The sequence below is a fragment of the Pseudomonas sp. WC1 genome (assembly GCF_050586565.1).
Taxonomy (GTDB): Bacteria; Pseudomonadota; Gammaproteobacteria; order Pseudomonadales; family Pseudomonadaceae; genus Aquipseudomonas.
In genome coordinates this window covers 1-114416 of sequence record NZ_JBOBDQ010000005.1, presented here as the reverse complement: position 1 = coordinate 114416, position 114416 = coordinate 1, and the positions used below count along the sequence as shown (strand labels likewise).

Genomic DNA, 114416 nt, shown 5'->3' with positions numbered 1-114416 from the left:
CAACCGCCCCGGCGCCAAGGCGGATCAGGGCGTGATCCTCAACTGGTGGCGCCAGGGCATGATGGGCGGCGCCCAGGCACACTACGACGGCATCGTCGCGTTCTCCCAGACCGATTTCACCGAATCGCTAAAAAAGGTGACGGTGCCGGTACTGGTCATGCATGGCGACGACGACCAGATCGTGCCCTACGACAATTCGGGGCCACTCTCGGCCAAGTTGCTGCCCAAGGGCACCCTGAAGACCTACAAGGGCTACCCCCATGGCATGCCCACCACCCACGCCGACGTGATCAACCAGGACCTGCTGGCATTTTTCCGCAGCTGACAGGCCTGGGCTCGGGCGGCGTCATCCCTGGCGCCGCCCCTTGCCGCGCGCGGCTTTCTGCGCGGTCGAGTCATGTTGCGTACCGGCGGAACCATCCGGTCGATGGGCGTCGTTGTCGCGTTCGGCCTCGCCGGCGGGGCGCGGCTGGCGACGATCTGGCTGCTGTTTCATGCTCATCTCCTGGCTTTTGCTGTGTTCACGGGGTCACTCATGACCAATCCTCCTCTTCACAGGCGCCTGTCCGAGATGGGCACGACGGCTTTGAACCGAGGAAGCCCCGAGCGCCGCCAAAGTTCAGCGCGGATCCTGCGCCCGGTATGGACAGCCGCCGCGCGGCGGTGCTGCACCAAACCGCAGGCGCGAGCGCAACGGCAAGGTCTCGATCATCCGTCAGGAATGAACCCGACCATCGGCTGACGCCACATCAGGCCGCAGACTGCGCGGCACCGAGCAGTTTCTTCTGCGCCTGCATCGCCTGCCCCATGTCCTCCAGCGCCTGTTTACCGAGCAATTTCCTCGCGGTCGGAAACAGCTCGCCCTCCTCCTCCTCGATATGGTGCTCGAGCAACTCCTTCATCACCTTGACCCGCCCTGCGAATTCGACGGTGTCGGTGGCGGTACCCAGCAGGTCGGGCAGGACCAGCGAATCGACCGTGCGGTGCTCCTCCTTGGCCTCGTGGTACATCTTTGCCTCCTCTCGGCCCCCGGCCTGCTTGATGGCCGGATAGAGGATGCGCTCTTCGAGCTCGGTGTGGATCTTCAGCTCCTGCTCGATACGCGCCAGCAACTCGCCACGTTTCTTTACCGCGCGCTCGGTGGTGGCCGCCAGCTCGTCGAGCAGCTTCTTCACGTTCTTGTGGTCTTGCTCCAGCAATTCGATGGCATTCATGGCAGACATGGCAGACCTCGTCGGTTATCGAGAATGGGCATTGCCTCCGGTTGAGCCACGCCCGCCCGAGGTGTTCGACAGAGACGATGAACGGTGGCAGCACGTGCATTGCCTGCAACGAACTATGAACCTGATGCGCCTGCCGACGCTCTGAGCTGTTAACCCCCAGGCCAAGGTGAGCCATGGAGCTGATCGTCGCGCGCCCCGAAGGGCTGTACTGCCCACCCGGTGATTTCTACATCGACCCCTGGCGGCCGGTCGATCGAGCAGTGATCACCCACGCTCACGGTGACCATGCCCGGCGCGGCAATCGCCACTACCTCGCCGCGACGCCCGGCGCCGGGATACTGCGCGCCCGCCTGGGCGAGGACATCGACCTGCAGACCCTGCCCTACGGCACGCCGCTTGCGCACCACGGCGTGACCCTGAGCTTTCACCCCGCCGGCCACGTGCTCGGCTCGGCCCAGGTGCGCCTGGCATACCGCGGCGAGGTGTGGGTCGCCTCTGGCGACTACAAGGTCGAGCGGGACGGCACCTGCGAAGCCTTCGACCCTGTGCGCTGCCACACCTTCATCAGCGAATCGACCTTCGGCCTGCCGATCTACCGTTGGCAACCCCAGGCCTGCGTTTTCGCCGACATCGACGCCTGGTGGCGCGCCAATGCCGCCGCCGGGCGGCCGAGCGTGCTGTTCGCCTACGCCTTCGGCAAGGCCCAGCGGATTCTCCACGGCATCGACGCCAGCATCGGCCCGGTGCTGGTGCATGGCGCGGTGGAGCCGCTGAACCGGGTCTATCGCGCCGCCGGTGTGCGCCTGCCCGAAACCCTGCCCGCCACGGCGACCGCCAAGGGCGATCCCTTGCTGCAGCGGGCGCTGGTCCTCGCCCCACCCTCGGCGGGCGGCAGTACCTGGATGCGCCGTTTCGGCGACTACAGCGACGCCTTCGCCAGCGGCTGGATGCTGCTGCGCGGGGCGCGCCGTCGGCGCGGCGTTGACCGGGGCTTCGTGCTCTCCGACCACGCCGACTGGCCCGGCCTACTCTGGGCCATCGAGCAGAGCGGTGCCGAGCGGGTGATGGTCACTCACGGCCAGGTCAACGTGCTTGTTCGCTACCTGACCGAACGGGGCCTGGATGCCCGAGCCTTCCAGACCGAGTACGGCGAGGAAGACGACAGCCTGGAGCCGACCAACTGATGAGAGCCTTCGCCGAACTCTACGCCCGGCTCGATGCCACCACCTCGAGCAATGCCAAGCTCGCCGCGCTGCAGGACTACCTGGCCACCGCGCCACCTGCCGATGCCGCCTGGGCGGTGTACTTTCTCGCTGGCGGGCGCCCCCGCCAGGTGGTGCCGACCCGTGTGCTGCGCGACCTGGCGATCCGCCTGTGCGGCCTGCCCGAGTGGTTGTTCGAGGAGAGCTACCAGGCCGTCGGCGACTTCGCCGAAACCCTTTCGCTGTTGCTGCCAGAGTCCACCCAGGTCGCGGATGAAAGTTTGCAGTGGTGGCTGGAGCAACTGCTGCCGCTGCGCGGCCTGCCCCCCGAGGAACTCGCGCCGCGCTTGCAGGCGCTGTGGACGCGGCTCGACCGGCAAAGCCTGATGGTCAGCCTCAAGCTGCTCACCGGTGGTTTTCGCGTCGGTGTCTCGAAACTGCTGGTGACCCGCGCCCTGGCCGCGCTGGCCGGGGTCGACGCCAAGCGTGTCGCGCAGCGCATGGTCGGCTACACCGACCTTGCGCACCAGCCGACGCCCCAGCGCTACCTGGCGTTGGTCGCCCAGGAGTCGGCCGAGGAACATGCCCAGCGCGGCGGTCAGCCCTACCCGTTCTTCCTCGCCCACCCGCTGCAGGAGCCGCTCGAGCGTTTCGACGCGGTGCTCGGCCCGCCCCAGCAGTGGCTGGTGGAATGGAAGTGGGACGGCATCCGCGCCCAACTGGTGAAACGGGATGGGCGTGCCTGGCTGTGGTCGCGGGGCGAGGAGCTGATCACCGAGCGCTTCCCCGAACTCGCCCGCCTGGCCGCCGCGCTGCCCGATGGCACCGTGCTCGATGGCGAGCTGGTGATCTGGAAAGCACCTGCCGACAATGGCGACTCCCCGTTCGGCGTCCAGCCGTTCGCCCTGCTGCAGCAACGCATCGGCCGCAAGACCTTGGGCAAGAAGCTGCTGGACGAGTTGCCCGCCGCGCTGCTGGCCTATGACCTGCTGGAGTGGCAAGGCGAAGACTGGCGCAGCCGCAGCCAGGAACAGCGTCGGGAGCAGCTCGAGGCGCTGGTCGATAGCATCGGCGATGCGCATTTGCGCCTGTCGCCGCGCGTGGCCGGCGACGACTGGCAGGCACTCGCCCGCCAGCGCGAGGCCTCGCGCCAGCTGGGCGTCGAGGGCATGATGCTCAAGCGCCGTGACTCGTTGTATGGCGTGGGCCGCACCCGCGACCTGGGCCTGTGGTGGAAATGGAAGATCGACCCGTTCAGCATCGACGCGGTGTTGATCTATGCCCAGCGCGGCCATGGCCGGCGCGCCAGCCTGTACAGCGATTACACCTTCGCGGTATGGGACGACAGTGCCCCGGGCGAGCGGGTGCTGGTGCCCTTCGCCAAGGCCTACTCCGGTCTCACGGACGAAGAGATGCGCAAGGTCGATGCTATCGTGCGCAGGACCACGGTGGACAAGTTCGGTCCGGTACGCAGCGTCACCCCGACCCTGGTGTTCGAACTGGGTTTCGAAGGCATCGCCCTGTCCAAGCGCCACAAGAGCGGCATCGCGGTGCGCTTTCCACGCATGCTGCGCTGGCGCACCGACAAGACCATCGAACAGGCCGACACGCTGGCCACCTTGCAGGGACTGCTGTGATGGTCAAGCGCCGCCAGCCTTCCAGCCGCTGGTTCACCGAGCGCGGCTGGAAGCCGTTCACCTTCCAGAAGGCCGTCTGGCAAGCCGTGGCCGACGGCGAATCGGGGCTGCTGCACGCCGCCACCGGCGCCGGCAAGACCTATGCCGTGTGGTTCGCCGCGCTGGATCGCTTCGCCGGGCAGTATGCCTCCCAGCCCATGCCGGCACGTCGCGCCAAGCCCGCCATGGCGCCGCTGACCCTGCTGTGGGTCACCCCCATGCGAGCCCTGGCTGCCGACACAGCCAGGGCGCTGCAGGCCCCCCTGGACGACCTGGGGATCGGCTGGAGCATCGGCCTGCGCACCGGCGACACCGGCAGCGCCGAACGCGCCCGCCAGGCACGGCGCCTGCCCAGCGTCCTGATCACCACACCGGAAAGCCTGACGCTGCTGCTGACCCAGGCCAATGCGTGCGAGGCGTTCGCCGGCCTGTGCATGCTGGTGGTGGATGAATGGCACGAGTTGCTCGGCAACAAACGGGGCGTGCAGTTGCAACTGGCCCTCGCCCGCCTGCGCTGCTGGCAGCCGTCGCTGCTGGTCTGGGCGCTTTCGGCCACGCTGGGCAACCTGGATCACGCGCGGCAAGTGCTGATGCCGGCGGGCCGCCTGGTGCAGGGGCACGACGCCAAGGACCTGCGTATCGACACCCTGCTGCCGCCCGCCATCGAACGCTTTCCCTGGGCCGGGCACTTGGGCCTGCGCATGCTCGGGCAGGTCGTCGAGCAATTGCAAGGCAGCGCCACCACGCTGGTGTTCACCAACACCCGCTCGCAGGCGGAGACCTGGTACCAGGCGCTGTTGCAGGCGCGGCCCGATTGGGCTGGGCTGTTGGCACTGCACCATGGTTCGCTGTCGCGTGAGGTGCGCGACTGGGTGGAGCTGGCCTTGAAGAAAGGCCAGTTGAAGGCGGTGGTCTGTACGTCCAGCCTGGACCTGGGGGTCGACTTCCTGCCCGTGGAGCGCGTGCTACAGGTCGGCTCGGCCAAAGGAGTGGCGCGCCTGATGCAGCGCGCCGGGCGCTCCGGCCACGCCCCCGGCCGGCCCTCGCGCGCCACGCTGGTGCCGACCCACAGCCTGGAACTGCTGGAGGCGGCAGCCGCACGCAGGGCGGTGGCCCAGGGCAAGGTCGAGGCGCGCCAGGCCCCCGAGCGGCCACTGGATGTGCTGGTCCAGCACCTGGTGAGCATGGCCCTCGGCGATGGCTTTGAGGCCCAGGACATGCTCGCCGAAGTGCGCAGCGCCTGGTCGTACCGCGACCTGAGCGACACGCAATGGGCATGGGCCCTGGCGTTCATCCGCCACGGCGGTCTCTCGCTCACGGCCTACCCCGATTTCCGCCGCGCCGAGCCGGACGCAGAAGGCCGCTGGCGGGTGCCCGATGCACGCCTGGCACGGCGTCACCGCATGAGCATCGGTACCCTGGTCAGCGATGCCAGCCTGACCGTGAAGTTCTGGGCGCGCGGTGGCAGCGGATCGCTGGGCAGCGTCGAGGAAGGCTTCATCGCCCGCCTGCGCCCAGGCGACCATTTCCTGTTCGCCGGCCGCACCCTGGAGCTGGTAGAGGTGCGCGAAATGACTGTCTACGTGCGCCGCGCCAGCGACCGCAAGGCCGCCATCCCGCGCTGGAACGGCGGGCGCATGCCGCTCTCGGGCGAACTGGCCGAGGCGATGCTGGCCGAACTGGACGCGGCGGACCAGGGTGTCTTCCAAGGCCCGGAAATGCGCCTGCTGCGCCCGTTGCTGGAGGTGCAGAAAGCCTGGTCGGCGCTGCCCGGCAAAAACGTCCTGCTGGCCGAGACCCTGAAGTCCCGCGAGGGCTGGCATCTGTTTCTCTATCCCTTCGCCGGGCGCTCGGTGCACCTGGGCCTGGCCAGCTTGCTGGCCTGGCGCCTGGCCCGGGATACGCCGCTGAGTTTCTCCATCGCGGTCAACGACTACGGCCTGGAACTGCTGTGCGCCAGCGCCATCGACTACGCCGGTGCCCTGACCCCGGCGCTGTTCGACAGCCAAGACCTGTTGCCCGAGGTGCTAGCCAGTCTCAATGCCGGCGAGCTGGCGCGCCGGCGCTTTCGCGAGATCGCCCGGATCGCCGGACTGGTGTTCACCGGCTACCCCGGTGCGCCGAAGAGCGCGCGCCAGTTGCAGGCCTCCAGCGGGCTGTACTTCGATGTGTTCAGGCAGCACGACCCGGAAAACCTGCTACTGACCCAGGCCCGCCAGGAGGTGCTGAGCCAGGAGCTGGATGTGCAACGCCTGCGCCAGACCCTGCAGCGCTTGCAGCCTCTGCCGCTGCAACTGCGAAGCATCAGGCGCGCCACACCGTTCGCCTTTCCGCTGATGGTCGAGCGCTTTCGCGAGAGCCTCAGCTCGGAAAAACTCGCCGACCGGATCCGGCGCATGGTCAGCGACCTGGAGCAGGCCGCAGGTGCCGGGGCACAGGAGCCTGCGGCGTTGACCACGCTGATGGTCGAGGATGACACGCGTGAACCTGGCCGCGCGCACAAGGCCAGGCGCAGCAAGGACGGCCGGCCACGCCCGGCCAGGCAGCGGTCCTGAGGCCATGGCCAGCACCCTTCCTTCACACATCAGCGTAAAGGTGGCCGGCACCGAACTCTGCCTGCTGGCGGAAAAAGCCCTGTGGTGGCCAGAGCGGCGGACCCTGTTGATCGCCGACCTTCATCTGGGCAAGGCAGCCGGCTACCGGGCACTGGGCCAGCCAGTGCCCAGTGGCACCACCGCCTGCAACCTGCAACGCCTGGATGCCCTGCTGCAGCGCTTTGCCTGCCAGCACCTGGTATTTCTCGGCGACTTCCTGCACAGCGCCAAAGGCAGGACCCCGCGAACCCTGGCAGCGCTTGCCGAGTGGCGCGCCCGCCATGCGGCGCTGCCCATCACCCTGGTGCGCGGCAACCATGACCGACAGGCCGGTGATCCGCCGGCCGGGCTGGGCATCGAGGTGGTGGCCGAGCCGCTGCCACTCGGCCCGTTCGCCCTGCACCACGAGCCCTGCGCGCACCCGCAGCGGCATGTACTGGCGGGCCATGTGCATCCGGCGTACCGCCTGCGCGGCCGTGGCCGCCAACAGGTGCGCCTGCCCTGTTTCCTGGTCGGCGAGCACCTGACCTTGTTGCCGTCGTTCGGCAGCTTCACCGGCGCGATGACGCTGCAGCCGGGAACGGGTCAGCGGGTCTATGTCATCGGTGATGGAGGGATCTGGGAAGTGCCCGAACAATTGAAGTGATACGAACAATTAACCGCGTGCAAATTTAAATATATTTACATATTCGATACAGCTGCTTACATCTGCTCATAGCCCATTAAAATTGTTTCACCAAAAACCTGCATAACTGCGCCAACAGTTAATTGAAATAACCATCGGCCCGCCAGACAATGACTCGCCGCCCTGCTCTTCGCCGCTATCTGCCTGCGCGGTGCAGGGCCATGATTCCCAAACGACGCGCTTACCGAGGTGATATCGGCTCGCGCCATGCTTATCAAAAACCCAATAGCTCCGGACTTGAATTAGTCGCACGAGCAAACTTTTCACGTAACTTTCACACCCATTCCAAAGAATGAAGCACTGGCAAATTACTTGCCGAGGAAACCCATGAACACCCCCGCCATTCATACGCCCACCCTCCCGTGTCCAGCCCAGGAGCGTATTCTGCTGACCGGTGCCACAGGTTTTCTCGGTGGCGCCGTCGCCGCCCAGATGATCGCCGAAGGGCATGCCGAGGCCCTGTGCTTCCTCGTTCGCGCCGATAACCCGGCGCAGGGCCTGCAACGCCTGCGCGACAACCTGCGCCAGCACGGTGTCGACGACAGCCAGGGCCAGGCCCTGAGCGAAGCGCAGATCCTCTGCGGCGACTTCCTCGACACCACTTGGCTGGCTCGCGAGACGCCGCGTCTGATGCAGCTCGACCGAGTGATCAATTGCGCCGCCGTGGCCTCGTTCTCGAAGAACCCCAATATCTGGCCGGTAAACGTCGAGGGCACCTACGCCTTTGCCCAGGTGCTGAGCCGCTCCAGCCGTCTCAAGCGTTTCCTCCACGTCGGTACCGCCATGTGCTGCGGCCCACAGCGCGAGTCGCCGATCAGCGAATCGTGGGAGTTTCCCGAGGCCGCGCAGCAACTGGTGGACTACACCGCGTCAAAAGCCGAAATCGAGCGGCGCCTGCGCGAAGAGCTACCCACCCTGCCGCTGGTGGTGGCGCGGCCGTCCATCGTGGTCGGCCACCGCAGCCTCGGCTGCCAGGCCTCGGGGAGCATCTTCTGGGTGTTCCGCATGGGCTTCGCCCTGGAGAGCTTCACCTGCGGTCTGGACGAGCAGATCGACGTGATCCCGGTGGACTACTGCGCCGAGGCGCTGATCGGCCTGGCGCTCAAGCCACGCCTGGGTCATGACCTCTACCATATCTCTGCCGGCCATCATTCGGCCTGCACCTTCGCCGAGATCGACCAGGCCTTCGCCTTGGCCAATGGCGAGCAACCGGTGGGCGAGCGCTATCGCAAGGTCGAGGTAGACGACCTGAAATCGCTGGCCGGCGATTTCGAGACCCGCATCGGCCCGGCCAACCCACGGCTGGTGCTGCGTGCCTTGCGCCTGTACAGCGGCTTCGCCGACCTCAACTACCTGTTCGACAACAGCCGCCTGCTGGAAGAAGGCATTGCCATGCCGCCACGCTTCACCGACTACCTGGACGTCTGTGTCAGGTCGTCCAGCGGTGTGAGCATCGCCACGCAGATGCAGTGGGATTTCAAGTAATAAGCGTCACAGGGGCTGCTACGCAGCCTATCGCCGGCAAGCCGGCTCCCACAGGGACCGCGCAATTAGTAAGGCCTGCGCTGTATCTGTGGGAGCCGGCTTGCCGGCGATGGGCCGCAAAGCGGCCCCTATCGCTAAACTGACTGGCGTTAGCCACAGAGGTTGATTTACTTAACATATTCATGAAGCGCATGATCACCACTTCTCCCGTGGAGGTCATGCTGCCGCCGTATGCCTACGGTGTTGGACGCGATGGACAACTTGGCAGCCTGAAGCAAAACCCTGGCAGTCCCAGGCAAGACACCTACCTGTCGTTAGGTGCTCAATACCTGCAACCGCCAGCGCTTGTGCAAGCCGTGCTGTCCAACAATTCCAACTGTCCAGGCTGCGCCATGATCAACATCGAAACGCCGACGTACTACACCGCCACCAAGAAGTACAACCTCAGCTTCCCCACCCTGGAAAGCGACATCGAAGCCGATGTCGTGGTGATCGGCGGCGGCTTCTCGGGCATCAACACCGCCCTGGAACTGGCCGAGCAAGGCATCACCAATGTCGTCGTGCTCGAGGCCCGCTACCTGGGCTTCGGCGGCACCGGGCGCAACGGCGGGCAGATCATGGCCGGCATCGGCCACGACCTGGAGAAGATCAAGAGCAGCGTGGGCGACAAAGGCCTGCGCGAGATCTTCGAGATCAGCGAGCTGGGCGCCAGCATCATCAAGGCGCGCATCGCCCGCTACCAGATCGACGCCGACTTCTGCCACGGCTACGGCTACATGGGCTTCAACGCCCGCCAGGAAAAGACCCTGCGCGCCTGGGAGAAGGACTTCAAGGCCATCAACGGCAAGGACGAGATCCGCTTTCTCGGCGGCTCGGAGGTCAGGCAGATCATCGGCTCCGACGCCTACAGCAGCGCCCTGCTGCACATGGGCGGCGGCCACGTGCACTCACTAAACCTGCTGCTTGGCGAGGCCCAGGCCCTGGTCGGCCATGGTGCCCGGATCTTCGAGCACAGCCCGGCACTGGAGGTGCACTACGGCGAGCGCATCACCGTGCGCACCGGGCGCGGCTCGGTCAAGGCCAGCAAGCTGCTGTGGGCCTGCGACAGCTTCCTCAACAAGCTCGAACCCGAACTGCATGCGCGCACCGTCAACACCTATGCCTTCCAGCTGATGACCGAGCCACTATCGGACGAGCTCATCCAGCGCATCAGCCCGATCCGCGGCGCCTACAGCGATATCCGCCCGGTGATCGACTACTACCGCGTCACCCGCGAGAACCGCCTGCTGTTCGGTGCCGCCACGCCGTTCGTGGAGCATATTCCCAAGGACCTCAAGGCCTGGAACCGCAACCTGATGCTGAAGATCTTCCCCTACCTCAAGGACGTGCGCATCGACCTGGCCTGGGGCGGGCCGATGGCCACCAGCGCCAACCTGTTCCCGCAGATCGGCACCCTGAGCAACCGCCCCAACGCCTTCTACGTGCAGGGCTACTCGGGCTTTGGCGTCACCCCCAGCCACATCATCTGCAAGATCCTCGCCGAGGGCATGAGCGAAGGCTCGGCCCGCTATGACCTGATCAGTTCGGTCAAGCACGCGCGCATCCTCGGCAAGGACCATATCCGCCCACTGCTGCTGACCGCCGGCAAGACCGTGCATCAGCTGTCGGGCTTCTTCAACGGCCGCCGTTGATTCCTTTTGAACAAAAACCAGGAGAACCACCATGACCCTCACCGCCGTCCGCCAGGGTGTGCAGCTGTCCGAACTCGACGCCTGGGGCACCGTTGCCGACCTCGGCTCGACCATCCTCGAAGGCGAGGTAAAGTGCTACGGCAAGATGACCCACGGCGCCCCGACCGACCCGGTCAGCAGTGCCTATTTCGGCACCACCCAGGGCAAGTTCCGCATGGTCTATCCGTTCAGCGAGCAGGCGGTGATCGTGACCGGCGAGATCCAGCTGACCGATGAATCCACCGGGCAGGTGACACGCTACAAAGCGGGTGATGCGTGGTTCGTGACCAAGGGCACACCGGTGCTGTGGGAAGTGTTGAGCGAGACATTTGTGAAGCATTACCTTGCGCTAGCGTGATAAATCCTTGGGGCCGCTTTGCGGCCCTTTCCACGCGGTTTGTCGCAAGGACAAGCCGGCGATGCTTTAGCGCCCCGCCATCAACGCCATCGCTCGGAAATCCTTCGGCGACTGCTCGAACTGCTTCTTGAATGCCCGGCTGAAATGCGCCGAATCGGTGAACCCCCACTTGTAGGCGATCGAGGTGATCGACTCGCGCTTGAGGAACGGGTTGGACAGATCATCGGCGCTGCGCTTGAGCCGCGAGCGCTGGATGTAACGGCACACGCTGTCACCCTCCTCCTCGAACAACCGGTACAGATGGCGCACCGAAATGCTCAGGCGCTCGGCCAGGTTTGCCGGGGTCAACCCGGGCTGGCCCAGCGACTCGTCGATGACCTTCTGCACATAGCCCCGCAGGCTGACGCCGCCGAGCCCGGCCACCGAGCCGGGGTTGTCATCACCGCGCTCGAAGCCCGGCTCCAGCAGAGCGATGAACGCCGCCTGCAGCGCCTCGCCCTGGGTTGCCCCGGCCTCGTCGCCTTCACGGCACAGCTGGTCCATCAGCAGGTGCAGCATGCGCCCGCAGGCGTTGGTCGAGGAGATCTTGCCGAAGGTCGCGCCCTGCTTCGCAAGATGCTTGCGCACCTGCTCGCGGGACAGTGACAGCGAAACATGCTCGATCAGGCCGAACGGAGTGATCTCGCACGGGCCCACCGAATCCATCAACAGCAGCTCGCCTGGCGAAAGCTGGATACTCGCGCCGCCCTGGGTGATTTGCGAGTAGCCCATGCGCTGGCTGACCAGAAAGCAATGCTGGTCGTCGTCGCGGTCGGGGTTGTCGCCCAGGCGGCGGATATTGCCGGCATTGGTGCGCAGATTGGCCAGGGCCAGGCCGGCGCGGTTGTAGGTCGATATCTCGCCGATGAACAGCGAGCGGTTGAAGGCAAGTTCGGTCTGGAACTGGCCGCAGACTTTCTGCATGGCCGTCGTCCAGCGCTCCAGGCCGTCCTGGGGCGGGCTTGCGCTGTGAACTGAAGCGGGCTGGGGCATGGGCATGGCGACCTCCACAGCAACGGTTGTTGTTATGGAGTAATTGTTAACATGTTATCAATGAACGTACAACTGTCATCTCTTGTAGGAGCGGCTTCAGTCGCGATGCAGGTGTCGCGGTGCCTGGCACCCGCTTTGCGGGTGATCGCGGCTAAAGCCGCTCCTACAGGATTCAGAGGTCGCGCAGGGCGTACGCCAACCCGTCGAACGCCAGCCAGAGATGGTGGCGCTGTTCGGTTGTGAGGGGGATATAGCGACGCAAGGCGGGCATCCGGTTGACCACTTCGCTAGCGCCCATGTGCTCCAGGGTCACCTGCCACTGACTGTTACTGCAGTCGATGGCCAGGCGCTTGAAGTCCAAGGGCATCAGGGCGGCCTGCATTGCTGCCAGACGCGCCTTGAGTGCTTCGAACAATAGCCGGTCACCGCTGCGCAGGCGGCAGCCCAGCCCGCTGCGCCGCAGCATGCCGGTGTGGTGCAGTTCGGCGCGCAGCGTGCCCTGGCCACTGGCTGGCACGCGCAGGATGAACTCGCACATGACCAGGTGCATCAGCAGGTGGCTTTCGGTGCGCTCACGCACCTCGATACGTGGACCATCCTCGCGGTAGGTAAAGGATGCTGCGGATTGCAAATCCGGTATTCCGAGGTTGCGCCCCAAACGCGCCAGGGTCGCCCCGGGCCGATACCCGGCCGGAGCGCGTGGCCCGTTCAGGCGCTCAAGCCAGCTTGCCGACATGGCACACCTGCTCGCTATGAGGCTGACCGGGCTCGGCGGCGAACTCCTTCTCCAGCACATCCTCGACCCTGGCCGGCCGGAACGGGTTGACCTTCTGCACGCACAGGGTCCAGAACAGCGCGTAGACGGCGGTGGCGCCAAGCATCACGGCGAACGGCACATAGACATCGGCCGGGTTCATGCCCGGCGGGGTGATGAACCACATGCCCAGCAGGATGCCGATGCTGGAGACGATCTGCGGCAGCGGGAACAGCGGCGAGCGATAGGCCCGCGGCAGGTCCGGGCGACGGATGCGCAGGATCACCACCGACAGGGTCACCAGCAGGTACGCGGTACTCCAGGCGCATACCGCCGCCAGCACCAGGTGCAGGATGTTGTCGGTGTTGCCGCCCAGGTACCAGGCATGCAGGCACGGGATCAGCGCCACCACCAGGATGCACAGCAGCGGGGTCTTGAAGCGCGGGTGCAGGTAGGTGAACACCTTGGGCAACGCCCCATCCACCGCCATGCCGTAGAGAATCCGCGGCACCCCGGCCATCAGCGTGTTGATGGTGGCCGCGCCGGCGAACAGGAAGCCGATGCCCAGCCACACCGGACCGATATCGCCCATCACCTGCTCGGCGAAACGCGGGATGGCCATGGGGGTGTCCAGCAGGTGCACGCCGCTTGCCGCATCGAGCACCACGTTCTCCACCTGGCGCTTCATCGCCGCGCCGTAGATGAACATGCAACTGGCCACGCCGAACAACCCCAGCGCCATGGCCTTGGGCATCACCCAGGCCGAACGGCGCAGTTCCGGGGCCAAGGGGGTGACGAACTCGCAACCGACGAACATGAACATGGCCATGCCCACCAGCGACAGAATGGTCATCAGGTCGGTGCCGACCAGCGACACGCCGAATGGCCCTTCCAGCTCGACGGCGGGCGCGGCGATCAGGCCGAGCACGCCGAATACCATCAGCGTGGTCCACATGCCGAAGGTCAGCACCACCTCGGCGCGGCCGAAAGCGCTCACGCCAAAGGCGTTGAGCACGCCGAACACCAGCACGAAGCCCACCCCCAGCAGCCAGGAGCCGCCGGCCGACTCGGCCAGGGTATTGAGGTGCTCGAAGTTCACCAGGGCCATGACCCCGGACAGGATGGTCTCGGCGGTGCCGGCGAACACATGCACGATCAGGTACGCCGACAGGGTACCGGTGATGGCGAAAAAGCGGCCCATGCCGCAGTTGATGTAGTCATAGACAGAGCCGGTGGTGGGCAGGATCGCCGCCGCCTCGGCGAAGGTGGTCGATTGCGCCAGCATCATCACTGCGGCGATCAGCATGGCCACGGCGAAGGCGCTGCCGCCGATACCGAAGCCCATGGTCGCGGTGAGGATCACCGGGCTGGCCATGATCAGGCCGACGGTGCTTGCCAGCGCGGTGGGGAAGCCGACGCTGCCGCGGTTCAAGTGCTCGGTGAGCTTATTATTGGATGTCATGGGTGGGCCCTGGGTGGACGAGAGAAAGATGACCGCTTACCCGGCGCGCCGCAAGTGCTGGCGTGCGCCGGGTCTTCTCCGTCACTTTGCGGCCTTCACCCAGGCAGGTCTTGCCACTGGCTGCCGCTGACCTTGATCCGTGTTGCCAGGTGCCAGGCGATAGCCTTGCAGCGCTCTTGAGATCGAGCGCCGCCCGCGCGGCGCATCGCTGGCAAGCCAGCTCCCACATCTGTTTCGGGCCAGTCAGTCCTGTAAGGTTTTCGCTGTCCGCCTTAGCGCATGTCTTGAGACTGATGAAGCGTCAGTGGTGCCCACACTGAAACCGCATCGTACCCACAAGGCGTACAGCCGCGGCGGCGCAGGCATAACTGGCCCGAAACAGATGTGGGAGCTGGCTTGCCAGCGATGCGCCGCGCGGGCGGCGCTCGATTTCACAGGCACTGCAACACTGGCGTCGAACACCTCGACGCAGTTACCCCTGCGCGCAGCGATCCATCAGCTCATGCGGCAGGACCCTGGAATAGGCGCCTTGGTGATAGAGCAGCGGCGCCCCCCCTAGGTCGTCGAAGGCTAGTACCCGGCCAATGAGAATCCAGTGATCACCGCCGTCGATCTGCTGGAACTTCTCGCAGCGAAAACGCGCCGAGCAGCCTGGCAACAAAGGCGCGCCACCCTCGCCGGTCTCGTGCTCGATGCCGGCAAAGCGGTCTTCGCTGGGGCGGGCGAAGGTGTTGGACAGGTCGACCTGGTCGGCCGCCAGCACATTCACGGCAAAGTGCCCGGCAGCCTCGAACACCGCATGGCTGCTGGAGCGCTTGTCGATGCTCCAGAGCACCAGCGGCGGTTCGAGGGATACCGAGTTGAAGCTGTTGGCGGTGACCCCGACCTTGCGCCCCGCAGGGTCGGTGGCAGTGATCACGGTAACGCCGGTGGCGAAGTTGCCCAGGGCGCGGCGGAAGGCGCGGCTATCGAAGGGAATGGACATGCAAGGCTCCATCATTGTTATTGGTCTGGCTGGGGCGCTCTCACATTGCTCCAGCCATGTTCATCGGTTGAAGCTCAGGTCATCGCCGGATCCGGCTCCAGCCCCATCAGCTCGCGCCCCAGGATCTGCGCGCAGACGTCATAGTCGGTATAGGCGTGCGCCCCGGTCATGTGCGCATCGCGGAACAGCCGCTGCAGCTCGTTGCCGTCAAACCAGGCGCCACCGCCGGCCGCCTCCATCAGCCGATCCACGGCCTGGATGCACAGCTTGACCGCATAGCCCTGGTTGGTACGCCAGTAGGCCAGCTCCGTGCGCGTCGGGTACTGGCGGCGGGCGCTGTATTCGGCGATCTGCTCCCAGCTCTTTTCCAGCAGCGCGCGCGCCGCAGCGACCTGATGGGTGGACTCGGCCAGGCGCATAAGCGCCGGAGTGGCTGCGCCGACGGCGGCGCCGGTGTAGGCGCGCACGCGGTGGCGGGTCTTGTCCTTGAACGCCTCGAGCATGCGTTCGGCGATGCCCAGGCTGACCGTGGAGAAGCCGCTGGCAAAGTACGGCCGGTACGGGTTGAAGTAGATCGCGCTGTCCGGATACAGCCCGAAGCCCGCCGAGTGGCCCTCCATCATGTCCCTGGCCTTCTGGATGCGGTGCTCGGGCACGAAGGCGCGCTCGACGATCAGCGTGCGGCTGCCACTGGCGCGCATGCCGGCGGCGAACCAGTCGTCGCGGATCTGGTAGTCGCCGCGCGGCAGCACGGCGAAGCAGTAGTCCTGGCCGCCTTCGGGGTTGGTCCGGCGAAAGCCCATGATCGCCCACTCGGCATGATCGCAGCCGCTGCTCCAGCCCATCTCGCCACTGAACAGCACGCCGCCCTCGACCTCTTCGGTACGCCCGAACGGGGCGATGCTGCTACTGGCGGTGGCGTCCGGATCGTGGCCCCAGATCTCGTCCTGCAGGCGTGCCGGGAACATCGCCAACTGGTGGCTGTGGGTGCACAGCAGGCTCATCGCCCAGGCAGTGCTGGCACAGGCGCCGGCCAGCGCGGCGATGCATTCGGCGAACTGCGGCAGGCTGATCTCCAGGCCGCCGTAATGCCTGGGCAGGAAAGCCTTGTGCAGGCCGATGGCCTTGAGCGCGGCGATGTTCTCGGCGGGCACGCTGCGCTTTTGCTCGGCCTGGTCGGCGCGGGCGGCGATGGCCGGCAACAGGGATTTGAGGTCTTCAAGCAGGGAATTTGGCTTTTTCATGGTCTGGCTCATTGTTATTGGACCCTGGCGAGCGCTGCCTGAAATGCGCGACTCGCTGATGAATGCCGGGTCAGTATGGGAGCCGTGGTCGAGGCCGAAAATGCAACTTCCGCACCTCGGATTGCACTTTTCATGGGGTTGGCAGGCTGAGTCATGGTGGCTGGCATGGGCAGACAAGAACGCCCGTTTGCCGCGCTTTAACCTGCGCAAATCGGGCCGCTGCGGCCCATCGCGGGGCAGTCCACTGCCACGAAGTCCTCGGCAACCCACCCGGAGTCCTGCCATGAGCGATATCCCCCTCCTCCCCAGCGTCAGCGCCTTCCTCGCCCGTGACCACGGCCTGTACATCCACGGCAAAACGGTCGCCAGCCAATCCAGCGCCCGCATCACCGTGCACAACCCGGCCAACGGCGAAGCCATCGCCCAGGTCGCCAATGCCAACCCGGCCGATGTCGAGCACGCCGTCGAATCGTCCCGCCAGGGCTTTGCCAGCTGGTCGCGCACCCGCCCCGCCGCCCGCGCCGCGGTGCTGCTGCGTCTGGCCGACCTGCTGGAGGCCAACCGCGAGGAACTGGCCCAGCTGGAAACCCTGCAATCGGGCAAGCTGATCGGCATCGCCCGCGCCTTCGAGGTGGAGCAGGCCGCGCACTTCCTGCGCTACTACGCCGGCTGGGCCACCAAGATCACCGGCCAGACCATCACCCCGTCGCTGCCCTCCTTCGCCGGCGAGCGCTACAGCGCCTTTACCCTGCGCGAGCCGGTGGGCGTGGTGGTGGGCATCGTGCCATGGAACTTCGCCACCATGATCGCCCTGTGGAAGCTGGCCTCGGCACTGACCACCGGCTGCAGCATCGTGCTCAAGCCCAGCGAGTTCACCCCGCTGACCCTGCTGCGCATCGCCGAACTGGCCAGCGAGGCCGGCCTGCCGCCGGGCGCCCTCAACGTGCTGACCGGCGGTGGCCAGGTGGGCAAGGCGCTGGTCGAACACCCCGGCACCGACAAGGTGTCGTTCACCGGCTCCGTGCCCACCGGCATCGCCGTCGGCCAGGCGGCAATGGGCGCCAGGCTGACGCGGGCGACCCTGGAGCTGGGCGGCAAGAACGCCGTGGCGTTCCTGCCCGATGTCGACCTCGACAAGGCGCTGGACGGCATCATCGAGGCCGGTTTCCTGCACTCCGGGCAGATCTGCGCCGCCGGCGAGCGTTTCTACGTGCATCGCTCACGCCTTGACCCATTGCTCGACGCACTGTCCCAGCGCCTGGGCCGACTGAAGATCGGCTCCCCGCTGGACGAAACCACTCAGTTCGGTCCTGTGGCCAACAAGCCGCATCAACAGAGGCTCGGTGAGCTGTTCGCCACCGCCCGTGCCGAAGGCAACCGCATCGTTCATGGCGGGCGGCTTGGCGAAGGCCCGGGCTGCTTCGTCGAGCCTACCGTGATCCTCGCCAACAGCGCGGACGATACCCTGCTCAACCAGGAAACCTTCGGCCCGGTGGCGACCTTCCTGCCCTATGACGACGAGGACGAGTTGCTGCAGCTGATCAACGCCTCGCCCTACGGCCTGAGCGCGAGCCTGTGGAGCAACGACCTGGGCAAGGCCATGCGCCTGATCCCGCAGATCCAGGCCGGCACCCTGTGGGTCAACATGCACACCCTGCTCGACCCGGCGGTGCCGTTCGGCGGCATCAAGGCTTCCGGTATAGGCCGCGAATTCGGCTCGGCCTTCATCGACGACTTCACCGAGCTGAAGTCGGTGATGATCCGCTACTGACCATGGCCGGCGCCAACCACGACCTGGGCCGCTACTGCCTGCAGGCCTTCAGTCAGCAGGTACCGGCGTCGCTGGCGGCGTTCTACCGTATCGATGCCGGGCAGCAGGCCTGCGATTTCCTGCTGCAGGACCTGCAGGCGCCAATGCACGCCCGCTACCTTGCGCACTACCGGGCGTTCGACCCGTTACAGCCCGGGCGCTGCCTGGCCATCGGCCGGCCCGTGGTGTCGTTGCGCCAGGGCCTGGCCTGCTTGCCCGAAGCACAGGGCCGGACCTACCGCCGCTTCCTTGCGCAGCACCAGGTGGTGGACGTGGTGGAGATCATCGCCCAGGCGGATGGCCGCCCCGTGGCCGGCGTCTCGCTGCTGCGCAGCCCAAGCCTGGGTGAGTTCCGGCGCGACGAGCTTGAACGCCTGCTGCCCCTGCACGGGCTGATGCAGCTAGCCGTGGCCAGCCAGCCGCTGAGCGCCGGCCACGGGCACTTCGAACTCACCCCACGCGAACGGCAGATCGCCGAACTGCTGCGCTTGGGCACCAGCAACAAACTGCTTGCGCGCGCCTTGGGCGTCGGCCTGCCGACGGTGAAAACCCACCTGATCAACCTGTTCCGCAAGGTCGGCGTGCGCAACCGCACCGAGCTGGTGGCGGCCCTCTACCTGTGACTCAACCTTCCGGTTGATACCCCCGTGCGAAACGGCGCGGCACGCTGTCGGCATCCCAACACAGGAGTCAACAGCATGCCGAACCAAGCCGACTGGATCACCGTGGGCGCCCTCGCCGAGGGCTTCGCACCCGAGGCCTTCATCCTGCCGCAACTGGCCGACCTGACCGGGCGCACACTCACCCTGCACTTCGCCAATGGCTGGATCATCGAGCATCGCTTCGACAGCGAGCGCCTGCACTGGCATGCGGCAGACGGCCACAGCAGCGGCAGCGCCGGCTACCGAGCCACTTCGGTGCGCCCCGGCATCTATCTGGTCGATTTCATCAAGTACGAGGCCGGCCAGGCCTGGTCGGTGTCGCTGGTGCTCGACACCCACAACCAGGCCTTCACCGCCGTGCTCGGCCGCCTGCCCGATCAGGCGCGCACCCAGCGCGGCCTGTACACACTGGCCCTGGCCGGCGAGACGTTGACCGGCGTCGAAGCGCGCTTCCTGCACGGCAGCCTCGACCGCCCCTGGCAGGCCGGCGCCTGCCCCCACGCGCCGACCACCGAACTGGTGGGCCTGCGCAACCACTACCGCTACAGCCCCACCGAGGAATACGAGCACGTCTACCTGAATGCCGACTACTACAGCTGGCAATGCCTGAAGGGTGTCGAGCAAGGCCTGTGCGACACCGACCGGGCGTACTACTACAAGATCGCCGAGCAGCTGTACCTGTTCGTCTGGTGCGAGAAGATCGTGCCCACCCTGGGCCTGGTGATGATCGACCTGGCGCGGCACCGCAGCGACGGCAAGATCTTCGGCTACCAGGGCGGCGGCTTCGATGCGCTGGCCAACTTCCCGGTGTCATCCCATTGCCGGGTGCTCAACCGCACGGAGCATGCGCAGTGAACCGCAGCGTGCTGGTCACCGGGGCCGGCAGCGGCATCGGTGAAGCCTGTGTTTTGCGCCTGGCCCGCCAGGGCTGGCAGGTGGCGCTGGTGGGCCGCCGTCGTGAAGCGCTGGAGCGCGTCGCGCAGCAGTGCGATGGCCTGGTGCTGGCCGGCGATGCCGCAGACAGTGCCAACTGGGTGGGGTTCATCGAGCAGGTACGCGCGCGCTTCGGCGGCCTCGACGCGGTGATTGCCTGCGCCGGCGGCCATGGCCTGGGCGCGGTCGAGCAGACCAGCGACAGCGCCTGGCGCGAGGCTCTGCGTAGCAACCTCGACAGCGCCTTCCACACCGCCCGGGCGTGCCTGCCGTTGCTGCGCGAGCGGCGTGGCAGCCTGGTGCTGCTGGGCTCCATCGCCGCGCTGGGCGCCGGGCCCGAGGTGTGCGGCTACACCACCGCCAAGCATGCGCTGGTCGGCCTGACCCGCTCACTGGCCCGCGACTACGGACCATTCGGCGTGCGGGTCAACTGCGTCTGCCCGGGCTGGGTGCGCACGCCCATGGCGGATCAGGAGATGCAGTTACTGATGGATCACTATCAGGAAGACCTCGACGCTGCCTACCGCCGGGTCACCGCCGACATACCGCTGCGCCGCCCGGCCAGCAGTGATGAAATAGCCGCCGTGTGCCAGTTCCTGGTCGGCACCGAGGCCAGCATCCTCACCGGCGCGGTGATCGCCGCCGACGGCGGTTCGACCGTGGTCGACCTGCCGACCCTGGCCTTCACCCACCTGGAGCCGTCGGCATGAACACACCCTACGACTTCGAGGGGCGCACGGTGCTGGTCACCGGCGCGGCGGGCGGGATTGGCCAGGCCATCGTCGAAGGTTTCACCCGGGGCGGTGCCCAGGTGCTGGCCGTGGATCTCGATTCGCCAGCACTTGAGCGCCTGATGGAGGCACAACGGGCCCTGGGTCACGACGTGCGCGGGGAAACGCTGGACCTGGCCGACCCTGCTGCGATCGGCACCTTGCTGGCCAAGCTGGAACACCTGGATGTGCTGGTGCACAACGCCGCGTATTTCCCGCTCACCGCGTTCGCCAGGATTGACCCGGCGCTGCTGCAACGCACCCTGGCGGTGAACCTGGAGGCGTTGTTCTGGCTCACCCAGGGCGCCCTGCCACTGTTCCGCCACCAAGGAGGCGGCTGCGTGCTGGCCACCTCCTCGGTGACCGGCCCGCAGGTGGCCTTTCCGGGCCTGAGCCATTACGCCGCGTCCAAGGCCGGGGTCAACGGTTTCATCCGCAACGCCGCGTTGGAGCTGGCGCAATTCAATGTACGGGTCAACGGCGTGGAGCCGGGGATGGTGCGCACCCCGGCCATGGACAACCTCGGCGATACCGCCGTGAACGCCCGGATCGCCGCCAGCGTGCCCTTGGGGCGGCTGGGCGAGCCGGCCGATATCGCCGCGGCGATGCTGTTCCTGGCCTCCGACGCGGCCCGCTACATCACCGGCCAGACCCTGGTGGTCGACGGCGGCGCCACCCTGCCGGAGACCACCGCGAGCCTGTGATGGCGGCGACATGCAAGGGCGCTGGCAGCCACGGGCAAGACCACTGCCCGCGTTCCACGCGCTAATAGCCCGTCGCCTTTCGACACTGCCTCCACAACAACGCGGCACTCAAGACCGCACACAAAAAACGAGGATCGATCCATGCGTCTCACTCCACGTCACACCGCAATGGTCACGGCACTGACCCTGCTGGTCCATGGCCAGGCCAGCCCGGCCTACGAGCTGTACGCCGACGACGACAGCCACCTGAACGCCGATCTGCTCGCGGTCTGGGGCATGTTCAACAGCCGCCACAACTACGACGGCACCCCGGGCGGCTCGACCTGGCGCGAAGGTTTCATCAAGTACGGCCTCAGCGGCGACCAGGGCCTGGCCGGCAACGGCAGCCTGTATGGCGCCCTCAACTGGGTCAGCTCAGGCGCCTGGGGCGACGGCGACGCCGGCGGCAACCAGGACGGCTCCGAACGCACCACCAAGATCGAGGACGCCTACCTGGGCTGGCGCTCGGGCGACCTGTTCCCGTTGCTGGGCAAGGATGGCGTGGACCTGTCCGGCGGCCGCCAGGTGATCCGCCTGGGCAGCGGCTTCCTGGTCAACGACGACGGCCCCAACCTGGGCAAGGGCCCGGCCGACGGCCAGCTCAACCGCGGCGGCGGCTTCTATCTGGGCGCGCGCCACGCCTTCGACCGCACCGCAGTGCTGCGCCTGGGCGGCCAGGAGGGGCTGCATGGCAGCGTGCTGTGGCTCAAGTCCGACAACCGTGCCCAGGCCGAAACCGAGCTGGCGGCCGGCACCCTGGACTACACCCATGGCCTGGGCACCCTGGGCCTGACCTACATCCACGGCATCGACGTGGCCGACCAGTGGGCCAGCGAATTCCAGAAGGCCCGCGAAGGCCTGGATGTCTACAGCCTGCGCGGCGAAGGCAGTGCGGGCCTGGCCAACACCCGACTGGCCTTCGAATATGCCTGGCAGGACAAGCGCGGCGAGCATGAGACGGCCTGGTACGCCGAAGCGGCCTACACCTTCGCCAACACCCCCTGGGCGCCGCAGCTGACCTACCGCTACACCCGCTACTCCGCAGGCTGGGACCTGCTGTTCACAGGGCTTTCCCGCGGCTACGGCACCTGGATCCAGGGCGAGGTCGCCGGCAACTACGCCGGGCCGTTCAACACCAACAGCGGCATCCACCATGTCGGCCTGAAGGCCACGCCACGGGACAATCTGACCCTCGGCGCGCTGTTCTTCGACTTCGACACGGTGCGTAGCCGCGACACCTTGGACCTCGATGCGCAGGAGCTGGACCTGTATGTGGAATGGGCAGTCAACGAGCACCTGATCGTCACCCCGCTGTTGGGGCTGTTCAAGCCGCGCAAGGATGAAAGCAATGGTGGCAACCAGGTGGGTAGCGGGACCAACGTTTATAGCCAGCTGACGGTGGCGGTGCCGTTCTGAGTCATCGCGGGGCAAGCCCACGCCGATGGGCATCAGGCCCGAGGCATGGGAGCGGGCTTGCCCCGCGATGAGGACCTGTCAGCCCAGCAACAGGCTCAGGTCGGCGCCCTGCTCACCCAGCGGCGGGCACCAGTAATAGCCGCCGCTCAACGGCCGGCTGAAGCGGTACAGACCATCGACCACGCCATCCTCCAGCCCGCTCATGCGCCGCAGCTGCACCTCGAAGGCGTCCAGCGAGAAGCCCAGGGCGACGAACGCCAGGCCCGCGCCGCGTTCATCGGTCCAGGCCACCGAGCGCCGCACCACGAACGCCTCGGGGGCGAAGCTCTCCTGGGCGGTGCGCTTGACGTGAGCGGATTCGGGGGCGTCGTCGAGTTCTTCGTTGTCGCTCAGGCGGCGACCGATGATGTTGTCCTGCTCGGCCTGGGGCAGCGACTTGAAGTAGCCCAGGTCGTGCTTCCACAGCTGGAAGGCGGCAAAGCTCGAGCCCGACAGGCCTGGGATGTCGCCCGGCACGATGGCGGCAGCGACGGCGTCTGCGTCCACCGGGTTCTCGGTGCCGTCCTCGTAGCCGGTCAGGTCATGGCCGCCGCGGTGCAGGAAACCCTCGACGCTGTCGACCAGGCGCAGGGCCGGCGCCATTACCTGCTGCAAGGCCTGGGCGCGCAGGAACAGCTCGCCGCGCTCGGCACCGCGCAGCCACAGCCACAGGGCGTGCTGGGTCGCCGGATTCTCCACCACCGCGTCCAGTTGCGGGAAACTGCGCAGGCCCGGCACCTCGCGGCCCAGGGCCTTGGCCAGTGGCGCGCCGACGGCCAGGATCAGGCTGTGGCCATCGACCTGCGGCAACAGCTGATCCAGTACCGCGGGCAGTGCTTCCAGGGAATCGAGGGCAAAGAACAGGTGACGGGCATGGGCCGGCACCGGGGTGGAAAGCAGACCTTGCTGGAACGGCATGACGGGCTAATCCTCGGCAAAAGCGCGAATGCTACTGCCACAGGCCCGGCATCGCAACGCGACATGGCGTCACCAGGCCAGTAACAAACGGTTACCAAGATCGTCCAGACACGATTAGCTATCATTGCGCACCCACCTACACTCCTCGGGATCCTTCGCCCGAGAGACCGCCCATGACCGCCTCCCCCTTGCTCACCGCCCTGCTGCCGCTGGCCTTGGGCATCATCATGCTCGGCCTGGGCCTGTCGCTGACCCTCGCCGACTTCGCCCGGGTGGTGAAGTACCCCAAGCCGGTGGTGATCGGCCTGGCCTGCCAGATCCTGCTGCTGCCGCTGGTGTGCTTTCTGATCGCCAACGGCTTTGGCCTCGAGTCGGCACTGGCGGTGGGCCTGATGCTGCTGGCCGCCTCGCCCGGCGGTACCACGGCCAACCTGTTCAGCCACCTGGCCCACGGCGACGTGGCGCTGAACATCACCCTCACCGCGGTCAACTCGCTGATCGCCATCCTCACCATGCCGCTGCTGGTGAACCTGTCGCTGATGTGGTTCATGGCATCGGACCAGGCCATCCCCCTGCAATTCGCCAAGGTCATGCAGGTGTTCGCCATCGTCCTGCTGCCGGTGGCGCTGGGCATGCTGATCCGTCACTGGGCGCCGCGTTTCGCCGGGCGCATGCAGAAGCCGATGAAGATCGTCGCGGCGCTGTTCCTGGCCTTCACCATCGTCCTGGCCCTGGCCAAGGACTGGCAGACCGTGGTCGAGTACGCGCCGATCGTCGGTGGCGCCGCGTTGCTGTTCAATCTGCTCAGCCTTGGCGTGGGTTACTGGGTGCCACGCCTGTTGAACATCCCGAAACGCCAGGCGATCGCCATCGGCATGGAAATCGGCATCCACAACGGCACCCTGGCCATCGCGCTGGCCCTGAGCCCGTCGCTGCTGAACAACGCGACCATGGCGGTGCCGGCGGCGATCTACAGCCTGATCATGTTCTTCACCGCGGCAGGGTTCGGCTGGTGGGTCAGTCGCGGGCAAGCACTGGAGAACACGGCAGAGCAGCCATCGTGAGTCGAGCGCTGCCCGCGAAGCGGCCTCAGGCCTGCTGCAAGGCCCGCGGCCGCGCGCTGCGCTGTTCTGCCGCACCGCCCCGCGCCTTCTGCAGGTGGAAGTCGAAGGTCAGCTCGGCCACCCGTCCCTGCCCGCCCTCACGGAACACCACCTCGCCCACCAGCCCTTCACGGGTGGCATGGGCGAAGTCGTCCCACAGGTAACGATCACCGGCCAGGTTGATCTGCGTAGTCAGGTGCCGATGCCCCGGTGCCGAGATGAAAAAGTGGATATGGGCCGGACGCTGACCGTGGCGACCGAGCAGGTCCAGGCATTCCTGGGTCGGTCCCTGTGGGTCGCAACCGTAGCCCGACGGCACGATCGAGCGGGCACGGTAGCGACCTTCGGCGTCGGTGACGATGCGTCGCCGCAAGTTGTATGGAGACTGGCTCTGATCGAAGAACGAGTAAGTGCCACGGGTGTTGGCATGCCACAGGTCGACAGTGGCGCCGGCCAGCGGCTGGCCCAGGGGATCGAATACCTGGCCTTCGAGGAACATCACCGTGGCCACACCGTCCTCGCTGCCGTCGTCCATGCGTGCCTCGCCCTCGGCGATCGGCGCACCCGCCACATACAACGGGCCTTCGATGGTACGTGGCGTGCCGCCGAACAGGCCTGCCTGGGCGTCCTTGGCGTCCTGCAACAGGTCGAGAAAGTGCTCCAGGCCCAGCCCGGCCACCAGTAGCCCTGCCTCGCCGCGTCCGCCAAGGCGGTTGAGGTAGTCGACGGCGAGCCAGAACTCATCCTCGCTGACCTCCAGGTCCTCGATCAAGCGCGCGGTGTCCTGCAACAGCCGCTGGACGATACGCTTCAAGCGCGGGCTGCCCTTGTCATTGCCGAAACCTGCGGCTTGCTCAATGAACGCCTGCACATCAGGGTTTGCTGAAATCTTCACGGTCATGGTCGGGTACCTCGAGTTGTTCGTGTATGGGTCTCAGCGGTCATCGCCGTGGATCGACGAAGGGTGACGGCACAGGCCGGCGACCTCGATGTCCATGTAGGGGAACAGCGGCAGCTGCAGCAGCGTGTCGTGCAGGGCCTCGACGCTGGCCACATCGAACACGCTGTAGTTGGCGTAGTGGCCGGCGATGCGCCACAGATGGCGCCAGATGCCCTCGCGCTGCAGGCGCTGGGCCAGTTCCTTTTCCTCGGCCTTCAATTGCGCAGCCCTGGCCTGATCCATCTCGGCGGGCAGCTTCACGGTCATCTTCACGTGGAAAAGCATGGTGTCTCTCCTCTGTCTATCGGCGGGCGAAACGCGCCAGCTGCGCTTCGTCCAAGGTCAGGCCCAGGCCGGGCGTGGCCGGTACGTGCAGTTGGAAGTCGCGGTAGGCCGGCGCCTCGCGGACGATGTCCTCGGTCAGCAGCAGCGGCCCGAACAGCTCGGTCCCCCAGCTCAAATGGTGCAGGGTCAGGAAGGCATGGGCCGAGGCCAGGGTGCCGACGGCCCCCTCGAGCATGGTCCCGCCGTACAGGGCGATGCCGGCGGCCTGCGCAATCTGGGCGGTGCGCAGCACCGCGCGGGGTCCGCCGTTCTTGGCGATCTTCAGGGCAAAGACGCTCGCCGCGCCGTCACAGGCCAAGCTGAAGGCATCCTCGACGCTTTCGATGGACTCATCAGCCATGATCGGTGCCGGACTGCGCTGGTTCAGGCGAACCTGACCGGCACGATTGATGCGCGAAATGGGCTGCTCGATCAGGTCGATGCCATTCTCGCCCAGCACCTGGCAGGCGCGGATGGCCTGGGACTCGTCCCAATGCTGGTTGACGTCGACCCGCACGCTGGCGCGCTCGCCCAGTTCGCGCTTGATCGCCAGCACGTGCCGTAGATCCTGGTCGACCGGGTTGGCGCCGATCTTCAGCTTGAACACCCGATGGCGGCGGATTTCCAACATATGCTCGGCCTCGGCGATGTCCTTGGCGGTGTCGCCGCTGGCCAAGGTCCAAGCCACCTCCAGGCTGTCGCGCAGCCGTCCGCCGAGCAGTTCGCTGACCGGCAGGCCCAGGCGCTTGCCCTGAGCATCGAGCAAGGCGCTTTCGATGCCGGACTTGGCGAAGGTGTTGCCCTTGGCGAGGGTGTCGAGCCTGAGCATGGCGGCATTGATGTTGTCCGCCGACAGGCCGCGCAACGCCGGGGCCAGGTGCGCATCGATATTGGCCTTGATGCCTTCGGGGCTTTCGTAACCGTAGGCCAGGCCACCGATGGTGGTGGCCTCGCCGATGCCCTCGACCCCGTCGCTGCAATGCAGGCGCAGGATCACCAGGGTCTGGCGTTGCATCGTGTGCATGGCCAGCTTGTGCGGGCGGATGGTCGGCAGGTCAACGAGGGTCGCCTCCAGCCGGTCGATGGTAGGGCTTGGCATGCCGGGCTCCAGTTCAGTCAGGGTAGGTTTCAGCGCACCGTGGCCGGCACGGCGATAAGCGGGTCGGGCGGCAGTCATCCGAGGTCGCCACCGCCCACCGGCAAGGTCACGCCGGTGATGTACGAAGCCTCATCGGACGCGAGGAAGAGGATCGCGCCGACCTGTTCATCCAGGGTGCCGTAGCGTTTCATCAGGCTGCTGGCGACGGTCTGCTCGACGATCTGCTGGTACCACACCCGCTCCTCACCGCTGTGCTCGGCCTCGTTGCGCGGGATGCGCCGGGTCGGCGCCTCGGTGCCGCCAGGCGCGGTGGCATTGACCCGCACGCCACGCCCGGCAGTCTCGAAGGCAAGGCAAGCGGTAAGCGCGTTGACGCCGCCCTTCGCCGCGCCGTAGGGCACGCGGTTGACCCCGCGGGTGGCGATGGACGAGACGTTGACAATGGCGCCCGAGCCGCGTTCGAGCATGTACGGCAGCGCGGCATGGCAGCACCACAGGGTGGGGAACAGCGAGCGGCGCACCTCGGCCTCGATCTGCTCGACCTGGTAATGCTCGAAGGGCTTGGCCCAGATCGTGCCACCGACGTTGTTGATCAGGATGTCGAGCCGGCCGAAAGCCTCCACGGCGCGGGCCATGGCCTGGGCGCAGTCGGCGTGCCGCTCCAGGTCCGCGGTGAGGGTCAGCATGCCCTCGCCCGCCAGTTCGTGGACCAGCTCGGAGCGGTCCACCGCTACCACCTGCGCGCCTTCGGCCTTGAGCCGCCAGCACACGGCGCGGCCGATACCCTGGGCGGCGCCGGTGACCAAGGCGATTTTGTTGTGGAATCGGGTGTGCATGGGGTTCTCCAGTGTGAGCCTGGTTTTCCAATGATGTCGCCTGGACAGGCAGCGCGGCCTGATGGCGAGGGCTTCGCTCTCGATCGCTGGCAAGCCAGCTCCCACAGGCGTTGCGGCCGCGCTTGCCATAAAAAGAGGCCACCTCACCCGCACGATGCGAGCGGCCCCTTGAAACTTCAGGCGGCCGCGGCGAACTTCTCGTAGTAGAAGTTGGCCGGGGTGACGCCCTGGTCGCGGATGTACTGGCTGACCGCCTCGACCATTGGCGGTGGGCCGCACAGGTACACATCCACGTCGCCGTCGTTGAGGTGGCACGGTTCGATGTGCTGGGTCACGTAGCCCTTGTGCGGGTACTGGCTGTCGGGGTTGGCCACGCAAGCGCTGAAGGTGAAGTTGGCAATGCGCGCGGCCAGTGCCTGCAGCCGCTCCAGCTCGACCAGGTCGAAGTCGTTGGTCACGCCGTACACCAGGTGCAGCGGATGCGCGCTGCCTTGCTCGGCGATCTGCTCCAGCATCGCCGTGAATGGCGCCAGCCCGGTGCCGCCCGCGAGCAGCAACAGAGGACGCTGGATCGGCCGCAAGTAGAAGCTGCCCAGCGGCCCGGCCAGGCTCAGGCTGTCGCCGGTCTTGGCCAGCTGAGTGAGGAAGTTGCTCATCAGCCCGCCCGGCACGTTGCGGATCAGGAAGCTGACTTCGCCATTCTTTTGCAGCGAACTGAACGAATAGGCGCGGCTCTGTTCGCTGCCCGGCACCTTGAGGTTGACGTATTGCCCCGGCAGGAAGGCCAGGCGGTGCAAAGCCTCGCCCTTGAGCGACAGGGCGATGGTGCTGGCCGACAACTGGCGCAAGTCGCTGATGGCCGCATCAAAGCGGGCCTGCCCGGTCTTGCACAATTGCGACGACGCCGGGATGCGCACCACGCAGTCGCTTTCGGCACGCATCTGGCAGGTCAGCACGTAGCCCTGGGCGATTTCATCACCGCTCAAGGCATCCTCGATAAAATTGTCGCCCAGGTCGTAGCGCCCGGACTCTGCTTTGCACTTGCAGGTGCCGCAGGCGCCGTCGCGGCAGTCCAGCGGGATGTTGATACCCTGTCGGTAGGCGGCGTCGGCCACGGTCTCATGGCCGGCGGCCTCGATGAAACGGGTGACCCCGTCCTCGAAATTCAGTGCGATCTGGTAGCTCATGGTGCACCTCGCGGGCGAGCCTGTCCGCAGCGCGCCAAGGGCACACCGGCAGGCTCGGCGCTGGATCAGATGTGGTAGATGTCGATGACCTGACGTACGTAGTCGTTCTTCAAGACCACCTTCTTGGCCTTGACCAGCGGCTGCTCGCCACGCAGGTCAAGGCTGTAGAAGCTGGTGCCGAAGTAGCTGTCGGTGGTCTTGTAGCGAAAGCTCAGGGTGTGCCAGTTGAAACGCACCTGGCAGCTGCCCTCGCCCACCTCGACGATCTCGATGTTGCTGAGGTTGTGGCAGGTGCGGGTGTCTGGCACCGTGGCGCTGGAGCGCTCGGTCTTGATACGGAACACTCGGTCCTCGAGGCCGCCACGGTTGCCGTACCAGATCAGCGAGATCTCGCTCTGCGGATCGCGGGTCAGCGTATCGTCGTCATCCCAGGCAGGCATCCAGAAGGTCGCGTCGGCGGCGTACAGCGCCAGCCACGCGTCCCACTGGGCGTCGTCCAGGTAGCGCGCCTCGCGGTAGAGGAAATCGCGCACGATGTCATGCAGGCTCATTGCACAGCCTCCACGGCGATCAGTCGCTGTTCGTCCTTCAGTGCCTGGATCATGCTGTCCTGCCAATACTTGTGCTGCAGCACGAACAAGCCTTCGTCCTCGGTGCGCACGCCCGACAGCAGCGGTTTCAACGCGATCTCGCCTGCCGCCTCGTCGGCGCCTTCGATCCAGTGCTTCGCCCCTCGGGACATGTCGTTCCAACCCCTTCCGCTGCCGTAGCCGGTCTGGCAGGAACGGAATTCCTCCAGGTCGTCCGGAGTGGCCATGCCACTGACGTTGAAGAAATCCTCGTACTGGCGGATACGCCTGGCCCGGGCGTCGGCACTTTCGCCCTTGGGCGCGATGCAGTAGATGGTGATCTCGGTCTTGTTCACCGAAATCGGTCGGGCCACTCGGATCTGCGAGCTGAACTGGTCCATCAGGTAGACGTTGGGGTACAGGCACAGGTTGCGCGAATGCTCGATCATCCAGTCGGCGCGAGCCTGGCCGAAGTCTGCGGCCAGTTGCTCGCGGCGCTCGTAGGCCGGCCGATCCTCGGGGTTGGCCCAGCGGGTCCAGAGCAGCAAGTGGCCGTGCTCGAAGGAGTAGAAGCCGCCGCCCTGCTTGGCCCAGGCACCGGCGCTCATGGTCTTGATCTCGTCGCCTGCCTCGCGCTGCTTGCGCTGGGTCTGGGTAGCGGCATAGTTCCAGTGCACGGAACTGACGTGATAGCCGTCGGCGCCGTTCTCGGCGGTGAGTTTCCAGTTGCCTTCGTAGATGTAGGAGCTGGCGCCACGCAGCACTTCCAGGCCCTCAGGGGACTGGTCGACGATCATGTCGATGATCTTCGCCGACTCGCCCAGGTGCTCGATCAGCGGCTTGACGTCGGCATTCAGGCTGCCGAACAGGAAGCCCCGGTACGACTCGAAACGGGCGACCCGGGTCAGGTCGTGGGAGCCGTCGCAGTTGAAGCTGTCGGGGTAGCCGGCCTCGCCTGGGTCTTTGACCTTGAGCAGCTTGCCGCTGTTGTTGAAAGTCCAGCCGTGGAACGGGCAGGTGTAGCTGGACCGGTTGCCGCGCTTGTGCCGGCAGAGCATGGCGCCGCGGTGGCTGCAGGCGTTGAGGAAGGCGTTGAGCTCACCGTCCTTGTTACGCGCGATGAAGACCGGCTGGCGCCCCATGGTCAGGGCGAGGAAGTCGTTGTTGGCGGGGATCTGGCTTTCGTGGGCCAGGTAGATCCAGTTGCCCTCGAAGATGTGTTTCATCTCCAGGTCGAACAGGCGCGGGTCGGTGAACATCTCGCGCTTGCAGCGGTAGACGCCTTGCTCCCGGTCATCCTCGAGCAAAGCGTTGAGATAGTCGAATCCCAGGGACATGGCCAGGGCCTCCATTGTTATTGTTCAGGCCGGGTCAGATTAGGTCCGTGGGTGGGGCGCGGATATCCGGATTGTGCAGAGTGATATCCGTTTTATGCAGCGTCGCTGCGAAGTTCACTGCGTGTGTCTGCCGGCTGCCGGATATCAGTACTGGACCGGGGACTTGGCGGCGGAAGATTGAGCAGACGCAGCCGCCACTTGGTCGGGCACCGCTGGCATGGGTCGCAGCCAGTCATATACCCAATAGACGGGAGCAAGAGGCCCGTACTTGATTGCCATCCTGCCGGTTTGCTTGGCTACAGCCCACCGGTTCGACAGGTCGGGTTTTTGAGCAGCTTTACAAAGAGTTTTGCAAAGGTGGTGCCAGGTGGGTTCCCCACGCTGGCTGACAGCGCCGTCACCGACGCGGTGCCGGCACTAGTGTAGTGTTTCACAAATAACCACCATAACTCGCAGCGATTTATTGGTCGTATTTGTAAAACACCACACTAGGAACTCTCCCGCACCATCAGCTCGAAGCCCAAGTCCTGCTGCCCAGTAGCCACCCGCTTGCCGTCGAGCAGCGCCAGCAACGCCTGCGCCGCGCCACGGCCGACTGCCGCGCGCGGGGTACGGATCGAAGTCAGCCGCGGGACCATGTGCGCCGAGGCCGGCAGGTCGTTGAAGCCCACCATCGCCACCCTGCGCGGCACCTCGATGCCTTCGCGCAGGGCCTGCAGCACCGCGCCCTGGGCCAGGTCGTCGTTGCAGAAGAAGATACCATCGACATCCGGCGCCTGGGCCAGCAGGCGGCTGAACAGCGTGCCGCCCAGGCCGATGGACGAGGGTTGCGGGTCGAGCACTTCAAGCTCGGGGGCTTGCAGACCGGCCTCGGCGAGCGCCTGACGGAAGCCTTCGGCGCGCTGCATCACCCGAGGGTCGAGCTGCGCGGCGATGAACCCCAGACGTCGGCGGCCACGCTCGATCAAGTGCCGCGCCGCGGCGCGCCCGGCCGCGTGCTGGGAGAACCCTACCGACAAGGCATCGCCCTCGCCGCCCAGCTCCATCATGTGCACGCACGGTACTTGGCTCGCGGCCAGCATCTGCCGCGAGGCCTCGCTGCGCTCGAAGCCGGTGAGCAACACGCCGCACGGCTGGTAGGCCAGGTAATTGCGGATCAGGTTCTCTTCCTCGGCGACATCGTAGTGATAGTTGCCAATGAGCACCTCCAGGCCACGGGGGCGCATCACCTCGTGAATGGCCTCGAGGGTGTCGATGAACAGCTGGTTGGACAGTGAGGGGATCAACACCACCACCGACTGGCTGCGCGCCGACGCCAAGGCACGGGCGGCCGGGTTGGCGACATAGCCGAGGCTTGCCGCCGCGGCCATGACCTTCTGTGCCAGCTCCGGCGCGACGGTGCTGACGCCACGCAAGGCGCGGGAGGCGGTGATCGGGGAAACCCCGGAAAGCCTGGCGACTTCCGCCAGGGTGGGACGACCGGTAGTACGCGAGCCAGTACGGGACATGAGTATTGTAATTTTACTGCTTGCAGGAATGGGGAACGGTCACTAAGGTAGCGCTGTCTCTGGATGCAGGCAATGCAATCTTGGTAGCAGGCATGCGTTCAGCGTCCATACTGCCAAAGACAAGATCAATAACACCCGGGAGGGTGGCGCATGGTGTTCGGCTCGTCGCGACCGAGACAGCGCTATCTCACCCAGCAGGAGGTACAGATGAACCCTTCCCTGTCCGCGATCGTGGTCATGGGCGTGGCCGGCTGCGGTAAAAGCAGCGTCGGTGCTGCCATTGCCACCCGCAGCGGCGGCCGCCTGATCGAAGGCGATGCCTTCCACCCCGCCGCCAACATCGCCAAGATGAGCGCCGGCATTCCCCTGAACGACGACGACCGTGCCGGCTGGCTGGTGCGCCTGGGCGAGGAGCTGCAGGCCACCCTCGCCGCCGGTGAACGCCCGATCCTCACTTGCTCGGCCCTCAAGCGCCGCTATCGGGACACCCTGCGCCTGGCCGTGCCCGAGTTGTGCTTCGTGTTCCTCGAGCTGACCCCGCAGGAAGCCGAGAAACGCGTACTCGCGCGCCCCGGTCACTTCATGCCGGCCAGCCTGATCGACAGCCAGTTCGCAGCGCTCGAGCCGCCGCACGCAGAGCCCCTGACCCTGGCCCTGGACGCCACCCGCCCGCTGCCCACGCTGGCCGAGGACGTGCATCAGTGGCTAAAGCCTTGCGGTGAGCAGGCGTTGGCGCGGACTGCCTGACCCGGCGGTTTTTCCGGCTCACCAAAGACAGCGCTGTCTCCAGGCCTCTCAAGGCTGATTACCGCAAGACACGCGATACCAAAACAACAACGAAAAGACCGAGGTTCACGAACCATGTTCGGACTGGCTACCGATACCTTCCTGCTACTCGACGCGCTGGTCACCATCGTCGGGCTCATCCTGCTGATCACCCATTTCAAGGTCCACCCCTTCGTCGCCCTCACCATAGCCGCGGGCTTTCTCGGCCTGACCTCCGGCATGCCGGTGGCCAAGGTGATGAAGTCGTTCCAGGACGGCTTCGGCGGCGTGCTCGGCTTCGTCGGCATCGTCCTGGCCCTGGGCACCATGCTCGGCAAGCTGATGGCCGACTCCGGCGGCGCGGACCAGATCGCCCAGACCCTGATCCGCGCCTTCGGCAAGCAGAAGGTGCACTGGGCGATGATGTTCGCCGCCTTCCTGGTGGGCATCCCGCTGTTCTTCGAGATCGGCTTCGTGCTGCTGATCCCGCTGGTGTTCATCGTCGCCCGCCGCTCCGGCGTATCGCTGGTGAAGATCGGCATCCCGCTGCTGGCGGGCCTTTCGGTGGTGCACGGCCTGGTACCGCCGCACCCGGGCCCGCTGCTGGCGATCGGCATTTTCCACGCCGACATCGGCAAGACCATCTTCTATGGCCTGCTGGTGGCCCTGCCTACGGCGGTGATTGCCGGCCCCCTGTTCGGTAATTTCATTTCGCGCTACATCCCGGGCAACCCGTCCCAGGAGCTGATGGACCAGATCGCCCGCGAGTCGAACCAGCAGAACCTGCCCAGCTTCAGCGTGACCCTGATCACCGTGCTGCTGCCGGTGGTGCTGATGCTGCTCAAGACCTTCGCCGACGTGGTGCTGCCGGCCGAGCACATCGTGCGTCAGTGGATGGACCTGATCGGCCACCCGATCACCGCCCTGCTCGCCGCACTGCTGCTGGCCTTCTACACCTTCGGTTCGGCCCGTGGCTTCAACCGCCAGCAGATCATGAAGATGCTCGACCAGAGCCTGGCCCCCACCGCCGCCATCGTGCTGATCGTCGGCGCTGGCGGTGGCTTCAAGCAGATGCTGGTCGACACCGGCGTGGGCAACGTGATCGGGCAGATGGCGGTGCAGGCCGAGATTTCGCCGATCATGCTGGCCTGGCTGGTGGCAGCGGTGATCCGCATCGCCACCGGCTCCGCCACGGTGGCCACCATCACCGGCGCCGGCATCGTCGCCCCGGTGATCGACCTGGTGCCGGGCGTCAACCGCGAACTGCTGGTGCTGGCCACCGGCGCCGGCTCGCTGATCCTGTCCCACGTCAACGACGCCGGCTTCTGGCTGGTCAAGCAGTACTTCAACATGACCGTGGCCGAGACGTTCAAGACCTGGAGCATGATGGAAACCATCCTCTCGGTGGTCGGCATCATCTTCATCATGCTGCTGTCGATGGTGGTGTGACCGTTGGTCGCCGTGATGGCACCTTGCTGATGGGGCCATGGCCCATATGAGAACGAGGCCCTGCGCAGGCGGGGCCGACTTCTTGTCATCGCAAAGGAGCTTGCCCGCATGAACCGTTCCTTCCTGCTTGCCGCCCTGCTCGCCTCGCCCCTGGCCTTCGCCGCCGGTACCGGCGCCACCTACCCTGACGACCCGCACAACCCGGCGCCCAAGCCCGGCGTGGACAGCACCCTCAACCCGATCGAAAAGCCCATGCCACGGGATACCGACCCGCGGATCAAAGGCAATGACCCGGACAGCCCGCCAGCCGAGCAGAACGATGATCGTGATCTGCCGGGGATGGGGGACAGCGGCTCGGAGGGGATGGGGCGTGACGGGGGAAGCTCAGGGAGCAGCAAGCCCTGAGCCCTGCCACCTGACATTTTTACCAGTTGTACAGCACCCAGTGGCGCACCAGTATTACCAGGGAATACTGATCGGGGTCGACCATGGACAAATCAAACCGGGGCCGTTCAGAAGCCCCGGGAATACTGGCTGTCGACCGGCAGGCCACTGTATTGAGGAGAAGCCATGTATCACAGCCCTCCACATTCACCTATTGCCCTTACGGCTACCTACCAGAACGTAACGACTCAACGTTGTTGAGGTTCAACGGACAGCCTCTGGAACTGCCCATCCCCCTCTATCTTCTGGGCAATGGCTATCGCGCCTTCAATAGCGTCTTGATGCGCTTCCACTCCGCCGATAGTAAAAGCCCGTTCGGTGATGGAGGCATCAACGCCTATACCTACTGCGCGGGTGACCCGGTCAACAATACTGACCCTTCCGGGCATATTGTGGAGAAAGTCCTTAATGCTTTTGCTGGAAGGGTTGTGTTCGAAGGGCCATATCAGGTTCTGTTCAAAGGTAATGACCAGATTGCGCCAACCGTGTTCCATAAAGAGGTACTAGGTAGTGGGATGGCAGGCTTCGTTACACACTCCACACCGAGCGGCTCGCGGTTGACCAATGAGTTCGGTCATCTCAGGGCAGCGGAAAAAGTGGCAAGGAAAGAGATTGCCCCTCGACTGATGGGGATTAAAGCCTACCGCAAAGACCCAAACAAACCCCTTGTCCTACTCGCATGCTATGCAGGGTCCACGGGCGCCGCACAAATTGTCGCCGATACATTGCACAGACCAGTTATCGCATACATGAGAAAGCTCAAAGCCCCCAAGGCCCCCCTAATTAACCGGCTTTCGGAAGATGGTAAACCAATGCCTCTACATGAGTATGATCCTGAGGATAACGACAAACTGACTACAGCCGTACCTCAAATGTTTTATCCTCTGGCTCAAGTCCGTAGCGCCTCGTAGGTACTGGGGCGCCCCGTTTTCGTCTTTAACATCAGCTCTTTCAAGGTGTTGATATTTGACGTCCGACTTGGGCCTGCCGGGGCCGCTGTGCGGCCCTTTCGCGGCACAAGGTGCTCCTACAGGGATCGCGCTGGGCTGGTCACCACTGGCGCTTGTCCGGCCGGGTCAGGCCGAGTTTCTCGATCTTGTAGCGCAGCATGTCCCGCGACAGTCCCAGCAGCCGCGCCGACTTGGTGACGTTCCAGTCAGTGCGATCAAGGGTGCGGCAGACCATGTCGCGTTCCATATCCGGCAGGCTGGCGGTACCGGGGAGCTCGTGGCGCGGCGCTTCGAACGCCAGCACCTGCGCAGGTTGCGCCTGTGGCTCGTCGACCAGGGTCAGGCACAGGTTCAACTGATGGGCGCCGATCACTTCGCTCGGTGCCAGTAGCACCGTCTGCTCGAGCATGTTTCGCAGTTCCCGCACATTGCCCGGCCAACCGTAGCCCAGCATCAGCGCCTCGGCCTCGGCCGAGAAGCGCAGGTTGGGCTTGCCGTAGCGCCGCCCGTGGTGGGCCAGGAAATGCCGCGCCAGGCGCAGGATATCCTGCCCGCGCGCGTACAAACGCGGCACCTTGAGGGCGATGATGCGCAGGCGGAAGAACAGGTCGCGGCGGAACTTGCCCTGCTGGACCATTTGCTCGAGGTTGCAGTTGGTGGCGCTGATCACCCGCAGGTCAACCTTGCGCTCCTTGACCGCGCCGATCCGGCGGATGGTGCGGTCCTCCAGCAGTTTGAGCAGCTTGGCCTGCAGCACCAGGTCCATCTCGCCGATCTCGTCGAGGAACAGGGTGCCGCCGTCAGCCGCCTCGACCAGGCCCACGCGACGCTCCTTGGCATCGGTGAACGCGCCTTTTTCGTGGCCGAACAGTTCGGCCTCCAGCAGGTTGGCGGGAATCGAGGCGCAGTTGAACTCGATGAACGGCCCCTTGGCCCGGCTGCCGTCGAAATGCAGGGCGCGCGCCACCAGCTCCTTGCCGGTACCGGTCTCGCCCTCGACCAACACCGGCGGCAGGTCGCCGCTGGCCATGCGCCGTTCGGCATCGAGCAGCTGCTGCAAGGTGTGCTTGAGCTCTAGCATGGCCGGCGACTCGCCGATCAATGCCTGCAAACCGGACTTCTGCGCCTCGCGTTCCTGGTAGAACGACAGCGTGCGCTCCATGCGTTCGGCGGCCAGGGCCTTGTCCAGCATCAGCTTGAGCTCGGCCAGCACTACCGGCTTGGTGAGGTAGTGGAACGCGCCCTCCTTCATGGCCAGCACGGCGTCTTCGACGTTGCCGTAGCCGGTCATCATGATCACTTTGAGCTCCGGCGCCTGGGCTACCAGCGAGCGCAACAGGTCGTGGCCGCTCATGCCGGGCAGCGAATTGTCGGTCAGCACGGCGTCAGGCCGGGCACGCTTGATCTGCTCCAGCGCCAGTTCCGCGCTGTGGCACACCGTGACCTCGAACCCTTTGAGGTTCAGGTAGGTGCGAATGTTGTCGGCAAGGATTTCATCATCCTCGACCACCAGGATGCTGTGCTCCATGGTCCCCTCCCGCTGCAATATTGAAAGTCAGGCTGACGCGGGTTCCTTCCTCTTCGCGGCTGGTCAGTTCGACCGCGCCGCCAAAGCGTTCCATGATCCTTTTGACCAGGGCCAGGCCAACACCCAGGCCGCCTTGTTTGGTGGTGAAGAACGGCTTGAACACCATGCGCCGCTGCTGCTCGCTCATGCCCTTCCCGGTATCGCTGAGCTGCAGTTGCGCCTGCTGCCCCTCCAGCTGGCGCACCTCGGCGCGCAGCTCGCCGCCTTGGGGCATGGCCTCCAGGGCGTTGGCAAACAGGCTGTTGAGGATCTGCGTCAGTTGCAACGGTTGGCTGGCCACCCATTGCGTCGCTGGCCCGACGAAGGCGAAGCGCACGTTGTTGCGCTCGATCTGAGGAGCGAAGGCCTGCCGCGCATCCTCGATGGCCGCCACCAGGTCGACCGACTCGGCTTCGTCGCTGGTCGGGCGCAGCGACACCAGCAGGTCGCGGACCCAGCGCGACATGCGATCGACCTGGGTGATGATGTCACCGATGTTCTTCTGCGCCGCCGGGCTGGCGATGTCCTGGGCCAGTTCTGCGCTGGAGCGGATATTGGCCAATGGGTTGCGCAAACTGTGAGCCACCGCCGAGGACATCTCGCCCAGGGCCACATAGGTCTCGCTGGCCACCAGGCGGTCTTGCTGGTGATGCAGCAGGCTGGCGGCGCGGCGCACGATCCAGAACAGGCCGAAGTAGATCAACGCCCCTCCGACCAAGGTGGAAGCCCAGATCAGCACATAACCGCGATGGATGCGCCGCACCAGGTCATGCGGCTCCTTGTAGATCTCGACCATCGCCAGCACCTGCTCGCCCTGGCTGTCGAACAGCGGGATGTAGTTCTCGATGAACAGGTGCCGGGGCTCGCGCTGGAACTTCTGCTCTTCGCGGTCCTCGTCGGCCTTGTGATAGCTGGCCGACACCGACTTGCGCGAGCGGAAGGCGCGTTCCAGATCGTCATCTTCATCGATGCGCTTGCCGATCAGGTGCGGGTTGGTCGACCACACCACCGTGCGGTCGCGGGCATAGACGTTGGCCAGCAAGGTGTCGGGCAGGTGCTCGACGTGGTCGAGGAACTCCACCCGGGTCGACTCGGCCAACTGCGGAGTGAACTGCAGGTGCTGCTGGTCGAGGCGCGGATCGAGCAACTCGCCCATGGTGATGCCCGGCGGCAGCTGCGAGTGCCGCACCTCGGCCTGGGCCATGGCCTGGATGAACTGGGCGGTGAGCATGGCGTCGCGCTCGACGCTGTCGCGCACCACGAAACGTGTCGACACATAGCCCAATCCACCGGCGACCGAGGCGATGATCAGCAGGCTGACCAGCGAGAACCAGCGCAGCAGGTTGAACTCGTACAGCGGCGTTGCCAACCCGCTGGCGGGAGGCGCGGCCTTGTCGGGGGCACCGTTTTCGAGCGTCTGCATCGCGTCGTTCCCACCTGAACGCCGATGAGGTTCACCGGCATGCTGCTCTGCTACCGGTGGTAGCAAAGTGATTCCATCGAACCTTTGCTGAAGGTGTCAGCGCAGGCTTGCGAGAGGTCTAGCAAAAAGCCAGCCAGCAACTTGAATTTATGATTTTTCTTTATAAATCATTATGTTGAAGATCATTATTAATCTTGCTTGTTGGATAATTCCCCACTTTTGGGTAACGGTCACCCATTTTTGATAATTTTCTTATAAATCAGTGTATTGGACTCAATATCTATAGCTTAAGGTTAAGTTGATGCCACCCGAAAATTCAGCAGTACCCGGGTCCCTGCCCCCTCACGACTGCTCAACCGCACCGAGCCGCCGAAGCGCTCCATGATCCTTTTCACCAGCATCAGCCCCACGCCCACGCCGCCTTGCTTGGTAGTGAAGAATGGCCGGAAGGCCATGCGCTGCTGTTGCTCGTTCATGCCCTTGCCGGTATCCGAGAGCCGCAGGCTCAGATTACGCCGATCATTGCGCACCACTTCAACACGCAGCTCGCCACCGGCCTCCATCGACTCCAGGGCGTTGGCGATCAGGCTGCTGAAGATTTGCCCGAGCAGCGCCGGCTGGCCCAGCACCTGCACGCTTGGCAGCTCAGGCAGCAGCAACCGCACGCCGCCGCGCTCCAGCGCGTGGGCAAACGCCTGCAAGCTGTCGCGCAGGCTCTGGGCTACATCCACCGCCACGGCTTCATCGCCAAGCGGGCGCAGCGATTGCAGCAGCTCACGCACCCATTGCGACATGCGGTCGACCTGGCTGATGATGTCGCTGATGTTCTTCTGCGCCGGGCCATCGTCGAAGGCCTGGGCCAGCTCGGCGCTGGAGCGGATGCTGGCCAGCGGGTTGCGCAGGCTGTGGGCCACCGCCGACGACACCTCGCCCAGGGCCACGAAGGTTTCGTTGCCGATCAGCCGCTTCTGCTGCACCGCCACCAGCCGGGCGGCGCGGCGCATGATGCCGTACAGACCGACATACACCAGGCCGGCACCCGCGGCGATGGCCAGCCATATCAGCAGCAGGCCGTGCTCGATACGCACGATCAGATCATGGGGTTCCTTGTAGATCTCGACCATCGCCATGACGTTTTCGCCGTCGGCGTCGAACAAGGGGATGTAGTTCTCGATGAATAGCTGCTCGGGCGGGGTGACGAACTTCTGCTCGCTGCGCGCCTGCTCGAAGTTGTGGTAGCTGGCCGACACCCGCATCTTGTACTCGAATGCCCGGTCGAGGTCGTCGTCCGACTCGATCAGCTTGCCGATCAGCGCCGGGTTGCTCGACCAGATCACCGTGCGATCAGGGGCATAGATGTTGGCCAGGAGCATGTCCGGCAGGTGCGCGATATGGTCGAGGAACTCGCCACGGGCCCGGCGCCGGGCCTCAGGGTCGACATCGGGCAAGGCATGGTCGGTGCGCGGATCTAGCAGCTCACCCATGGTCCGCACGTTGGGAATCGAGACATGGCGCACTTCGGCGTCGGCGATGGAGGTGATGAACTGGGCGGTGAGCAAGGCATCGCGCTCGACGCTCTCGTCAATGATGAAGCGGCTTGAGATCAGGCCCAGGCCAACCCCCACCGACAGGATGATCGCCAGGCTGACCCAGGCGTACCAGCGCAGCAGGTCGAACGGCTTGCGCGCCTGGCCGATTTCGGCGGGCAGCAATGTGTCGGGACGGGGGGCGAGGTCCATGGCGGGCTCCGCGGCTGGGCACCTCTACAGGTTATAGCCCAGAGTTGGGGAAAGCATGGGTGAGGTGAGGCTATTGATCACGGAGAACACCTTGCCGCTCAAAGCGGCGCATCCCCAGCCAGCCCGCGCAGCAGGCGATAGTCGCGCAACACATTCGGCACGTAGCGCAGGGTCTCGGCGAACGGCGGCACCACCCGTCCACGGCTGAGAACCGCCTCAGGCCCCGCGTTGTAGGCCGCCACGGCCAACGTGATGTCGTTGTCGAACAGCGTGAGCATGCGCTTGAGGTAGCGCGCCCCTCCCTGCACGTTGGCCTGTGGATCGAGTACATCCTTGACGCCCATCTCCTTCGCCGTGTCCGGCATCAGTTGCATCAGCCCCGCCGCGCCCTTGGCCGAGCGAGCCTTGGGGTTGTAGCCGGACTCGGCCTTGATCAGCGCGTGCAGCAACGCCGGGGGCACACCGTGGGCCAACGCCGCGGCCGCCACCAGGTCTGCATAGGGCCGCCCGGTGATCAGTTGCGCATTGACTGGCCCGCCCGCTGTCGCACGTTCGCTGATGACCCGGTCGTAATGCCGGCCAGGCCGGTGCACATTGGACAGCACGAAGCCGCCCTTGCCGTCGCTGGAGACATAGATGTCGGCTTGGGCGCCGAACGCCATCAGCCCCGCCGCCAATCCCAGGATCAGTCCTCGCATGTCGTTCGCCTCCCGCCGCAAATAACCCAAGCGTGGCCCCCGATGTGGGGGAGATGCCCCGTTAACCCGGGCTTTTCGACTGCGACGCAAGCCGCGTGCCGCCCGCCGCAGCCCATGGCGCAAGGGCCCGGCGCAGACGTGCACGGCTGTTGCATATCAGGGATAAATGCAACGGAGGGTTTCACCATGCAACGCAGCATCCGTCCCCAACGCGGCTTCACCCTGCTCGAACTGTTGGTGGTGCTGGTGGTGCTGGGCCTGTTGGCCGGCATCGTCGCGCCCAAGTACTTCAGCCAACTGGGACGCTCCGAGGCCAAGGTGGCCCGGGCACAGATAGAGGGGTTGGGCAAGGCCCTGGACCTCTACCGCCTGGAGGTCGGCCACTACCCCAGCAGCGAGCAGGGCCTGCAAGCCCTGGTGGTCGCGCCTGGTGGCGAAGCGCGCTGGTCGGGCCCCTACCTGCAGAAGACCGTGCCACAGGACCCTTGGGGCCGCCCCTACATCTACAAACAGCCCGGCGAGAACGGCGGCGAGTACGACCTGCTGTCGATGGGCAAGGACGGCCAACCCGGTGGTGACGGTGAAAACGCCGAGATCACCAGTTGGCAATGAGGAGCCCGGCCATGCGCTATCAGCTCAAGGCCCTGGGAAGCCAGGGCGTGGTGCAATTGCAGGTGGAGGCCGAGGACAGCGACCAGGCCCGGCGCCAGGCCGAGGACCAGGGGCTGCGCGTGCTCAGCGTGCGCAGCCAGGGCCTGGCCCTGCGACGGCGCACGACGGCGTTCGACCTGATGCTGTTCAGCCAGGAGCTGGCCACCTTGCTCGGTGCCGGCCTGCCGTTGATCGATGCCCTCGAGAGCCTGGCCGAGAAAGCCCCGGGCGGCGCCACGCGCAAGACCTTGGAGCAACTGGTGCGCCAGCTCTACGAGGGGCGCTCGCTGTCCCAGGCCTTGGCCCTGCAGCCGCGGGTATTCCCGACCCTGTACGTGGCCTTGGTGCAGTCCAGCGAACGCACCGGCGCCCTGGGCGACGCCCTCACCCGCTACATCGGCTATCGCCAGCGGCTGGATCTGGTCCGCCAGAAGCTGGTCGGTGCCTCGGTCTACCCGCTGCTGTTATTGCTGGTGGGCGGTGGCGTGGTGCTGTTCCTGCTGGGGTACGTGGTGCCACGCTTCAGCCTGGTGTTCGAGGGGATGGGCACCGAACTGCCGTGGCTGTCGCGGGTGCTGATGCAGATTGGCCTGTTCCTGCATGCCCAGCAACTGCCCCTGGGACTGGGCATGCTTGCCGGCGTCGGCGCCCTGGTCGCCCTGCGCCGCCACCCGGCCGTGCGCCGTGGCGCCGGCCGCTTGTTGCGCCGACTGCCCGCGCTGCACCAACGCCTGATGATGTACGAGCTGGCGCGCTTCTACCGTTCGCTGGGGATTCTGCTGCAAGGCGGCATCCCCATCCTCACAGCGCTAGGCATGGCCCGCGGCCTGCTGGGCAGCACCGCGGCCGAGGGCCTGGAGCAGGCCAGTCAACGGGTCGCCGAGGGCCTGCCGTTATCCGATGCGCTGCAGGCCGGCCAACTGGTGACCCCCGTCTCGCTGCGCCTGCTGCGTGCCGGCGAACAGTCGGGCAACCTGGGCGAGATGCTCGAGCGATGCGCGGATTTTCACGACCAGGAAATAGGGCGCTGGGTGGAGTGGTTCGTGAAGCTGTTCGAGCCATTGTTGATGACCTTTATCGGCCTGCTGATCGGGCTGATCGTGATCCTGATGTACATGCCGATCTTCGAGCTGGCATCGAGCATTCATTGAGCAGCCAAGGGTCTGCGGGGGCGGTTCCCACGATTGCCGCGAATCAGTAGTCGAACCGCTCCACAGCCCGCCGCCGCTCGTTGTCATCGCGCCGGTCATAAGCGGCCGTGGTCTGGATATTGGCGTGGTGCGCCAGCTTCTGCGCGATCGACAGGTCGTGCTCCTCGATCACCCGGGTGATGAATGCACGGCGAAAATCATGCGGCATGATCTTCGCCCCCACCTGTGCCCCGCGCTGGCGGGCGATGTAGTAGATCGCGTGCTTGGTGATGCGCGCGCGGGTGATGTGGCTGCCACGGCGGATGCGATTGAACAGGAAGCTGTCGTCGCGCTCGCCGGCCGGCAGGTGCTGGCGGCGCAGGTCGAGCCAGGCCTGCAGCTTGTCGAAGGCCCAGGCCGGGGCGTACTTGACCAGCTGACGGTTGCCCTTGGCCAGCACTTGCACGCTGCGCTCCTGGAAATCCACCTGGTCAAGGTTCACATCGACCGATTCCGATTTGCGCATCCCGGTGCCGTAGAGCAACGCCAGGATGGCCGCGTCACGCACACCCTGAGGACGCGGGTCGGCGGCGCACACGTCCATCAGCTCGCGGATCAGGCTGCGCCGCAGATTGCGCCCCGGCGGCAGGCGGCTACCGCCCGCTGGCTTGACCTCGCGGATCATCAATAACTGTTCGTGCTCGATCAAACCCTGGCGCCAGGCCTCGTTCATCACTCCACGCACGGCATTGACGTACAACGACGACGTGTTGGGCGCATAACCATCGGCGCGCAGCGCCGCGACCAGGGCGATCACATGGCCGGGTTCCAGGCGGTGCCAGGGCACCTCGGCGATATCGCAGTCGGCAAACCCCAGGCGGTCGGCGGCGTCCTGCAGGATGTAGCGCATGGTCAGCTGGCTGGACGGGGCCAACCGGGCGAGGTACTGCAGCAGCGGATTGCGCAGGAGGTCGGTCACAACGGGGATCCTGTAGCAAGCCGCCCTGGCGATCGAGGCAAGGCGGCGCAAAGCGAGTCATTTCAACAATGACAAAGGTCAAAATGACAACATATAAATGGAGTCATAATGACTGCAAAAGTGCCATCACCTTGATATTCAAGGCTTTTGAACGCTGGCATGGTTCGTGATGGTACCCCATTCAACCGTTTCGATCGAACCAAGGTCCTCGCCATGCTCGTCCAGCCGATCACCGCCCGCCCCCGTCAGGCCCTCTGGGCCCTGGGTTTTCGACCCTTCTTCCTCGGCGGCAGCCTGTTCGCCCTGGTTGCCCTGCTGCTGTGGGCCGGCGTGCTGGTCGGCGCTTACGCGCTCGAGCCGGCCGACGGAATGCTCGCCTGGCACCGCCACGAAATGCTGTTTGGCTTCGCTGTGGCCATCGTTGCCGGCTTCCTGCTCACGGCGGTGCAGAACTGGAGTGGCATCCCGGGTCTCAGTGGCCGACCACTGCAGGGGCTGTTCCTGCTCTGGCTGCTGGGCCGGGCAAGTTGGTTCCTGCCCTTGCCCGCCTGGCTCCTGGTGCTGATGGAGGGCGCGTTCCTGCCCTTGGTGGCGCTGGCCCTGGCACGGCCGATCATCCAGCGTCGGCTGCGCAACAACTACCCCATCATCGGCCTGGTATTGCTCCTCGCGGCTTGCCAGTGGCTGACCCTTGTAGGCTGGCTGCGCGACGACCCGCTGTGGCAACGGCGAGGCGTGCTGGCCGGGCTGTGGCTGGTGGCGGCGATGATGAGCGTGATCGGCGGCCGGGTCATCCCGTTCTTCACCCGCCGCGGCCTGGGCAACATGAGCCCGGCACCGGCCCGGCCCTGGCTGGACCGCGCCTGCCTGCTGGGCAGCGTGGCGCTGCCGCTGACTTATGTGTTCGGGCTCAACGATGCATCACACCCCCTGATGGCCGTGCTGTTCGCCGCCCTGGCCGTGCTGCATGGTATACGCCTGGTGCTGTGGCACGACCGTGGTCTGTGGCATGTGCCGTTGCTGTGGTCGCTGCACCTGGCCTATGCCTGGCTGATTCCCGCCTGCCTGGGGTTGGCGCTGTGGCATGCCGGGGTGCCGATCAACCCTAGCCTGGCCGCCCATGCGCTGACGGTCGGCGCCATGACCGGGCTGATCGTGGCGATGATGGCGCGGGTCAGCCTGGGGCATACCGGGCGCCCTCTTCAGGTACCCCACAGCATGAGTTGGGCATTCGCGCTGATCCAGCTGGCGGCACTGGCCCGCGTGATCGTGGCGCCGTTCACGCCGCTGGGGCTGGGGTTGTCGGTATTGTTCGGCAGCGCGGCGCTGCTGCTGTTCCTCTGGCACTACCTGCCGATCCTCTTGCGTGCGCGGGTGGACGGCATGCCGGGCTAGCGGGCTTGCCCCGCGACAGGGCCGCATCTGGTCTACAGTTGAAGCCACGTTCAACCGCCAAGGGACCGCATGGCCTTCCACCACCTCACCCGCACTCACCCACGCCTGAGTATCGCCACCCTGGCCGGCCTGCTCGGCGGCTGGCTGATCCCCGCCGGCGATACCGTGCAGCATATCCTCGTCGGCTGGAACATCGGCGTCTGGCTTTACCTGGCCATGGTCCTGTGGCTGAGCCTGCGGGCCAATGCCGAGCGGGTGCGCAAGGTCGCTCGCATCGAAGATGAAAACGCCGGCCTGGTGCTGATCACCGTGTGCGTCTCGGCCATCGCCAGCCTGGCGGCGGTCACCCTGCAACTGGTGTCCAGCCGCGGCCTGGAAGGCAGTGCCCTGGCCTTGCACTACCTGTACACCGGGCTGACGGTGGCTGGTTCCTGGTTGTTGATCGGCTGCATCTTCAGCCTGCACTATGCCCGGCTGTTCTACACCGGTGACCGCCATGAGCCCCCGCTGCGCTTTGCCGATGGCGAGCGCAACCCGGACTACTGGGACTTTCACTACTTCTCGTTCACCATCAATGTCGCCGTGCAGACCTCCGACATCGGCGTCGGCGGACGGGCCATGCGTCGGGTGGTGCTGGCCCATTCACTGGTAGGCTTCGTGTTCAATACGGCGATCCTGGGCTTCACCATCAATATCGCGGCCGGGTTGCTCGGCCAGGGCGCGTGAGGCACAGTTGCGGATGCGCTGGCATACCTGTGCCAGCACCTGCGCCTCGAGCACCAATCCCAGCCGCACATGCCCCGCTGCGCTGGGCCCGAAACCATCACCCGGCAACAGCGCCACACCCTCTTCGTTCAACAGACGCTGGGCGAATGCCTGGGCGCTGAGCCCGGTGCCACGGACATCGAGCATCACGAACATGCCCCCGGCTGGCTGATGCGCATGGATGCCGGGGCAGTCCTCAAGCGAGGCACACACCCGGTCGCGCCGCGCCCGGTACACCTCTCGCATCCGCCGTACCTCATCTCCAACCTGATCCAGAGCCACGCAGGCCGCCTGCATGACGAACTCCGGCAGGCCGAACAGCATGCTCATCACCAGGTTGCCGAGGTGCCGGGCGAACTGCGGCGGCCCGATCACCCAGCCGACGCGCCAGCCACTCATGGCGTGGGACTTGGACAGGCTGCCGATCGACACGCAGCGCTCGGCCATGCCCGGCAGGCCCAGCGGATTCGGTGCCTCGCCGTCGTACAGCAGTGACTGGTAGACATCGTCGCAGATCAGCCACAGGTCGTGTTCCTCGCACAACCGCGCCAGGCACTTCAGATCGGCCAGGCCGATTGCCGCCCCCGTGGGGTTGTGCGGGCTGTTGAGCAGAAGCCCGCGAGTACGCGGCGTGATCGCCCGGGCCACGGCCGCTGGGTCCAGGCGGAACCCCTGCTCCGGCCGCACCGGCACCTGCACGGCGCGCGCGGCGCAGGCACCGAATACCGTGTGATAGGTGACGTACATGGGCTCGGCGACGATCACCTCGTCATCGGCCTCGAACAGGCACTGGAAGGTCGCGAACAGCCCGCACTGAGCCCCGGCGGTCACCACCACCCGCTCGGCGTCAATAGTCTGCTGGCTGTGGCGCGCCACCGCCTGGCGCAGGGCGAGGCTGCCGCGCACATCGCTATAATGGGTTTCGCCCCGACGCAGGCTGGCAATGGCGGCCTCGACCACCGGGGCTGGCGTGTCGAAGTCTGGATCGCCCACCGACAGCAGGAAGATCTCGCGCCCCTGGCGGCGCTGCTCAAGGGCCTGGTAGTGAATATCCCAGGCCGCGGCTGCGTGACCGGCGATGCGTTGGGTGAGCGTGGAATACCGCATGACTGTCTCCCTGTCTGCCGGCCGGCACCGCTGGTCCGAAAAGCGCTGACGGTAAACATAGCAGAGCGCTGCTGGCTGCCAGGCGCAGGCCCACGAGGAAAACGTTTGCCTGGCCCTACGCGCCCACCGTTCATCGTGACAGGACTGTGACCGCCGTCATGCATTAGTACATCTGCCATATTTTCCAGCGAATACTGCCATGGCAGGTGCTAAGGTTAGAGTCCTGACGGCCAGGACGGCCTAGGCTGTTACCGCTTTGCAATCACCACGTTCACGAACAAGGAGGCTGGCATGAACAAGATGACGTTCCCCAACGCCTGCCAGGTGATGCGTTGGCATTTTCATCCGTTGGGTTTCGAAGCCAGCATGGATGCCCCGCGCAGCATGGTCGCCCGGCTGTTCGACCGTGCCACCGGCGAAACCCTGCTGGCCATTGCCGGCATCCCCTGCGCAACCATCATGCACGCCGCCGATGTCGAGCGCATCATCGAGGCCGTGGAGGCCGAGATGGAAACCTTCGACCTGCTTGCCAGCCCTTTGCGCAGCGTGGTCTAGCCTACCTGGGCCTGGCGTGCCTTGAGCGCCTGGAGCCCTGCCATGAACTGCTCCGGCGGCACCGGCTGGCCGAGCAGATAACCCTGCAGCGAATCGCAACCCAGGCGGGTGAGGAAGTCCTGCTGGCGGTCGGTTTCCACGCCTTCGGCGACAATGCGCAGACCCAGTGCCTGGCCCAGGGCGACGATGGCCGAGACGATCGCCGCATCATCGCTGTCCTGCTCCAGGTCCCGCACAAAGCCACGGTCGATCTTCAGTTCGTTGGCCGGCAGGCGCTTGAGGTACATCAGGCTTGAGTAGCCGGTGCCGAAATCATCAATGGACAGGTCCACGCCCATGTCCGACAGGCGCTGCAGTACGTGCAGGCTGGCGTCGGCGTCGCGCATGGCGGTGGTCTCGGTGATTTCCAGGGTCAGGCGATTGGCTGGCAGGTCATTTACATCCAGCGCCCTTGCCACACTGTCGACCAGCCCGGCGTGGCAGAACTGAATGGCCGACAGGTTGACCGCGATCCGCCACCCTTCATTACCTTGATCCAGCCACTGGCGCATCTGCCGGCAGGCTTCACCCAGCACCCACTCGCCGATCGGGATGATCAGCCCGGTCTTTTCCGCCAGGCCGATGAAACGGTCCGGCAGCATCAACCCATGTTGCGGGTGCTCCCAGCGCAGCAAGGCCTCGGCACCGATGGGCAGACGCTGCACGGCGTCGAACTTGGGCTGGTAGTGCAGGCGGAACTGGCCGTGCTCCAGGGCCGTGCGCAGGTCCTGCAGCAGTTGCAGCTGCTGGCGCGCGTTACTGTTCATGGACGCATCGAAGAAGCTGTAGCCGTTCTTGCCGGCGCTCTTGGCGTGGTACATGGCGGCGTCGGCGTTGCGCAGCAGTTCGTGCTGGTCCAGGCCATTGCCGGGATACAGCACGATGCCCAAGCTCGCCGACAGCTGCAGGTCGTGTTCGGCCACACGGAACGGCCTGGCCATCAGGTTGACCTGCTTGGCCGCGACATTCATGGCGTCGTCCGGCTCGTCCAGCTCCACCAGCAGCACGAATTCGTCGCCGCCGATGCGCGCCAGGGTGTCCTGGCTGTGCAGGTGGCCGCGCAAACGCGCCGCCACTGCCTTGAGCAGCAGGTCGCCAACATGGTGGCCGAAGGCATCGTTGACGGGCTTGAAGCCGTCGAGGTCGATAAACATCAGCGCGAAGCAGCCGCCCTGCTCCGCCACGCGGCCGACGGCCTGGTCGATACGGTCGGCCAGCAGCGTGCGGTTGGGCAGCCCGGTCAGGGTGTCATGCAGGGCCAGCTGGGTCAGTTCCTGGTTGGCCAGGGTCAGCGAGCGCGCCAATTCCGCCGTGCGCGCCTCCAGCCGAGCGTCAAGCACCGAAGTCAGCAAGGCCACCGCCAGCACTGCCAGGGTGGTGATCAGCACCAGGTAATCCAGGCCGTCGCCCGCGAGCCCCGTGGCCAGTGCGCCGCAGAAGCTGCCCGCCGGGAAGTTGGCCGCCGCCATGCCGGTGTAGTGCATGCCGACGATGGCGACCCCCATCACCACCGCCGCCACGCCACGGATCTGCCGTACATAGGGCGTGTGCTGGCGCAGGCGGAAGGCTATCCATAGCGCCGCCGCCGAAGCGCCCACCGCAATGGCCAGGGAGGCGCTGAACAGCGTCGGGTCGTAGTCGATGCCCGGCTGCATGCGCAGTGCGGCCATGCCCATGTAGTGCATGCAGGCGATGCCGGTGCCCATGATCAAGGCACCGAAGGCCAGTTGCAGCCACGGTAGTTTCGGCTGGCTCACCAGCCACAGGGCGAAGCCCGACGAAGCCACCGCGATCAACAACGACAGGCCAGTCAGCAGAGTGTCGTAACCCAGCTCGATGGGCAGGCTGAACGCCAGCATGCCGATGAAGTGCATCGACCAGATGCCAATACCCATGGCCAATGCCCCGCCGCCCATCCACAGGTACACCGCCCGGCCCTTGGCCGTGGCAATGCGCCCGGTCAGGTCCAGGGCCGTGTAAGAGGCAAGGATGGCCACGCACAGCGAGATCAACACCAGCGAGGAGGAGTAGCTACCGATCAGCATTCGCACGTCCAGGAACGAACCGGGGGGCCCGGGAAAAGCCGATGATTGTACTCAAGCTTTGCTGAAACGCACGGGGTTTTCGCGCTTCTCGATGGATCCAAAAGCCGCTCGCAAGCCCCGCAGTGAAGGGGTTAGAGCCTTTGCGCGAGTAGCTGAAGGCATATTGCCACTTGTCGTTTGCTTCTGCTGATGCCGTTGATCGCGGGCAAACCCATTGATCAGGCACCTCCTGCAGATCCCTGACCATGAGAAACACCAAGCCAAGCGAAGCGACTCCGGCTAAGCTCAACACACCACCACGCCGTTCCCGGAGCCTGCAATGGCCACCCTGCCCAGGCATGCAGTGCCGCTCGCCCTGCTCGCCATCACCCTGTCCTTTTCGACCGGTTGTTCGAACAAGCACGCCAGCACCCGCTACGCCGCCCAAGGCTCCAACTGCTATGCCAAGGCGCTGCCCAGCAGCGGCGAAGGTGGCCTGGCATTCGGTCCGACACTGGCCATGGCGAGCAGGAAGTCGCTGGACAGTTGCATGCGCTATGCCGGCAGGTCCGGGGGCACGCCGCGGACCTGCCAGGTCGTCGTGGCCAAGTGCAAGAGCTGAACTACCCTAACGCTTCTTCGATCAGCGCGGCCACCTCACCTGCCCGCGAAGCCAGTGACGCGTGGCTGGCATCCAAGGTGATGACTTTGCGCGCCTGCAGGCGCGCGGCCATCATTTGCTGATTGACCGGGGCGATCATGTGGTCCTGGCTGGAAATCTGATACCACGAGGGCCTGTGCTTCCAGGCCGGGTCGCTGATGGTGTCAGCGAAGGTACTCGCCAGCGGCGCCTTCTGCGTCACCGCCATGACCCATGCCTCATCAACCGACAGATCCTGGCAAAAGCTTTCGTGGAACTTGTCGGCCTTGATCCACAGATAGCCATCGCTGTCCGGCGCAAGGTTCGCTACCGCGATGGGTGGATGCTGCTGTGTCAGCCCACCAGGGCTTTCACCTGCGTCTGGGGCAAAGGCCGCGATAAAGACCAGTCCCTTCACGTTCGCGGCGTTGCCGGCCTCGGTGATTACCGCCCCACCATAAGAGTGCCCTACCAGCAGCACCTCGCCTGGCGCCTGCGCCACCATCTTGCGGGTGCGCTCGGCATCGTCGGCCAAGGACGTCAGAGGCAGCTCCACGGCGCGCACGTCTTTGATGCCCTTGCGCGCCAGCTCGACAATCACCTTTCCCCAGTGGGCGGCCCCGCCCCAAAAACCGTGTACAAGCACGACAGTAGGCTGGCTCATGAGAATACCTTCGCGAGAAAACAAGGATGGGGTTTCGCCACAACAGCATAGGCCCAAGAGAACGTGGCCTTAGATCAAAGGCATCGGACAGGGTGCCGACTAATGACGCAATCGCTTCACTTGCCGGCCTGCTGACGCTGCCAGCGCTCCAGGTTCTCGGCCACCAGCTGCTCGGGCAAGGGCCCCGCCACCAGCTCCCGCATCTTGCGCGCCAGCGCTTCGCGCAGCGCCGGCTGGTTGCAACCCGACTTGTGCGATAGCGCCAGGTACAGCCCTTCGCTGGACACCGGCGGCTCAAGTACCTCCAGTTCCTTTTCCTTGCCCAGCGCGCGCGCCAGGGCCATGCCGGGGTACTGCTCGAAGATCACGTAGTCGCTGCGCTTGAGCAGCAGCTTCTGGAAAGCCTGGGTAACGCTGGGCACCGCTTCGAGGTCGAGCTGCGCCCGGGCGTAGTCGTCGAACGCCTGGCCATGGCTGTTGTTGACCAGCGTCCCGCCTCGTCGCCCTTTCAGGTCGGACCAGTCGCTGTAGGCGAAGCCTTCGCCCTTGCGCACCCAGACCACGCTGGAATTGAACAGGAATGGCGGGCTGATGAAGTCGGTCAGCAGTTCGCGCGCCTGGGTGCGAAAGTAGCCGGCCAGCATGTCGATGCGCCCGCTGCTCACTTCCTCCTGCGCCCTGGACCACGGCCCGACATACATCACATCCACCACCAGGCCGAGGTCCTTGGCCACCTGCTTCAGCAAGTCGGCATTGGCGCCGATCAGTTGCGCGGGGTTATGCGGGTCGCGCCAGAGATAAGGTGGGTACTCCGGGTTGCCGGTGGCGGTGAGGTGCTGGCAGTTGTCCGCGGCAAAGCCGCGCAGTGGAACCACGGCCAGCAGGCACGACAACCACACAGACAGGCCCAGACAACGTCCGCTCATGGCGCTCCTCGTGCAATGGATTACGCCACCGACGACGTGGCCTTACACAGTTTGCACGAGAAATGGCCGAACGCCACGTGCCATGTGGCGAACTGTGATGCGGTACAGCGTCACGGGCAAAGTCGCCAACAGCAGGTCACTGCTCGGCCAACTCCGTCCGGGCATCCCAGCCTCCGCCCAGCGCTGCGATCAACTGCACGCTCGCCACCAGCCGCCCCTGCAACAGCGTCAACACGCTGCGTTCACTGCTCAGCGCCGTGGTCTGCACGTTCACCACGTCCAGGTAACCAATCAACCCGGCCTTGTACTGGTTCTCGGTCAAGCGCAACGACTCCCGCGCCGCCTCGAGCGCTTCCTGCCGGACAACGGCTTCGTCGCCGTACACCTTGAGCTGCACCAGGTAGTTCTCCACCTCCTTGAAGCCATCCAGCACCGTCTGCCGGTACTGCGCCACGGTCTGGTCGTACACCGCCACGGTGCGGTCCACCTCGGCGCTGCGCTTGCCGGCATCGAACAGCGTCAACGCCAACTGCGGGCCGACGGACCAGTAGCGGTTGGGCAGCTCGATCCAGTTGTTGAAACTGCTACTGGAGTACCCGCCATTCATGCTCAGGGACAGGTCGGGGAAGTACGCTGCCCGGGAGACGCCGATATTGGAGTTGGCCGCCATGACCTTGCGCTCGGCCGAGGCGATGTCGGGCCTGCGCTCGAGCAACTGCGACGGTAGCGACACCGGCACCTGCGGCAACGCCGGAATGTCGCGGGTCGCCGCCAGGGCGAAGTCGGCCGGTGCCTTGCCCATCAACACGGCAATGGCGTTCTCATACTGCGCGCGCTGCCAGGCCAGGTCGATCAGGTCGGCCTGGGTGCTCTTGAGCTGGGTACGCGCCTGGGCTACGGCATCTGGCCCGGCAACCCCGGCGCGGTACTGGTTCTCGTTCATCTTCAATGACCGCTCATAGGCCGCTACCGTGGCCTCGAGCAAGCGTTTCTGCGCGTCGATCACCCGCAGTTGCAGGTAGTTCTGCACCAGTTCCGACTGCTGGCTCAGGCGAATGGCCGCCATATCGGCCAAGCTGGCGTCGGCACTGGCTTCGTTGGCGTTCATGGCTTCACGCAGCTTGCCCCACAGGTCGATCTCCCAGCTCACGCCGAGTTGCGCGTTGTAGGTGTTGCGGATGCCGCTGCTGTTGTTCGACAGGCTCGAGCTGGAGCTCCCGGTGCCCTGGGCCGAACGGTTCTTGCCAGCGGTGAGGTTCAACGAGGGGAACAGCGCGGCGCGGCTGCTGCGCACCAGTGCCTGGGCCTGGCGGTACTGCGCCTCGTACTGCGCCACCGTCTGGTTGCTGCGGTTGAGCTCTTCCACCAGGGCATCGAGCTGTTTGTCGCCATACAGCTCCCACCAAGACCCGCGGGCGATGGCATCGGACGGGTTGGCCTGGGTCCAGCCCTGGGCCTGCTTGAACTGCGCCGGGGTGCTGATCTCCGGGCGGTGATAGTCCGGGCTCAAGGTACAGGCGCTGAGCATGGCCACGCACAACCCGGCGCTGACCAGGCGCGAGCCGCGCCCTTGGGTCAGCAGCCTGAGGGCACGATGGATTCGGGTGTGGGCAAAGTTCATAGCGGGGTATCCAGGGCAGCGTCGGTGCGCACGCCGCGCCAGCGGTTGAACCGGTGGCGCAGGCGATCGAGGTACAGGTAGACCACAGGCGTGGTGTAGAGGGTGAGGATCTGGCTGAAGACCAGGCCGCCGATGATGGTCAGGCCCAGCGGCTGGCGCATCTCGGCGCCCTCGGCGCGGCTGAGCAGCAGCGGCAGCGCGCCGAGGATCGCGGCCAGGGTGGTCATCAGGATCGGCCGCAGGCGCAGCAGGCAGGCACGGCGGATCGACTCCTCCGGTGACAGGCCTTCATGGCGCTCCAGCTGCAGGGCCAGGTCGATCATCAGGATGGCGTTCTTCTTCACCACGCCGATCAGCAGAAATAGCCCCAGCAGCGAGATCAGGCTGAATTCGCCACCGGTCAGGTACAGCGCCAACAAGGCGCCGACCCCGGCCGAAGGCAGTGTGGAGAGGATCGTCAGTGGGTGGATGTAGCTCTCGTAGAGGATGCCCAGCACCAGGTACACCAGCACCAGAGCGCCTAGGATCATGAACGGCTGGCCTTCGGCGGTCTTGGTGAAGGCGTCGGCATCGCCACCGAGCTTGGCGATCACCGATTCGGGCAGGCCAAGCTTGGCCACCGCCCGCTCCAGCGCGGCCAGGGCCTGGTCTGGGCTGTAGCCTTCGGCGACATCGAACGAGATGTCCTCGGAGGCGAACTGCCCTTCGTGGCTGACGCGGTCGTTGGCCAGGCTGTTCTCGTAGCGGGCGAAGGTGGACAGCGGCACCCGGGCGCCATCGGCGGTGATCACCTGCACCTGCTCCAGGGTACTTGGGTCCCAGGCGTACTTCGGGTTGATCTCCAGCACCACCTGGTACTGGTTGAGGCTGTCGTAGATGGTCGAGATCTGCCGCTGGCTGTAGGCGTTGTTGAGCACTGCGGTGACCATGTCCATGTCGATGCCCAGGCGCTTGGCCTGGTCACGGTCGACCACCAGGGTCACCTGCTGGGTGCCGGCGCCGTCGTGAGCGTCGATGGCGGTCAGCTCGGGCAGTTTGCGCAGTTCGGCGGTGACCCTGGGGAACCACTCGCGCAGAGCGGCCAGATCGCCGCTCTGCAGGGTATAGAGGTACTGCGAGGTGGTCTGGTCGCGACCGCCGCCACCGAGTTGCAGGTCCTGGTCAGCCATCAGGTACAGACGCCCGCCAGGGATCTTCGGCAAGTCCTTGCGCAGGCGATCGATCACCTTCTGCGCGTTTTCCTTGCGCTCGCCGATCGGCTTCAGGCGCACCAGCACGAAGGCATTGTTGGTGCCGCTGTTGCCGCCGATGAAGCCGGCGACGCTCTCCACGGCCGGGTCCGCGAGCAGGGCGCGGCGGTAGATTTCCATCTTCGGCTGCATCACGGTGAACGACAGGCCGTCGTCGCCGCGGATGAAGCCTTGCAGCTGGCCGGTGTCCTGCTGCGGCATCAGGGTTTTGGGCACCACCACGTACAGGGCGATGTTGAGCACAATGGTGGCCAGCAGGCTGAGCAGGGTCAGGCGCCTGTGGCGCAGCGCCCAGCCCAGGCTCCGGTCGTAGCCGGCGACCATGCGCTGGTGGATACGGTCGCTCCAGCGTTGCAGGCGGGTCTGCTGCTGCGGGCCATGGACCTTGAGCCAGCGCGAGCAGAGCATCGGCGTCAGCGTCAGCGACACCACCAGCGAGACGATGATCGCCGCCGCCAGGGTGATCGAGAACTCCTTGAACAACCCGCGCACGATCCCGCCCATGAACAGGATGGAGACGAACACCGCCACCAGCGAGACGTTCATCGACAGCAGGGTGAAACCGACCTCCTGCGCGCCCTTGTAGGCGGCCCGCATCGGGCTCTCGCCCTTCTCGATATGCCGGGAGATGTTCTCCAGCACCACGATGGCATCGTCCACCACCAGGCCGGTGGCAAGGATCAGCGCCATCAGCGACAGGTTGTTCAGCGAGAATCCGCACAGGTACATGACCGCGAAGGTGCCCACCAGCGACACTGGCACCGCCAGGCTCGGAATCAGCGAGGCGCGGAAGTTGCCGAGGAACAGGTAGACCACCAGGATCACCAGCACCACGGCGATCAGCAAGGTGTGCTCGGCCTCCTTCAGGGTGGCCTTGATCACCGGCGAGCGGTCCATGGCCACGTTGAGCTTGACGCTGGCCGGCAGCAGCGACTGCAACGCCGGCAGCTCGGCCTTGATCTGCTCGACGGTCTGGATGATGTTGGCGTTGGTCTGGCGGTTGACCACCAGCAGCACCGCGCTCTCGTCGTTGAAGAAGCCGCTGTTGTAGCGGTTCTCCACGCCATCGCTGACCTTGGCCACGTCCGACAGGCGCAGGATCGAGCCATTCTGCTGGCGGATGACGATGGGTTTGTAGTCCTCGGCCTGCTCCAGCTGGTCGTTGGCGCGTACCTGCCAGTTACGTTCGCTGTCCTCGACGAAGCCCATGGGCCGGCGCTGGTTGGCATTGGCCACGGCGGTGCGCACATCGTCCAGGGACAGGCCGTACTGGTTGAGCAACTGCGGCTCGAGCTCGATGCGCACCGCCGGCAGCGAACTGCCGCCGATCTGCACTTCCCCTACCCCGCTGACCTGAGACAGGCTCTGGGACAGGATGGTGTCGGCCAGGTCGTACAGCTTGCCCTTGGACAGCACCTGCGAGGTCAGTGACAGCACCATGATCGGCGCCTGGGACGGGTTGATCTTCTTGTAGGTGGGCATGCTGCGCATGCCGCTGGGCAGCAGGTTGCGAGTGGCGTTGATCGCTGCCTGCACCTCGCGTGCCGCGCCATCGATGTCGCGGCCCAGCTCGAAGCCGATGATCACCCGGGTCGAGCCCTGGTTGGAACTGCTGGTCAGGGTAGTGACGCCGGCAATGGCGCCGAGCTTGCGCTCCAGCGGCGTGGCCACGGTGGACGCCATGACCTCGGGACTGGCCCCAGGCAGGCTGGCCTGCACCACGATCACCGGGAAATCCATCTGCGGCAGCGGCGACACCGGCAGCAGGCCAAAACTCACCCCACCCAGCAACATGATCGCCAGGCTCAGCAGCATGGTGGCCACTGGCCGGCGAATGAACGGTCCGGACAGGTTCATGCTTCGGCCTGCCGCGCATCGTCAACCGGGCGCCAGCGACGTGCCAGGCGGTCAAAGTACAGGTAGATGACCGGCGTGGTGAACAGGGTCAGCACCTGACTCACCAACAGGCCGCCGACCATCACCAGGCCCAGCGGCTGGCGCAGCTCGGCGCCGGAACCGGTGGCGAGCATCAGCGGCACCGCGCCGAACAGCGCAGCCAGGGTGGTCATCAGGATCGGCCGGAAACGCAGCAGCGCAGCCTGGTAGATCGCATCACTCGGGCTCATGCCCTGATGACGCTCGGCCTCGAGGGCGAAGTCGATCATCATGATTGCGTTCTTCTTGACGATGCCGATCAGCAGGATGATGCCGATAATGGCGATCATGCCCAGGTCGTTGCCGCTCAGCAGCAGCGCAAGCAACGCCCCTACCGCCGCCGAAGGCAACGTCGAGAGGATGGTCACCGGGTGGATGTAGCTCTCGTAGAGCACGCCGAGCACGATGTACATGGTCACCACGGCGGCAAGGATCAGCAGCAGGGTACTCGACAGCGAAGCCTGGAACGCCTCGGCGGCGCCCTGGAAACGGGTCTGCACGCCGATCGGCATGCCGATGTCCTGCTGCACCTGCTCGATCACCTTGACCGCCTCGCCCAGGGACGCGCCATGGGCCAGGTTGAACGACATCATCACCGCCGGGAACTGGCCGATGTGCGAAATGGCCAGCTGGGCCTGGCGCTGCTCGATGCGCGCCAGGGCCGACAGGCGCACCTGGCCGCCGTCGGCGGCCTTGACGTGGACCGCTTCCAGGGCCTGCGGGCCGAGGCTGGCCGCGGTCTGCGACTGCAGCACCACGCGGTACTGGCTGGCCTGGGTGTAGATGGTCGAGATCTGCCGCTGGCCGAAGGCGTCGTACAGGGCGTTGGTGATCTGCGCCACGGTGATGCCGAGGCGGCTGGCCATGTCGCGGTCGATCACCAGGTACACCTGCAGGCCCTTGTCCTGCAGATCGCTGGCCACGTCCTGCAGCTCCGGGCGGTCCTTCAGTGCCTGCACCAGCTTGCCGCTCCACTCGGCGAGCATGTCGGCATCCGGGGAGCTGAGGCTGAACTGGTACTGGGTGCGGCTGACCCGATCTTCGATGCTCAGGTCCTGCACCGGCTGCATGAACAGGCGGATGCCGACCAGTTTGTCGAGCTGCGGCTGCAACCTGCTGATCACCTCGGCTGCCGTCACGTCGCGCTCGCCATGGGGCTTGAGGTTGATCAGCAAACGGCCGCTGTTGAGGGTGGCGTTGTCACCATCCACACCGATGTACGAAGACAGGCTCTGCACCGCCGGGTCCTGCAGGATCACCTCGGTCAGGGCCTGCTGGCGTTGACTCATGGCGGCGAACGAGGTCGACTGCGGCGCCTCGGAAATCCCCTGGATGACCCCGGTGTCCTGGGCCGGGAAGAAGCCCTTGGGCACCATCAGGTAGAGCACAACGGTCAGCGCCAGGGTTGCCACGGCCACCAGCAGCGTCAACGGCTGGCGCTTGAGCACCCAGGTCAGGGCACTGGCGTAGTGCTTGATCAGCCAGTCGATCCAGGCGCCGCTGGCACGGTAGAAGCGGCCCTGCTCCTCCTCCTCGGGCTCGCGCTTGAGCAGCCGGGCGCACATCATCGGCGTCAAGGTCAGCGACACCACCAGGGAAATCAGGATGGCCACCGCCAGGGTGATGGCGAACTCGCGGAACAGCCGCCCGACCACGTCGGCCATGAACAGCAGCGGGATCAATACCGCGATCAGCGAGAAGGTCAGCGAGATCAGGGTGAAACCGATCTGTTTCGCGCCCTTGAGCGCGGCCTGCAGCGGTGTCTCGCCCTCTTCTATATGCCGGGAGATGTTCTCCAGCATGACGATGGCATCGTCCACCACGAAACCGGTGGCGATGGTCAGGGCCATCAGCGTGAGGTTGTTGACCGAGAAACCGGCCAGGTACATCACCCCGAAGGTGCCGATCAGCGACAGCGGCACGGCGATCGACGGGATGATCGTGGCCGAGACCCGGCGCAGGAACAGGAAGGTCACCATCACCACCAGGGCAATGGCGAACAGCAACTCGTGCTGCACGTCGCGCACGGCGGCGCGGATGGTCTGGGTACGGTCGGTGAGCACGCTGACGTCGAGGCCCGCCGGCAGGTTGTCGGTGATCGACGGCAGCAGCTCCTTGATCCGGTCGACCACCTCGATGACGTTGGCGCCGGGCTGGCGCTGGATGTTCAGCAGCACCGCCTCGTTCTGGTTGGCCCAGGCGGCCAGGCGCTCGTTCTCGGCGCCGTCGACGATCTCGGCGACGTCCTTCAGGCGCAGAGGCGCGCCATTGTTGTACTTGAGAATGAGATTGGCGTATTCGGCCGGCGAGCGCAGCTGGTCGTTGGCGTCGAGCATCGACACCCGGGTCGGGCCGTCGAAGTTGCCCTTGGGCTGGTTGACGTTGGAGGCGCCGATCAGGGTGCGCACGTCGTCCAGGTTGAGGCCGTTGGCGGCCAGCGCGTCGACGTTGACCTTGATCCGCACGGCCTGGCGCTGGCCGCCGGCGATACTGACCATGCCGACGCCGCTGATCTGCGCGATCTTCTGCGCCACGCGGGTATCGACCAGGTCGTTGAGCTTGGGCAGTGGCATGGTCTTGGAGGAAATGGCCAGGGTCAGCACCGGCGTGTCGGCCGGGTTGACCTTGTTGTACACCGGCGGCGCCGGCAGGTCGCTGGGTAGCAGGTTGCTGGCGGCGTTGATCGCGGCCTGTACCTGCTGTTCGGCGACATCCATGTTCATGTCGAGGTTGAAGCGCAGGGTCAGCACCGAGGCGCCGCCGGAGCTGGTCGAGGCCATCTGCTCGAGGCCCGGCATCTGCCCGAACTGACGCTCCAAGGGTGCGGTAACGGCGCTGGTCATGACCTGGGGGCTGGCGCCGGGGTACAGGGTCATGACGCGAATGGTCGGGTAATCGACCTGGGGCAAGGCCGCCACCGGCAGCAGTTTGTAGGCGATCAGGCCGGCCAGGACGATGGCCAGCATGCTCAGCGTGGTGGCGACCGGCCGCAGGATGAACAGGCGCGAGAGGTTCATGCGCCCGCCTTGGAGCCTGGTTCACCGGCCTGCGCCGAGCCCTTGGCGCCCTGCCCCTGCAGATGCTGGCCGGGGGTGGTCGGCACTTGCGAGCTGTCTTCGACCACCTCGACCTTGGAGCCTTCGCGCAGGCGGTCGGTGCCTTCCAGCACCAGGCGGTCACCGGCGGCCAGGCCCTCGACGATCACACTGTTCTCACCATCGCTGGCACCGACCTTGAGCGGGCGGATGTTGATCGTGCTCTCGGCGTTGACCACATAGGCGAAGGTGCCGTCATTGCCGAACTGGATGGCCGCGGCCGGGGCCAGTACCACCTGCTTCAGGGTGTCGGCCAGCAGGCGCACATTGACGAACTGGTTGGGGAACAGGGCATGGTCGGCGTTCTGGAAGGTGCCCTTGAACTTCAGGGTGCCGGTGGCGGTGTCGATCTGGTTGTCGAGGCTGCCCAGCACGCCGGTGGACTGCAGCTTCTGATCGCCACGATCCCAGGCTTCCACCGGCAGGCTGGCGCCACTGCGGTAGCGGGCGAGCACGGTGTCGAGCTGGGTTTCCGGCAACGTGAAGGCGACACTGATCGGCTCGGTCTGGGTGATGACCACCAGCGCCGTGGTGTCGTTGGCGGCGACCAGGTTGCCCACGTCCAGCTGGCGCAGGCCCAGGCGACCGCTGATCGGCGCACGGATCTGGGTGAACTCCAGGTTCAGGCGCGCGTCGTTGACCTGCGCCTGGTTGGTCTTGACCAGCCCTTGGAATTGCCCGACCTGTGCCTCGGCGGTGTCCAGGGTCTGCTTGGCGATGCTGTCTTCGGCATACAGGCCTTTATAACGAGCCAGGTCGACCTGGGCGTTCTTCAGTTGAGCCTGGTTCTGCGCCAAGGTGCCTTCGGCCTGCTGCAGGGCGATACGGTAGCTGCGCGGGTCGATCTCGGCGAGCAGGTCGCCGGCCTTGACCTGCTGGCCCTCCTTGAAATGAATCTTCACCAGCTCGCCAGCCACCCGGCTGCGCACATTGACCGTGTTGGTCGCGGTCACGGTGCCAAGGGCCTTGTAGTACAGCGGGAAGTCACCCACCCGCGCAGGCTCGACGCGCACCGGCACCGCTTCGGTGGAGGCGCCGAAACCCGGCCGCCCACCCATGCCTTTGCCCGGGCGATGCCCTTCACCCTCTTTATGGGCGGTCGTTGCGGGCCACAGCCACCAGGCCAGCAGGGCCACCAGCAGCAGGATCAGCAGGCCGAACAGCCAGCGACGAGGGGAACGGGAATTGGAGGCTTGCATGGGTCGAACGAACCTTGTTCAGAGAATGACGGCGTGGAGAGCGTGAACGATAAGCACTGGCATCGTTTTAGCAAAGGGGCTTTACCAGTGCTTTACCTTCGGCTGACGTTGGCAAAGGCGTGAACTTTAAATGAAAACGGCCTGGAACAGGGTCCAGGCCGTTACCGGGTGTTACCTGGTTCGCCGGCAAGCCGGCGAACACTTACTTCAAGACAGCCAGCGCCGCCTCGTAGTTCGGCTCGTCGGCGATTTCGCCCACCAGCTCGCTGTGCAGCACCTTGTCGTTTTCGTCAAGCACCACCACGGCGCGGGCGGCCAGGCCGGCCAGCGGACCATCGGCGATGGCCACGCCGTAGTTTTCCAGGAACTCGCGGCCACGCAGGGTCGACAGGTTCTTCACGTTCTCCAGGCCTTCAGCACCGCAGAAGCGCGCCTGGGCGAACGGCAGGTCGGCGGAGATGCACAGCACCACGGTGTTGGCCACGTCATTGGCCTGGGCGTTGAACTTGCGCACGGAGGTGGCGCAGGTCGGGGTGTCGACGCTTGGGAAAATGTTCAGCACCTTGCGCTTGCCGGCGAAGTCCTTCAACGACGTATCGGCCAGGTTGCCAGCCACCAGGGAGAAGGCAGGTGCCTGGGCACCAGCTTTCGGCAGTTCGCCTTTGACTTGAACCGGGTTGCCTTTGAGAGTCACTTGAGCCATGGCGGAAATCCTTATGCGGGTTTGGAAAAAGACCTCGAGTTAAGCATGAAGCCGCGCAAGTGCCTATAAGCAAACATGAAATTGTTGTATTGCCTGACAATTCCTGTGGACAAAAAAGTGCCCGGATCGCGACAAACCATCCGGGCACACTGCTTTGAACGACGTATCAGGCCAGCAGGCCGTACACCACCGAAGTCAAGGCCACCAGGCCGACCACCACCACAAACACGTTGGACAGCGCACCACTGTACTTGCGCATCGATGGCACCCGGCGGATGGCGTACATCGGCATCAGGAACAGCAGTACCGCGATGATCGGGCCGCCGAGGGATTCGATCATGCCGAGGATGCTCGGATTGAGGGTGGCGACGATCCAGCACACCACCAGCATCAGCGCGGCAACGATGCGGTCCAGGGCCTTGGCGCCCGGACGCATGCCGGTCTTGACGATCATGCCCTTGAGGCCTTCGCTGGCACCGATGTAGTGGCCCAGGAACGACTTGGCGATGGCGATGAAGGCGATCAGCGGCGCGGCGAAAGCGATGGCCGGCTGCTCGAAGTGGTTGGCCAGGTAGGACAGGATCGACAGGTTCTGCGCCTTGGCTTCAGCCAACTGGGCGCTGCTCAAGGTCAGCACGCAGCTGAACACGAAGAACAGCACCATCAGTACCATCAGCAGATGGGCGCGGCGCAGGATCTGACCACTGCGCTCGTCGGCGTGCTCGGCGTAGCGACGCTTCTGATCAACGGCAAAGGCCGAGATGATCGGCGAATGGTTGAACGAGAACACCATCACCGGAATGGCCAGCCACACGGTGTGCAGGAAAGCCGAGCCGGACGGCACCTGGGTGGCGGTGTCGAGGATACCACCGGTCCAGTGCGGCACCAGGTACAGGGCCAGCAGCGCCAGGGCGACGATGAACGGGTACACCAGCAGGCTCATGACCTTGACCGTGGCCTGTTCGCCGCAGCGCACGATCGCCAGCAGGCCGAGGATCAGCACGAACGACAGGATCGCCCGCGGCGGCGGCGCGATATGCAGTTGGTGCTCCATGAAGCTGCTGACGGTGTTGGTCAGCGCCACGCTGTAGATCAGCAGGATCGGGAAGATGGCGAAGAAGTACAGGACAGTGATCAGCGCACCGGCGGTGATGCCGAAATGCTCCTCGACCACGTCGGTGATATCGCCGCCCTTGCTGCCCGAGAGCACGAAACGGGTCAGCCCGCGGTGGGCGAAGTAGGTCATGGGGAAGGCCAGCAAGGCCAGGACCAGCAGCGGCCAGAAACCGCCAAGGCCGGCGTTGATGGGCAGGAACAGGGTTCCGGCGCCGATGGCCGTGCCGAACAGGCCCAGCATCCAGGTGGTGTCTTGACGCGACCAGCTACCGAGGGTGGCGGGGGTCGATTCTACAAAGCGTTGTTCAACGCTTGGGGCCTGCTCATTCATTCCGGGTGAAGCTCCACTCGCAAGACTGCAACAGGCTGAGAATGGCGAAATAGACGATTCGCCCAACTCAACCGGGGAAGAGGGGCGCGATTGTGCATGCAAAGGTTGCACTTGGGGAAGCCCCGCCCGAGGGACGGTTGCACTTGTCTTTACAAGCAGGTTGTGCTGGATGGGGCTACGCAGCCCTTTCGCCGCGGTTTGTCGCCACCGCAAGCCGGACCTCACAGGGACTCAAAGAGGCAATGCAGGCGATAGGGGTGGGAGCCGGCGCCGGCGAAAGGGCCGCAAAGCGGCCCCAGGCAGGTTACCGCTGAACGGCGGCAAACGCCTCGGCCACCTGGCGCAGGTTGGCCGGGCGCAGGCCGGACATGCACACCCGACCACTGTCGATCAGGTACACGCCGAACTCGTCACGCAGGCGACGCACCTGTTCCACGCTGAAGCCGGTATAGCTGAACATGCCGCGCTGGCGCAGGAAGAACTGGAAGTCCTGGCCTGGCAGCAACTCGCCGAGCAGGTCGACCAGCCCCTGGCGCATGTCGAGGATGCGCTTGCGCATTGCTTCAACTTCCGCGGCCCATTGGGCGTTGAGCGCGGCGTCACCCAGCACGCCGGCCACCAGCTGGGCGCCGAAAGCGGGAGGGCTGGAGTAGTTGCGGCGCACGGTGGCCTTGAGCTGGCCAAGCACGCTGGAAGCGGTGGCGGCATCGTCGCAGACCACCGACAAGCCCCCTACCCGCTCGCCGTACAGCGAGAAGATCTTCGAGAACGAGTTGCTGACCAGGCAAGGCACGCCGGCACGCGCCATTTCGCGGATCGCATAAGCGTCTTCGACCAGGCCTTCGCCGAAGCCCTGGTAGGCGATATCGAGGAAGGGGATCAACTGGCGCGCCTTGACCACTTCGACCACCTGTTGCCACTGCTGCTGGTCCAGGTCAACGCCGGTGGGGTTGTGGCAGCACGGATGCAGCAGGACCACGCTGTTCTGCGGCAAGGCCTGCAGGCTGGCCAGCATGCCGGCGAAGTCGACGCCACGGGTGTCCGGGTCGAAGTACGGGTAGGTGTGCACCTTGAAGCCCGCACCTTCGAAGATTGCCCGGTGGTTGTCCCAGGTCGGATTGCTCACCCAGACCTCGGAGCCTGGGAAGTAACGCTTGAGGAAGTCGGCACCGACTTTCAGCGCGCCCGAGCCGCCGACGGTCTGCACGGTGGCCACGCGACCAGCGGCGACGGCCGGGTGCTCGGCGCCGAACAGCAACGCCTGGATCGCCTGGCGGTAAGCGGCCAGGCCTTCCATCGGCAGGTACAGCGAGGCTTCATGGGGCTGGCCGGCCAGGCGTTTCTCCACCTCAGCCACCGCCGCCAGCTGCGGCACCACGCCGGCTTCGTCGTAGTACAGACCGATACTCAGGTTGACCTTGGCGGCGCGCGGGTCGGCCTTGAAGGTTTCCATCAGCGAGAGGATCGGGTCGCCGGCATAGGCATCGACATGTTTGAACACAGCGTGCAGCTCCTTGGAGATCAGGACAGTTCAGGAAAGGCTCAGGCGAGGATAACCGCAGAGCGCCACGAGGAACATCACCGATGTGCAAGGAGACCCTGCAGGTTAGCAAGGCCGAACCCGCAGCACACGGATTTTGCCCCGCGGCGCGGCCCCAGGATCGCACCCTGGTCGTTGCATTTGCCACCTGCCTGCCCCAAGCTCTGCCGTAATGCCACCCCGGACCGCGAGATGCCCAGACGTCGCCCTCTCCTGATCGCCCTGTTGCTGTTACTCGTGCTGCCCGCGGCGATCGGTTACCTGTGGCGTGACCGCCAGCCCGCACCGCCCAGCCTGCCGCCCCACAGCTACGCCAAGGCCCTGCGCCAGGCACACGATGGCCTGCCGGGCGCTGCGCGGGTGTTGTACCAGCAGTTGCAACGCGACGACCTGCCCCCCATCCGTCGCGCCGCGCTGCATGCCGAACTGCCCAACTACCCCTCGCCACAGGCGTTGAAACTGGCCAGCCAGGACCTTGAGCACGCCGACCCGCTGGTACGCCGCGCCGCTATCACCAGTATCCGCCGGCTGTTGCCGGCGGCCCAGCGCAGCCTGGTGCTGGGTCCATTGCTGGAAGATGACGAGCAAAGCGTGCGCTTCGCCACGGTGGACGCCCTGCTAGGTCTCGACCCCGACGCCATCGGCCTGTACTTCGGCCCCTTGCAGGATACCCTGGAGCAGTACGAGCAGACCCTGGAACAACAGCCCGACGACGCCGCCGCCCAGCTGCACCTGGCCCGGCTATACATGCATGAACAAGCCTACGAAGCAGCCTCCCGGGCCCTGCAGCGCAGCCTGGCCTTGGCCCCTGAAGGCCTGGACACCCTGGCCACCCAGGTCCGCCTGCTGGAGCAACAGGGCCAGCACGACGCCTCCCGCGAGGTGCTCGCCAAGGCCCTGGCACTGCGCCCGGACTCGGCGTTCCTGCAATACGAACTGGGCCTGTGGCTGACCCGCCATGAGCAGCAGGAATACGCCCTGCTCGCCCTCTCGCGGGCTGTCGAGCTGGAACCGGAAAACAACGATTATCGCTACACCCTGGCCATCACCCTGCACCAGCTGGAACAGCTCGATGCCGCGCAAAAGCAGCTGGAAACCGTGCTCAACCGTCAACCGGCCAATCGCCGGGTGCGGGTACTGCTGATCGAGTACTGGAAGGAAACCGGCCAATTGCAGAATGTCCAGGTCCTGCTGGCCGAGCTGGAGCGGCAGAACCCGGACGACCCTTTCCTGCAGCAGGGGCTGTGATCGCCGGCCTCAGGCCTGCAGCATGTGCTGAATCTGCACCACCAGCTTCTGCAGCGAGAACGGCTTGAACATCAATGCCGTGCCCGGCTGGTCGAGCAGGGCCTGCTCCACCGGATCGGCGGTGAAGCCAGTGATGAACAGGATCTTCTGTTCGGGCTCGATCATGCGCAGCGCCTTGGCCACCTGGCGGCCGCTGAAGCCCCCCGGCAGACCGATATCGGTGATCACCAGATCAAACGGCCCTGCATGCCTGAACTGCCCCAGCGCGCTGTTGGCATCGGGCACAGCACACACCTCGAAGCCACAATCGACCAGCGCCTCCTCTATCAGGCCACGCAGGTTTTCTTCATCATCGACCAGCAACAATCGTTCACCCTGGACCTGTCGCGGCAGTGCATCCCGAGCGGGACTCTCCGGCAATATTCCCTGGTAGCGTGGGAACATCATCACGACCCGGGTACCCTGGTCGATCGTCGACTCGATCCACATCTGGCCGCCCGACTGCTGCACGAAGCCATGCACCATTGGCAGCCCCAGGCCTGCCCCCTGCCCCAGGGGCTTGGTGGTAAAGAACGGTTCAAATACCCTTGCCAGGTCCTCGCGACTCATGCCATGGCCATCGTCCTCGACCTGCAGCATGACATAGTCCCCCGGCAGCAAGGCTGCCGCCCCCTCGCAGGGCAGTGCCATCCGTTCGTTGGCGGTGCGGATCGTCAGCCTGCCCTTGCCCAGGCAGGCATCGCGTGCGTTGCTGCACAGATGCAGGAGGGCGTTGCGCAACGTATCCGGGTCGACCTGTAAAGGCCAGGGCGCCACATCCAGCTGCATGTTCAGGTCTATCTCATAGCCCAGGGTCTGACGCAGTATCGGCTCCGCGTCCTGCAGCAGGTGGTTGATGTTCAGTGGATTGGGCGCCAAGGGTTGGCTACGCGCAAAGGCCAGCAGGTTCTGGGTCAAGCCGATGGCTCGCTGGGCGCATTCCCGGGCCATCCGCACATACTCTTCCACGCGGTCCATCCGCCCTTGGGCGAGGCGTCGCTCGAGCAATTCCAGGCTGCTACCGACGCCGGACAGTACGTTGTTCATTTCGTGCGCCAACCCGCCCGCCACCTTTACAACACCCTCCATGCGCTGGCTGTCGCGCACTGCCGCCTCGGCCAGGCGCTGGACCGCATTGCGGTCCTCGGTGATGTCCCTCCCCACCAGCGTCGGCAATGCCTGATTAGCGTTGCCGACCCAACGGAACCAGCAGTAATGGCCGTCGCTATGGCGAACCCGCCCCTCGAAGGGCGGCGCGCCGCGCCCCTGGACAAGCGCCATCAGCGCCAGCTGCGCTTCGGTACGGTCCGCGGGATGGAACAACTCGGGCAGGGTGACTTGCAACTGCGCTGCCTCACCCCAGCCCAGAAGCCGATCCCAGGCAGGGTTGGCTGTGCGCACGCGCAGATCGGCCTCGAGCATCAGCATCACATCGGGCGACAACTGCCAGGTATGTTCTGGATCGGCCAGGTACTGCACCAGGCGCGCTTCGAAGGACTGCGCCAGCTCGCGCCATTCGTGGCTGGCCCCGACACTGGCAGTGGTCTCTATCAGCGCGTGGAGGAATCCGGCAACCACGCCCTGATCGTCGCGGATGGGCGAGAAGCAGCCAGTGACCCACGCGGTCGCCGCGATACCCTCTCGATTCACCAGCAATGGGGCATCCTCGATCAGGCTACCCTGCCCCTGCAACACCTTGAAGACGGTTGCCCCCATGCTCTCCCAGGATTGCTCCCAGAGCGCGTCGAAGGCACGCCCCTGGTGGTCGACAGCACCGCCCAGCAGGGCCTGGTAGGCATCGTTGTGTATGACTGTCAGGGCCGCCCCCCAGACCAACGCACAGGGAAACGGTGACATCAGTACCATGTCGACGGCGATCCGCAGGGTGGGCGGCCAGGAGGTCAACGCCCCCAAAGGCGTCGCGCTCCAGTCAAAGCCGGCGATGGGCATGCCCTCCTCGACCAGAGAGGATGATGGCGGTGCCAGATGAATGACCTGGACCTCCGCGCCCCGGGTGGTCAGGTCAGTGGCCAATATCTTCGTTCCACAGTTCTGGGTTGTCTTCGATGAACTGGCGCATCAGCGCCTTGCAGGTTTCATCGTCATGCACCTCCAGACGCACGCCCCGGTCGCCGAGCAACTGCTCTTCGCCCATGAAGGTGAAGTTCTCGCCGATAATCACATGCTTGATGCCATACAGCAGGATTGCGCCACTGCACATGGCACAGGGCGACAAGGTGGTATAGAGGGTGGCCTGCTGGTAAACCCGGGCCGGCTGTCGGCCGGCATTCTCCAGTGCATCCATTTCACCATGCAGGATGGCGCTGCCCTGCTGTACGCGGCGATTGTGGCCACGGCCGATGATCCTGCCCTCGTGCACCAGTACCGAGCCGATCGGAATGCCGCCTTCCTCGAGCCCCTTGCGGGCCTCGTCGATGGCGGCTTGCATAAATCTGGAAGTGTCCTGTTCCATGGCGTCTCCCGGTAGTGCGTCCACTTTTGCAGCAGCCTAGCACAGCGCCCGTGCCCATGGCGCATTGCGTGGCGGGGGCTATGCTCAAATGGCTTTTGATCTTGCTGGCCAAACGTTTTCCCATGGATTCGACGGGCATGCGCAAATGAACAAGAAGCTCCTGGTCGTGCTGACCAATACCGCCAAGTACCCCGATATCAACCGCGCCACAGGATTGTGGCTGGGCGAGGCCGTGCACTTTGTCGACGCAGTGCAAAAAGCCGGATTTACCGTCGACTATGTCAGCCCGGCGGGCGGCTATGTACCGATCGACCCACACAGCCTGCAGATGGCGCCTGACCTGGACTGGCAATGGTACAACGACAAAGCGTTCATGAACCGCCTTGGCGCCACCTTGAGCCCCGGCCAGGTCAAGGCCGACCAGTACAGCGCGATCTACTACACCGGTGGCCACGGCGTGATGTGGGACTTTCCCGAAAACCAGCCTTTGCAGGAACTGGCACGGCGCATCCATGAGCGCGGCGGCGCGGTCGCCGCGGTGTGCCATGGGGTGGTGGGCCTGCTCAATATCAAGCTCAGCGACAACAGCTTGCTGCTCAAGGGGCGCAGGGTTACCGGCTTTTCCAATACCGAGGAAAAACTGGTTGAGCTGGACAAGGTAGTGCCCTTCCTCACCGAGAACGAACTGGGCGCTCGCGGTGGCGAGTACAGCAAGGCAGACGACCCGTGGGCAGCTTATGTGGTGGAGGACGGCAGCTTGATCACCGGACAGAATCCGGCCTCCAGCGCCGAGGTAGCCCAAGCGGTGATCGGTTACCTGAACAGGCAGCAATAGACGTTCGCCACAACGCAACGCGGGGCAAGTCCGCTCCCGCCACCTTCCGGCGCGGGAGCGGGCTTGCCCCGCGAGTGTGTGCTCGACCGATTACTCGGTGCTCAGCACGCCACGACGCACCTGGTCACGCTCGATCGACTCGAACAGCGCCTTGAAGTTGCCTTCACCGAAGCCGTCGTCACCCTTGCGCTGGATGAACTCGAAGAACACCGGGCCCAGCAGGGTCTCCGAGAAAATCTGCAGCAGCAGGCGCTTGTCGCCAGCCTCGGAGGCGCCGTCCAGCAGGATGCCGCGGGCCTGCAACTGATCGACCGGCTCGCCATGCCCTGGCAGGCGCTCCTCGAGCATCTCGTAGTAGGTCTGCGGCGGCGCGGTCATGAAACGCATGCCGAAGCCCTTGAGCGCGTCCCAGGTCTTGAGCAGGTCGTCGGTGAGGAAGGCCACGTGCTGGATGCCCTCGCCGTTGAACTGCATCAGGAACTCTTCGATCTGCCCCGCCCCTTTGGACGACTCCTCGTTGAGCGGGATGCGGATCATGCCGTCTGGCGCGGTCATGGCCTTGGAGGTCAGGCCGGTGTACTCGCCCTTGATGTCGAAGTAACGGATCTCGCGGAAGTTGAACAGCTTCTCGTAGAAGCCGGCCCAGTAGGCCATGCGCCCGCGATAGACGTTGTGGGTGAGGTGGTCGATGATCTTCAGGCCCGCGCCGACCGGGTTGCGGTCCACGCCTTCGATGAACTTGAAGTCGATGTCGTAGATCGAGCTGCCTTCTTCGTAACGGTCGATCAGGTACAGTGGCGCGCCGCCGATACCCTTGATCGCCGGCAGGCGCAGCTCCATCGGGCCGGTCTCGATCTCTACCGGCTGGGCACCCAGTTCCAGGGCGCGGGCATAGGCTTCATGGGCGTTGCGCACGCGGAATGCCATGCCGCACACCGAAGGACCATGCTCGGCCGCGAAGTACGAGGCGGCGCTCTTGGGTTCGTTGTTGAGGATCAGGTTGATGCCGCCCTGGCGATACAGGTGCACATTCTTGGAGCGGTGGGTAGCCACCTTGGTGAAACCGAGAATCTGGAATACCGGCTCCAGCACGCCAGGGGTCGGCGAGGCGAGCTCGATGAATTCGAAGCCTTCCAGGCCCATCGGGTTTTCGAAGATATCTGCCATGTTCTTTTCCTCATCTGCAGCGAAAAACGGTTGATTACAGGCTTTCGATGTGGAGATGGCGTGGTGGTGAGCACGGGATCCCGCGCACGCTGCGGGCCAGGAAGTCACCAATGATCAGCTTGAACCCATGGTATGTCATATAGACCCATTCTCGGCGGGCTTGATTCCCCGAGAGGCGGAGAACCTTATTGTTGTATTCGTAACCCGATTCTACAGTGCGTAAATTTGTTTGTCGCGCTTTAGTTCGCAGGTTGTTCCGACAAACGGCTATTCTCTGCATCACCTACCGCCTTGCAGAAGGTCCACCCGCGCATGCCCTTGAACACCAAACGCCCTGCCCGCTGGAGCTGGCGCGCGCTGCTGCCCTGGCTGATCGGTGTCTTGCCGCTACTGTGCGGGCTGGCGTTGACGCGCTGGCAGATCGAACAGGAGCTGGACGCCGACAGTCGCGTCACGGCTCGCGAAGTGGTGGTCCATATAGAGGCGGTACTCGACAGCTTGTCCAGCACGGCACACCACCTGCTGCCCAAGGCCGGCCAGCCCTGCGAACAGGCGCAATTGGCGTTGCGCATAGAAGTCACGCGCAATGCTTTCGTGCGTTCCACCAATCTGTTCGATCGTGACACCCTGTACTGCACCTCGTTGTTTGGTGATTTCGACGAGCCGGTCGACGCCAGCAACTATACCGACGGTCAGTTGTGGCTGATGGACGGCAACTCCGTCACACCAGGCCAACCGCTGCTGGCCTATCGCGCCAGCCAGGGTGACAAGGGGGCGATCGCCACGGTCGATGGCCGCCACCTGCTCACGGCCCTGCGCCTGATCGGTAAGGACGGCCAGTTGCAAGTGCAGGTCGGCAACCACTGGATGGGCGCCGACGGCCGGGTGCGGGCCGGCACGCCGCCGGTTGCAGCCAGCGCGCCGGTGACGTTCTCTTCCACACACTACCCGTTCAGCGTGCACGGCGGCTTTGGCCCCGACAAGCCCGGCGAGCTGATGCGTTCACGCTATCCTGCGCTGTTGAGCCTGCTGCTGGTGCTTGGGGCGGTGGCCGGAGGCGCCTGTCGCTGGCAGATCCGCCGCGCCAGCTCGCCCCGCGTCGAACTGGCCAGGGCATTGGAGGCCGGCGAGTTCCTGCCCTACTTCCAGCCAGTGGTGCGCAAGGGCGATTACCGCTGGGCCGGGGTCGAAGTGCTGATGCGCTGGCAGCACCCCCGCGAAGGGCTGGTGCGCCCCGACCTGTTCATCCCCTACGCCGAGCACAGCGGCCAGATCGTCGCCATGACCCGCGGCTTGATGCTGCACACGGCCCAGGCCCTGGCACCGCATGCGGCGTTGCTCGAAGACGGTTTTCACATCGGCATCAACATCACCGCCGACCACTGCCGCGACCTGGGCCTGCTCGACGACTGCCAGACCTTCCTCCAGCACTTCCCCCCCGGGCGGGTGGTACTGACCCTGGAACTGACCGAGCGCAAGCTGATCGAACCCACTCCGGTAACCCTTGACCTGTTCGAGAAATTGCACGCCATGGGCGTTATGATCGCCCTGGACGACTTCGGCACAGGCCAATCCAGCCTCAATTACCTGCGCCAGTTCAACGTCGACTACCTGAAGATCGACCAGAGTTTCGTCGCGATGATCGGCGGTGACGCCCTGTCGCAGCACATTCTCGACACCATCATCGAACTGTCGGCCAAGCTGGCCCTGGGCATCGTCGCCGAAGGCGTGGAAACCGAAGTGCAGCGCGACTACCTGGCTCGCCATGGCGTGGACTTCCAGCAGGGTTACCTGTTCGCCCGCCCCATGCCCGCCAGCGAGCTGCTGCTGGCCCTGGCCGCCCGCCCGGGCAGCCCGCAGTTGCCGCAAGACAGTGCCCCTGAGATCATGCGCGGCTGATCCACCCGCTCACTTCCCGTTTTCCGAGGCACTCGTGTCAAAAGGCATTATTTCGTCGGTCATGGCGTCCTGTCTGTTCGCCGTGATGTATTTCTATACCTCCTTCCTCAAGCCCCTGGACGGCGAGGAGATCTTCGGCTGGCGGACCCTGCTGACCCTGCCCTGCCTGACGCTGTTCATGCTGGCATCCAGGGACTGGAAGCGGGTCGGCGAGCTGCTCGGCCGGGTGCGCCGCACGCCGTTGCTGTTGCTCGGCATGGTCGGCACCTCGTGGTTGATGGGCGTGCAGTTGTGGCTGTTCCTCTGGGCGCCGCTGCACGGACGCAGCCTGGAGGTATCGATGGGCTACTTCCTGTTGCCGTTGGCCATGGTGCTGACCGGGCGCGTGGTCTATGGCGAGCGCCTGTCGCGCCTGCAGAAGGTCGCGGTGAGCTTTGCCGCGCTGGGGGTTGGTCACGAGCTGTACCAGCACGGCAGTTTTGCCTGGGAAACCCTGCTGGTGATGATCGGCTACCCGATCTACTTCGTCCTGCGGCGGCGTTGCCGCACCGACCACCTGGGCGGCCTGTGGTGCGACATGTGCCTGTTACTGCCCTGGGCCCTGTACTTCGTCATCCAGGGCCCGCTGTCGGCAACCGATCTGGCCGAGTATCCAGGCTTGTACGGCCTGATCCCGCTGCTCGGGGCGATCAGCGCCTGCGCCCTGATCGCCTACGTGCTGGCCAGCCGCCTGCTACCGTTCAGCCTGTTCGGCCTGCTCAGCTACGTCGAGCCGGTGTTGCTGGTAGGCGTGGCCCTGCTACTGGGCGAGACCATCGGCCCCGACCAGTGGCTCACCTACCTGCCAATCTGGGCCGCCGTGCTGGTACTGGTGCTTGAGGGCTTCAAGCACCTGCTGCGCCAGCGTCGGCGTTCGGTGTAAGGCGTACCTGGCGGACCCGGCGCTCCTCCACCGCCACCACGGTCATGCTCCAGCCATTCCAGGCCAGGTGATCACCCACCACCGGCAAGCGGTCCAGCAAGCTCATCACCAGGCCCGCCAGGGTCTGGTAGTCCTCGGTGGCACGGGCGGCAAAGCCGGTGCGCGCCTGGACCTGGGCCAGGTTCAAGGCACCGCTGACCACAAAACCGTCCGCCTCCTCGATCACACCTGGCCCCTCCACCTCGCTTGCGTCCGGCAGTTCGCCGGCAATCGACTCGAGAATATCGGTCATGGTCAACACACCGATGAAATCACCGAACTCGTTGACCACGAAGGCGATGTGCGTCGACTGCCCGCGCATCTGCTCCAGGGCGTTAAGGATGCTGAAGCTCTCCAGCAGGTTCAGCGGCGCACGGGCCAGGGCTTCCAGGTCGGGCTGGCTGCCGGACAGCAGCTCCTTGAGCAGCTCCTTTTTGTGCACGAAGCCCAGCGGTTCCTCGATGTGGCCGTCACGGATCAGCGGCAGGCGCGAGTACGGCGAGTTGACCAGCGCCTGGGTGATGGCTTCGCCCGGCTGCGACAGGTCGATGGCATCGACCTTGGCGCGGGCCGTCATCACCGTGCGGATCGGCCGCTCGGCCAGATTCAGCACACCGCTGATCATCACCCGCTCACGGCGGTCGAACACCACCTGTTCTTCGCCACCCTCGACCAGGTCGGCGATTTCCTCGCCCACCTCGTCAGCCTCCACCCGGCGCCCGCCCATCAGGCGCAGCACGGCATGGGCGGTGCGTTCACGCAGCGGCCGGTGCTGCTGCACACTGCGTTTGCGGCGGGCACGGGCCAGCTGGTTGAACAGCTCGATCAGCAACGAGAAGCCGATGGCCGCATACAGGTAGCCTTTGGGGATATGGAAGCCCAGGCCTTCGGCGGTGAGGCTGAAGCCGATCATCATCAGGAAGCCCAGGCACAGCATGATCACTGTCGGATGGGCGTTGACGAAACGGGTCAACGGCTTGCTGGCGACGATCATGATGCCGATGGAGAAGATCACCGCGATCATCATCACCGACAAGTGCTCGACCATGCCCACGGCGGTGATCACCGCATCCAGCGAGAACACCGCATCCAGCACGACGATCTGCGCCACGATCGGCCAGAACGCGGCATGGCGGGTCACGCCGCCGCTTTGGGCAACATGGCCCTCGAGGCGTTCGTGCAGTTCCATGGTGGCCTTGAACAACAGGAACACACCACCGAACAGCATGATCAGGTCACGGCCGGAGAAGGTCTTGCCGAACACCTCGATCAGCGGCGCGGTAAGGGTCACCATCCACGAGATGCTGGCCAGCAGGCCAAGGCGCATGATCAGCGCCAGCGACAAGCCGATCACCCGGGCGCGGTCGCGCTGGTGCGGCGGCAGCTTGTCGGCAAGGATGGCGATGAACACCAGGTTGTCGATACCCAGCACCAGTTCGAGGACGATAAGCGTCAAAAGGCCTAGCCAGGCCGTAGGGTCGGCTAGCCATTCCATTAGCGGGTACTCACAGGGGATGCGTCACGAGGACGGGGGAAGGAAGGCCGGGATGGCCAGGGACTGGGGGGCTCCGCGAAGGTGCTCATAGGGACCTTGATAACAATTAGGGACGACGATCCTACAATCGAAGCAGAATTCTCTGATAGCGCAAAACTATTACAAAAGCTGTAAAGGGTATGACTCAGGCTTCAGGCCCACGTGGCAAGGCTTCGGCCTGCGCAGTCTTGGCCTTGGCCGGTGGCGTCAGGCGCAGCACCCGGTCGCGGCCGCCCTCGGCGAGCAGGTATCCACCCTTGCCATCCGGGACGATGGCCTGCGGCGCCTTCAGGTAGCTGAGAACCGTGTGGCGCGTACCATCACCATCGATACGCAACAGCCGCGCACGATGGGTCGAATCCTCGCTGATCCACAGCCCGCGCTGGTCGCAGAGCAGGAAGGTCGGGTTGCGCAGACCTTCGATCACCACCGGGTCATTCCCGCCTTCGCTCAACGCACGAATCTTGCCGGTGGCCTTTTCGGTATACAGCAGACGCCCGTCGGCGCAACGGGTCAGGCCCTCGGTTTCGGTGAGTCCCGAGCGCAACACGTCGAGCTCGCCGCTCTGCCAGTCATATCGCATCAACCGCCCATCCCCCTTGCGGTCCTCGATGGCGTAAAGATGCAGGCCATCGTTATACAGCCCCTGCACGTTGTTGCCGTCAAACAGCTGACTGACCTGGCCATCGCGCGACACGCTGACCGGTGCCCCGCCGATCTCCTGGCTGAACGCCCAGCCACCGTCGACAGCGACCATGCCGTCCGGCTTGGACAGGCCTTCGAGCACTACCATCCGGTCCCCCTCGGCAGTAATGCGCAGGATGCTGCCCTTGCCGCCGTTCAGCTCGCGACTGACCAGCAGGCTGCCGTCGTCCTGAGGCAGCAGCGAAGCGGCCCGGGTCACCGAGTTGTGCAGCACCTGCACGTTCCAGCCCTCGGCGGCCTGCACCGGGTAGAAGCTCTGCCAGGCGAAAAAGCCCACGCTACAGGCCACCAGGCCCGTGGTGACCGCCAGGGCGAGGCGGACACCGCGTTTGCGTTGCACATGCATCATCAAATCGGCTCCTGGAAAGTGCGGGCGATGCTAGCAAGGTGATGTGAAAAAAATGTCGATGCCACGATTTCCAGGCATTTTCCTACACACATCATTCAGCAAATGGATACCGAGTATTTCAACATTTAATTTGTGGATGATAGCGCCCGCCCCCTATGCTGTCCCGGCATCCCCTGCACGCACCGGCCGGTGTGGTCCAAGGCATGGGGAGAGAACAACAAAGTCGAGACCGTTCATGTCGAAATCCTCCTACTTCGCCCCCCACGGTGGGCACCCGGCTCAGACCGAGCTGCTGACTGACCGTGCCATGTTCACCGAAGCCTATGCCGTAATCCCCAAGGGCGTGATGCGTGACATCGTCACCAGCCACCTGCCGTTCTGGGACAAGATGCGCATGTGGGTCATCGCCCGCCCGCTGACCGGTTTCGCCGAGACCTTCTCGCAGTACATCGTCGAAGTCGCTCCCGAAGGCGGCAGCGAGCGCCCTGAACTGGACCCGAACGCCGAAGCGGTGCTGTTCGTGGTCGAAGGCGAGATCGACGTCACTGTCGAAGGCAAGCACCATACCCTCGTGCCGGGCGGCTATGCCTTCCTCGCCCCCGGCGCCGACTGGAGCCTGCGCAACAACAGCAAGGCCAACGTCACCTTCCACTGGCTGCGCAAGCACTACCAGAAGGTCGAGGGTCTGCCGGTTCCCGAGTCGTTCGTCACCCACCGCGACAACGCCACCGTCATCGAGATGCCGGGCACCGATGGCGCCTGGAAGACCACCCGTTTCGTCGACATGGCCGACATGCGCCACGACATGCACGTGAACATCGTGACCTTCCAGCCCGGCGGCGTGATCCCGTTCGCCGAGACCCACGTCATGGAACACGGCCTGTACGTCCTGGAAGGCAAGGCGGTGTACCGCCTGAACCAGGACTGGGTCGAGGTCGAGGCCGGTGACTTCATGTGGCTGCGCGCCTTCTGCCCGCAAGCTTGCTACTCCGGCGGCCCAGGCCCGTTCAGCTACCTGCTGTACAAGGACGTCAACCGTCACGTGCACCTGACGCTCAACCCGCAGCGTTGATGACCTTGCAGGAGCGGCAGCCCGCCGCTCCTGCAGTCTTGAGCCATACTGAGCGGACAATCCTCTCCCGGCTTCCCGCCATGACCTTCCATCGCCTTCTTCTTGTCCTGCTGCTCCTGCTGCCGGGCGCGTTGCCGTGGGCAGACGATTGGCAACTCGCGCACCAGGAAGATGGCATCGACGTCTACCTGGCCAGCGTCAGCGGTTCGGCCTACCAGCAGTTTCGCGGCGTCACCCGGATCAAGGCCAGTGTCCGTACCCTGAGCGACCTGCAGGAAAACCTGCGCGTGGCCTGCAAATGGCTGTACGCCTGCGCCGACATGCGCCTGCTGGAAGTGGACGGCGATACCACCTGGGTCTACCTGACCACCGCCCTGCCCTGGCCAGCCAAGCCCAGAGACATGGTGCTCAAGGTGCGCACCGAGCGCCTGGACGACGACACCTTGATCCGCCATCTGAGCGCCGAGCCTGGGCGGGTACCGACCGAGCCCGGGCTGATCCGCGTGCGCCGCCTCAGCGGCGAATGGACCATGCGTCCCTTGGGCGAGCGCGAGACCGAAGTCACCTACCAGCTGCGTGCCGACCCGGCCGGTGATGTGCCGGGTTGGCTGGCCAACCGTTTCGTGGTGGATGCGCCGATGGTCACCCTGCGCACCCTGCGCGCCGTGGCCGAACGCCAGCCGTAAAGCTCAGCGGCTGCGCAGCAGCAGCGACGCCGCGGCGCAGGCCAGCAGCGCCACGCACGACAGGTAGAACGCATCCGAATAGGCCATCAGGTACGCCTGCTCGCGCACGCTCTGGTCGATCAACGCCAGCGTCTGCATGACCTGTGGCGACTGCGGGTCGACCATTCCGCCCGGCAGGCGCTGTTGCAGCGCACCGTCGAACAGCGTCAGCCCTTCGCCGACCCGCACCGAATGAAAGCGCTCGCGCTGCGACACCAGTTGCGTCAGCAACGCCGTGCCCAGCGCGCCGCCGAGGTTGCGCAGCATCGAGATCAGCGCCGAGGCCGAGCCGGCCTGGGCCTTGTCCAGGCCTTTCACCGCCAGGACCGACAGCGCCACCATGATCAGCGGCTGGCCGATGCCGCGCACCACGGTCGATGGGATGATCACATTACTGCCCGAGTCCACTGTCAGCGTCGACCCCAGCCAACAGCCCAGGGCCATGATGGCGAAGCCGCTGGCCACCAGCAGCTTGGCGTTGAGCCAGCGCATCAGCCGGGGCAGCAGCGGCGCCAGCAGTAGCTGGACCATGCCGTAGGCGATCAGGCTCTTGCCGATCTCGCTGGCACTGTAGCCCTGTACCAGCGACAGGTAGTTGGGCACCAGGAACACCAGGCCGAAGGTGGCCGCGCCGAACACCGCCATGGCCAGGCTCGACACGCCGAAGTTGTAGCTGCCCAGCAGCCGCAGGTTGATGAACGGCCGCGCGCCCCACAACTGACGCTGGATGAACAGCGCCAGGGCGATCACTGCGACGAGGCTGAAGCCGACGATGAAGCGGGACTCGAACCAGTCCTTGCGCCCCCCCTCCTCCAGCACCACCTGCAATGCCCCCAACCCCAGCGCCATGGCCACGATGCCCAGCCAGTCGGCCTGGCGCAAAGCGCCGCGGTCTCCGGCCTGGCCCTTGATCGACCAGGCCACCGCCGCCAGCAGCGCCACCCCCGGCGGCAACTGCAGCAGGAAGATCCAGCGCCAGGAGTACATGTCGGTGAGCCAGCCGCCGATCGACGGCCCGGCGGCCTGGGCCACGCTGTTGGACAGGCTGAACAGCGCCATGCCCAGCGCCAGGCGGCTGGCCGGCAGCTCGGTGATGATCAGTTGCATCGACAGCGGGATCAGCACCGCGCCCGAGGCGCCCTGGATCACCCTCAGGCTGATCATCGCCTCCAGGCTGCCGGCCAGGGCGCAGCTCACCGAGCTGACCAGGAACACCGCTGAGCCCACCAGCATTACCCGGCGCAAGGAGAACACCTGCACCAGCCAGGCAGTCAGCGGAATCATGCTGATCTCGGCGACCAGGTACGCGGTCGAGATCCACGACCCTTCCTCGAAGCTCGCCCCCAGCGCCCCCTCGATCTCAGGCAGAGCGGCGCTGGTGACATGGACGTTCATGCCAGCCATGAAACAGCCGAACAGGCCGCCGATCACCGCCACCCAGGCGCGCAGGGAGACCTTGTCCTCAGCGCTCATGGCGGGCCTGCCGGGTGTCGACGGTGGCGATCACCGACATGCCGGGCAGCAGCCGTGGGCTGTCCTCGCCCTGCGGATCGAGGTGGATGCGCACCGGAAAGCGCTGGACGATCTTGGTGAAATTGCCGGTGGCGTTGTCCGGTGGCAGCAGCGCGAACACCGCGCCGGAGCCTGGAGATACGCTGTCCACCGTGCCGCGCCAGTGCTGGCCGAAGGTGTCAACCTCAAGCGTCACCGGCTGGCCGGGGCGCATCTGCGCCAGCTGGGTTTCCTTGAAGTTGGCCACCACGTACGCCTGCGCCACCGGCACCACCGCCAGCAGCGGCAGGCCGGGGGTAACGTATTGCTGCTGGCGCACCTTGCGCTGGCCGACCACGCCATCGAAGGGCGCGCGGATCTCGGTATCGGCCAAGGCGCTGCGTGCCAGGTCGGCCTCGGCACGGGCCTGATCGAGGTCGGCCTGACGCTGCAGCAGTTGCGCCTCCAGTTGCCTGCCCTGTTGCTCGAGCATGGCCTTGCGCGCGTGCTGGCGCGCCAGCTCGGCATCGGCGGCGCGCTGCATGGCCTGGGCCTGGATACGAGTGGCGCGGGCCTGCTCCATGCGTTGCACGCTTGCCGCCTGCCACTGGGCCAGGTGCTGGTAACGCTGCCAGTCGGCCTCGGCCCGCTGCGCCTCACCACGGCTACCACCGCGTTCGGCGTCGGCACGGGCGATGGCGTGGACCTGTTCATCCTGCTCGGCGGCAAATGCGCGCAGACGCATGCGCTGCACCTGCAACGCAGCCTCGCTGACCGCCAGATGCGCCTCAGCCTTGCGCAGGCGGTCGCGAAAATCGCGCTCGTCCAGGCGTACCAACAGGTCGCCGGCCTTGACCGTGGCGTTGTCCGCCACCGCCACCTCGGCCACGTAGCCACTGACCCGGGCACTGATTGGCGCCCAGTCGGCGCGCACGTAGGCGTCGTCGGTCTGTTCCAGGAAACGCCCGTCGAGCCACCAGTAGGCGCCATAAGCCGCCACCAGCAACCCCAGGCCCCCGGCCAGGCCGAAGCGCAGCAGGCGCTGGCGGCGCCTGGCGCGGATTTGCTCGAGGGTGTGCTGGGGATCTGGGCTGACCGCCTGGTTCATGCTGGGCTCCATCCGATGGGGGGAGCGCCAGAGTACGGAATCTGAGATTGTCGTTCGCTCGCGAACAGGCTTTTGATCGTCGCAAAATGGACAGCAGATCAACCCTCCGAGCGGACCACTTTCAATGTTGCAAGAATGCCACCACCTGCTCTGTGGCCGTTATCGGATCTTCCTGCATGAAGCAGTGCCCACCCGCTACCTGCTGCGCGCTCACCTGGCCATTGAGCGTCACCAGGCGCTGCACCGAGTGCGGCACGAACGGATAGGTCTGCTCGCCGTAGAGGATCCGCGTCGGCGTCTGGATACGGCCCAAATGCTGCCACATGCGCTCGGGGAACGAGCTGAAGATCTCCACCTCGCGACTGGGCCGGCACTTGAGCACCACCCCCTCCCCGCAATCGCCTATGGCGTGCTCCACATAGGCCTGCAAGGCCGCATCGGTCCAGCCCTTGAAGATACCGCGCCCCTGCAGCGAGGCCTGGGCCGCCTCACGGTCGGGCCAATGGCTGCGGCGGGTGGCCGCCTTGCGCGCCAGGGCATGACGCCGATGTAGGCCAACCATGGCGGCGGCGCCCATCACCCCGATCATGCGCCGGCTGAACAGGACGGGATCCAGCAGCACCGCACGCTGGAACAACTGCGGCTCGGCAGCCAGGATCAAGCCAGTGAGCACGCCACCGAAACTGTGGCCCAAGGCAAAGCGCGGCACGTCGCCATAGTCGCCGCGGCCGGCCTCGAAGGCCTCCACCGCCAGCGCTGCGGTGCGGTTCCAGCCAAGGAACACGCCACCATGGTCGCTGTCGCCATGGCCCTGGACATCGCTCAGCCACAGGTCGAAATGTTCGCCCAGACGCATCAGCATGGGCTGGTAGGCCAGGCTGCAGAAGCCATTGCCATGCAGGAAATGCAGCAGCGGCCTGCCACTGGCGGGGGTGCGCCATCCGCGCAGGGTGAAACCTTCGGCGCATTCATGGGACCAGGGAATCAACTCCATCGACTGCACTCATCGGCTCTAGGAAAACGCCGATTCTACAAACAGCAACGGATACAGTGAAATCACCAGCAGCACGGCCATCAGGACATTGAACAGCACCACCGCGCGCGGATTGCGCAGCAGGTTGCGCAAGGCACTGCCGAACATCACCCAGATGCCGACGCTGGGCAGGTTCACCAGGGCGAACACCGTGGCGATGACGATCACGTTGAACACGTAGCCCTGGGCCGGGGTGTAGGTGGTGATCGCCCCGATCGCCATCACCCAGGCCTTCGGGTTGACCCACTGGAACGCCGCGGCCCCCCAGAACCCGAGCGGTTTGCGGCTGCCATTGGTGTCGCCGGACATCGGCCCGGAGGTGGCGATCTTCCAGGCCAGGTACAACAGGTAGGCCGCGCCCGCGTAGCGCAGGATGCTGTACAACGGTGGCCAGGCCTTGAACACCTCGCCAAGCCCAAGACCAACCGCCAGCACCATCACCATGAAGCCGACGCTGATGCCCAGCGCGTGGGGAATCGTGCGGCGCACGCCAAAATTGACCCCCGAGGCCAGCAGCATGGTGTTGTTCGGACCGGGGGTAATGGAAGAGACGAAGGCGAACAGGACGAACGCGCTGAGCAGATCGAGCGAGGCAAGCATGGCGGCAGTTTCCGGCTTTTCTGATTATCGAAATGCCACGGTAGCGGAGGCTTGTAGGAAATGACCGGTACAGTTACGCAAAATTGAATGAATACACATTTCTGTTTCACTCAATTGCGTGCCTCCATGCCATCGTCGCAGCAAAGCTGCGGCAAATCTTCCGCCAGACACCTGGCGGTCTTCCCTCATCCTACCTGACACTACTGAAGCCTTCGCACCCTATCCCGTACAAGGAAGCCCCATCATGTCCGTGACCGTCCGCCCCGCAGTGCTGGCCGACGCCGCCCAGATCCTGGCCTTCATCACCGAGCTGGCCGACTACGAGCGCGCCCGCCACGAAGTGGTGGCGTCCCTCGCCGACATCGAGCACAGCCTGTTCGACGCAGGCAGCACGGTGCGTAGCCTGATTTGCGAGCGCGACGGCCAGGCCATCGGGTTCGCCGTGTATTTCTACAGCTACTCCACCTGGCTGGGGCGCAACGGTATCTACCTCGAGGATCTCTACGTCACCCCGCAGCAACGCGGTGACGGCGCGGGGCGCAAGCTGCTGCGGCATATCGCCCGGGAGGCGGTGGAAAACGGCTGTGGGCGCCTGGAGTGGAGCGTGCTGGACTGGAACGAGCCGGCCATCGGTTTCTACCAGTCTCTGGGCGCCGAGCCACAGGACGAGTGGATCCGCTATCGTCTCGACGGCGAGCGCCTGCGTCAGTTCGCCGAGGGCTGAGGCGCCTCGCCCGGAAACGCCGTCTGGGCCAATGCCGGCACCTCGACGCGGCTGCGCTGGCCGCCGCGCTCGATCACCAGGCCGCGACCCTCGATAGCCATCAGGCGCATCCCGCGAGCTAGCTCCTCGCCACTGCGCACGGCGCGTGCCGGGCCGCCGTCGAGGCTGACGATGGCCACGGCGCCTTGGCTGCCGGCCATCACCCCGCTGACCTGGATCTGCACCTGCAGGGGAATATCGGCAAACCATCGCCCGGCCGCTGTTTCGGCTACTACCGGGGCGTCGGCAGCCCGGGCCGTGGCCTGCCCCGCCGCTGGCGGCCACAACAGCTGCCCCCAGGTCGCCAGCCCGGCCATCGCGACCAGCAGCCCCAGCGCCTGCAACAACAGCCCGAGTGACAAGTTGGGACGAACGATACGCATGGTCACGCGCTCCTTGTGTGCCTGCGCCCAAGCATACCGGGTGATTCTCACGGTTTTGTTTCACACGCCGATCATCTTGCTCGGGCAAGCTGCCTTGCCAGGACAAGGAGCGCCCCGTGAACGGACAACGTGGTTTCACCCTGATAGAACTGATGGTGGTGTTGGTGATTGTCGGCATCGCCAGCGCCGCCATCAGCCTGAACATCCGCCCCGATCCGGGCAAGCAGTTGCGCGCAGACGGCGAGCGCCTGGCGCGCTTGCTGGAGCTGGCGCAAAGCGAAGCCCAGGCCGACGGTCAGCCGCTGCGCTGGCAGAGCGACCACGACGGCTACCGCTTCGTGCGCGCCGATGGCCAGGTGCTGGCGGAGGGACCACTCAAGCCGCGCCGCTGGCAGGCCGAGACAGTGAAGGTGCAGGCCGAGCCCCGTGGCGCGGTGTGGCTCGATGGCGAGTGGATCGGCGCCCCCCTGACCCTGCGCCTGCACAGCGGCACGCTGCGGCTGGAACTGGCGCGCAACGCCGCCGGGCAGGTGCGGGTGAGCCAGCCATGACCCGCCAACGCGGTTTTACCCTGATCGAAGTGATGATCGCCATCCTGCTGATGGCGGTGGTCAGCCTGATCGCCTGGCGTGGCCTGGACAGCGTCAGCCGCACCGACCAGCACCTGCGCCAGGCCAGCGATGACCATCAGGCGGTGATGCGTGTGCTGCAGCAGCTGGAGCGCGACCTGGCCATGCGTGCCACGGTGGAACTGGTCGAGCCGGTGTTGCCCGGCCACGAGCCGCCGGGCAAGCCCTTGCTGCCCGCCATGCGTGTCCGCGCCGAGCGCCTGGAGCTGGTGCGCGCCGGTGCCGTGTCTGGCAGCGGCCTGCAGCGAGTGCGCTGGTATGTACGCGGGAGCACCTTGTACCGCGCCGCCGCGCCACTGCGCGAAGGCTTCCCATTGCCCGCGCCGAAAGCCGCGGTGGCGGTGCTGGACAACGTCAGCGCATTCAGCCTGCGCACCTGGCAGGCCAAGGGCGGCTGGCGCTCCCCGGCCAGCGAGGCCGACGACAATCCCATCGGGCTCGAGGTGCGCCTGAACCGGCGCGGTCCCCAGGGCGAGGAACACTACCGCCAGGTGCTGGGGCCATTCAACTGACCAGCACCACCCCGCCGGGCAGTTCCAGGCAGCGCGCGCCATAGGCGACGCGGATCAGCTCAGCGGCCTGGCGCAACTGATCGAAACTGAACCGCGCCTGCACCCGGCGGCGCCCCAGTGACGGGTTGAGCAGTACCAGGCGCCCGGGGCGGTAGCGGTTGATCTCGTCGATTACCTGGGTCAATGGTGCATCACGGAACACCAGCATGCGCTCGCGCCATGCCGTCACCTGGCCAATGTCGAAGGCCTCGGGCACGCCGACGCCTTGCGCGCCATAACGCAACTGGCGGCCGGCCGGCAGCGCCTCGAGCCGGCCCTGGGCAAAGATGCGCAGTTCGCCACTCAGGCAGGTGACGCACACGCCGTCGTCGTCCTCCCGCACATTGAATCGGGCCTGCTCGGTACTGATCACCCCTTCCTGCGCCCGCACCTGCATGGGCTGGCGGGCCTGTACTTCGATTTCGCCTGCCAGCAGGGCGATACCCTGTGCCTCGCGGCTGACGCGTGTGCGCACGTTCAGTTCCAGTTCGACGCCAGGCGCCAGTTCGACCCGCTGCTGCTCATCCACCTGGGTGACGAACGCCGCAGGCGGCGCCATGGCCTCGTCCAGCCAGCCGCCACGCCAGGCAACCACCGCCAGTGACGCGGCCAGCGCCCCGCCCAACAACGCCCGGCGCCCGAGCAGCGGCGCCGATGGCGCCTGGCTGGCTTGCTGCGCCGCTGGCCCGAGCAAACACCAGAGCTGACGCGCCTGGGCGAACGCCTCGGCGTGCGCCGGGCTGCGTGCACACCACTGGCGCAGGGCCTGGGCATCGGCCTGGGTAGCCTGGCCGGAGGTCAGCCGCAACAGCCAGCCCTGGGCCTGGCGCTGCAAGTCGGGATCGGGCGGAATCTGGGGCATGGTGCTCACATGAAGAGGTCGACTATCGTTCAAGACGGTTTTCCCGCGCCGGGACCGAAGCGTTGAAACACTTTTCTGTCCAGACGCATCGCGCAATGCCCCAGTGCCGCCTTGAGTTCCTTCTCCACGGTGCGTGTGGAAATGCCGAAGCGCTGGGAGATTTCCTGGTGCGATGCCTCCTCCAGCCGCGCGGCGATGAAGATCCGCCGACGTCGGGCCGGCAGCTCGTAGAGCGCGCCCAGCAGGCTCTGGATCTCGCGCTGACCGCCGACGATGCGTGCCGGGTCCTGGTCCTCGGCCACCTGCAGCAGCGTTTCGATCTCCGCGCCGGTGAGCAGCCGGGCATCGGCCTCGCGGCGGTCGGCGGCAACGTTCAAGGCCATGCGGTACAGGTAGGCACCAGGCTTGTGCAGGTCGTGCGCGGCGTCCATGCGATCCACGCGCAAGTAGGTTTCCTGCAGCACGTCGTTGGCCAGGTCGTCCGAGCCGAGCCGCCGCCTCAGACGGACCCTGAAGGTGTCGTAGGAGGTCAGAAACAGCTTGACCAGCGCACTGTCCCGAGGTTTGTTCATGCCGCCGCAGCTCCTTGCGAAAGAGGGCAATCCATAGGTTCCGGGCGCAGCAACAGGGTCAGCGGCTGTGCCAGTGAAGTCGGCGGCGCCTGCTCCAGGCGCACCGCCCGCAGCCGCTCGACCAGCGCGGCATCGCGGGCAAAGTCGCCCGTGGAGGCCAGCAGCCGGCTCTGCACCAGTTGCCCGCTGGCATCGATCCAGACCTGCACGGCCGCCCGGTAGCTGCCCGGGCGGGTCGACGGCCAAGCGCACAGAGCGCGCTCGACCGCGTGTTGCAATGCCACCGCATAACTGCCCGACGCCGGGCCTTCACTCCGGCCACGCCCGGGCGTTGTTCGCAGGCGCAACGGTTGCAGGGTGAATCCACCGCTGCCGTGGCGCGCCTGCAGACCGGTACCTTGCAACAAGCGATGCAAACCCTCGCGCGGCGTGTAGCGGCCGCGCAGCGGGCTGGAGCGCTGGCCGGCGAGCAACGCCTGGTCGACCAGCACCGCCAGGCCACTCTGCCGGCCGAAGCTGTCCAGCGCCCGGTCCAGCGCCTGCGCCGGTAGGTCGAAGGTCAGTATCGGCTGGCCACGCGCCCCTGGCGCCGCCACCAGCCAGGCCAGTATCAGCGCGCCGGCCACAAGCAATGCACGCACGGGAGATCTGGCCTCCTTGCTGGCCGCCGTCGCCGGGGGAAACGTCATCCTGGGGCCTGTGTATGACGCTGTGGTGACAGGCCTCGGCAATCAAAGCTTCACCCCGTCCCATGCTGGCAGCGAATAGACTGGCGCAAGGAATGACTGCACGGAGAAGCACCATGATTCGACTGTCGCTGATCACTTTGCCGCTGCTGCTGGCCTGCGCCCTGCCGGCGCTGGCCGAACCGTCCAAGGGCTGCATCGACGTGCAGGTCGGGCAATCGCGGGCACTGGCCTACGACTGTCTGACCCGACAGCTGCAAGGGGCCGATCCGCGCGCCGCCAAGGGCCTGCGCGATCAGCTCGACCCGGTCAGGCAGATGCAGCGCAGGGCACCAAACCAGATGGGCTTGGCGACACCGGCAGCGACCTCCACGCGCATGGGCAACAGCTTTGGCAGTTCGGTGTTGCCACAGCGGCCTTGATGGGTCTGACGATGGATCTACAGCGCTTGATCTCACAGGCGCTGCAACTCTCCCGCCAGCCACCAACCACTACCCCTCCCTGCGCAACAGATAGGTATCCATGATCCACCCCTTGCGCCGTCGCGCCTCATCGCGCAACTGAAGGATGCGCCCCTTCACCGCCTGCAACGGCCCGCTCACCAGCAGCTCGTCCGGCGTGCCCAGGTAGGCGCCCCAGTAGATCACCAGTTGCGGATCATCCAGGGCGGCGAACGCGCACTGGCCATCGAGCATCACCAGCACATTGTCGATCCGCGTCTGTTCGCCCAGGCGTCGCCCCGGCAGCACGGTCAGCGGCTCGCCGATACGGTTGAGCGGGATCTGGTGACGGGCGGCCAGCGCCTGGATGCTGCTGATGCCGGGAATCACCTGCAAGGCAAGCGTCAGGCCGCGTTCGCGGACCAGGTCGAGAATACGCAGGGTGCTGTCGTACAACGCCGGCTCGCCCCAAAGCAGGAACGCGCCGACATCATCGCTGCCCAGCTCATCCTCGATCAGCCGGGCGTACAATGCGGCGCGCTGGGCGTGCCAGTCCTGCACGGCGCCGACATAATCCGGCGCCTGGCCGTCCCGGCGCGGGTCCTCGACCTGCACCAGGCGGTAACCGCCCTCGGGCAGGTAGCGCTCGAGGATGGCCCGGCGCAGGCGCACCAGTTCGTCCTTGTCGCTGCCCTTGTCGAGCACGAAGAACACCGTGGCGCGCCGCAGCGCCTCCACCGCCTCGTAGGTGACCTGGCGAGGATCGCCCGGTCCGATACCGATCAGTAGAAGCTGTTTCATCGCCTGCCCTGCCTGGTTGCCGGTGGTCATTGTCGACCGACCACCGACCGTTTGGCAAAGCGGGTCAGAAGATCGAGAAGTTGTAGCTTACAATGACCCGGGTTTCGTCCATGTCACGCGCCCACTTCTCGTAGTTGCTGCGGTAGGTGGAGTTGCGCAGGCGCACGCTGACGTCCTTGAAGGTGCCGCTCTGCACCTGGTACTTCAGCTCGCTGTCGCGTTCCCATTCCTTGCCTTCGGCGTTGCTGCCAGGGACCTTCACATTGTCGCCATTGATGTAGCGGGTGAAGAAGGTCAGGCCGGGCACGCCCAGGGCCTTGAAATCGTAGTCGTAGCGCACCTGCCAGGAACGCTCCTGGGCGGCGGCGAAGTCGTTGACCTGGGCATAGTTGACCAGATAGGGGTTGGTGCCGTCGAGGTACGGCATGGCGCTGTCGCCGTACATGCGCTGCCAGCCGGCGCTGAGCTTGTGCCCACCCAGGCTGTAGCCAAGCATGCCGCTGAAGGCGCGGTGGTCGATGCGCCCGGCACGGGCATTGCCGATGTCGTCGCTCTTGATCACCCGCAGGTCCGCCGACAGCGTGCCGACTTCCAGCGGCTGGCTGGCGACCAGCCCGAGGAAGTGCTGGCGGTAGATGTTTTCCAGCTTGGACACCTGGTACTGCGCGCTGACGCGGTCGTTGAAGCGGTAGTCGACGCCGGCCAGGTCGAAATGATCGGCCTCGATATCGCAGGCATAGCGCTTGTTCTTGCAGTGCACGCGGATGTCCTGGCGGTCGGTGGAATCCCGCGCGGTGTACTGGTTCAGGCGTGCCAGGGTGAACTTGAGGTCGCGCACTTCCTCGGAGGTCAACCAGGCGCCATGGAACATGGTCGGCAGCAGGCGCCCATCGTTGTACTTGAGCAGCGGCACGTCCGGCATCATCGAACCGTACTTGAATACCGTGTTGGACACCTTCACCTTGCCGGCGATGCCCATCTTGGCGTACTGGTCGGCGGAATGGCGCGGGTCGTGCCCGGACGACGGCAACAGGCCGCTATTGCTGTCGGCGGGACTGGAGTCGAGCTTGAAACCAATCATCCCCAGCGCATCCACGCCGAATCCGACCGGTCCCTGGGTATAACCGGACTGAACATTGAGAATAAAGCCCTGCGCCCACTCTTCGCGCTTCGACGCGCCTTGCTTGGAACTGGTGTGGCCGTCACGGAAGTCCCGGTTGAAATAGACATTGCGTGCTTCGACCTTGGCACTGCTGTCTTCAAGAAAACCGGCGGCCTGGGCGTTGACACCGGCACACAGGAAGAACAAGCCGGCAACTCGGCGCCCGGGGGCGAGGGGGAAAGGGGCAAACATGCGAAGGAACATCCAGAAGAAAGACGAAAAACCATCCGGGCAGTCATCTGCACCGGCACTACGCGATGAACGAATACACTTCGACCATCATCCATAATTTTCCGCCAAGGGCTCTAGCCTAAGCCATGGGACCATGGTCTAAGGTGGTTGGCCGGGTCTTTTCGAATAACGCGTAAAAAATCGGCAAAGTTCCCGAGTAATTGATAGAAAGTTTGCTGTTTACCCACTCGCAAGCGACTACTACACTCTCGCTTAGCGAACAGCTTTACCCATCCACGTGGCCGGCGTTCAGTCTGGTTTCATGTTCGTCACGTCCCGCCACGGCAGACTTACAGGAGTGAAGACAGTGTCCAGACTTGCAGAGTTTCGTGCTGCCGAAAAAGCGCTCAAGGAACAGATGGCACAACTGGAAGCGCTGAAAAAGGATGCCGGCCTTAAACGCGAAATCGAATTCGAGCAGAAACTAGTCGGCCTGATGAAAAGCTATGACAAGAGCCTGCGCGATATCATCGCCATTCTCGACCCGAAAGCCGTGACCCGCGCCCCGGCCGCGGTCAAGCAGCAACGCCGCCCGCGGGTGGTAAAGGTCTACGCGAACCCCCATACCGGCGAGCGGATCGAGACCAAAGGCGGCAACCACCGCGGGCTGAAAGCCTGGAAGGAACAGTACGGGGCGCAGACGGTGGAAAGTTGGGTGCGCTGATGAAACCTCGACACCTGCTTCACACTTTTTTCACACCCGCAGGCTCAGTATCGAACCAGCTAAAGGACTAGCGACCCCATCACGCGCCCGCACATGCGGGCCTCTAATTCCGGCGCCCCGCACTCGTGCGGGGCGCTTTCATTTGCGCTGCTGGTTGACTTCCGTATCATGGCAAACCTATTCAAGGCCCTGATTCCGGAGTACCCATGAGCCTGCACGATCTGCAAACCCTCCCCGGCGTGACCGCCCAACCAGACACCGCCACCGCCCAATTCGTGTTCAACCACACCATGCTGCGGGTCAAGGACATCGAGAAGTCCCTGGACTTCTACACCCGCGTGCTGGGCTTTCGCCTGGTGGACAAGCGCGACTTCCCGGAGGCGGCTTTCAGCCTGTATTTCCTGGCCCTGGTCGACCCGGCGCAGATTCCTGCCGATGACGCCGAGCGCCATCAGTGGATGAAATCGATCCCAGGCGTACTCGAGCTGACCCACAACCACGGCACCGAGAACGACCCCGACTTCGCCTACCACAATGGTAATACCGACCCACGCGGTTTCGGCCACATCTGCATTTCGGTACCGGACGTACGTGTTGCCTGCGCCCGCTTCGAGGCGCTGGACGTCCCGTTCCAGAAGCGCCTGCAGGATGGCCGCATGAACCACCTGGCCTTCGTCAAGGACCCGGACGGCTACTGGGTCGAGGTCATCCAGCCGACCGAACTCAAGGGCTGATACCCACCGGTCGCGCTCGTCGGGCCGGGAACCCTCGGCCCCTCGCTGTGGTATATGGAAGTAACGCCTGTTCCAAGCCACAGCGAGGTAAGGACGATGCAAACCCTTCACTGTGAATACCGCGACCACACCATCACCGCCAGCGTGATGCCCCACCCCGACTCTCCCCTGCCCTATGCTGCAGGCTGCGTGATCACCGACCCTGCCGGCCACAGCAGCAGGCGACTATCGATGCCGATGAAGTTCTTCGCCGACCTGGAGAATGCCCAGCACGTCTCCCTGGCCCATGGCCGGGCACTGGTTGACCAGCAGCTGGATGACAAGGATCAGCGGGTGTTCTGATAACCCCACGCCAGCAGCCAGCCCCCACAGTGTGGGAGCCGGCTTGCCGGCGATGCGGCGCGCAGCGGCGCCCTTCTACACCTAATCAGCCTTCACGGGCATACGCCACGGCCGCCGCCACCTGTTCGGCTGTCGGCCGGACCCCGGTGTACAACACGAACTGCTCCAGCGCCTGAAGCGCGATGACGTCGAGGCCGGTGATCACCGGTTTGCCCAGCGCCTCGGCGGCGCGGATCAGCGGTGTGCGTGCCGGCAGTGCAACCACATCGAATACCCGCTCGGCCGCCGCGATTGCGGTTTCGCTGAAGGCCAGCTGGTCGGCCTCCGGACCCCCGGCCATGCCGATCGGCGTGACGTTGATCAGCATCGGCGGGCAACGGTCCTGCAGTTCAGGCAGCCAACGGTAGCCGCAAACATCCGCCAGTTGCCGCCCGGCCTGCTCGTTGCGGGCGACGATGATGCCGTCGCGAAAACCAGCGTCGCGCAGCGCGCTGGCCACCGCCTTGGCCATGCCACCGCTGCCGCGCAGGGCGAAGCCGGTCGCCGGGTCGACCCGCCGCTCGGCCAGTAGCTGCCGTACCGCCAGGTAGTCAGTGTTGTAGGCCTTCAGATGGCCTGCGGTATTGACCAGGGTGTTCACCGAGTCGATGGCCGCAGCCGAGGGGTCGACCTCGTCCACCAAGGCCAGGCAGGCTTCCTTGTAGGGCATCGATACGCCGCAACCGCGAATACCCAGGGCGCGGATGCCGGCCACGGCGGCCGGCAGGTCCTGGGTGGTCATGGCCTTGTAGTAATAGTCCAGGCCCAACTGCTGATACAGATGGTTGTGAAAGCGTACGCCGAACGTACCGGGGCGCCCGGCCAGGGAAATGCACAACACGGTGTTCCTGCTCGGTGAATGGCTCATCGCGGCTCCTCTGTCATGGCTGAATCGATTGCGCCAGCGTACCAGACCCCGCCGCCGGTCGCCCCTTACATAACCTTTACCCTTTGCCATGGCGCGGTTGACCGAGAGTGCGGTCATAGTAGACAGACCCCGAACGTGGGGTTGTCTTGCGAGGTGTCGCCATGAAGCGTTTCATCCCCGGAATCGCCCTGCTGGTCGGCGCGCTGGCAATCAGCGGGCAAGCCTCGGCCCATGGTGGCGGCTGGTACGGCCCGGGGCCGGTGATCGGCGCGGCCGTGGTGGGCGCGGTGGTCGGGGCGGCCGTATCGGGCGGCCACGACCGCACTGTCTACGTCGAACGCCAACCGGCCTACTATCCACCGCCACCGGTCTATGTGCAGGCGCCGCCACCGCCGGTGTATTACCAGCCCTATGTGGTCGAGCGCTATGTGCCCGCCCCGCCGCCGGTCTACCGCCGCTATTATGGCCCGCCGCCGGTGTACTACGGCCCGCCGCGCTGGTAAGCGGCATAGTTGATAAAAGCAATGACCACTATCGAGGACATTGATTTCAAACCCTGAAGACGCCTGGGTAAGGTAGGGCCATGTTCGAGAGGAGATCCGCCATGGCCCCGATCCAGATCATGTCCGTTGTCGGCAGCGCAGTCCCCAGCAGCCTGCGCCAACAGGGCCTTTTGGCCTGCTGGTACCTGCTGCGCGACGGTGAAGCCATCAGCGGCCCGTTGACCAGCCGCCGCTGCGCCGAGACCCTGGCCGGCCGCTTGCTCGACCAGACCTTGGTCGCCTGACCCCGAATTTGTTGTGTGTTGCTCCCTAAGCCCTTGTAGCCCGCCACCCGGCGGGCTTTTTTTGCTCGCCAGCCAGCCGCCTACAAATGCCCCGCCCACACGGCAAGTGGCAGTGGCGGTTGCTGGTCGAGGATACGGCGCCAGATCAAGCTCAACCGCTCGCCATCGAATAGGGAGGCGGCACCGCCACCAATCCAGCCCCTGGGCTGGATCACCGTCCATTGCCCTGCGGCATCACGCCGGGCCATTTCGAAGCGGAAACTGTAGTTGCCTGGCATGCCCATGCGCAGGTCGGTGACCACCAGCGAGTCACCCATGATGTCGTAGCGCAGCCAGTCATCGGTGAACCAGCGCAGGCGCTCGTACAGTGGCGAGCCCGCCAGTACCTTGGCAGCCTCCAGATTGCGCGACTGGTGCAGCATCTCCGGAGGTTCGCGATCGAACCCGCTGCTCACGCCCTCGTAGTAATCGCCATCCGGGGTTTTCGCCAGCACCCGCCAGATCAGGCTGTTGAAGGCGATGGGCACCGCGCGGACCTCACTGGCCTCGACCCCCTGCGCCTGCAAGGCCAGGTGGAAACGTTGCTCGGCGGCCATGCGCCCGGCCAGGCCGAAGCCCAGGTAGAGCGTGCTGAGTCCCAGTGCCAGGCACAGCATCGCGGTCGCCCTGCCCTTCAGGCCCCTGATCGCCGCATAGCCCACCGCCAGCAGCAACGGCACGGTATACACCGGGTCGATGATGAATACCGCCGCCCAGCTTTCCGGCGTCAGGTGCAGGGGCCAGAACAGCTGGGTGCCATAAACGGTGAAGGCGTCGAGCACCGGGTGGGTGACCAGTGCCAGCCAGAAGGCCAGGAACAGCCTGCCTGGGGTATAGCCTCGGCCTGGCCAACGCCAGGCGACCAGCCAGGCAAGCAACAGGGCCAGGCCGGTCAGGACGAAGATCGAATGGGAAAAGCCACGGTGGAAGGTCATCTGCGACACCGGGTCGGCGTAGCGGATCACCACATCCAGGTCGGGCAATGTCCCCAGGGCGGCGCCGTAGATCAGCGAGCGGCGGCCCTGGATACGGCCCAGTACGGCGCCTTGCAGGGCCGCGCCGAGCACGGCTTGGGTGATTGAGTCCACGGCAAACGTCTCGTGCAGGGTCTATCAGATGGCGTGACGCAACATCGCCAGTACCTGCGCATGCAACGCCGGATCGCCACACGCCACCACGCAGCCCCCGTCCTGGGCCGAGCCGCCATCCCAGGAGGTGATGACCCCACCCGCGCCTTCGATGATCGGCATCAACGCCTGCACGTCGTACGGCTGCAGGCTGGCCTCGACGATCACATCGACGAATCCGGACGCCAGCATGCAGTAGGCATAGCAATCACCGCCATAACGCATCAGCCGGGCCTTGCCGGCGACCGCCTCGAACGCCGCCTTGCGCGCCGGGGTGTCGAACATGTCGGGGGTGGTGCACATCAGCGTGGCCGACGCCAGGTCGGCGCAGGCGCGGGTCTTAAGCGCCTTGCCATTGCGCCAGGCGCCGTGCGGGGTGCCGATGAAGCGTTCGCCGGTGAACGGCTGGTTCATCACCCCGAGCACCGGGCGGGTACCGTCGTTGAGAGCGATCAGCGTGCCCCACAGCGGCAGGCCGGTGATGAAGGCGCGGGTGCCATCGATCGGGTCGAGTACCCAGGTCAGCGGGCTGCTGCCCAGTGCCGCGCCCTGCTCTTCACCCAGTATACCGTGGGTGGGATAGTGAGCCTGGATCAGCGCGCGCATGGCCTCTTCGGCGGCCTTGTCGGCGATGGTCACAGGGTCGTACAGGCGCCCCCCCTTGTCCTCGACATCCAGGCTGGCACGAAAGTAAGGCTGGATCGCCGCCGCGGCGGCATCGGCCAGTTGCTCGGAGAAAGAGCGGAATTCGCCGATCTGTTCAGCGCTCAGGGACATGGGGCGGTCTCGTTGTGGGATGGGATGCGCATCATACCCGAGTCGTGCGCGGACACACCTGCGGCGTCACCCATGATATTGTTATGCCATTATCGCCGCTTCATTTAACCGTCACTGATTCGTTGTACTAGGATAGCTAGCAGCCCCGATCGCCCGGCCGACAGTCAAGGATGCTGGTTGCTGGCGCAAGGGCCTCCGTTCCACCGTCTATCATGGATGACACGATGAATTCGCACCTGCTTTTTCCGCAGATCGGTAAAGTCATAGCCAGTACCGGCAGCCGCCATTTCCCCCGGCACCTGCACGACCTGATCCAGACCCACCTGACCATCGACGCCACGCATATCCGCCAACTGCGCATCAACCCGGCCTGCGCCAGCCAGCCAGACGCGACCCTGATCAGCGAGACGGTGTTCAGCGCCGGCGATACGGGTGACGGCTTCGACGACCCGGCGCGCCTGCACCTGGCTCGGCGCAAGGATGGTTTCCGCTACGAAATCACGGTCTTGCGGGCCGACACCCGCGTTGGTTTCTCAGCTACCGATCGCAGCCGGCTGGAGGACATTTCGCCCTTGTTGCTGCCCATGCTGGAAAAACACATCAATGCCCTGCAGCCTGCCGCGCCGGTACCCGCAGACCCTGACAGCCTCGAACAGCGTTTTCTCGAACGCCTGCGTCAGACCAGCATCCGCCTGTCGGAACGTGAGATGCAAGTGTGCGAGGGCTTGCTGGCCGGGCGCACGGCGCCGCAGCAAGCCGAGCATCTGCGGCTCAAGGTCAATACGGTGGAAAGTTACCTGCGCCGGGCGGCGATCAAGCTGGGCATCAGCGGCCGCCACTCGCTGATGCGCTGGATGTATGCAGAGATCTAGTGTGGTGTTTCACAAATAACGACCATAACTCGCGGCGCTTTTTTTGCGCTCATGCGGCGTTGTCGCTCCTCGCCGTAGCTGGGCTACGACTCGTCGCGACGCCTTGCTTGAGCACAAAAATCGCTGCGATTTATTGGTCGTATTTGCAAAACACCACACTAGCCAGACCGAATGCCCACAGGCACGCAAGATCGAGCACCGCGGAAGCGGCGCTCGATCCCGAGCGCTCAGGCCTAGTCCCGTGCCAACGCCTCGATAGGGTCCAGACGCGCCGCATTGCGCGCCGGCACGAAGCCGAACACGATGCCGATCAAGGTCGAGCAGACGAACGCCGTGACCACCGACCCCAGTGAAAACACCATCTCCCACTGCTTGACGAAAAGCGCGAACAGATACCCGATCCCATAGGACAACCCGATCCCGATCACCCCGCCGATCAGGCAGACCATCACCGCCTCCACCAGGAACTGCTGGCGGATATCCGACTGCCGCGCCCCCACTGCCATGCGGATGCCGATCTCGCGGGTGCGCTCGGTAACCGACACCAGCATGATGTTCATCACCCCGATCCCCCCCACCACCAACGAAATCACTGCGATCAGCGACAGCAGCAGGGTCAGCGAGCGGCTGGTCTTCTGCACGGTCTGCATGATGCTGTCGAGGTTGTTGGTGAAGAAATCCTTGGTGCCGTGGCGCTGCAGCATCAGTTTGTTGACCTCCTCCTCCACCCGCTTGCTCGGCATGCCGTCCTTGATCCGCACACTGATGCTGTCCAGGTGGCGCTGGCCAAGCACGCGCCCGGCGGCGGTCTCGTAGGGCATCCACACGTTCAGGGTGTTGCCGGCGACGAACAGGTTCTTGTTCTCGGCGGTCACGCCGATCACCGTGCACGGCAAGTTGCCGACCAGGATCACCTGCCCAAGCGGGTTGAACCCATCGCCGAACAGGCGCTTGCGCGTGTTGTGGTCGATCACCACCACCTGTGCCTGGCGCCGGGCATCATCGGCGCTGAACACGATCCCTGCGGCCAAGGGGATGTTGCGCACCTGGAAGTACTGCTCGCTGACACCGTTTAGCTGCACATCGGCGTCGATGTTGCGGTAGCGCACCAGCGAACTCTGACCGATCACCGGGGTGGCGCTGTCGACGTAGTAGAGTTCGTTGAGCGCGGTCACGTCAGCCGGCACCAGGGTCTCGATGGCCTTGGCCCGGCTGTCGCCGAAACTGGTGCCGGAGTAGATGTCGATGGTGTTGCTGCCGATCGCCTGGATGTCCTTGAGCACGTAGCCCTTGGCGCCCTCGCCGATGGCCGAGATCGACACCACCGAAGTGATGCCGATGATGATCCCGAGCATGGTCAGCAGGGTGCGCATTCGGTGCGAGACCAGGGCGATCCAGGCCATCTTGAAGGCCTCGCGGAACAACCCGAGGCTGGCCACCAGCCGCCGTGGCGCCTGCTCGCGAGCGGGCGCCGCCTCGGCGGCCGGTGCAGTGGGCTCGGCGCGGGTGCGCCGGTCACTGACGATCTGCCCGTCGCTGACCTCGATGATCCGCTCGGCGTGGGCGGCGACCTTGGGGTCGTGGGTCACCAGGATCACCGTGTGCCCGGCGCCGTGCAGTTCCAGCAGGATGTTCATCACTTCCTTGCCGCTGGCGGTGTCGAGCGCTCCGGTCGGCTCGTCGGCGAGGATCACCTCGCCGCCGTTCATCAGCGCCCGGCAGATACTGACCCGCTGCTGCTGGCCCCCCGACAGCTGGCTGGGCCGGTGCGCCAGGTGTCCGCCCAGGCCCAGGCGGCCCAGCAGCTCCCGCGCCCGGGCATGGCGCCCGGCCTGCGCCACGCCGGCGTACACCGCCGGGATCTCGACATTGCGCAGGGCATCCAGGTGCGGCAACAGGTGGTAGCGCTGGAAGATGAAACCGAAGTGGTCACGGCGCAGCGCGGCCAGGGCGTCGTCGTCGAGATCACGGGTTTCCTGGCCGCTGACCTGGTAGCTGCCGGCGCTGGCATGGTCCAGGCAACCAAGGATGTTCATCAGCGTCGACTTGCCCGAACCCGAGGCGCCGATGATCGCCACCAGCTCGCCGGCATGGATCTCCAGGTCGATACCCTTGAGCGCCAGGAACTCGCGGTCGCCCGCCATGAAGCTGCGGCTGACCCCATCCAGGCGCAGCAGCGGCTGGTCCTCGAGCGCCGCCACTGCCCGCGCCGGCGACAGTTCCACGTTCATGTTCATGCTCACGCCCCCGCCTCGCCCGACACCGGCTCGCCGATCACCACGCGGTCGCCTTCGGCCAGGCCGTCCTTGACCTGCACCTTGACGTTGTTGTTGACCCCCGCCTGGACCTTGCGTACTTGGGCGAAGCCCTTGCCGTCGAGCACCCGCACCGGGAAGCTGCCGTCGGCGTCACGCGGCCCCAGCGCCGCCACCGGCACGGTGAGCACGCCCAGGGCGGTGTCGAGGACGATACGCACCTGGGCGGTCATCGAGATGCGCAGCCGGTGCTCGGGGTTGGGCACCTCGAACAACGCGTTGTAGAACACCGCGCTGGCCTGCTTGGCGGCGCCGCCGCTCTTGTCGCTGCTTTCCAGGTAGTTCTGCGGCGCAGGCTCGGTGCCGCGCAGCTTGGCGTAGTAACGTTTGTCGTCACCGAGGATGGTGAAGTACACCTGCTGGCCGGGGCTGATATGAATCACATCGGCTTCGGACACCTGGGCCTTGATGGTCATGGTGTCGAGGTCGGCGAGCTTGAGGATTACCGGCGCCAGCTGGTTGGAGATCACCGTCTGCCCTTCCTGGGTGACGATACCCACCACATGGCCATCGATCGGCGCGACGATACGGGTGTAGCCGAGGTTGACCCGGGCCGTGTCGATCTGCACCTGGGCGCTCTTGATCTGCGCGTCCAGCGAGCGCAGGTTGGCTTGTTGCACCTCGAACTCGGACTCGGCGTTCTCGAAGTCCTGGCGCGAGATCGACTCGTCGGCCTGGAGCACGTCGTAGCGTTCGTAGACCCGCTTGGCCTGCTTGAGCTTGGCCTGCACCGAGCGCCGCTCGGCCTGCAGCTTCTCGGCGTCGACCTCGGCCTGCCGCAGCGAGTTGCGCGGCACCAGCGGGTCGATTTCGGCCAGCCACTGGCCTTCGGCGACCTTGTCGCCAAGCTTCACCTTGAGCGACTTGAGTTGCCCTGAGACCTGGGCGCCGACGTCCACCTGGCGGATACCTTCCAGGGTGCCGGTGGCCAGCACCGCGTTTTCGATATCGCCACGCTCGACCGTGGCGGTGATGTACTGCGGCGGCTTGGCCGGGGCCTGCACCGCGTACAGCACGATGCCGGCGACCAGGGCCACGGCGACACCGAGGGTGATCTTGCGAAACTTCGTCTTTTCCATAAAACCGTTCTTCCTGAAGCTGATGAGGTCCCGTGGGAGCGGGCTTGCCCCGCGATAACGCCACTCCAAGGTGGCGCCATCACTTTGCAAGCCCGCTCTCACGACGGTGTTACTGCTTCACCCTGCTGTGATACAGGGCCTGCCCGTCATGCCACCAGGCGGCCAGGCTGAACACATCCGGCACCTTGAGGATGCTGAAATGGTTGCCTGGCCCCTGCCACACCTCCAACTGCGGCAGCCATTCACGCCAGCCGTCTTCCATCACCTGTTGCTCGCCCTGGTTGCCGGCCGCGTCCAGGCTCGGATCGGCCACCAGCACCAGCCGCGCCAGACCATCGAATCCACCCTCGGGGCGATACACCGTGCGCAGCGCCGTGGCGAAGGTTCGCACCACGCCTTCAAGCGCCTGCGGCGAAGAGCGCGACGGCATCAGGCCGACCCGTACCATCGCCGCGTGCAACTGACGCAGCTGTTCCTGATCGTCGGTTTCAGCGAAGGCTACAGGTTCGATGCCCAACGTCTTGCCGGTGGACAGTTGCAACGACTCGACAAGCCGCTGCAGGGCCTGGGTAAAGGTGTACGGCTTGCCGCAACTGCCCCCCGCGCCCGGCGCCTCGCTGTCGATCAGGGTCAGGGAGCGCACCTCGCGCCCCTTGGCCTGCAGGCGTATCGCCATGGCATGGGCCACCCAGCCACCGAACGAATGCCCGACCAGGTTCAACGGTCCTTCGGGGTACAGCGCCTCGATGGCCTGGGCATGGCACGCCGCAGCCACCTCGACCGAGCAATGGGGCACTTCACCCGCAGCCAGGCCACGCGCCTGCAGGCCATGCACCGGCCAGTCCGGCCCCAGCGCCTCGGCCAGGCCGATGAAGCTGGTCACGCTGTCGCCGGCGCCCGGCACGCAGAACACCGGCACATGGCCCGGCACGCCACTCTGGATTGCCAGTAGCGGCTGGTGCGCCGCCGGCGCGAGCGCCGACGCGGCCTGCATCGCCTGGGCGATGGCCTGGCCGAGCACGGCGGCTTGCGGGTCCTGGACCATGCTCTGGTGATCGCCCGGCACGCTCAGGCACTTCAGCTCCTGCCCAGGCAAGGCCTCGGCCCAGCCCAGGCTCGGGCTGTCGGTGACGATACCGGCGCTGCGCTGTTCGGCGATGAACAAGTGCAGCGGCACCGGCAACGGCGCCAGGCGATAGTGAGCCAGGGCATGGCCATGGGCCAGGTGACGCTCGAAGAAGTGGCGCAACTGTCCATCGCTGGCCTGGGCCAGGCCGGGCACCAGCAACTGCCGCTCACGGCAGTAGGCAAGCAGTGCCTCGAAGGGCAATGCGCCCGGCTGCAACGCCTCGATCTCGGCCAGTTGCATAGCCCCCGCCTCGCCCTGCGCCTGCCAATGCACGCGGCAATGCAGCAGCAACTGCGCTTGCACCAGATACGGCCCTTGCCAGCGCGCCTTGCCCTGGTCGCTCAGGCGCGGCACGTAGGTGTCGATCAGGCCGACGAAGGCCACCGGCTCGTCCGCACCCAGCAATTGCGCCGCTACCTCGTAGGCCAGCACACCGCCGAACGACCAGCCGGCCAGGCGATACGGCCCGTGTGGCTGCACGGCGCGAATCTGCCGCACCAGGCGCGCAGCCAGGCACTCCATGGTGTTCAATTGCACCTGCCCGACGGCGACGCCGGCCAGCCCATAGATAGGGAAATCACCTTCGATATGCCGCCCCAGGACCGGAAAATACAGGTCCAGGCCACTGAACTCATGGATCAGGAACAGCGCAGGCTGGCTGCCTGCGGCACGCACCGTGACCAGGCCTTGCGCCTCGTCCTCGGCCGCCACCTCGTCGAGCAGCGGCGCCAGGGCGGCAATGGTCGGGTGCTGGAACAACTGGGCCAGGGTCGTGTGCAGGCCAGCCTGGCGCATCTCGCCCACCAGGCGGATCGCCGACAGCGAATGCCCGCCCAGCTCGAAGAAGCTGTCATGCCGCCCGACTCGCTCGACCTCGAGCACCTGCGCCCACAGCGCCGCCAAGGCCTGCTCCACCGGCGTCACCGCCGCCTCGAACACCGCCACGGCCAGGTCCTGCGCGCCCGGCAGTGGCAGGGCCCGACGATCGACCTTGCCGTTGTTGGTCAGCGGCAGCGCCTCAAGTGCGACGAACGCCGCCGGCAGCATGTACTCCGGCAACCGATCGCGCAGGAAAGCACGCAACGCCGCACCGTCCAGGGCCATGTCGGTACGGGTGTACCACGCCACCAGGCGCAACGGCCCCTGCTCCAGGCGCAGGGCCATGACCACGGCCTCTTCCAGGCCCGGGCACTGGGTGAGGTGTTGCTCGACCTCGCCCAGCTCGATGCGAAAGCCGCGGATCTTCACCTGGTCGTCGGTGCGGCCCAGGCATTCCAACTGGCCATCCTCGCGCCAGCGGGCCAGGTCACCGGTACGGTACAACCTCGCCCCGGCACCTGCGGCGAATGGATCGTCGAGGAAGCGTTCGGCGGTCAGCTGCGGACGATTCAGGTAGCCGAGGGCGACGCCGTCGCCGCCGATGTACAGTTCGCCGGTGACGCCCTCGGGCAGCAAGCGCCCGTGGCAATCGAGGACATAGGCCGTGGTGTTGCCGATCGGGCCGCCGATCGGCACATGCTCGGCACCGTCGACCACCGCCCGCACCGCACTGGCGGTGGCGAAGGTGGTGGTCTCGGTGGGCCCATAGCAGTGCACCAGGCGCAACTGCGGCGCCTGGGCCAACAAGGCGCGGAAGCTGGCGGGCTCGCCGCGCTCGCCGCCGCACAACAGGATGCGCAGCCCGGCCAACGCCTCGGGGATCAGTTGCACATACTGGTTGAACAGCGCCGTGGTGACGAACATCACGCTGGCGCCGCCCTGGCGCAGGGCGGCGGCGAACTGCGTCGGCTCGACCAGGGTCTGGTGATCGATCACCAGCACCTGGCCTCCGTTGAGCAGGCCGCCCCAGACATCCATGGTCGCGGCGTCGAACGCCGGGTTGGCGACGAAGGCGAAACGGTCCGTGGCGTTGAAGTCGGCATAGCCGTTGTTCAGCACCAGCCGGGCGATGCCGCGATGGGTCACCCGCACCCCTTTCGGCGTGCCGGTGGAGCCGGAGGTGTACATCACGTACGCCACCGCATCGGCCTCCTGGGCCAGGCCCGGGTTGTGCGTGGGCTGCTCGTCCAGCGCCAGGCAGTCCAGGTCGATGCGCCGCGCCTCGCAATCCGCGGCCAGGCTGCCAAGGGTCAGTAACACCGCGGCCTGGCAGTCTTGGACCATGAACGCCTGGCGCTCGGCCGGGGCGTTGATATCCAGCGGCACGTAGATCGCCGAACACTTGAGCACGGCCAACTGCGCGACCAGCAACGGCAGCGAGCGAGGCAGCAGGATCGCCACATGATCGCCGGCCGCCACCCCCTCGCCAATCAACCAGTGCGCCAGGCGGTTGGCCTGCTCATTGAGCTCGGCGTAGGTGAGCTGGCGCTCGTCATGCAGCGCCGCCAGCGCCAACGGATGGCGCGCCACCTGCTGCTCGAACAGGCGGTGCACGGGCACCGACCTGGGGTAGGCGCGTTGCGTGGCGTTGTAATCCAGTAATCGACGACGCTCCTCGGCCGGCACGATGTCCAGCCGCTCCAGGCCTTGCTCGGGATCATGTGCCAGGGCCTCGACCAGGTGTGCGAGGGCCTGCTCGAGGTAACCGCACAGCCGCCGGGCGTCCAGGCCCGCCGCGCACTGCGCGGTCAGGCTGAAGCGCTCCCCGAGGTCGTCGATGCTCAGGGCCAGCGGGTAGTTGCTGCGTTCCTGCGCATGCAGCAGCTCGATGCCCTGCCAGGCACGCCCATTGGCAGTGTCATGGGCCAGCGCGGCGGCACTGTGACGGTAGTTGAGCAAGGCGCTGAACAGCGGCGCACCGGGCGGCAAGGCACTGCAGCGCTGCGCCAGGGCCAGTTGCGCATGCTCGTGCACCAACAGCCCGGTCAGCCGGCGGTGGGTGTCGAGCAGCGCCTCACGTACCGGCAGGCGGCCCACGTCCAGGCGCAGCGGCAAGGTGTTGATGAACACGCCCAAGGCCCGCTCCATGCCTTCACCGCCCTGCAGGCGACCAAGCAGCACGGTGCCGAACACCACGCTGTCGCGCCCCGACAATTGCCCCAGCACCAGGCCCCAGGCCAGGTGCATCAGGCTGGCCGCGCCGACACCCAGCAGCCGCGCCTGTTCGCGGGCCCGCCGCGCCAGCTCGTCGTCCAGCCAGTGCTGGGCTTCGGCCACGGCGTCGGCGTGGGCCAGCGGATGCGGACCGTAGGCCAGGGTCGGCTCGTCGATATCACCCAACTGCTCGCGGAAGTACGCCTCATGCTCGGCCTCGCCGGCACCCTGCAGCACCTGGGCGATGTAGTTGCGGTACGGCACCGGCGGCGGCAAGCGCAGCTGCTCGCCGAGCAGGCAGGCCTCCAGTTCGGCGCGCAACACGTCCTGGGCCACGTGATCCATGACCAGGTGGTGGAACAGCAAGGTGGCGGTGATCCGCCCGCTGCTCGGGTCCTGGCGGTGCACCAGGCGCAGGAGCGGCGCGCGGGTCAGGTCCAGGCGCAGGCTGATCGGCTCATCCGCGGCCAGTTCCTGCACGGGCAACGCCGCCTGGCGCCATACCACCTGCACCGGCTGCGCCAGACCTTCCCAGTACAACGAAGAACGCAGGATGTCGTGCCGGGCGATCACCTGGTCCAGCGCCTGGCGCAACGCCTCCAACCGAGCCTGGTCGGCCACCGCGAAACGCGCCTGCAGCAGGTAGGGATCGTCACCCTCGCTGGCCAGGTGGTGATAGAGGATCCCCGCCTGCAACGGCCCCAGCGGATAGATGTCCTGTACATTGGCGGCACCGCCAGGCACCTGATCGACGATCCGCTCGATGTGCGACTGCTCCAGCGCCACCAACGGCAGCAAGTCCGGCGTGATGCGCCGGCAATCACTGCCGATGCGGTTGGCCGGCACCCGGCTTCCGCCATGCTGGCTCAAGGTCGCGGCCACGGCGGCCAGGGTCGGTTCGGCGAACAGCACGCGGATGTCCGCGTCCAGGCCCTCGGCACGCAAGCGGGCGATCAGGGTCACGGCCAGCAGCGAGTGGCCACCGAGCTCGAAGAAATGGTCCTGGCGCCCTACCCTCGGCACATTGAGCAACTCGGCCCATAGCGCCGCCAGATGGCGCTCGGCCTCGCCTTGCGGCGCCTCGTAGGCACGGCTGAGCACCGCGTCGGCACCAGGGTCGGGCAGACGCTGGCGGTCGAGCTTGCCATTGGCCGTCAATGGCATGGCCGGCAATGCCACATAGGCCGACGGCACCATGTAGTCCGGCAAGCGCGCCTGGGCATGCTTGCGCAATGCCGCCACGCCCGGCACCGCATCGTCGGCCGTGAACCAGGCGACCAGGCGCTCGCCGCGCAGCAGCACCGCCACTTCGCGCACACCCGGATGGCTGGCCAGGCAGGCCTCGATCTCGCCCAACTCTATGCGCAGACCGTGCAGTTTCACCTGGAAATCGTTGCGACCAAGGAATTCCAGCTCGCCATCGGCGCGGCGGCGCACCAGGTCGCCGCTGCGGTACAGGCGCTCATCGACCACGAACGGGCTGGCGCCGAAACGTTCGGCCTCCAGCGCCGGCAGGCCCAGATAGCCACGCGCCACGCCGACACCACCGATGTACAACTCGCCCACCACGCCCCGCGGTACCGGCAGGCCGTTGCTGTCGAGCACATACAGGCGGGTGTTGGCGATCGGCCGACCGATCGGTGGCGCCTCTTCGGGCACGGGCTGCCGGGGCTCGAGGGTCCAGACGCAGCAGTCGACGGTGGCCTCGGTGGGGCCGTAGACGTTGTGCAGCCGCACCTGCGGCAGGCGCTCGCGCAACTGGCGCAGCAACGCCGAAGTCAGCTCGCCACCGCCACAAACCACATCGGTGAGGCTGTCGCAGGCCGCGCTGGCCTCCAGGGCGAGGAACTGCTGCAGCAGTGCGGGCACGAACTGCACCACGCTGACCCGCTGGCGCTGGATCAGCGCCGCCAGGTAGTCCGGGTCGCGCTGGCCATCCGGGCGCGCCAGCACCAGGCGCAGGCCGGCACACAGCGGCCAGAACAGCTCCCATACCGACGCATCGAAGCTCACCGGGGTCTTGTGCAGCAGCGCACCTGATGCGCTCGGGGCGATCAGCCGCGAACTCCAGTGCACCAGGTTGCACAGGCTGCGGTGCTCGACCATCACCCCTTTCGGCGTGCCGGTGGAGCCGGAGGTGTAGATCACGTAGGCCAGGTGGCGGGCGCCAAGGCCCGGCACCTGTGGATTGTCCGGCGACTGCTCGGTCCAGTCCGGCTGGTCGAGGTCCAGCCGCGCCACCGGGCTGTCGCTGAAGCGCCGGTTGCTGGCGGCATCCACCAGCAACGCCAGCGGCGCGCTGTCTTCGAGCATGTACGCCAGGCGCTCATCCGGGTAGCCCGGATCCAGCGGCACGTAGGCGCCACCGGCCTTGAGCACCGCCAGCAGCCCGACCAGCAACCGTGACCCCCGCGCCAGGCACACGGCGACCCGGCTGTCGGCGACCACGCCCTGTTCAATCAGGCGGTGGGCCAAGCGGTTGGCCGCCGCATTCAATTCGGCGTAGGTCAGTTGCCCGTCCTCGGCCTGCACCGCGATGGCCTGCGGCGTACGCGCCACCTGCGCCTCGAACAGCGCGTGCAGCGGTTGCTGCAGGCCGCCGATCCGCTCGCTGGCGTTGCAGGCCACCAGTTCCTGGCGACGTTCGGCGGCGCCGAGCAGCTCGACCTTCGCCGGCACGGCCTGGTCGCTGCCCGCCATCGCCCAGAGCAGTTGCTCCAGGTAACCCAAGTGCCGCTCGATGGTCGCCCGGTCGAACAGCGCGGTGGCGAACTCCAGGGCGCCGCCGTAGCCGTCGGCAGTCTCGCCCAGGCTCAGGGTCAGGTCGAACTTGGCGAAGGTCTGCGTGCCACCCAGCGCCTCCAGCTGCAGCCCACCCAGGCGCAGGGCCTCGCCCGGCACACCGTTCCACGCCAGCGATACCTGGTACAGCGGTGTGTGGGCCAGGCTGCGCGGCGGGTGCAAGCGTTCTACCACCTGTTCGAACGGCAGGTCCTGATGATCCTGGGCCTGGCTCACACAGGCCTTGACCCGGGCCAGCAGCGCGCCGACATCGGGGCTGCCGGCGGTATCGATGCGCAGCGCCAGGGAGTTGACGAACAAACCGATCAGCCCCTCGACCTCAGCCTGGCGGCGGTTGGCCACCGGGGTGCCGATCACTACCTCGGCCTGGCCGGACAGGCGCGCCAGCAACACCGCCCAGGCGCCGGCGAAGAGCATGAACGGGGTGACCCCATGACGCAGGCACAGCGCCCGCAGGTCTTCGCTCAAACGCCGATCCAGGCGCACTTCTACGCGGTCGCCAAGGTAGTCCTGACGGGCCGGTCGTGGCCGGTCGGTGGGCAGGGTCAGCAGCACCGGCGCACCGGCCAGGGCCTGGCTCCAGTAGTCGCCCTGGCGCTGCAAGGCCTCACCGCTCAGCCAGCGACGCTGCCACAGGGCGTAGTCGCCGTACTGGATCGCCAGCGCCGGCATCGGGTCGTCGCGGCCTTCGCTGAAGGCCTGGTACAACGTCGCCAGCTCCTGGGTGAACACCCCCATCGACCAGCCGTCGGCAACGATATGGTGCAAGGTCAGCAACAGCACATGGTGGTCCGCCGCCAGGCACAGCAGGCGGCCGCGCACCGGCAGCTGGTGCGCCAGGTCGAATGGCAGCATCGCCTCGGCCTGCATCAGCTCGGGCAACTGCTGCGCCGCGCCGCGCAGGTCATGCCAGGCCAGGGCGAAGCCGCCCCGTCCGGGCGCCACCCGTACCCGCGCCTCGGCGCCTGTCTGGGTGAAGTGGCTGCGCAGGCTCTCGTGGCGCTCGACGATGCGCTCCAGCGCCCGCTCCAGGGCCTCGCGGTCCAGCGGGCCGCGCAAGGCCAAGCCCAGGGGAATATGGTAGGCGGCGCTGGCATCGTCCATCTGCGCCAGGAACCACAGCCGTTGCTGGGCGAACGACAGCGGCAGGGACTGCCCGCGCGGCGCCGGCTCGATGGCCGGCAGCACGTCGTGGCGATCCTCGGCCAGGGTCGCCGCCACCGTCAGCAGGCGGTCGTCGGCGAACAGCTCGCCCAGCGACAGCTCCAGGCCCAGCCGCGTGCGCACCTGGCCCACCATGCGCATGGCCAGCAGCGAATGACCGCCCAACTCGAAGAAGCGGTCCTGACGCCCCACCCGCTTGAGCTGCAACAGCTCGCACCACAGCTCGGCCAGGGCAACCTCCAAGGCCCCTGCCGGGGCCTCGTAGGCCTGGCTGTCCGCTTCGCGCTCGGGCAACGGCAGGGCCCGGCGGTCGACCTTGCCGTTGGCGGTCAGTGGCCAGGCATCCAGTTGTACCCACGCCGCCGGCACCATGTAGGCCGGCAGGCGTTGTTGCAGCGCGGCACGCAGGGTACCGACCGGCTGCGCCTCGGCGCCGGCAATGTAGTAGGCCACCAGCCGCGGCTGCCCGGGCTGGTCCTCGCGGGCCACCACCAGCGCTTCGGCGACCCCCTCCAGAGCGAGCAGCTGCGCCTCGATTTCCCCCAGTTCGATGCGCAGGCCGCGCACCTTCACCTGATCGTCGTTACGGCCCAGGTAGTCCAGGGTGCCGTCGGCATTCCAGCGCGCCAGGTCGCCGGTGCGGTACATGCGTGCGCCGGGCACCTCGCTGAACGGATCTTCGAGGAAACGCTCGGCGCTCAGGTCTGCGCGGTTCAGGTAGCCGCGCGCCACACCGGCCCCGCCCACGTAGAGTTCGCCGGCCACACCGCACGGCACCAACTGCCGCGCATCATCCAGCAGGTACACGCGGGCATTGGCGATCGGCCGGCCGATGTCCAGCACGCCGCCCGGCAGCACCAGGCCAGAGGTCGCGACCACGGTCGCCTCAGTGGGGCCGTAGTTGTTGACCACGACAAAGCCGGGGTCGCTAGTGAACTGGCGCAGGCGGTCGCCGCCGATCAGCAAGGTGCGCAGGGTCGGATGACGCAGCCCCTGGGCGAAGGCGTACTCGGCCACCGGGGTTGGCAGGAACGCCACCTTCAGGGGTTGCTCCAGCCACCAGGCCAGCAGAGCGTCGAGCTGCTCGTTGCCCAACTGCGCTGGTGGCAAGTGCAGCACCGCCCCGGCGCACAGCGCCGGCCATACTTCCCAGGCCATGGCGTCGAAACCGAAGCCGGCGACGCTGGCGGTGTGATCCCCCGCGCCCAGCTCGAAGGCCTTGCAGTGCCAGTGCACCAGGTTGGCCAGGGTGCGGTGCTCGACCATCACGCCCTTGGGCTGGCCGGTGGAGCCGGAGGTGTAGATCACGTAGGCCAGGTGGCTGGCCTGCAGGCGGGGGATCTCGGGGTTGTCCGCACGCTCCGGCCAGTGCGGCCTGTCCAGTGCCTGCGCCGCCAGGCCCAGTCCTTCAAGACGCACCAGCAACGCCTGCTGCGCCAGCACCACCACCGGAGCGCTGTCCTCGAGCAGATAGCGCAGCCGCTCGTCCGGGTGCGCCGGGTCCACCGGCACGTAGGCGCCACCGGCCTTGAGCACCGCCAGCAACGCCACCAGGGTGTCGAACCCTCGGCGGGCCACCACGGCCACCCGCTCGTCGGGGCCGACACCTTGCCCGATCAGGTAATGGGCCAGGGCGTTGGCGCGCAGGTTCAGCTCGCCATAGGAGAGGGGCATGTCGCCTTGGCTGGCGGCCAGTGCCTGCGGTGCGCGGGCCGCCTGGGCCTCGACCAGGCCATGCACCGTCTGCCCGTTCGGGAACGCCAGGGCACTGCGATTGAAGGTGTCCAGCAGGCGCTTGCGCTCGGCCTCGCCCACCAGTTCGACCTCGGCCAGCGGCGCCTGGTCATTGGTCACCATGGCGCGCAGCATGCTGTCCAGATACCCGGCGAAGCGGCGCACGGTGCCCTCATCGAACAGTGCTGTGGCGTACTCGAGGCTGCCGACCAGTGCCTCGCCCTGCTCGCCCATGCTCAGCGACAGGTCGAACTTGGCTACCTGGCCGACCTGTTCCACGCCTTCCAGCTGCAGCCCCGCCAGGGTCGGCGCGGCGCCCTCGGTGGCCAGCCAGTTGAGGGTGGTCTGGAACAACGGGGTATGGCCGAGGCTGCGCGCCGGCCGGACGATCTCCACCACCTGCTCGAAGGGCAGGTCCTGGTGCGCCTGGGCGTCGAGCAGGCGGGCCTTGACCTGCGCCAGCAGGCGCTCGGTGCTCGGCGCGCCCGCGGTATCGATACGCAGGGCCAGGGTATTGACGAACAGACCTACCAACGGCTCCAGTTCGGCGCGGCCGCGCCCGGCCACCGGGCAGCCCACCACCACCTCGGCCTGCCCGCAAAGCCGGGCCAGGGTGGCGGCCCAGGCGCTGAGCATAACCATGTACAGCGTCACCTGGTGTCGCTGGGCCAAGGCCCGCAGGCCGGCCCCCAGGCGCGCATCCAGCTGCAGCGCCAGGCTGGCGCCGCTGAAATCCTGGCACGCCGGTCGTGGCCGGTCGCTGGGCAGGCTCAGCAGCGTCGGCGCGCCGTCCAGGGCCTGGCGCCAATAGTCGGCCTGACGTTGCAGTTGCTCACCGGCCAGCCAGCGCCGCTGCCACACGGCGTAGTCGCCATATTGGATGGCCAGCGCCGGCAGCGGGTCGTCCTTGCCCTCACGCAGCGCCGGGTACAGCGCGTTCAATTCGCGGGTCAGCACGCCGAGGGACCAGCCATCGGCGACGATATGGTGCACGGTGAGGAGCAGCACATGGTGCGCCTCACCCAGGCGCAGCAGGCTGGCCCGCAGCAACGGCCCCGTCGTCAGGTCGAAGGGGGCAGAGGCCTCGTCGCGCAGGTGCCCGGCCAGTGCCTGCGGTGCCAGCGTCCGGCGCTGCAACCAGCCGGGTTGCGGGGTCGCGGCGATGATCACCTCGGCACTGTCGCCACAGGGCACGAAGCGACTGCGCAGGCTCTCGTGGCGCGCGACGATGCGCAGCAAGGCGGCCTCCAGCGCGTCGGCATCCAGTGTTCCGCGCAGGCCCAACGCCAGCGGCACGTTGTAGGCCTGGCTGCCGCCTTCCAGTTGAGCGAGGAACCACAGGCGCTGCTGGGCAAACGACAGCGGCAAGGGTTGCTCCCGAGGCACCGCGACCAGCGCTGGCAGCTCGCTGCGCCCGGCGCCGGCCAGCACCTGGGCCACCGCCGCCAGCTCGGGATTGGCGAACAGATCGGCCAGGGCCAGTTCCACGCCAAGGCGCAGCCGCACCTGGGAAACCATGCGCATGGCCAGCAGCGAATGCCCGCCCAGCGCGAAGAAGTGGTCATGCCGGCCAACCCGCTCCACGTGCAGCAGCTCGCCCCACACCTGGGCCAGGGCCTCTTCCAGCTCACCCTCGGGGGCCACGTAAGTGCGCTCGAACAAGGCCGAACGTTCTGGCGCCGGCAGCGCACGGCGGTCGAGCTTGCCATTGGCAGTCAGGGGCAATGCGTCCAGCGACACATACGCCACCGGTACCATGTACTCCGGCAGATGGGCCAGCAACTGCCCGCGCAGCTGCTCAGGCTGGGCCGGCTCCAGGCCCGCCTGGGCGGTGAAGTAGGCCACCAGCCGCGGTTGGCCGGGCTGGTCCTCACGGGCCACCACCACCGCCTCGCCGATGCCCGGCAAGCTGTTCAGGCGGCTTTCGATCTCACCCAGTTCGATGCGCACGCCGCGGATCTTTACCTGGTCATCGTTGCGGCCCAGGTAATCGAGGGTGCCGTCGGCCAGCCAGCGCACCAGGTCTCCAGTGCGGTACATACGTGCACCGGGTGTCGTGCTGAACGGGTCGTCGAGGAAGCGTTCGCGGGTCAGTTGCGCACGGTCCAGGTAGCCGCGGGCGACCCCGGCGCCGCCGATGTAGAGCTCGCCGGGCACACCCAGGGGCGCAGGCTGCAGGTGCGCATCGAGCACGTACAGGCGGGCGTTGTCCACGGCGCCGCCGATGTGCAGGGCGCCGCCCGCCTCCACCACGCCGGAGCTGGCCACCACGGTGGTCTCGGTGGGGCCATAGTTGTTGACCACGGCGAAGGTCTGGGTGCGGTTGAACTGGCGCAGGCGGTCGCCGCCGATCAGCAAGGTGCGCAGGGTCGGGTGTTCGAGCTGGTGGCTGAAGGCATACTCGGCCACCGGCGTGGGCAGGAAACTGACATCCAGCGGCTGGGCGCGCCACCAGGCCAGCAGCGCGTCAAGGTCTTCGTGGCCTTCGCTGGACGGGGCCAGGTGCAGGGTCGCCCCCGCGCACAGCGCCGGCCAGACTTCCCAGGCCATGGCGTCGAAGCCGAAACCGGCCAGGCTCGAGGTGTGACGCCCCTGGCACAGATCGAACGCGCGGCAGTGCCAGTCCACCAGGTTGTTCAGGTTGCGGTGTTCGACCATCACCCCCTTGGGCTGGCCGGTGGAGCCTGAGGTATAGATCACATAGGCCAGGTGCGCCGGGCTCAGGCCGCTCACCTGGGGATCGTCACAGCGCGCCGGCCAGTCCGGCTGGTCGAGTGCCAGCACCGGCACCGCGCCTGTGCCCAGGCGGCCGCGCAGCGCCTGCTGGGTCAGTACGGCCACTGGCGCGCTGTCATCCAGCAGGTAACGCACGCGCTCGTCGGGGTGTGCCGGGTCCACCGGCACGTAGGCGGCGCCGGCCTTGAGCACCGCGAGCAGGCCGACCAGGGTGTCCAGGCCGCGCCGGGCGAACACCGCCACCCGGTCGTCGGGGCGCACGCCCAGGCCGATCAGCTGATGGGCCAGGGCGTTGGCGAGCTGATTCAACTGCTGGTAACTCAGCGACTGGTCGTCACAGGTGGCGGCCAGGGCCTGCGGATGGGCCTGGGCCACGGCCTCGATGCGCCGGTGCAACGGCCCATGAGTGTCTGTGGCGCCGGGGGTCTGGTTGAAGGCTGCCAGTATGTGCTCGCGCTCTTCGTCCGGCAGCATCGGCAACGCGCGGACGGCAACAGCGGGTGCTTGCACCAAGGCCGCGAGCAGGCTGCGCAGGGTCTGCTCCAGATAGGCGCAGACGCGTTGCGCCGGCACTTCGGGGCTGGCCAGCAAGGTCAGGCGGAAGGCTTCGCCGAAGTCGTCGACGCTCAAGGTCAACGGGTAGTTGGTGGCCTCGGCGGCATGCACGATCTCGATACCTGCCCAGCCTGCCCGGCGCACCGCCTCGGAACCCGAGGGCGCGCTGTGGCGGTAGTTGAGCAAGGCGTTGAACAATGGCGTCGGTGCCGCCACGCCGCTGCAGCGCTGCGCCAGGGCCAGAGGCGCATGCTCGTGGCGCATCAGCGTGCTCAGGCGCTGGTGGGTAGCCTTGATCGCCGTGGGCAGGTCGACGGCATCCAGGTCGACCCGCAGCGGCAAGGTATTGATGAAAATGCCCAGCGCCCGGTCGGTGGCTTCGGCACCTTGCAGGCGCCCCATCAGCACGGTGCCGAATACCACCTGCTCGCGCCCGGTCAGGCCACCCAGTACCCGTGCCCAGGCCAGGTGGAACAGGCTGGCGACACTCACCCCCTGGCTGCGCGCCTGGCTGCGCAGGTCGCGGCACAACGCCAGGTCGAGATCCAGGGCGTGCTCGTTCAGCGCCGCGCCGTCGCCCTGCACATCGCCCAGGCCATAGGCCAGGGTCGGCCCGTCGACGCCCCCGAGCATGTCGCGGAAAAACGCCTCGTGCTCGGCCTCGCTCACGCCCAGCAGGGCCTGGGCCACGTGGTTGCGAAACGGCACCGGCCGGCCCAGATGGGCACTCTCGCCGAGCAGGAAGGCGAGCATTTCGTGGCGCACCACTTCCAGGGCGCTGTGGTCCATGGCCACGTGGTGGAACTGCAGGGTGGCGTGGACCTGCCCGCCGGGCTCCGGCGCCTGGCACTGCAGGCGGATCAGCGGGGCCTGGGTCAGGTCGAAGCCAGTGTCGGGCAACGCGCCGGGAGCCAGTTGCACGACACGCAGCCGGGCCTTGCGCCAGACCACCTGCAGCGGCGTTTCCAGGGTCTTCCAGTGCACCGAGGTGCGCAGGATGTCGTGCCGCTCGATCACCCCTTGCAGCGCCTGGGCGAAGGCCTCGACCCGGCTGCTGTCGGCAAACACGAAGCGCGCCTGCATCACATAGGGATCATGCTCGCCAGCACTGGCGTGGTGGAACAGCATGCCCTGTTGCAGCGGCACCAGCGGGTAGATGTCCTGCACGTTGGCCGCCCCGCCGGGGATGGCCGCGACCAGCTGGTCGAGGCTGTCCTGGTCGAGGTCGGCCAGGCTGAGCATGGCGGACGTGATGCGCTCGCAATCGGCGGGGATGCGGTTCTCCGGCACTTCGACGCTGCCCTGGCGCGCCGCCACGTATTCACCGCGCTCCAGCAGGGCGACCAGCGCCGGCTTGTGCTCGCGCAAGCGTGCCACCAGGGCTGTGTCGGTCAGGGCCTGGCGATTGCCCTGGACCACCAGTTGGCCATCCTTGAGGGCCAGCTGGACATTGTTGGCGGTCAGTGTCGCCAGTAGTTCGTTGATGCTCACAGGACGATCTCCATTCTGTCTGTGATGGCGGCATAGCCTGCCAGCGTCGGGTGTTCGAACAGGCTGCGCACGTCGGCCTCCAGGCCCGCTTCGCGCAGGCGCGAGGTGAGGGTCACCGCCAGCAGCGAGTGGCCACCCAGTTCGAAGAAGTTGTCATGGCGCCCTACCCGCTCCACGCCCAGCAGCTCGCTCCAGATCCGCGCCAGCAGCTGTTCGGTATCGCCGGCCGGCGCCTCGTAGTCGCGGCTCGGCAGGTCAGCTGCCGGCAGCGCCTTGCGGTCGAGCTTGCCGTTGGCGGTCAGCGGCAGGGCCGGCAGCGGAATGAACAGTGCGGGCACCATGTATTCCGGCAGTTGCCCGAGCAACGCTTCGCGCAAGGCCTCGGCCGGCGGCACGTCGCCGGTGACATAGGCCACCAGGCGCGGGCCGGCCGGCTGGGTGTCGTGCACCAGCACCACGGCTTCGCGCACCCCGGCCACACGAGTG

General features: G+C 65.9%; 94 protein-coding genes and 1 pseudogene (1 of these 95 running past the window's edge). 41 read left to right on the top strand and 54 right to left on the bottom strand.

Going from position 1 to position 114416, the window contains the following annotated elements:
* A protein-coding gene (locus tag ACQ4OD_RS03790; protein WP_139671184.1) for an alpha/beta fold hydrolase crosses the window boundary here: on the top strand, positions 1-325 show its end. It extends 506 nt beyond the left edge of the window; 325 of the gene's 831 nt are visible here — the last part of the coding sequence; the start codon falls outside the window, past its left edge; it ends in the stop codon at positions 323-325.
* A gap of 21 nt (positions 326-346) precedes the next feature.
* Here ACQ4OD_RS03790 and ACQ4OD_RS03785 read toward each other — a convergent pair whose 3' ends face one another.
* A complete protein-coding gene (locus ACQ4OD_RS03785) occupies positions 347-496 on the bottom strand; it encodes a hypothetical protein (protein WP_430943901.1) in 150 nt (49 codons plus the stop codon).
* Between the two features lie 253 nt (positions 497-749).
* Positions 750-1214: a hemerythrin domain-containing protein gene (locus ACQ4OD_RS03780; RefSeq protein WP_102685251.1), complete on the bottom strand. Its 465-nt coding sequence runs from the start codon at positions 1212-1214 to the stop codon at positions 750-752.
* A 182-nt stretch (positions 1215-1396) separates the two neighbouring features.
* On the opposite strand from ACQ4OD_RS03780, the gene ACQ4OD_RS03775 reads away from it, so the two are divergent.
* The 7 genes from ACQ4OD_RS03775 (at position 1397) to ACQ4OD_RS03745 (ending at position 10953) form a co-directional block, all read left to right on the top strand.
* Entirely contained in the window at positions 1397-2407 is a 1011-nt protein-coding gene (locus ACQ4OD_RS03775; RefSeq protein ID WP_198754299.1) for a ligase-associated DNA damage response exonuclease, read from the top strand.
* Positions 2407-4062 carry an ATP-dependent DNA ligase gene (locus ACQ4OD_RS03770; protein ID WP_430943900.1) on the top strand — a complete coding sequence of 552 codons (1656 nt, stop codon included), beginning with the start codon at positions 2407-2409 and terminating at the stop codon, positions 4060-4062. Before ACQ4OD_RS03775 ends, ACQ4OD_RS03770 begins: the two co-directional genes overlap by 1 nt.
* A complete protein-coding gene (locus ACQ4OD_RS03765; protein ID WP_430943899.1) occupies positions 4062-6656 on the top strand; it encodes a ligase-associated DNA damage response DEXH box helicase in 2595 nt (864 codons plus the stop codon). The genes ACQ4OD_RS03770 and ACQ4OD_RS03765 overlap by 1 nt, the downstream gene beginning before the upstream one ends.
* Before the next feature lie 4 nt (positions 6657-6660).
* Complete coding sequence (pdeM, locus tag ACQ4OD_RS03760; RefSeq protein ID WP_430943898.1) at positions 6661-7341, top strand: ligase-associated DNA damage response endonuclease PdeM; 681 nt, start codon at positions 6661-6663, stop codon at positions 7339-7341.
* 366 nt (positions 7342-7707) lie between these two features.
* On the top strand, positions 7708-8865 hold the full coding sequence (cprA, locus tag ACQ4OD_RS03755; protein ID WP_198754303.1) for a cationic peptide resistance protein CprA: 1158 nt from the start codon (positions 7708-7710) through the stop codon (positions 8863-8865).
* A 392-nt stretch (positions 8866-9257) separates the two neighbouring features.
* Positions 9258-10556 (top strand): NAD(P)/FAD-dependent oxidoreductase, encoded by a 1299-nt coding sequence (locus tag ACQ4OD_RS03750; RefSeq protein ID WP_430943897.1) that lies wholly within the window; start codon positions 9258-9260, stop codon positions 10554-10556.
* Between the two features lie 31 nt (positions 10557-10587).
* The gene (locus ACQ4OD_RS03745) at positions 10588-10953 is read left to right on the top strand and encodes a cupin domain-containing protein (RefSeq protein WP_023631207.1); all 366 of its coding nucleotides are present in this window, start codon (positions 10588-10590) and stop codon (positions 10951-10953) included.
* A 66-nt stretch (positions 10954-11019) separates the two neighbouring features.
* Here the strand turns inward: ACQ4OD_RS03745 and feaR are convergent, their stop codons facing one another.
* From feaR to ACQ4OD_RS03720, 5 genes and pseudogenes are all read right to left on the bottom strand, one after another.
* The gene (gene feaR / locus ACQ4OD_RS03740) at positions 11020-11985 is read right to left on the bottom strand and encodes a transcriptional regulator FeaR (protein WP_139671387.1); all 966 of its coding nucleotides are present in this window, start codon (positions 11983-11985) and stop codon (positions 11020-11022) included.
* Positions 11986-12157: 172 nt separating this feature from the next.
* Positions 12158-12721, bottom strand: a complete 564-nt coding sequence (locus tag ACQ4OD_RS03735; RefSeq protein ID WP_430943896.1) for a DUF3156 family protein — start codon at positions 12719-12721, stop codon at positions 12158-12160.
* Positions 12702-14201, bottom strand: coding sequence for an APC family permease (locus ACQ4OD_RS03730; RefSeq protein ID WP_198754306.1), 1500 nt, complete (start codon positions 14199-14201; stop codon positions 12702-12704). The genes ACQ4OD_RS03735 and ACQ4OD_RS03730 overlap by 20 nt, the downstream gene beginning before the upstream one ends.
* A 475-nt stretch (positions 14202-14676) precedes the next feature.
* A pseudogene (locus tag ACQ4OD_RS03725) lies at positions 14677-15186 on the bottom strand (flavin reductase family protein); the annotation flags it as partial.
* 74 nt (positions 15187-15260) lie between these two features.
* Complete coding sequence (locus tag ACQ4OD_RS03720) at positions 15261-16430, bottom strand: p-hydroxyphenylacetate 3-hydroxylase oxygenase component (protein ID WP_198754307.1); 1170 nt, start codon at positions 16428-16430, stop codon at positions 15261-15263.
* 283 nt (positions 16431-16713) lie between these two features.
* On the opposite strand from ACQ4OD_RS03720, the gene ACQ4OD_RS03715 reads away from it, so the two are divergent.
* The 6 genes from ACQ4OD_RS03715 to ACQ4OD_RS03690 all read left to right on the top strand — a co-directional run bounded on the left by ACQ4OD_RS03715 (position 16714) and on the right by ACQ4OD_RS03690 (position 22764).
* On the top strand, positions 16714-18201 hold the full coding sequence (locus ACQ4OD_RS03715; RefSeq protein ID WP_139671217.1) for an aldehyde dehydrogenase family protein: 1488 nt from the start codon (positions 16714-16716) through the stop codon (positions 18199-18201).
* A 2-nt stretch (positions 18202-18203) separates the two neighbouring features.
* The gene (locus ACQ4OD_RS03710; protein ID WP_198754309.1) at positions 18204-18863 is read left to right on the top strand and encodes a helix-turn-helix transcriptional regulator; all 660 of its coding nucleotides are present in this window, start codon (positions 18204-18206) and stop codon (positions 18861-18863) included.
* 75 nt (positions 18864-18938) lie between these two features.
* Positions 18939-19757, top strand: a complete 819-nt coding sequence (locus ACQ4OD_RS03705; RefSeq protein ID WP_430943895.1) for a molybdenum cofactor biosynthesis F family protein — start codon at positions 18939-18941, stop codon at positions 19755-19757.
* Positions 19754-20545: an SDR family NAD(P)-dependent oxidoreductase gene (locus ACQ4OD_RS03700; protein WP_430943894.1), complete on the top strand. Its 792-nt coding sequence runs from the start codon at positions 19754-19756 to the stop codon at positions 20543-20545. Before ACQ4OD_RS03705 ends, ACQ4OD_RS03700 begins: the two co-directional genes overlap by 4 nt.
* On the top strand, positions 20542-21309 hold the full coding sequence (locus tag ACQ4OD_RS03695) for an SDR family oxidoreductase (RefSeq protein ID WP_430943893.1): 768 nt from the start codon (positions 20542-20544) through the stop codon (positions 21307-21309). The genes ACQ4OD_RS03700 and ACQ4OD_RS03695 overlap by 4 nt, the downstream gene beginning before the upstream one ends.
* Before the next feature lie 168 nt (positions 21310-21477).
* Positions 21478-22764, top strand: a complete 1287-nt coding sequence (locus tag ACQ4OD_RS03690) for a hypothetical protein (RefSeq protein ID WP_430943917.1) — start codon at positions 21478-21480, stop codon at positions 22762-22764.
* 78 nt (positions 22765-22842) lie between these two features.
* Here the strand turns inward: ACQ4OD_RS03690 and ACQ4OD_RS03685 are convergent, their stop codons facing one another.
* On the bottom strand, positions 22843-23721 hold the full coding sequence (locus ACQ4OD_RS03685) for a Dyp-type peroxidase (RefSeq protein WP_198754313.1): 879 nt from the start codon (positions 23719-23721) through the stop codon (positions 22843-22845).
* Positions 23722-23894: 173 nt separating this feature from the next.
* Here ACQ4OD_RS03685 and ACQ4OD_RS03680 point away from each other — a divergent pair, with 173 nt between their 5' ends.
* Positions 23895-24785 (top strand): bile acid:sodium symporter family protein, encoded by an 891-nt coding sequence (locus ACQ4OD_RS03680; RefSeq protein WP_430943892.1) that lies wholly within the window; start codon positions 23895-23897, stop codon positions 24783-24785.
* Positions 24786-24810: 25 nt separating this feature from the next.
* Here ACQ4OD_RS03680 and catA read toward each other — a convergent pair whose 3' ends face one another.
* The 8 genes from catA to ACQ4OD_RS03640 all read right to left on the bottom strand — a co-directional run bounded on the left by catA (position 24811) and on the right by ACQ4OD_RS03640 (position 32624).
* Positions 24811-25725 carry a catechol 1,2-dioxygenase gene (catA, locus tag ACQ4OD_RS03675; protein ID WP_198754315.1) on the bottom strand — a complete coding sequence of 305 codons (915 nt, stop codon included), beginning with the start codon at positions 25723-25725 and terminating at the stop codon, positions 24811-24813.
* A 33-nt stretch (positions 25726-25758) separates the two neighbouring features.
* Entirely contained in the window at positions 25759-26049 is a 291-nt protein-coding gene (gene catC, locus ACQ4OD_RS03670) for a muconolactone Delta-isomerase (RefSeq protein WP_198754316.1), read from the bottom strand.
* A gap of 16 nt (positions 26050-26065) precedes the next feature.
* Positions 26066-27187: a muconate cycloisomerase family protein gene (locus ACQ4OD_RS03665; protein ID WP_198754317.1), complete on the bottom strand. Its 1122-nt coding sequence runs from the start codon at positions 27185-27187 to the stop codon at positions 26066-26068.
* A 74-nt stretch (positions 27188-27261) separates the two neighbouring features.
* Positions 27262-28023: a 1,6-dihydroxycyclohexa-2,4-diene-1-carboxylate dehydrogenase gene (locus tag ACQ4OD_RS03660; protein ID WP_198754318.1), complete on the bottom strand. Its 762-nt coding sequence runs from the start codon at positions 28021-28023 to the stop codon at positions 27262-27264.
* A gap of 176 nt (positions 28024-28199) precedes the next feature.
* The gene (benC, locus tag ACQ4OD_RS03655) at positions 28200-29210 is read right to left on the bottom strand and encodes a benzoate 1,2-dioxygenase electron transfer component BenC (RefSeq protein WP_430943891.1); all 1011 of its coding nucleotides are present in this window, start codon (positions 29208-29210) and stop codon (positions 28200-28202) included.
* A 65-nt stretch (positions 29211-29275) separates the two neighbouring features.
* Positions 29276-29761: a benzoate 1,2-dioxygenase small subunit gene (gene benB / locus ACQ4OD_RS03650; protein WP_277504346.1), complete on the bottom strand. Its 486-nt coding sequence runs from the start codon at positions 29759-29761 to the stop codon at positions 29276-29278.
* Positions 29758-31116 (bottom strand): benzoate 1,2-dioxygenase large subunit, encoded by a 1359-nt coding sequence (gene benA / locus ACQ4OD_RS03645; RefSeq protein WP_430943890.1) that lies wholly within the window; start codon positions 31114-31116, stop codon positions 29758-29760. Before benA ends, benB begins: the two co-directional genes overlap by 4 nt.
* A 488-nt stretch (positions 31117-31604) precedes the next feature.
* On the bottom strand, positions 31605-32624 hold the full coding sequence (locus ACQ4OD_RS03640; protein ID WP_102685268.1) for a LacI family DNA-binding transcriptional regulator: 1020 nt from the start codon (positions 32622-32624) through the stop codon (positions 31605-31607).
* Between the two features lie 207 nt (positions 32625-32831).
* On the opposite strand from ACQ4OD_RS03640, the gene ACQ4OD_RS03635 reads away from it, so the two are divergent.
* The 4 genes from ACQ4OD_RS03635 (at position 32832) to ACQ4OD_RS03620 (ending at position 36193) form a co-directional block, all read left to right on the top strand.
* On the top strand, positions 32832-33371 hold the full coding sequence (locus ACQ4OD_RS03635) for a gluconokinase (RefSeq protein ID WP_102685267.1): 540 nt from the start codon (positions 32832-32834) through the stop codon (positions 33369-33371).
* A gap of 114 nt (positions 33372-33485) precedes the next feature.
* Entirely contained in the window at positions 33486-34838 is a 1353-nt protein-coding gene (locus ACQ4OD_RS03630) for a GntP family permease (protein ID WP_038706074.1), read from the top strand.
* Between the two features lie 108 nt (positions 34839-34946).
* Entirely contained in the window at positions 34947-35243 is a 297-nt protein-coding gene (locus tag ACQ4OD_RS03625; RefSeq protein WP_198754323.1) for a hypothetical protein, read from the top strand.
* 83 nt (positions 35244-35326) lie between these two features.
* The gene (locus tag ACQ4OD_RS03620) at positions 35327-36193 is read left to right on the top strand and encodes an RHS repeat-associated core domain-containing protein (protein WP_198754324.1); all 867 of its coding nucleotides are present in this window, start codon (positions 35327-35329) and stop codon (positions 36191-36193) included.
* A 139-nt stretch (positions 36194-36332) separates the two neighbouring features.
* Here the strand turns inward: ACQ4OD_RS03620 and ACQ4OD_RS03615 are convergent, their stop codons facing one another.
* From ACQ4OD_RS03615 to ACQ4OD_RS03600, 4 genes are all read right to left on the bottom strand, one after another.
* Positions 36333-37760, bottom strand: a complete 1428-nt coding sequence (locus ACQ4OD_RS03615; protein ID WP_198754325.1) for a sigma-54-dependent transcriptional regulator — start codon at positions 37758-37760, stop codon at positions 36333-36335.
* Positions 37729-39222 (bottom strand): sensor histidine kinase, encoded by a 1494-nt coding sequence (locus ACQ4OD_RS03610; protein ID WP_198754326.1) that lies wholly within the window; start codon positions 39220-39222, stop codon positions 37729-37731. The genes ACQ4OD_RS03615 and ACQ4OD_RS03610 overlap by 32 nt, the downstream gene beginning before the upstream one ends.
* A 293-nt stretch (positions 39223-39515) precedes the next feature.
* On the bottom strand, positions 39516-40961 hold the full coding sequence (locus ACQ4OD_RS03605; RefSeq protein ID WP_110699227.1) for an ATP-binding protein: 1446 nt from the start codon (positions 40959-40961) through the stop codon (positions 39516-39518).
* A gap of 98 nt (positions 40962-41059) precedes the next feature.
* Positions 41060-41659, bottom strand: coding sequence for a lytic transglycosylase domain-containing protein (locus tag ACQ4OD_RS03600; RefSeq protein ID WP_139671241.1), 600 nt, complete (start codon positions 41657-41659; stop codon positions 41060-41062).
* Between the two features lie 186 nt (positions 41660-41845).
* On the opposite strand from ACQ4OD_RS03600, the gene gspG reads away from it, so the two are divergent.
* Both gspG and ACQ4OD_RS03590 read left to right on the top strand, forming a co-directional pair.
* On the top strand, positions 41846-42271 hold the full coding sequence (gene gspG / locus ACQ4OD_RS03595; protein ID WP_102683924.1) for a type II secretion system major pseudopilin GspG: 426 nt from the start codon (positions 41846-41848) through the stop codon (positions 42269-42271).
* A gap of 11 nt (positions 42272-42282) precedes the next feature.
* A complete protein-coding gene (locus tag ACQ4OD_RS03590) occupies positions 42283-43461 on the top strand; it encodes a type II secretion system F family protein (protein ID WP_139671244.1) in 1179 nt (392 codons plus the stop codon).
* Between the two features lie 43 nt (positions 43462-43504).
* Here ACQ4OD_RS03590 and ACQ4OD_RS03585 read toward each other — a convergent pair whose 3' ends face one another.
* Positions 43505-44419: a site-specific integrase gene (locus ACQ4OD_RS03585; RefSeq protein WP_139671247.1), complete on the bottom strand. Its 915-nt coding sequence runs from the start codon at positions 44417-44419 to the stop codon at positions 43505-43507.
* A 213-nt stretch (positions 44420-44632) separates the two neighbouring features.
* Between ACQ4OD_RS03585 and ACQ4OD_RS03580 the strand changes: the two genes are divergently transcribed.
* A complete protein-coding gene (locus ACQ4OD_RS03580) occupies positions 44633-45814 on the top strand; it encodes an NnrS family protein (protein ID WP_430943889.1) in 1182 nt (393 codons plus the stop codon).
* A gap of 69 nt (positions 45815-45883) precedes the next feature.
* Entirely contained in the window at positions 45884-46540 is a 657-nt protein-coding gene (locus ACQ4OD_RS03575) for a DUF1345 domain-containing protein (RefSeq protein ID WP_102683921.1), read from the top strand.
* Here the strand turns inward: ACQ4OD_RS03575 and ACQ4OD_RS03570 are convergent.
* On the bottom strand, positions 46457-47686 hold the full coding sequence (locus ACQ4OD_RS03570) for a pyridoxal phosphate-dependent aminotransferase (protein WP_198754329.1): 1230 nt from the start codon (positions 47684-47686) through the stop codon (positions 46457-46459). The two genes, ACQ4OD_RS03575 and ACQ4OD_RS03570, sit on opposite strands and share 84 nt — an antisense overlap.
* A 291-nt stretch (positions 47687-47977) precedes the next feature.
* On the opposite strand from ACQ4OD_RS03570, the gene ACQ4OD_RS03565 reads away from it, so the two are divergent.
* Positions 47978-48241 carry a DUF1652 domain-containing protein gene (locus ACQ4OD_RS03565; protein WP_110699237.1) on the top strand — a complete coding sequence of 88 codons (264 nt, stop codon included), beginning with the start codon at positions 47978-47980 and terminating at the stop codon, positions 48239-48241.
* Here ACQ4OD_RS03565 and ACQ4OD_RS03560 read toward each other — a convergent pair.
* On the bottom strand, positions 48238-50325 hold the full coding sequence (locus ACQ4OD_RS03560; RefSeq protein WP_198754330.1) for a putative bifunctional diguanylate cyclase/phosphodiesterase: 2088 nt from the start codon (positions 50323-50325) through the stop codon (positions 48238-48240). The two genes, ACQ4OD_RS03565 and ACQ4OD_RS03560, sit on opposite strands and share 4 nt — an antisense overlap.
* A gap of 319 nt (positions 50326-50644) precedes the next feature.
* Here ACQ4OD_RS03560 and ACQ4OD_RS03555 point away from each other — a divergent pair, with 319 nt between their 5' ends.
* Positions 50645-50926, top strand: a complete 282-nt coding sequence (locus tag ACQ4OD_RS03555; protein WP_046855739.1) for a hypothetical protein — start codon at positions 50645-50647, stop codon at positions 50924-50926.
* 1 nt (position 50927) lies between these two features.
* Here the strand turns inward: ACQ4OD_RS03555 and ACQ4OD_RS03550 are convergent, their stop codons facing one another.
* The 9 genes from ACQ4OD_RS03550 to ACQ4OD_RS03510 form a co-directional block, all read right to left on the bottom strand.
* The gene (locus ACQ4OD_RS03550) at positions 50928-51608 is read right to left on the bottom strand and encodes an alpha/beta hydrolase (RefSeq protein ID WP_139671258.1); all 681 of its coding nucleotides are present in this window, start codon (positions 51606-51608) and stop codon (positions 50928-50930) included.
* A 116-nt stretch (positions 51609-51724) separates the two neighbouring features.
* Positions 51725-52534: a substrate-binding periplasmic protein gene (locus tag ACQ4OD_RS03545; RefSeq protein ID WP_110699243.1), complete on the bottom strand. Its 810-nt coding sequence runs from the start codon at positions 52532-52534 to the stop codon at positions 51725-51727.
* Between the two features lie 136 nt (positions 52535-52670).
* Positions 52671-54155, bottom strand: a complete 1485-nt coding sequence (locus ACQ4OD_RS03540; protein ID WP_430943888.1) for an efflux transporter outer membrane subunit — start codon at positions 54153-54155, stop codon at positions 52671-52673.
* Positions 54152-57262 (bottom strand): multidrug efflux RND transporter permease subunit, encoded by a 3111-nt coding sequence (locus ACQ4OD_RS03535; protein WP_430943887.1) that lies wholly within the window; start codon positions 57260-57262, stop codon positions 54152-54154. The genes ACQ4OD_RS03540 and ACQ4OD_RS03535 overlap by 4 nt, the downstream gene beginning before the upstream one ends.
* Positions 57259-60357 (bottom strand): MdtB/MuxB family multidrug efflux RND transporter permease subunit, encoded by a 3099-nt coding sequence (locus ACQ4OD_RS03530; protein ID WP_430943886.1) that lies wholly within the window; start codon positions 60355-60357, stop codon positions 57259-57261. Before ACQ4OD_RS03530 ends, ACQ4OD_RS03535 begins: the two co-directional genes overlap by 4 nt.
* On the bottom strand, positions 60354-61634 hold the full coding sequence (locus ACQ4OD_RS03525; protein WP_110699251.1) for an MdtA/MuxA family multidrug efflux RND transporter periplasmic adaptor subunit: 1281 nt from the start codon (positions 61632-61634) through the stop codon (positions 60354-60356). The genes ACQ4OD_RS03530 and ACQ4OD_RS03525 overlap by 4 nt, the downstream gene beginning before the upstream one ends.
* Positions 61635-61836: 202 nt before the next feature.
* Positions 61837-62337 (bottom strand): thiol peroxidase, encoded by a 501-nt coding sequence (gene tpx / locus ACQ4OD_RS03520; protein ID WP_023631758.1) that lies wholly within the window; start codon positions 62335-62337, stop codon positions 61837-61839.
* 166 nt (positions 62338-62503) lie between these two features.
* Entirely contained in the window at positions 62504-63784 is a 1281-nt protein-coding gene (locus ACQ4OD_RS03515) for a serine/threonine transporter (protein ID WP_023631759.1), read from the bottom strand.
* Positions 63785-64088: 304 nt separating this feature from the next.
* Complete coding sequence (locus ACQ4OD_RS03510) at positions 64089-65285, bottom strand: aromatic amino acid transaminase (protein WP_139671268.1); 1197 nt, start codon at positions 65283-65285, stop codon at positions 64089-64091.
* Between the two features lie 231 nt (positions 65286-65516).
* Here ACQ4OD_RS03510 and ACQ4OD_RS03505 point away from each other — a divergent pair, with 231 nt between their 5' ends.
* Positions 65517-66572: a tetratricopeptide repeat protein gene (locus ACQ4OD_RS03505; protein ID WP_139671271.1), complete on the top strand. Its 1056-nt coding sequence runs from the start codon at positions 65517-65519 to the stop codon at positions 66570-66572.
* Positions 66573-66581: 9 nt separating this feature from the next.
* Here the strand turns inward: ACQ4OD_RS03505 and ACQ4OD_RS03500 are convergent, their stop codons facing one another.
* Both ACQ4OD_RS03500 and ACQ4OD_RS03495 read right to left on the bottom strand, forming a co-directional pair.
* Complete coding sequence (locus ACQ4OD_RS03500) at positions 66582-68561, bottom strand: ATP-binding protein (RefSeq protein WP_430943916.1); 1980 nt, start codon at positions 68559-68561, stop codon at positions 66582-66584.
* 73 nt (positions 68562-68634) lie between these two features.
* Positions 68635-69084: a nucleoside deaminase gene (locus ACQ4OD_RS03495; RefSeq protein WP_139671273.1), complete on the bottom strand. Its 450-nt coding sequence runs from the start codon at positions 69082-69084 to the stop codon at positions 68635-68637.
* Between the two features lie 145 nt (positions 69085-69229).
* Between ACQ4OD_RS03495 and ACQ4OD_RS03490 the strand changes: the two genes are divergently transcribed.
* Entirely contained in the window at positions 69230-69919 is a 690-nt protein-coding gene (locus ACQ4OD_RS03490; RefSeq protein WP_139671276.1) for a type 1 glutamine amidotransferase domain-containing protein, read from the top strand.
* A gap of 90 nt (positions 69920-70009) precedes the next feature.
* Here ACQ4OD_RS03490 and hppD read toward each other — a convergent pair whose 3' ends face one another.
* A complete protein-coding gene (gene hppD / locus ACQ4OD_RS03485) occupies positions 70010-71086 on the bottom strand; it encodes a 4-hydroxyphenylpyruvate dioxygenase (protein ID WP_023629687.1) in 1077 nt (358 codons plus the stop codon).
* Between the two features lie 312 nt (positions 71087-71398).
* Here hppD and ACQ4OD_RS03480 point away from each other — a divergent pair, with 312 nt between their 5' ends.
* Together ACQ4OD_RS03480 and rarD are read left to right on the top strand one after the other, a co-directional pair.
* The gene (locus tag ACQ4OD_RS03480; RefSeq protein WP_139671279.1) at positions 71399-72985 is read left to right on the top strand and encodes an EAL domain-containing protein; all 1587 of its coding nucleotides are present in this window, start codon (positions 71399-71401) and stop codon (positions 72983-72985) included.
* A 34-nt stretch (positions 72986-73019) separates the two neighbouring features.
* Positions 73020-73907, top strand: a complete 888-nt coding sequence (gene rarD, locus ACQ4OD_RS03475; RefSeq protein WP_430943885.1) for an EamA family transporter RarD — start codon at positions 73020-73022, stop codon at positions 73905-73907.
* On the opposite strand, the gene ACQ4OD_RS03470 is transcribed toward rarD, so the two are convergent.
* Positions 73870-75441 (bottom strand): TerC family protein, encoded by a 1572-nt coding sequence (locus tag ACQ4OD_RS03470; RefSeq protein ID WP_139671285.1) that lies wholly within the window; start codon positions 75439-75441, stop codon positions 73870-73872. The two genes, rarD and ACQ4OD_RS03470, sit on opposite strands and share 38 nt — an antisense overlap.
* Before the next feature lie 184 nt (positions 75442-75625).
* Positions 75626-76534 (bottom strand): hypothetical protein, encoded by a 909-nt coding sequence (locus tag ACQ4OD_RS03465; protein WP_139671289.1) that lies wholly within the window; start codon positions 76532-76534, stop codon positions 75626-75628.
* A gap of 235 nt (positions 76535-76769) precedes the next feature.
* Between ACQ4OD_RS03465 and ACQ4OD_RS03460 the strand changes: the two genes are divergently transcribed.
* A complete protein-coding gene (locus ACQ4OD_RS03460) occupies positions 76770-77606 on the top strand; it encodes a bifunctional allantoicase/(S)-ureidoglycine aminohydrolase (RefSeq protein ID WP_046855442.1) in 837 nt (278 codons plus the stop codon).
* Between the two features lie 80 nt (positions 77607-77686).
* Positions 77687-78292, top strand: coding sequence for an START domain-containing protein (locus ACQ4OD_RS03455; RefSeq protein ID WP_102683900.1), 606 nt, complete (start codon positions 77687-77689; stop codon positions 78290-78292).
* 3 nt (positions 78293-78295) lie between these two features.
* Here the strand turns inward: ACQ4OD_RS03455 and ACQ4OD_RS03450 are convergent, their stop codons facing one another.
* The 4 genes from ACQ4OD_RS03450 to ACQ4OD_RS03435 form a co-directional block, all read right to left on the bottom strand.
* Complete coding sequence (locus tag ACQ4OD_RS03450) at positions 78296-79804, bottom strand: MDR family MFS transporter (protein WP_139671295.1); 1509 nt, start codon at positions 79802-79804, stop codon at positions 78296-78298.
* Positions 79794-80930, bottom strand: a complete 1137-nt coding sequence (locus tag ACQ4OD_RS03445) for an HlyD family secretion protein (RefSeq protein WP_258600774.1) — start codon at positions 80928-80930, stop codon at positions 79794-79796. The genes ACQ4OD_RS03450 and ACQ4OD_RS03445 overlap by 11 nt, the downstream gene beginning before the upstream one ends.
* Positions 80931-81051: 121 nt before the next feature.
* Positions 81052-81924: an alpha/beta fold hydrolase gene (locus ACQ4OD_RS03440; RefSeq protein WP_139671301.1), complete on the bottom strand. Its 873-nt coding sequence runs from the start codon at positions 81922-81924 to the stop codon at positions 81052-81054.
* Positions 81925-81942: 18 nt separating this feature from the next.
* Positions 81943-82563 (bottom strand): LysE family translocator, encoded by a 621-nt coding sequence (locus ACQ4OD_RS03435; RefSeq protein ID WP_111532768.1) that lies wholly within the window; start codon positions 82561-82563, stop codon positions 81943-81945.
* A 244-nt stretch (positions 82564-82807) separates the two neighbouring features.
* On the opposite strand from ACQ4OD_RS03435, the gene ACQ4OD_RS03430 reads away from it, so the two are divergent.
* Positions 82808-83287, top strand: coding sequence for a GNAT family N-acetyltransferase (locus ACQ4OD_RS03430; protein WP_430943884.1), 480 nt, complete (start codon positions 82808-82810; stop codon positions 83285-83287).
* On the opposite strand, the gene ACQ4OD_RS03425 is transcribed toward ACQ4OD_RS03430, so the two are convergent.
* A complete protein-coding gene (locus tag ACQ4OD_RS03425) occupies positions 83269-83709 on the bottom strand; it encodes a type II secretion system protein N (protein WP_430943883.1) in 441 nt (146 codons plus the stop codon). The genes ACQ4OD_RS03430 and ACQ4OD_RS03425 overlap by 19 nt on opposite strands.
* A gap of 116 nt (positions 83710-83825) precedes the next feature.
* Between ACQ4OD_RS03425 and ACQ4OD_RS03420 the strand changes: the two genes are divergently transcribed.
* Entirely contained in the window at positions 83826-84260 is a 435-nt protein-coding gene (locus ACQ4OD_RS03420; protein ID WP_198754335.1) for a GspH/FimT family pseudopilin, read from the top strand.
* Complete coding sequence (locus ACQ4OD_RS03415; RefSeq protein WP_198754336.1) at positions 84257-84850, top strand: type II secretion system protein GspJ; 594 nt, start codon at positions 84257-84259, stop codon at positions 84848-84850. The genes ACQ4OD_RS03420 and ACQ4OD_RS03415 overlap by 4 nt, the downstream gene beginning before the upstream one ends.
* Here ACQ4OD_RS03415 and ACQ4OD_RS03410 read toward each other — a convergent pair.
* From ACQ4OD_RS03410 to ACQ4OD_RS03400, 3 genes are read right to left on the bottom strand one after another with little or no spacing between them, the layout of a single operon-like run.
* Positions 84843-85751 (bottom strand): FecR family protein, encoded by a 909-nt coding sequence (locus ACQ4OD_RS03410; protein ID WP_430943882.1) that lies wholly within the window; start codon positions 85749-85751, stop codon positions 84843-84845. The genes ACQ4OD_RS03415 and ACQ4OD_RS03410 overlap by 8 nt on opposite strands.
* 29 nt (positions 85752-85780) lie before the next feature.
* Positions 85781-86323: an RNA polymerase sigma factor gene (locus ACQ4OD_RS03405; protein WP_102683893.1), complete on the bottom strand. Its 543-nt coding sequence runs from the start codon at positions 86321-86323 to the stop codon at positions 85781-85783.
* Positions 86320-86964 (bottom strand): secretin and TonB N-terminal domain-containing protein, encoded by a 645-nt coding sequence (locus ACQ4OD_RS03400; RefSeq protein ID WP_430943881.1) that lies wholly within the window; start codon positions 86962-86964, stop codon positions 86320-86322. The genes ACQ4OD_RS03405 and ACQ4OD_RS03400 overlap by 4 nt, the downstream gene beginning before the upstream one ends.
* A 161-nt stretch (positions 86965-87125) precedes the next feature.
* Here ACQ4OD_RS03400 and ACQ4OD_RS03395 point away from each other — a divergent pair, with 161 nt between their 5' ends.
* Positions 87126-87431, top strand: coding sequence for a hypothetical protein (locus tag ACQ4OD_RS03395; protein ID WP_139671325.1), 306 nt, complete (start codon positions 87126-87128; stop codon positions 87429-87431).
* A 69-nt stretch (positions 87432-87500) separates the two neighbouring features.
* Here the strand turns inward: ACQ4OD_RS03395 and cobF are convergent, their stop codons facing one another.
* On the bottom strand, positions 87501-88250 hold the full coding sequence (gene cobF / locus ACQ4OD_RS03390) for a precorrin-6A synthase (deacetylating) (protein ID WP_198754339.1): 750 nt from the start codon (positions 88248-88250) through the stop codon (positions 87501-87503).
* Positions 88251-88314: 64 nt separating this feature from the next.
* On the bottom strand, positions 88315-89604 hold the full coding sequence (locus ACQ4OD_RS03385) for an OprD family porin (protein WP_111532766.1): 1290 nt from the start codon (positions 89602-89604) through the stop codon (positions 88315-88317).
* Between the two features lie 346 nt (positions 89605-89950).
* On the opposite strand from ACQ4OD_RS03385, the gene ACQ4OD_RS03380 reads away from it, so the two are divergent.
* From ACQ4OD_RS03380 to ACQ4OD_RS03370, 3 genes are all read left to right on the top strand, one after another.
* A complete protein-coding gene (locus ACQ4OD_RS03380; RefSeq protein WP_046855429.1) occupies positions 89951-90307 on the top strand; it encodes a histone-like nucleoid-structuring protein, MvaT/MvaU family in 357 nt (118 codons plus the stop codon).
* A 206-nt stretch (positions 90308-90513) separates the two neighbouring features.
* On the top strand, positions 90514-91041 hold the full coding sequence (gene gloA, locus ACQ4OD_RS03375; RefSeq protein WP_102683890.1) for a lactoylglutathione lyase: 528 nt from the start codon (positions 90514-90516) through the stop codon (positions 91039-91041).
* A gap of 96 nt (positions 91042-91137) precedes the next feature.
* Positions 91138-91383, top strand: a complete 246-nt coding sequence (locus ACQ4OD_RS03370) for a hypothetical protein (protein WP_023630255.1) — start codon at positions 91138-91140, stop codon at positions 91381-91383.
* Between the two features lie 85 nt (positions 91384-91468).
* Here ACQ4OD_RS03370 and ACQ4OD_RS03365 read toward each other — a convergent pair whose 3' ends face one another.
* Positions 91469-92290 (bottom strand): shikimate 5-dehydrogenase, encoded by an 822-nt coding sequence (locus ACQ4OD_RS03365; RefSeq protein WP_198754341.1) that lies wholly within the window; start codon positions 92288-92290, stop codon positions 91469-91471.
* A gap of 161 nt (positions 92291-92451) precedes the next feature.
* On the opposite strand from ACQ4OD_RS03365, the gene ACQ4OD_RS03360 reads away from it, so the two are divergent.
* Together ACQ4OD_RS03360 and ACQ4OD_RS03355 are read left to right on the top strand one after the other, a co-directional pair.
* Positions 92452-92793, top strand: a complete 342-nt coding sequence (locus ACQ4OD_RS03360) for a hypothetical protein (protein ID WP_038706052.1) — start codon at positions 92452-92454, stop codon at positions 92791-92793.
* 101 nt (positions 92794-92894) lie between these two features.
* Complete coding sequence (locus ACQ4OD_RS03355) at positions 92895-93077, top strand: hypothetical protein (RefSeq protein WP_023632068.1); 183 nt, start codon at positions 92895-92897, stop codon at positions 93075-93077.
* Between the two features lie 80 nt (positions 93078-93157).
* Here the strand turns inward: ACQ4OD_RS03355 and ACQ4OD_RS03350 are convergent, their stop codons facing one another.
* Positions 93158-94204: a metal-dependent hydrolase gene (locus tag ACQ4OD_RS03350; RefSeq protein ID WP_139671337.1), complete on the bottom strand. Its 1047-nt coding sequence runs from the start codon at positions 94202-94204 to the stop codon at positions 93158-93160.
* Positions 94205-94228: 24 nt separating this feature from the next.
* The gene (gene hisN, locus ACQ4OD_RS03345) at positions 94229-95020 is read right to left on the bottom strand and encodes a histidinol-phosphatase (RefSeq protein WP_139671339.1); all 792 of its coding nucleotides are present in this window, start codon (positions 95018-95020) and stop codon (positions 94229-94231) included.
* A gap of 224 nt (positions 95021-95244) precedes the next feature.
* Here hisN and ACQ4OD_RS03340 point away from each other — a divergent pair, with 224 nt between their 5' ends.
* Positions 95245-95892: a helix-turn-helix transcriptional regulator gene (locus ACQ4OD_RS03340; RefSeq protein ID WP_139671342.1), complete on the top strand. Its 648-nt coding sequence runs from the start codon at positions 95245-95247 to the stop codon at positions 95890-95892.
* Positions 95893-96125: 233 nt separating this feature from the next.
* On the opposite strand, the gene ACQ4OD_RS03335 is transcribed toward ACQ4OD_RS03340, so the two are convergent.
* The 4 genes from ACQ4OD_RS03335 to ACQ4OD_RS03320 form a co-directional block, all read right to left on the bottom strand.
* Positions 96126-98129 (bottom strand): MacB family efflux pump subunit, encoded by a 2004-nt coding sequence (locus ACQ4OD_RS03335; RefSeq protein WP_430943880.1) that lies wholly within the window; start codon positions 98127-98129, stop codon positions 96126-96128.
* Positions 98130-98131: 2 nt separating this feature from the next.
* The gene (gene macA, locus ACQ4OD_RS03330; RefSeq protein ID WP_430943879.1) at positions 98132-99286 is read right to left on the bottom strand and encodes a macrolide transporter subunit MacA; all 1155 of its coding nucleotides are present in this window, start codon (positions 99284-99286) and stop codon (positions 98132-98134) included.
* 109 nt (positions 99287-99395) lie between these two features.
* Positions 99396-113930: an amino acid adenylation domain-containing protein gene (locus ACQ4OD_RS03325; RefSeq protein ID WP_430943878.1), complete on the bottom strand. Its 14535-nt coding sequence runs from the start codon at positions 113928-113930 to the stop codon at positions 99396-99398.
* A partial coding sequence (locus tag ACQ4OD_RS03320) for a phosphopantetheine-binding protein (protein WP_430943877.1) occupies positions 113927-114416 on the bottom strand: 490 nt, incomplete at its 5' end. The genes ACQ4OD_RS03320 and ACQ4OD_RS03325, both read right to left, overlap by 4 nt.

Excerpts from the sequence above, each read along its gene's own strand:
- ACQ4OD_RS03785 (WP_430943901.1), bottom strand. The coding sequence starts at position 496 with ATGAAACAGCAGCCAGATCGTCGCCAGCCGCGCCCCGCCGGCGAGGCC.
- ACQ4OD_RS03780 (WP_102685251.1), bottom strand. The coding sequence starts at position 1,214 with ATGAATGCCATCGAATTGCTGGAGCAAGACCACAAGAACGTGAAGAAG.
- ACQ4OD_RS03775 (WP_198754299.1), top strand. The coding sequence starts at position 1,397 with ATGGAGCTGATCGTCGCGCGCCCCGAAGGGCTGTACTGCCCACCCGGT.
- ACQ4OD_RS03770 (WP_430943900.1), top strand. The coding sequence starts at position 2,407 with ATGAGAGCCTTCGCCGAACTCTACGCCCGGCTCGATGCCACCACCTCG.
- ACQ4OD_RS03765 (WP_430943899.1), top strand. The coding sequence starts at position 4,062 with ATGGTCAAGCGCCGCCAGCCTTCCAGCCGCTGGTTCACCGAGCGCGGC.
- pdeM (WP_430943898.1), top strand. The coding sequence starts at position 6,661 with ATGGCCAGCACCCTTCCTTCACACATCAGCGTAAAGGTGGCCGGCACC.
- cprA (WP_198754303.1), top strand. The coding sequence starts at position 7,708 with ATGAACACCCCCGCCATTCATACGCCCACCCTCCCGTGTCCAGCCCAG.
- ACQ4OD_RS03750 (WP_430943897.1), top strand. The coding sequence starts at position 9,258 with ATGATCAACATCGAAACGCCGACGTACTACACCGCCACCAAGAAGTAC.
- ACQ4OD_RS03745 (WP_023631207.1), top strand. The coding sequence starts at position 10,588 with ATGACCCTCACCGCCGTCCGCCAGGGTGTGCAGCTGTCCGAACTCGAC.
- feaR (WP_139671387.1), bottom strand. The coding sequence starts at position 11,985 with ATGCCCCAGCCCGCTTCAGTTCACAGCGCAAGCCCGCCCCAGGACGGC.
- ACQ4OD_RS03735 (WP_430943896.1), bottom strand. The coding sequence starts at position 12,721 with ATGTCGGCAAGCTGGCTTGAGCGCCTGAACGGGCCACGCGCTCCGGCC.
- ACQ4OD_RS03730 (WP_198754306.1), bottom strand. The coding sequence starts at position 14,201 with ATGACATCCAATAATAAGCTCACCGAGCACTTGAACCGCGGCAGCGTC.
- ACQ4OD_RS03720 (WP_198754307.1), bottom strand. The coding sequence starts at position 16,430 with ATGAAAAAGCCAAATTCCCTGCTTGAAGACCTCAAATCCCTGTTGCCG.
- ACQ4OD_RS03715 (WP_139671217.1), top strand. The coding sequence starts at position 16,714 with ATGAGCGATATCCCCCTCCTCCCCAGCGTCAGCGCCTTCCTCGCCCGT.
- ACQ4OD_RS03710 (WP_198754309.1), top strand. The coding sequence starts at position 18,204 with ATGGCCGGCGCCAACCACGACCTGGGCCGCTACTGCCTGCAGGCCTTC.
- ACQ4OD_RS03705 (WP_430943895.1), top strand. The coding sequence starts at position 18,939 with ATGCCGAACCAAGCCGACTGGATCACCGTGGGCGCCCTCGCCGAGGGC.
- ACQ4OD_RS03695 (WP_430943893.1), top strand. The coding sequence starts at position 20,542 with ATGAACACACCCTACGACTTCGAGGGGCGCACGGTGCTGGTCACCGGC.
- ACQ4OD_RS03690 (WP_430943917.1), top strand. The coding sequence starts at position 21,478 with ATGGTCACGGCACTGACCCTGCTGGTCCATGGCCAGGCCAGCCCGGCC.
- ACQ4OD_RS03685 (WP_198754313.1), bottom strand. The coding sequence starts at position 23,721 with ATGCCGTTCCAGCAAGGTCTGCTTTCCACCCCGGTGCCGGCCCATGCC.
- ACQ4OD_RS03680 (WP_430943892.1), top strand. The coding sequence starts at position 23,895 with ATGACCGCCTCCCCCTTGCTCACCGCCCTGCTGCCGCTGGCCTTGGGC.
- catA (WP_198754315.1), bottom strand. The coding sequence starts at position 25,725 with ATGACCGTGAAGATTTCAGCAAACCCTGATGTGCAGGCGTTCATTGAG.
- catC (WP_198754316.1), bottom strand. The coding sequence starts at position 26,049 with ATGCTTTTCCACGTGAAGATGACCGTGAAGCTGCCCGCCGAGATGGAT.
- ACQ4OD_RS03665 (WP_198754317.1), bottom strand. The coding sequence starts at position 27,187 with ATGCCAAGCCCTACCATCGACCGGCTGGAGGCGACCCTCGTTGACCTG.
- ACQ4OD_RS03660 (WP_198754318.1), bottom strand. The coding sequence starts at position 28,023 with ATGCACACCCGATTCCACAACAAAATCGCCTTGGTCACCGGCGCCGCC.
- benC (WP_430943891.1), bottom strand. The coding sequence starts at position 29,210 with ATGAGCTACCAGATCGCACTGAATTTCGAGGACGGGGTCACCCGTTTC.
- benB (WP_277504346.1), bottom strand. The coding sequence starts at position 29,761 with ATGAGCCTGCATGACATCGTGCGCGATTTCCTCTACCGCGAGGCGCGC.
- benA (WP_430943890.1), bottom strand. The coding sequence starts at position 31,116 with ATGTCCCTGGGATTCGACTATCTCAACGCTTTGCTCGAGGATGACCGG.
- ACQ4OD_RS03640 (WP_102685268.1), bottom strand. The coding sequence starts at position 32,624 with ATGTCCCGTACTGGCTCGCGTACTACCGGTCGTCCCACCCTGGCGGAA.
- ACQ4OD_RS03635 (WP_102685267.1), top strand. The coding sequence starts at position 32,832 with ATGAACCCTTCCCTGTCCGCGATCGTGGTCATGGGCGTGGCCGGCTGC.
- ACQ4OD_RS03630 (WP_038706074.1), top strand. The coding sequence starts at position 33,486 with ATGTTCGGACTGGCTACCGATACCTTCCTGCTACTCGACGCGCTGGTC.
- ACQ4OD_RS03625 (WP_198754323.1), top strand. The coding sequence starts at position 34,947 with ATGAACCGTTCCTTCCTGCTTGCCGCCCTGCTCGCCTCGCCCCTGGCC.
- ACQ4OD_RS03620 (WP_198754324.1), top strand. The coding sequence starts at position 35,327 with ATGGACAAATCAAACCGGGGCCGTTCAGAAGCCCCGGGAATACTGGCT.
- ACQ4OD_RS03615 (WP_198754325.1), bottom strand. The coding sequence starts at position 37,760 with ATGGAGCACAGCATCCTGGTGGTCGAGGATGATGAAATCCTTGCCGAC.
- ACQ4OD_RS03610 (WP_198754326.1), bottom strand. The coding sequence starts at position 39,222 with ATGCAGACGCTCGAAAACGGTGCCCCCGACAAGGCCGCGCCTCCCGCC.
- ACQ4OD_RS03605 (WP_110699227.1), bottom strand. The coding sequence starts at position 40,961 with ATGGACCTCGCCCCCCGTCCCGACACATTGCTGCCCGCCGAAATCGGC.
- ACQ4OD_RS03600 (WP_139671241.1), bottom strand. The coding sequence starts at position 41,659 with ATGCGAGGACTGATCCTGGGATTGGCGGCGGGGCTGATGGCGTTCGGC.
- gspG (WP_102683924.1), top strand. The coding sequence starts at position 41,846 with ATGCAACGCAGCATCCGTCCCCAACGCGGCTTCACCCTGCTCGAACTG.
- ACQ4OD_RS03590 (WP_139671244.1), top strand. The coding sequence starts at position 42,283 with ATGCGCTATCAGCTCAAGGCCCTGGGAAGCCAGGGCGTGGTGCAATTG.
- ACQ4OD_RS03580 (WP_430943889.1), top strand. The coding sequence starts at position 44,633 with ATGCTCGTCCAGCCGATCACCGCCCGCCCCCGTCAGGCCCTCTGGGCC.
- ACQ4OD_RS03575 (WP_102683921.1), top strand. The coding sequence starts at position 45,884 with ATGGCCTTCCACCACCTCACCCGCACTCACCCACGCCTGAGTATCGCC.
- ACQ4OD_RS03570 (WP_198754329.1), bottom strand. The coding sequence starts at position 47,686 with ATGCGGTATTCCACGCTCACCCAACGCATCGCCGGTCACGCAGCCGCG.
- ACQ4OD_RS03565 (WP_110699237.1), top strand. The coding sequence starts at position 47,978 with ATGAACAAGATGACGTTCCCCAACGCCTGCCAGGTGATGCGTTGGCAT.
- ACQ4OD_RS03560 (WP_198754330.1), bottom strand. The coding sequence starts at position 50,325 with ATGCTGATCGGTAGCTACTCCTCCTCGCTGGTGTTGATCTCGCTGTGC.
- ACQ4OD_RS03555 (WP_046855739.1), top strand. The coding sequence starts at position 50,645 with ATGGCCACCCTGCCCAGGCATGCAGTGCCGCTCGCCCTGCTCGCCATC.
- ACQ4OD_RS03550 (WP_139671258.1), bottom strand. The coding sequence starts at position 51,608 with ATGAGCCAGCCTACTGTCGTGCTTGTACACGGTTTTTGGGGCGGGGCC.
- ACQ4OD_RS03545 (WP_110699243.1), bottom strand. The coding sequence starts at position 52,534 with ATGAGCGGACGTTGTCTGGGCCTGTCTGTGTGGTTGTCGTGCCTGCTG.
- ACQ4OD_RS03540 (WP_430943888.1), bottom strand. The coding sequence starts at position 54,155 with ATGAACTTTGCCCACACCCGAATCCATCGTGCCCTCAGGCTGCTGACC.
- ACQ4OD_RS03535 (WP_430943887.1), bottom strand. The coding sequence starts at position 57,262 with ATGAACCTGTCCGGACCGTTCATTCGCCGGCCAGTGGCCACCATGCTG.
- ACQ4OD_RS03530 (WP_430943886.1), bottom strand. The coding sequence starts at position 60,357 with ATGAACCTCTCGCGCCTGTTCATCCTGCGGCCGGTCGCCACCACGCTG.
- ACQ4OD_RS03525 (WP_110699251.1), bottom strand. The coding sequence starts at position 61,634 with ATGCAAGCCTCCAATTCCCGTTCCCCTCGTCGCTGGCTGTTCGGCCTG.
- tpx (WP_023631758.1), bottom strand. The coding sequence starts at position 62,337 with ATGGCTCAAGTGACTCTCAAAGGCAACCCGGTTCAAGTCAAAGGCGAA.
- ACQ4OD_RS03515 (WP_023631759.1), bottom strand. The coding sequence starts at position 63,784 with ATGAATGAGCAGGCCCCAAGCGTTGAACAACGCTTTGTAGAATCGACC.
- ACQ4OD_RS03505 (WP_139671271.1), top strand. The coding sequence starts at position 65,517 with ATGCCCAGACGTCGCCCTCTCCTGATCGCCCTGTTGCTGTTACTCGTG.
- ACQ4OD_RS03500 (WP_430943916.1), bottom strand. The coding sequence starts at position 68,561 with ATGCCCATCGCCGGCTTTGACTGGAGCGCGACGCCTTTGGGGGCGTTG.
- ACQ4OD_RS03495 (WP_139671273.1), bottom strand. The coding sequence starts at position 69,084 with ATGGAACAGGACACTTCCAGATTTATGCAAGCCGCCATCGACGAGGCC.
- ACQ4OD_RS03490 (WP_139671276.1), top strand. The coding sequence starts at position 69,230 with ATGAACAAGAAGCTCCTGGTCGTGCTGACCAATACCGCCAAGTACCCC.
- hppD (WP_023629687.1), bottom strand. The coding sequence starts at position 71,086 with ATGGCAGATATCTTCGAAAACCCGATGGGCCTGGAAGGCTTCGAATTC.
- ACQ4OD_RS03480 (WP_139671279.1), top strand. The coding sequence starts at position 71,399 with ATGCCCTTGAACACCAAACGCCCTGCCCGCTGGAGCTGGCGCGCGCTG.
- ACQ4OD_RS03470 (WP_139671285.1), bottom strand. The coding sequence starts at position 75,441 with ATGGAATGGCTAGCCGACCCTACGGCCTGGCTAGGCCTTTTGACGCTT.
- ACQ4OD_RS03465 (WP_139671289.1), bottom strand. The coding sequence starts at position 76,534 with ATGATGCATGTGCAACGCAAACGCGGTGTCCGCCTCGCCCTGGCGGTC.
- ACQ4OD_RS03460 (WP_046855442.1), top strand. The coding sequence starts at position 76,770 with ATGTCGAAATCCTCCTACTTCGCCCCCCACGGTGGGCACCCGGCTCAG.
- ACQ4OD_RS03455 (WP_102683900.1), top strand. The coding sequence starts at position 77,687 with ATGACCTTCCATCGCCTTCTTCTTGTCCTGCTGCTCCTGCTGCCGGGC.
- ACQ4OD_RS03450 (WP_139671295.1), bottom strand. The coding sequence starts at position 79,804 with ATGAGCGCTGAGGACAAGGTCTCCCTGCGCGCCTGGGTGGCGGTGATC.
- ACQ4OD_RS03445 (WP_258600774.1), bottom strand. The coding sequence starts at position 80,930 with ATGAACCAGGCGGTCAGCCCAGATCCCCAGCACACCCTCGAGCAAATC.
- ACQ4OD_RS03440 (WP_139671301.1), bottom strand. The coding sequence starts at position 81,924 with ATGGAGTTGATTCCCTGGTCCCATGAATGCGCCGAAGGTTTCACCCTG.
- ACQ4OD_RS03435 (WP_111532768.1), bottom strand. The coding sequence starts at position 82,563 with ATGCTTGCCTCGCTCGATCTGCTCAGCGCGTTCGTCCTGTTCGCCTTC.
- ACQ4OD_RS03430 (WP_430943884.1), top strand. The coding sequence starts at position 82,808 with ATGTCCGTGACCGTCCGCCCCGCAGTGCTGGCCGACGCCGCCCAGATC.
- ACQ4OD_RS03425 (WP_430943883.1), bottom strand. The coding sequence starts at position 83,709 with ATGCGTATCGTTCGTCCCAACTTGTCACTCGGGCTGTTGTTGCAGGCG.
- ACQ4OD_RS03415 (WP_198754336.1), top strand. The coding sequence starts at position 84,257 with ATGACCCGCCAACGCGGTTTTACCCTGATCGAAGTGATGATCGCCATC.
- ACQ4OD_RS03410 (WP_430943882.1), bottom strand. The coding sequence starts at position 85,751 with ATGCCCCAGATTCCGCCCGATCCCGACTTGCAGCGCCAGGCCCAGGGC.
- ACQ4OD_RS03405 (WP_102683893.1), bottom strand. The coding sequence starts at position 86,323 with ATGAACAAACCTCGGGACAGTGCGCTGGTCAAGCTGTTTCTGACCTCC.
- ACQ4OD_RS03395 (WP_139671325.1), top strand. The coding sequence starts at position 87,126 with ATGATTCGACTGTCGCTGATCACTTTGCCGCTGCTGCTGGCCTGCGCC.
- cobF (WP_198754339.1), bottom strand. The coding sequence starts at position 88,250 with ATGAAACAGCTTCTACTGATCGGTATCGGACCGGGCGATCCTCGCCAG.
- ACQ4OD_RS03385 (WP_111532766.1), bottom strand. The coding sequence starts at position 89,604 with ATGTTTGCCCCTTTCCCCCTCGCCCCCGGGCGCCGAGTTGCCGGCTTG.
- gloA (WP_102683890.1), top strand. The coding sequence starts at position 90,514 with ATGAGCCTGCACGATCTGCAAACCCTCCCCGGCGTGACCGCCCAACCA.
- ACQ4OD_RS03370 (WP_023630255.1), top strand. The coding sequence starts at position 91,138 with ATGCAAACCCTTCACTGTGAATACCGCGACCACACCATCACCGCCAGC.
- ACQ4OD_RS03365 (WP_198754341.1), bottom strand. The coding sequence starts at position 92,290 with ATGAGCCATTCACCGAGCAGGAACACCGTGTTGTGCATTTCCCTGGCC.
- ACQ4OD_RS03360 (WP_038706052.1), top strand. The coding sequence starts at position 92,452 with ATGAAGCGTTTCATCCCCGGAATCGCCCTGCTGGTCGGCGCGCTGGCA.
- ACQ4OD_RS03355 (WP_023632068.1), top strand. The coding sequence starts at position 92,895 with ATGGCCCCGATCCAGATCATGTCCGTTGTCGGCAGCGCAGTCCCCAGC.
- hisN (WP_139671339.1), bottom strand. The coding sequence starts at position 95,020 with ATGTCCCTGAGCGCTGAACAGATCGGCGAATTCCGCTCTTTCTCCGAG.
- ACQ4OD_RS03340 (WP_139671342.1), top strand. The coding sequence starts at position 95,245 with ATGAATTCGCACCTGCTTTTTCCGCAGATCGGTAAAGTCATAGCCAGT.
- ACQ4OD_RS03335 (WP_430943880.1), bottom strand. The coding sequence starts at position 98,129 with ATGAACATGAACGTGGAACTGTCGCCGGCGCGGGCAGTGGCGGCGCTC.
- macA (WP_430943879.1), bottom strand. The coding sequence starts at position 99,286 with ATGGAAAAGACGAAGTTTCGCAAGATCACCCTCGGTGTCGCCGTGGCC.